This window comes from Streptomyces sp. NPDC002476, assembly GCF_042889785.1.
Classification (GTDB): domain Bacteria; phylum Actinomycetota; class Actinomycetes; order Streptomycetales; family Streptomycetaceae; genus Streptomyces.
This window is the reverse complement of the sequence record NZ_JBIARH010000018.1, coordinates 57,672-154,027: the sequence shown is the minus strand read 5'-3', so window position 1 is coordinate 154,027 and position 96,356 is coordinate 57,672. Positions and strand designations below refer to the sequence as shown.

Annotated in this window: 85 protein-coding genes, 5 pseudogenes and 1 riboswitch (1 of these 91 only partly in view); of the genes and pseudogenes, 36 read left to right on the top strand and 54 right to left on the bottom strand. The window is 72.5% G+C overall.

Annotation, left to right across the window (positions count from 1 at the left end; translation table 11 throughout):
• Positions 1-120: 120 nt before the first annotated feature.
• The 4 genes and pseudogenes from ACFYXM_RS21640 to ACFYXM_RS21625 all read right to left on the bottom strand — a co-directional run.
• Positions 121-423, bottom strand: a pseudogene (locus ACFYXM_RS21640) (IS3 family transposase); the annotation flags it as partial.
• Entirely contained in the window at positions 420-776 is a 357-nt protein-coding gene (locus ACFYXM_RS21635) for a transposase (RefSeq protein WP_389291462.1), read from the bottom strand. The gene ACFYXM_RS21635 and the pseudogene ACFYXM_RS21640, both read right to left, overlap by 4 nt.
• A gap of 68 nt (positions 777-844) precedes the next feature.
• Positions 845-3,154, bottom strand: coding sequence for an FtsX-like permease family protein (locus ACFYXM_RS21630; RefSeq protein WP_389291460.1), 2,310 nt, complete (start codon positions 3,152-3,154; stop codon positions 845-847).
• Entirely contained in the window at positions 3,151-3,861 is a 711-nt protein-coding gene (locus tag ACFYXM_RS21625; protein WP_389291459.1) for an ABC transporter ATP-binding protein, read from the bottom strand. Before ACFYXM_RS21625 ends, ACFYXM_RS21630 begins: the two co-directional genes overlap by 4 nt.
• 138 nt (positions 3,862-3,999) lie before the next feature.
• Here ACFYXM_RS21625 and ACFYXM_RS21620 point away from each other — a divergent pair, with 138 nt between their 5' ends.
• From ACFYXM_RS21620 to ACFYXM_RS21610, 3 genes are all read left to right on the top strand, one after another.
• Complete coding sequence (locus ACFYXM_RS21620; RefSeq protein ID WP_389291457.1) at positions 4,000-4,839, top strand: sensor histidine kinase; 840 nt, start codon at positions 4,000-4,002, stop codon at positions 4,837-4,839.
• Positions 4,836-5,555, top strand: a complete 720-nt coding sequence (locus ACFYXM_RS21615; RefSeq protein ID WP_389291455.1) for a response regulator — start codon at positions 4,836-4,838, stop codon at positions 5,553-5,555. The genes ACFYXM_RS21620 and ACFYXM_RS21615 overlap by 4 nt, the downstream gene beginning before the upstream one ends.
• 77 nt (positions 5,556-5,632) lie before the next feature.
• A complete protein-coding gene (locus ACFYXM_RS21610; RefSeq protein WP_389291454.1) occupies positions 5,633-5,824 on the top strand; it encodes a hypothetical protein in 192 nt (63 codons plus the stop codon).
• A 214-nt stretch (positions 5,825-6,038) separates the two neighbouring features.
• On the opposite strand, the gene ACFYXM_RS21605 is transcribed toward ACFYXM_RS21610, so the two are convergent.
• Entirely contained in the window at positions 6,039-6,554 is a 516-nt protein-coding gene (locus ACFYXM_RS21605) for a DinB family protein (protein WP_389291452.1), read from the bottom strand.
• A gap of 121 nt (positions 6,555-6,675) precedes the next feature.
• Here ACFYXM_RS21605 and ACFYXM_RS21600 point away from each other — a divergent pair, with 121 nt between their 5' ends.
• Positions 6,676-7,425 carry a transposase family protein gene (locus ACFYXM_RS21600; RefSeq protein WP_389291451.1) on the top strand — a complete coding sequence of 250 codons (750 nt, stop codon included), beginning with the start codon at positions 6,676-6,678 and terminating at the stop codon, positions 7,423-7,425.
• Positions 7,426-7,473: 48 nt separating this feature from the next.
• Positions 7,474-8,192: pseudogene (locus ACFYXM_RS21595) on the top strand (IS6 family transposase).
• Between the two features lie 117 nt (positions 8,193-8,309).
• Here ACFYXM_RS21595 and ACFYXM_RS21590 read toward each other — a convergent pair.
• Together ACFYXM_RS21590 and ACFYXM_RS21585 are read right to left on the bottom strand one after the other, a co-directional pair.
• On the bottom strand, positions 8,310-9,956 hold the full coding sequence (locus ACFYXM_RS21590; protein ID WP_389291449.1) for a pyruvate, phosphate dikinase: 1,647 nt from the start codon (positions 9,954-9,956) through the stop codon (positions 8,310-8,312).
• Between the two features lie 77 nt (positions 9,957-10,033).
• Positions 10,034-10,666 carry a transcriptional regulator gene (locus ACFYXM_RS21585; RefSeq protein ID WP_389291448.1) on the bottom strand — a complete coding sequence of 211 codons (633 nt, stop codon included), beginning with the start codon at positions 10,664-10,666 and terminating at the stop codon, positions 10,034-10,036.
• Between the two features lie 516 nt (positions 10,667-11,182).
• Between ACFYXM_RS21585 and ACFYXM_RS21580 the strand changes: the two are divergent.
• Positions 11,183-11,974, top strand: a pseudogene (locus tag ACFYXM_RS21580) (IS5 family transposase); the annotation flags it as partial.
• 19 nt (positions 11,975-11,993) lie between these two features.
• Here the strand turns inward: ACFYXM_RS21580 and ACFYXM_RS21575 are convergent.
• The 10 genes and pseudogenes from ACFYXM_RS21575 to ACFYXM_RS21530 form a co-directional block, all read right to left on the bottom strand.
• Positions 11,994-13,241 (bottom strand): TerD family protein, encoded by a 1,248-nt coding sequence (locus ACFYXM_RS21575; protein ID WP_389291446.1) that lies wholly within the window; start codon positions 13,239-13,241, stop codon positions 11,994-11,996.
• 220 nt (positions 13,242-13,461) lie between these two features.
• Positions 13,462-14,913, bottom strand: coding sequence for a peptidoglycan D,D-transpeptidase FtsI family protein (locus ACFYXM_RS21570; RefSeq protein ID WP_389291445.1), 1,452 nt, complete (start codon positions 14,911-14,913; stop codon positions 13,462-13,464).
• A 187-nt stretch (positions 14,914-15,100) separates the two neighbouring features.
• Positions 15,101-15,253 (bottom strand): annotated as a pseudogene (locus ACFYXM_RS21565) (IclR family transcriptional regulator); the annotation flags it as partial.
• Between the two features lie 235 nt (positions 15,254-15,488).
• On the bottom strand, positions 15,489-15,905 hold the full coding sequence (locus ACFYXM_RS21560) for a hypothetical protein (protein ID WP_389291444.1): 417 nt from the start codon (positions 15,903-15,905) through the stop codon (positions 15,489-15,491).
• A gap of 254 nt (positions 15,906-16,159) precedes the next feature.
• Positions 16,160-16,909 carry a hypothetical protein gene (locus tag ACFYXM_RS21555; RefSeq protein ID WP_389291443.1) on the bottom strand — a complete coding sequence of 250 codons (750 nt, stop codon included), beginning with the start codon at positions 16,907-16,909 and terminating at the stop codon, positions 16,160-16,162.
• A 356-nt stretch (positions 16,910-17,265) separates the two neighbouring features.
• Complete coding sequence (locus tag ACFYXM_RS21550) at positions 17,266-18,165, bottom strand: hypothetical protein (protein ID WP_389291441.1); 900 nt, start codon at positions 18,163-18,165, stop codon at positions 17,266-17,268.
• Positions 18,162-18,836, bottom strand: a complete 675-nt coding sequence (locus ACFYXM_RS21545; RefSeq protein WP_389291440.1) for a class F sortase — start codon at positions 18,834-18,836, stop codon at positions 18,162-18,164. Before ACFYXM_RS21545 ends, ACFYXM_RS21550 begins: the two co-directional genes overlap by 4 nt.
• Positions 18,836-19,519, bottom strand: coding sequence for a hypothetical protein (locus tag ACFYXM_RS21540; protein ID WP_389291439.1), 684 nt, complete (start codon positions 19,517-19,519; stop codon positions 18,836-18,838). Before ACFYXM_RS21540 ends, ACFYXM_RS21545 begins: the two co-directional genes overlap by 1 nt.
• 113 nt (positions 19,520-19,632) lie before the next feature.
• The gene (locus tag ACFYXM_RS21535) at positions 19,633-20,295 is read right to left on the bottom strand and encodes an anti-sigma factor family protein (RefSeq protein ID WP_389291438.1); all 663 of its coding nucleotides are present in this window, start codon (positions 20,293-20,295) and stop codon (positions 19,633-19,635) included.
• Positions 20,292-20,825, bottom strand: coding sequence for a sigma-70 family RNA polymerase sigma factor (locus ACFYXM_RS21530; protein WP_389291436.1), 534 nt, complete (start codon positions 20,823-20,825; stop codon positions 20,292-20,294). The genes ACFYXM_RS21535 and ACFYXM_RS21530 overlap by 4 nt, the downstream gene beginning before the upstream one ends.
• A 323-nt stretch (positions 20,826-21,148) precedes the next feature.
• Between ACFYXM_RS21530 and ACFYXM_RS21525 the strand changes: the two genes are divergently transcribed.
• From ACFYXM_RS21525 to ACFYXM_RS21515, 3 genes are all read left to right on the top strand, one after another.
• Positions 21,149-21,871: a DsbA family oxidoreductase gene (locus ACFYXM_RS21525; RefSeq protein WP_389291434.1), complete on the top strand. Its 723-nt coding sequence runs from the start codon at positions 21,149-21,151 to the stop codon at positions 21,869-21,871.
• Positions 21,872-22,021: 150 nt separating this feature from the next.
• Positions 22,022-23,083 (top strand): aminotransferase class V-fold PLP-dependent enzyme, encoded by a 1,062-nt coding sequence (locus ACFYXM_RS21520; protein WP_389291433.1) that lies wholly within the window; start codon positions 22,022-22,024, stop codon positions 23,081-23,083.
• A gap of 299 nt (positions 23,084-23,382) precedes the next feature.
• Positions 23,383-26,064 carry a SpoIIE family protein phosphatase gene (locus tag ACFYXM_RS21515; protein ID WP_389291431.1) on the top strand — a complete coding sequence of 894 codons (2,682 nt, stop codon included), beginning with the start codon at positions 23,383-23,385 and terminating at the stop codon, positions 26,062-26,064.
• An 83-nt stretch (positions 26,065-26,147) separates the two neighbouring features.
• Here ACFYXM_RS21515 and thpD read toward each other — a convergent pair whose 3' ends face one another.
• From thpD to ACFYXM_RS21490, 5 genes are all read right to left on the bottom strand, one after another.
• Positions 26,148-26,990: an ectoine hydroxylase gene (gene thpD, locus ACFYXM_RS21510; protein WP_389291481.1), complete on the bottom strand. Its 843-nt coding sequence runs from the start codon at positions 26,988-26,990 to the stop codon at positions 26,148-26,150.
• Positions 26,991-27,070: 80 nt separating this feature from the next.
• Entirely contained in the window at positions 27,071-27,469 is a 399-nt protein-coding gene (locus ACFYXM_RS21505) for an ectoine synthase (protein WP_389291429.1), read from the bottom strand.
• A gap of 168 nt (positions 27,470-27,637) precedes the next feature.
• The gene (gene ectB, locus ACFYXM_RS21500) at positions 27,638-28,906 is read right to left on the bottom strand and encodes a diaminobutyrate--2-oxoglutarate transaminase (RefSeq protein ID WP_389291427.1); all 1,269 of its coding nucleotides are present in this window, start codon (positions 28,904-28,906) and stop codon (positions 27,638-27,640) included.
• Between the two features lie 55 nt (positions 28,907-28,961).
• Positions 28,962-29,426: a diaminobutyrate acetyltransferase gene (gene ectA, locus ACFYXM_RS21495; protein ID WP_389291479.1), complete on the bottom strand. Its 465-nt coding sequence runs from the start codon at positions 29,424-29,426 to the stop codon at positions 28,962-28,964.
• A 405-nt stretch (positions 29,427-29,831) separates the two neighbouring features.
• A complete protein-coding gene (locus ACFYXM_RS21490; protein ID WP_389291426.1) occupies positions 29,832-30,938 on the bottom strand; it encodes a pyridoxal-phosphate-dependent aminotransferase family protein in 1,107 nt (368 codons plus the stop codon).
• Between the two features lie 109 nt (positions 30,939-31,047).
• Between ACFYXM_RS21490 and ACFYXM_RS21485 the strand changes: the two genes are divergently transcribed.
• Both ACFYXM_RS21485 and ACFYXM_RS21480 read left to right on the top strand, forming a co-directional pair.
• The gene (locus tag ACFYXM_RS21485; protein WP_389291425.1) at positions 31,048-32,148 is read left to right on the top strand and encodes an amidohydrolase family protein; all 1,101 of its coding nucleotides are present in this window, start codon (positions 31,048-31,050) and stop codon (positions 32,146-32,148) included.
• 287 nt (positions 32,149-32,435) lie between these two features.
• Positions 32,436-33,563: an SCO1860 family LAETG-anchored protein gene (locus tag ACFYXM_RS21480; protein ID WP_389291423.1), complete on the top strand. Its 1,128-nt coding sequence runs from the start codon at positions 32,436-32,438 to the stop codon at positions 33,561-33,563.
• A gap of 179 nt (positions 33,564-33,742) precedes the next feature.
• Here the strand turns inward: ACFYXM_RS21480 and cobC are convergent.
• From cobC to ACFYXM_RS21405, 15 genes and pseudogenes are all read right to left on the bottom strand, one after another.
• A pseudogene (gene cobC, locus ACFYXM_RS21475) lies at positions 33,743-34,885 on the bottom strand (Rv2231c family pyridoxal phosphate-dependent protein CobC); the annotation flags it as partial.
• Complete coding sequence (locus tag ACFYXM_RS21470; RefSeq protein ID WP_389291422.1) at positions 34,818-35,735, bottom strand: sirohydrochlorin chelatase; 918 nt, start codon at positions 35,733-35,735, stop codon at positions 34,818-34,820. The gene ACFYXM_RS21470 and the pseudogene cobC, both read right to left, overlap by 68 nt.
• 29 nt (positions 35,736-35,764) lie before the next feature.
• The gene (locus ACFYXM_RS21465; RefSeq protein ID WP_389291421.1) at positions 35,765-36,385 is read right to left on the bottom strand and encodes a precorrin-8X methylmutase; all 621 of its coding nucleotides are present in this window, start codon (positions 36,383-36,385) and stop codon (positions 35,765-35,767) included.
• On the bottom strand, positions 36,382-38,127 hold the full coding sequence (gene cobJ, locus ACFYXM_RS21460) for a precorrin-3B C(17)-methyltransferase (RefSeq protein ID WP_389291419.1): 1,746 nt from the start codon (positions 38,125-38,127) through the stop codon (positions 36,382-36,384). The genes ACFYXM_RS21465 and cobJ overlap by 4 nt, the downstream gene beginning before the upstream one ends.
• Complete coding sequence (gene cbiE, locus ACFYXM_RS21455) at positions 38,124-39,482, bottom strand: precorrin-6y C5,15-methyltransferase (decarboxylating) subunit CbiE (protein WP_389291418.1); 1,359 nt, start codon at positions 39,480-39,482, stop codon at positions 38,124-38,126. The genes cobJ and cbiE overlap by 4 nt, the downstream gene beginning before the upstream one ends.
• Complete coding sequence (cobM, locus tag ACFYXM_RS21450; protein ID WP_389291416.1) at positions 39,479-40,354, bottom strand: precorrin-4 C(11)-methyltransferase; 876 nt, start codon at positions 40,352-40,354, stop codon at positions 39,479-39,481. Before cobM ends, cbiE begins: the two co-directional genes overlap by 4 nt.
• 255 nt (positions 40,355-40,609) lie before the next feature.
• Positions 40,610-41,356: a precorrin-2 C(20)-methyltransferase gene (cobI, locus tag ACFYXM_RS21445; protein WP_389291414.1), complete on the bottom strand. Its 747-nt coding sequence runs from the start codon at positions 41,354-41,356 to the stop codon at positions 40,610-40,612.
• Positions 41,353-42,723 (bottom strand): cobyrinate a,c-diamide synthase, encoded by a 1,371-nt coding sequence (locus ACFYXM_RS21440; RefSeq protein WP_389291412.1) that lies wholly within the window; start codon positions 42,721-42,723, stop codon positions 41,353-41,355. Before ACFYXM_RS21440 ends, cobI begins: the two co-directional genes overlap by 4 nt.
• Before the next feature lie 43 nt (positions 42,724-42,766).
• On the bottom strand, positions 42,767-43,366 hold the full coding sequence (gene cobO / locus ACFYXM_RS21435) for a cob(I)yrinic acid a,c-diamide adenosyltransferase (protein WP_351518273.1): 600 nt from the start codon (positions 43,364-43,366) through the stop codon (positions 42,767-42,769).
• A complete protein-coding gene (locus ACFYXM_RS21430; protein WP_389291411.1) occupies positions 43,366-45,384 on the bottom strand; it encodes a putative cobaltochelatase in 2,019 nt (672 codons plus the stop codon). Before ACFYXM_RS21430 ends, cobO begins: the two co-directional genes overlap by 1 nt.
• Before the next feature lie 100 nt (positions 45,385-45,484).
• Positions 45,485-49,147, bottom strand: a complete 3,663-nt coding sequence (gene cobN, locus ACFYXM_RS21425; RefSeq protein ID WP_389291409.1) for a cobaltochelatase subunit CobN — start codon at positions 49,145-49,147, stop codon at positions 45,485-45,487.
• A complete protein-coding gene (locus ACFYXM_RS21420; RefSeq protein ID WP_389291407.1) occupies positions 49,144-50,685 on the bottom strand; it encodes a cobyric acid synthase in 1,542 nt (513 codons plus the stop codon). Before ACFYXM_RS21420 ends, cobN begins: the two co-directional genes overlap by 4 nt.
• Positions 50,682-51,758 carry a cobalamin biosynthesis protein gene (locus tag ACFYXM_RS21415; protein ID WP_389291405.1) on the bottom strand — a complete coding sequence of 359 codons (1,077 nt, stop codon included), beginning with the start codon at positions 51,756-51,758 and terminating at the stop codon, positions 50,682-50,684. Before ACFYXM_RS21415 ends, ACFYXM_RS21420 begins: the two co-directional genes overlap by 4 nt.
• A gap of 144 nt (positions 51,759-51,902) precedes the next feature.
• A riboswitch (cobalamin riboswitch) is annotated at positions 51,903-52,035 on the bottom strand.
• 182 nt (positions 52,036-52,217) lie between these two features.
• Positions 52,218-52,448 carry a hypothetical protein gene (locus ACFYXM_RS21410; RefSeq protein WP_389291403.1) on the bottom strand — a complete coding sequence of 77 codons (231 nt, stop codon included), beginning with the start codon at positions 52,446-52,448 and terminating at the stop codon, positions 52,218-52,220.
• A gap of 75 nt (positions 52,449-52,523) precedes the next feature.
• Positions 52,524-53,792, bottom strand: a complete 1,269-nt coding sequence (locus tag ACFYXM_RS21405; protein WP_389291401.1) for an anion permease — start codon at positions 53,790-53,792, stop codon at positions 52,524-52,526.
• A 214-nt stretch (positions 53,793-54,006) separates the two neighbouring features.
• Between ACFYXM_RS21405 and ACFYXM_RS21400 the strand changes: the two genes are divergently transcribed.
• The 6 genes from ACFYXM_RS21400 to ACFYXM_RS21375 all read left to right on the top strand — a co-directional run bounded on the left by ACFYXM_RS21400 (position 54,007) and on the right by ACFYXM_RS21375 (position 61,135).
• Positions 54,007-54,687, top strand: coding sequence for a class II aldolase/adducin family protein (locus ACFYXM_RS21400; RefSeq protein ID WP_389291399.1), 681 nt, complete (start codon positions 54,007-54,009; stop codon positions 54,685-54,687).
• 194 nt (positions 54,688-54,881) lie between these two features.
• Positions 54,882-56,009, top strand: a complete 1,128-nt coding sequence (locus ACFYXM_RS21395) for an alpha/beta hydrolase (protein WP_389291398.1) — start codon at positions 54,882-54,884, stop codon at positions 56,007-56,009.
• Positions 56,010-56,193: 184 nt separating this feature from the next.
• A complete protein-coding gene (locus ACFYXM_RS21390) occupies positions 56,194-57,498 on the top strand; it encodes a hypothetical protein (protein WP_389291478.1) in 1,305 nt (434 codons plus the stop codon).
• A gap of 314 nt (positions 57,499-57,812) precedes the next feature.
• Entirely contained in the window at positions 57,813-59,411 is a 1,599-nt protein-coding gene (locus ACFYXM_RS21385; RefSeq protein WP_389291397.1) for an ABC-F family ATP-binding cassette domain-containing protein, read from the top strand.
• A 356-nt stretch (positions 59,412-59,767) separates the two neighbouring features.
• Positions 59,768-59,989: a helix-turn-helix domain-containing protein gene (locus ACFYXM_RS21380; protein ID WP_199883310.1), complete on the top strand. Its 222-nt coding sequence runs from the start codon at positions 59,768-59,770 to the stop codon at positions 59,987-59,989.
• Positions 59,990-60,343: 354 nt separating this feature from the next.
• Entirely contained in the window at positions 60,344-61,135 is a 792-nt protein-coding gene (locus tag ACFYXM_RS21375) for an enoyl-CoA hydratase/isomerase family protein (RefSeq protein ID WP_389291396.1), read from the top strand.
• Positions 61,136-61,249: 114 nt separating this feature from the next.
• On the opposite strand, the gene ACFYXM_RS21370 is transcribed toward ACFYXM_RS21375, so the two are convergent.
• Both ACFYXM_RS21370 and ACFYXM_RS21365 read right to left on the bottom strand, forming a co-directional pair.
• Complete coding sequence (locus tag ACFYXM_RS21370) at positions 61,250-61,453, bottom strand: hypothetical protein (RefSeq protein WP_389291394.1); 204 nt, start codon at positions 61,451-61,453, stop codon at positions 61,250-61,252.
• The gene (locus ACFYXM_RS21365; RefSeq protein ID WP_389291392.1) at positions 61,441-61,983 is read right to left on the bottom strand and encodes a hypothetical protein; all 543 of its coding nucleotides are present in this window, start codon (positions 61,981-61,983) and stop codon (positions 61,441-61,443) included. The genes ACFYXM_RS21370 and ACFYXM_RS21365 overlap by 13 nt, the downstream gene beginning before the upstream one ends.
• Positions 61,984-62,076: 93 nt before the next feature.
• Here ACFYXM_RS21365 and ACFYXM_RS21360 point away from each other — a divergent pair, with 93 nt between their 5' ends.
• From ACFYXM_RS21360 to amaP, 5 genes are all read left to right on the top strand, one after another.
• On the top strand, positions 62,077-62,547 hold the full coding sequence (locus tag ACFYXM_RS21360; protein WP_389291391.1) for an Asp23/Gls24 family envelope stress response protein: 471 nt from the start codon (positions 62,077-62,079) through the stop codon (positions 62,545-62,547).
• A gap of 63 nt (positions 62,548-62,610) precedes the next feature.
• Complete coding sequence (locus ACFYXM_RS21355) at positions 62,611-62,802, top strand: hypothetical protein (protein WP_389291389.1); 192 nt, start codon at positions 62,611-62,613, stop codon at positions 62,800-62,802.
• Positions 62,803-62,822: 20 nt separating this feature from the next.
• Complete coding sequence (locus tag ACFYXM_RS21350; RefSeq protein WP_389291477.1) at positions 62,823-63,167, top strand: hypothetical protein; 345 nt, start codon at positions 62,823-62,825, stop codon at positions 63,165-63,167.
• Complete coding sequence (locus ACFYXM_RS21345; RefSeq protein ID WP_389291388.1) at positions 63,164-63,859, top strand: DUF6286 domain-containing protein; 696 nt, start codon at positions 63,164-63,166, stop codon at positions 63,857-63,859. Before ACFYXM_RS21350 ends, ACFYXM_RS21345 begins: the two co-directional genes overlap by 4 nt.
• A gap of 5 nt (positions 63,860-63,864) precedes the next feature.
• Positions 63,865-64,443 (top strand): alkaline shock response membrane anchor protein AmaP, encoded by a 579-nt coding sequence (gene amaP / locus ACFYXM_RS21340; RefSeq protein ID WP_389291475.1) that lies wholly within the window; start codon positions 63,865-63,867, stop codon positions 64,441-64,443.
• A 115-nt stretch (positions 64,444-64,558) separates the two neighbouring features.
• Here amaP and ACFYXM_RS21335 read toward each other — a convergent pair whose 3' ends face one another.
• The 5 genes from ACFYXM_RS21335 to ACFYXM_RS21315 form a co-directional block, all read right to left on the bottom strand.
• Entirely contained in the window at positions 64,559-65,314 is a 756-nt protein-coding gene (locus ACFYXM_RS21335) for an SDR family oxidoreductase (RefSeq protein WP_389291386.1), read from the bottom strand.
• Positions 65,315-65,319: 5 nt separating this feature from the next.
• Positions 65,320-67,134 (bottom strand): glycoside hydrolase family 15 protein, encoded by a 1,815-nt coding sequence (locus tag ACFYXM_RS21330; protein ID WP_389291385.1) that lies wholly within the window; start codon positions 67,132-67,134, stop codon positions 65,320-65,322.
• 102 nt (positions 67,135-67,236) lie between these two features.
• On the bottom strand, positions 67,237-68,052 hold the full coding sequence (locus tag ACFYXM_RS21325) for an SURF1 family protein (RefSeq protein ID WP_389291474.1): 816 nt from the start codon (positions 68,050-68,052) through the stop codon (positions 67,237-67,239).
• 174 nt (positions 68,053-68,226) lie between these two features.
• Positions 68,227-68,460, bottom strand: coding sequence for a hypothetical protein (locus ACFYXM_RS21320; RefSeq protein WP_073788416.1), 234 nt, complete (start codon positions 68,458-68,460; stop codon positions 68,227-68,229).
• A gap of 64 nt (positions 68,461-68,524) precedes the next feature.
• The gene (locus ACFYXM_RS21315; protein ID WP_389291383.1) at positions 68,525-69,523 is read right to left on the bottom strand and encodes a DEDDh family exonuclease; all 999 of its coding nucleotides are present in this window, start codon (positions 69,521-69,523) and stop codon (positions 68,525-68,527) included.
• Positions 69,524-69,684: 161 nt separating this feature from the next.
• Between ACFYXM_RS21315 and ACFYXM_RS21310 the strand changes: the two genes are divergently transcribed.
• Entirely contained in the window at positions 69,685-70,398 is a 714-nt protein-coding gene (locus ACFYXM_RS21310; protein ID WP_389291382.1) for a VIT family protein, read from the top strand.
• A gap of 122 nt (positions 70,399-70,520) precedes the next feature.
• Here ACFYXM_RS21310 and ACFYXM_RS21305 read toward each other — a convergent pair whose 3' ends face one another.
• Positions 70,521-73,622 carry an NACHT domain-containing protein gene (locus tag ACFYXM_RS21305; RefSeq protein ID WP_389291381.1) on the bottom strand — a complete coding sequence of 1,034 codons (3,102 nt, stop codon included), beginning with the start codon at positions 73,620-73,622 and terminating at the stop codon, positions 70,521-70,523.
• A 169-nt stretch (positions 73,623-73,791) separates the two neighbouring features.
• On the opposite strand from ACFYXM_RS21305, the gene ACFYXM_RS21300 reads away from it, so the two are divergent.
• Together ACFYXM_RS21300 and ACFYXM_RS21295 are read left to right on the top strand one after the other, a co-directional pair.
• On the top strand, positions 73,792-74,751 hold the full coding sequence (locus ACFYXM_RS21300) for a sterol desaturase family protein (RefSeq protein WP_389291379.1): 960 nt from the start codon (positions 73,792-73,794) through the stop codon (positions 74,749-74,751).
• Entirely contained in the window at positions 74,748-75,440 is a 693-nt protein-coding gene (locus ACFYXM_RS21295) for a lysoplasmalogenase (protein ID WP_389291377.1), read from the top strand. The genes ACFYXM_RS21300 and ACFYXM_RS21295 overlap by 4 nt, the downstream gene beginning before the upstream one ends.
• Before the next feature lie 126 nt (positions 75,441-75,566).
• Here the strand turns inward: ACFYXM_RS21295 and ACFYXM_RS21290 are convergent, their stop codons facing one another.
• The gene (locus ACFYXM_RS21290; protein ID WP_389291375.1) at positions 75,567-76,997 is read right to left on the bottom strand and encodes a CoA transferase; all 1,431 of its coding nucleotides are present in this window, start codon (positions 76,995-76,997) and stop codon (positions 75,567-75,569) included.
• 85 nt (positions 76,998-77,082) lie between these two features.
• Positions 77,083-78,618 carry a S8 family serine peptidase gene (locus ACFYXM_RS21285; RefSeq protein ID WP_389291373.1) on the bottom strand — a complete coding sequence of 512 codons (1,536 nt, stop codon included), beginning with the start codon at positions 78,616-78,618 and terminating at the stop codon, positions 77,083-77,085.
• Positions 78,619-78,930: 312 nt separating this feature from the next.
• On the opposite strand from ACFYXM_RS21285, the gene ACFYXM_RS21280 reads away from it, so the two are divergent.
• The 3 genes from ACFYXM_RS21280 (at position 78,931) to moaA (ending at position 82,213) form a co-directional block, all read left to right on the top strand.
• Positions 78,931-79,299, top strand: a complete 369-nt coding sequence (locus ACFYXM_RS21280) for a DUF485 domain-containing protein (RefSeq protein ID WP_389291371.1) — start codon at positions 78,931-78,933, stop codon at positions 79,297-79,299.
• The gene (locus ACFYXM_RS21275) at positions 79,296-80,939 is read left to right on the top strand and encodes a cation acetate symporter (protein ID WP_389291370.1); all 1,644 of its coding nucleotides are present in this window, start codon (positions 79,296-79,298) and stop codon (positions 80,937-80,939) included. Before ACFYXM_RS21280 ends, ACFYXM_RS21275 begins: the two co-directional genes overlap by 4 nt.
• A gap of 284 nt (positions 80,940-81,223) precedes the next feature.
• Entirely contained in the window at positions 81,224-82,213 is a 990-nt protein-coding gene (gene moaA, locus ACFYXM_RS21270; RefSeq protein ID WP_389291368.1) for a GTP 3',8-cyclase MoaA, read from the top strand.
• Between the two features lie 9 nt (positions 82,214-82,222).
• Here the strand turns inward: moaA and ACFYXM_RS21265 are convergent, their stop codons facing one another.
• Both ACFYXM_RS21265 and ACFYXM_RS21260 read right to left on the bottom strand, forming a co-directional pair.
• Complete coding sequence (locus ACFYXM_RS21265) at positions 82,223-82,465, bottom strand: hypothetical protein (protein ID WP_389291366.1); 243 nt, start codon at positions 82,463-82,465, stop codon at positions 82,223-82,225.
• A 571-nt stretch (positions 82,466-83,036) separates the two neighbouring features.
• Positions 83,037-83,399: a DUF3099 domain-containing protein gene (locus ACFYXM_RS21260; protein ID WP_389291364.1), complete on the bottom strand. Its 363-nt coding sequence runs from the start codon at positions 83,397-83,399 to the stop codon at positions 83,037-83,039.
• A 234-nt stretch (positions 83,400-83,633) separates the two neighbouring features.
• On the opposite strand from ACFYXM_RS21260, the gene ACFYXM_RS21255 reads away from it, so the two are divergent.
• On the top strand, positions 83,634-83,945 hold the full coding sequence (locus tag ACFYXM_RS21255) for a GlsB/YeaQ/YmgE family stress response membrane protein (RefSeq protein ID WP_389291362.1): 312 nt from the start codon (positions 83,634-83,636) through the stop codon (positions 83,943-83,945).
• Between the two features lie 154 nt (positions 83,946-84,099).
• On the opposite strand, the gene tyrS is transcribed toward ACFYXM_RS21255, so the two are convergent.
• The 3 genes from tyrS to ACFYXM_RS21240 form a co-directional block, all read right to left on the bottom strand.
• Positions 84,100-85,365, bottom strand: coding sequence for a tyrosine--tRNA ligase (tyrS, locus tag ACFYXM_RS21250; RefSeq protein WP_389291361.1), 1,266 nt, complete (start codon positions 85,363-85,365; stop codon positions 84,100-84,102).
• 140 nt (positions 85,366-85,505) lie between these two features.
• Positions 85,506-86,900 carry a metallopeptidase TldD-related protein gene (locus tag ACFYXM_RS21245; RefSeq protein WP_389291359.1) on the bottom strand — a complete coding sequence of 465 codons (1,395 nt, stop codon included), beginning with the start codon at positions 86,898-86,900 and terminating at the stop codon, positions 85,506-85,508.
• Between the two features lie 82 nt (positions 86,901-86,982).
• Positions 86,983-88,506 (bottom strand): TldD/PmbA family protein, encoded by a 1,524-nt coding sequence (locus ACFYXM_RS21240; RefSeq protein WP_389291358.1) that lies wholly within the window; start codon positions 88,504-88,506, stop codon positions 86,983-86,985.
• A gap of 344 nt (positions 88,507-88,850) precedes the next feature.
• On the opposite strand from ACFYXM_RS21240, the gene fabG reads away from it, so the two are divergent.
• Together fabG and fabI are read left to right on the top strand one after the other, a co-directional pair.
• Complete coding sequence (fabG, locus tag ACFYXM_RS21235; protein ID WP_389291356.1) at positions 88,851-89,570, top strand: 3-oxoacyl-[acyl-carrier-protein] reductase; 720 nt, start codon at positions 88,851-88,853, stop codon at positions 89,568-89,570.
• A 5-nt stretch (positions 89,571-89,575) separates the two neighbouring features.
• Positions 89,576-90,343, top strand: a complete 768-nt coding sequence (gene fabI, locus ACFYXM_RS21230; protein WP_389291354.1) for an enoyl-ACP reductase FabI — start codon at positions 89,576-89,578, stop codon at positions 90,341-90,343.
• A 143-nt stretch (positions 90,344-90,486) separates the two neighbouring features.
• On the opposite strand, the gene ACFYXM_RS21225 is transcribed toward fabI, so the two are convergent.
• Positions 90,487-91,161, bottom strand: coding sequence for a FadR/GntR family transcriptional regulator (locus ACFYXM_RS21225; RefSeq protein WP_389291352.1), 675 nt, complete (start codon positions 91,159-91,161; stop codon positions 90,487-90,489).
• 171 nt (positions 91,162-91,332) lie between these two features.
• Between ACFYXM_RS21225 and ACFYXM_RS21220 the strand changes: the two genes are divergently transcribed.
• The 4 genes from ACFYXM_RS21220 to ACFYXM_RS21205 all read left to right on the top strand — a co-directional run bounded on the left by ACFYXM_RS21220 (position 91,333) and on the right by ACFYXM_RS21205 (position 93,964).
• Entirely contained in the window at positions 91,333-92,628 is a 1,296-nt protein-coding gene (locus tag ACFYXM_RS21220) for a CynX/NimT family MFS transporter (protein WP_389291350.1), read from the top strand.
• A gap of 26 nt (positions 92,629-92,654) precedes the next feature.
• A complete protein-coding gene (locus ACFYXM_RS21215) occupies positions 92,655-92,765 on the top strand; it encodes an SGM_5486 family transporter-associated protein (protein WP_389291473.1) in 111 nt (36 codons plus the stop codon).
• Between the two features lie 399 nt (positions 92,766-93,164).
• A complete protein-coding gene (locus ACFYXM_RS21210) occupies positions 93,165-93,371 on the top strand; it encodes a hypothetical protein (RefSeq protein WP_389291348.1) in 207 nt (68 codons plus the stop codon).
• Positions 93,372-93,445: 74 nt separating this feature from the next.
• Positions 93,446-93,964: a SixA phosphatase family protein gene (locus ACFYXM_RS21205; protein WP_389291347.1), complete on the top strand. Its 519-nt coding sequence runs from the start codon at positions 93,446-93,448 to the stop codon at positions 93,962-93,964.
• Positions 93,965-94,159: 195 nt separating this feature from the next.
• Here ACFYXM_RS21205 and serB read toward each other — a convergent pair whose 3' ends face one another.
• Positions 94,160-95,416, bottom strand: a complete 1,257-nt coding sequence (serB, locus tag ACFYXM_RS21200) for a phosphoserine phosphatase SerB (RefSeq protein WP_389291346.1) — start codon at positions 95,414-95,416, stop codon at positions 94,160-94,162.
• 428 nt (positions 95,417-95,844) lie between these two features.
• Between serB and ACFYXM_RS21195 the strand changes: the two genes are divergently transcribed.
• Positions 95,845-96,356 carry the beginning of an FHA domain-containing protein gene (locus ACFYXM_RS21195; protein ID WP_389291344.1) on the top strand. 2,125 nt of this gene lie beyond the right edge of the window, so only the first 512 of its 2,637 coding nucleotides appear in the window; the start codon lies at positions 95,845-95,847; the stop codon falls past the right edge of the window.

Genomic DNA, 96,356 nt, shown 5'->3' with positions numbered 1-96,356 from the left:
GTCTTACCGCAGCGGATGTGGTCCTCGACCCGGGCATGGGCCCGGTGGCGGACCTCCAGGTACTGGATCGAGCCGCCGCCGGCGACGGGCGTGTCCCGTGGTGTGTTTGCGGCGCCGCAGGTGACGGCCCTCGATCCGGTGGAGGCGCATGAGACGCTCGACGCGCTTGCGGTTGACGGCATGCCCGAAGCCCCGCAGTTCGGCGTGGACGCGGCGGACTCCGTACGCTCCCTTGTGCACGGTGTGGACCTCACGGATCTCCGCGACCAGGGCCTCGTCGGCGGCCCGCCGCTCCGCCCTGGCCTTCGCACCGGCGATCCACCGGTAGTATCCCGAGCGCGAGACCTGAAGGACCCGGCATATCCGCTGAACGCCGAAGGTCCCGGCGTGGGCGGAGACGAAGTCCCAGCGGTGGGTCTTCACTTCATCTCCTGCGCGAAACAGGCCGCCGCCCGGCGCAGGATCTCCCGCTCGAGCTCCCACTCCTTCTCCGCCTTGCGCAGCCGGCCGATCTCCGCGCGCAGCCGGGCCAGCTCCTCATCCCGGTTCTCCGCGGTCTGGTCCCCGCGGCCGTGATGGCGACCCGCATGTTCGTCGGCCTGGCGCACCCAGCTCCGCAGCGTCTCGCCGGTCACCCCGACATCCGCCGCCACCGCCGCATACGTGCGCTTCCCGCCCGCCGCACGACACAGCGTGACCGCATCGTTCCTGAACTCCGCCGGATACGGAGACTTCCGTCCCACCAGGACACCCTTCCTCGGATCAACAAGATCCATTGTCAGAGTGTCCACACCGCCGGGGGCACCTCATCCTCGCCCTTCTCTGCACCATGCCGACAGGTGATCTACTCGGTGTGCAGCACCGAGGCGATGGTCATCCGGGCCGCCGACCGGGCCGGGACCAGTGCGCCGAGGACTGCGATCGCCACACCCGCCAGGAGCATCGCGGCCAGCTGCGGCGCGTGCCACACGTCCTTCATATATGCGGGGAAGTCGACCACCCCGACATGGTCCACGACGAGGCGGTGCGCCACGATCCCGAGCGGGATGCCGAGCAGCCCGCCGACCGCGCCCAGCCCGGCGACCGAGGTCACCGTCATCACCACCACCTGCCGGGGTGTCATCCCGATCGACTTGAGCATGCCCAGGTCCCGGCGCCGCTCAAGGGTGTTCAGGAGAACGGTGTTGAAGACACCGAGCGACGCGACGAGTGTCAGCAGCATCGTGAACACCGTCGAGAAGGTGATGACCGTGGCGGTGCCGGCGTTGCCGGAGTCCATCACCGACGCGTGCAGGCCCGGGTCGAGCGCCGCGACCGCCTCGGCGTAGGCGCGCGCGTCGGCGCCGGAGGCGAGCCGTACCGTGTACTGGGTGGCGTGGGCGTCCGGTGCGAGTTGGGCGAGACTCTCCCAAGCGGCCTCCAGGGCCCGGGCGTTACCCTCAATGAGCTGACCCACGACGGTCGCGGTGATCTTCCTGCCGTTCAGCTCCAGCGTGACCCGGTCACCGAGCTTCAGCCCGCGCTGGCTCAGGAACGCCGGCCCGGCCACGATCTCGCCCGCCGCGGCCGGCGCCCGGCCCTTGACGATGGTGTGCTCGTACAAGGAATCGTCGCCGCGGTAGAAGTCGGCGAAGACGGGCTGGGTCTGCCCAGTCATGTTCGCCTGGGACAGCGCGCGGGCCCGTACCCCCTCCGCACCCGGCAGGGACCGCAGCCGTTTCTCGATCTGCGGGTCACTGAGCCGGGGCGGGGTCCGGTCGTTGCCCGATCCCCCGGTCGTCACGTGGATCCTGGCGCCTCCGTCCTCCCGCCCGACATTGCCGTACGCCACCATGGTGCTGGTCAGTCCGGTCGACAGTGTCACCGTGGTGACCCCGAGGACGATGGCCGCCATGGTCAGCAGGGTGCGGCTGGGGCGGGCGAACGGCTGGCCGAGGCCCAGACTGACCGGGCGCGGCAGCCGGGTGGCGCCGAGCAGCCGCTGGACGCGCAGCCCGCGCCCGGTTCGCGGCGCGCCGCCCGCGCTGATCGCCTCCGCGGCGGGCACCCGGTGGGCGCGCAGGGCGGGGACCAGCGCGGCCAGCAGGACGAGGGAGGGCATGCCCACGAGGCAGGCCACGGACACCCACGGGCTGATGTCGCCGACCGAGGCCCGGCCCACGTCGATGCCGGTGAACGCGACCTTCAGGATCGGCCCGGCCAGCGCGTTGCCGGCCAGCGTGCCCAGCACGCAGCCCACCACCGCCGGTACGGAGAGCATCGTCAGGTAGACGGCCACGACCTGGTTGGGGGTGAAGCCCAGGGCCTTGAGCACTCCGATGTGCCGGTACCCGGAGACGACCGCCCCGCTGACCACGTTGCCGACGATCAGGGTGGAGACGAGCAGGCCGAGGATGCCGAAGAGTGTGATGAACGGGAGGTAGGAGTCGGCCAGCGCGGAGAAGGCGTGCTTGAGGGTGAGGTAGGTCTGAGCGCCGGTCAGCGATTCCTTGGGCAGTCCCGTGGTGGCCCGTGCCAGCGAGGCGCTCAGCTGGGTTTCCGTCGAGGAGTCCGTGAAGCGGTAGAGCATCTGGGCGGAGGTCGGGTGCAGTGCGGCCATCTGCTCGGGCGAGACCCAGGCGCTCGCCGACTTGCTCATGCTGGCGGCGAATCCGACGACGGTCAGCGTCGCTCCGCCGGGGGTCTCCAGCTTGGTGCCGAGCAGCTCGGGGCCGGGGGAGCCCTGGACGGACCAGTTGACGACGATCTCGCCGGGTGCGGTGGCCCAGTGGCCCTCAAGGAGTTCGATCCGGTCCACGGGGCCCGCCGGATCGGCCCGGCCCACCACCGTGAGGGTGCCGCCCGCCATCCAGAGCCAGTCCTTGGGGATGTCGACGACGGCCTGCCCGAACGGCCCGGCCGCGGCCTCCACCCCAGGCTGCCGGGCGGTCCGTGCCAACTGCTCCTGCGAGACCTTCGTGGTGTCGAAGGCCGCCACCGTATGAGCACCGCGCTGTGCGGCGTAGGCCTTGTCGAAGGGGCCCGAGGCGGCGTTCAGCAGCGCCAGCGCGAGCAGGACGGTCGTGGTGGAGCAGAGCACGACGAGCCCGATGACGAAGGTCTGGAGCCGACGGCGCTTCACGGCCGCGCGGGAGGCTCTCCATACGGCGCTCACGCGGTCGCCGCCAGCGTGCTCTCGCGGGCGACCCGGCCGTCGGCGACTTCGATCAGCCGGCTGGCGCAGCGGGTAGCCAGCTGCGGGTCATGGGTGACGATCAACAGGGTCTGGCCGATCTGGTTGAGGTCGATCAGCAGATCCATCACCTGCTCGCCCGACCGGCTGTCGAGGGCGCCGGTCGGCTCGTCGGCAAGCAGCAGGGCCGGGCGGTTCATCAACGCCCGTGCGACGGCGACCCGTTGCCGCTCGCCGCCGCTGAGCGTCGCAGGATAGTTGTTCCGGCGTTCGGCGACACCGAGTTCGTCCAGGAGCTCCAAGGCACGGCGGCGCGCCTGCCGGGCCGGGGTGCCGGTCAGCTGCGCGGCCAGTGCCACATTGTCCAGGGCGGGCAGATCGTCGATGAGGTTGAAGAACTGGAAGATCATGCCGACGTTCCGCCGCCGGAACAGCGCCAAGCCGGTCTCGTTCAGTTTCCCGAGGTCATGACCCTGCACCTCGACTGCGCCCGAGGTCGGCCGGTCCAGGCCGGCCACCATGTTGAGCAGGGTGGACTTGCCGCAGCCGGAGGGGCCCATGACGGCGACCGCGTCCCCCGCCCTGATCTCCAGCGACAGGCCGTCCAGGGCCTTCGCGTCGCCGTACTCCTTGTGCACGCCGTCCAGCCGCACCACCACGTGCCGGGCATTGTCATGTTCGGTTGTCATGGCTCGAACTTAGGACGGAGTCTGCGGACGGGGCGTCACCCCCCGGATGTATCCGTCCGGGCAGGTCATCCCAGGGATGTACGGAGCTGCATCCGGGGGCTGATGCGGGGCGCGTCGTGCAGCTGCGAAGATGATCCGGTGTGGGGATCCTGGACGATCTGGCTGGTCATCGCCCTGGCGGCGGCAGTTGGCGCCGCTGGGTGTCTGTGCGTGGCGGCGGTCCGGGCGCGGCGGCTGCACCAGGCGGCCATCGAGGAGCGCGGCTGGCTGCTGGAGCGGGAGCGCGAGAGCGCGACGCGGACCGCGGTCGACGCCGAGCGGGCCAGGATCGCCGCCGAGCTCCACGACATCGTCAGCCACAACGTGAGCCTCATGGTGGTCCAGGCCGGAGCCGCCCGCGAGGTGCTGGCCACGATGCCTGACGAGGCTGCGGCGGCGATGAGCGCCGTCGAGACCGCCGGGCGGAACACGATGACCGAGCTGCGGCACCTGCTCGGCCTGCTCGTACCCGCGCAGAACGGCGACGACGAGCCCTACGATATGGACCTGTCACCGCAGCCGAGCTTGAGCCGGCTCAGCCCGCTGATCGACCGGATCGCCTTTGCCGGCCTGCCCGTGGAGATGCGCATCTCGGGTGAGCCGCGCCCGTTGCCGACCGGGATCGATGTCACCGCCTACCGGATCATCCAGGAGGCCCTGACCAATGCCCTCAAACACGGGGACGGAGCGAAAGCCGAGGTGACGGTGCGATACGCGGACCACTACCTGCGAGTCGAGGTGCTGAACAGCGGACCGAGCATCCTGTCGGACAGCCGGCCCGCGCGGAAAGAGCCGGTCCCGGGCCAGGCAGACGGAACGGGACGTGGGCTGCTCGGCCTGCGGGAGCGGGTCGCCGTCTACGGCGGCGACCTTGACGCCCGCCGCCGCCTCGGCGGCGGCTACCGAGTCCGCGCCCGGATCCCGCTGGACCGGCCATGACGACGCACACCGAACCCGCCCCTCGCGTCGTGATCGCCGACGACCAGGAGCTGGTCCGCACCGGCTTCCGCCTGATCCTGACCGCCCGCGGCATCGACGTGGTGGGCGAAGCCGGCGACGGAGCCGAGGCCGTGGCCACCGTGCTGAGGCTGCGGCCCGACGTCGTACTGATGGACATCCGAATGCCCATCATGGACGGCCTGGAAGCCGCCCGCCGCATACTCGCGCAGGCCCCGGACTGCCGGGTGATCATGCTGACCACCTTCGACCTCGACCACTACGTCTACGCCGCCCTCGCCGCCGGAGCCAGCGGATTCCTGCTCAAGGACGTCACCCCCGCGCATCTGGCCACCGCCGTACGCCTGGTCGACACCGGTGACGCCCTACTCGCACCCTCGATCACCCGCCGCCTGGTGGAGCGCTTCGCCCACAGCGCCCCCAGAACCGGTTCGGGTCTCGCAACCCCAGCCGTCCACCGAGACCTGGCCGCGCTGACGCCGCGCGAGCGCGAGGTACTGACGCTCATGGGCCGAGGTCTTTCCAATTCCGAGCTGGCAGGCGAACTGACGCTCAGTGAGGCGACAGTGAAGACCCACGTGGCCCGGATCTTCGCCAAACTGACCCTGCGCGACCGGGCCCAGGCCGTCGTCCTCGCCTACGAGACAGGACTCGTCTCACCGGGCGAGTCCGCTGACACCGCCAACCCCTGCCGATAGCCGGCAATTTTGGAGCCAGGAGCTGTTCGCTCCGACGCCCGCCGGACGGGCGGCCATCCTCGGCCAGGCTCGGCTCGATGAGATCGAACTTGAGTTCCACGTCCAGCCAGAGCTGGCGCACGGGTACCAGCAGCACCGTCGTGCACCTGGACAGCAGCCGGTGCCTCGACCAGATCGCCGGCAGGCCAGTCCTGACGTACTGTAAGCCGTCGAAGACGACGACCCAGCACTGGGCGAAGGATTACGGGCTCTCCCGCGATTGGTCGTGAGGCGTGTTGGCCTGGCTCCTGAGGCAAGGGCCCGCTACGCGGAGTCGCGCTAGTGCCGCATCAGGCAACGTTTGCCCCGTCGCGACGTCGGGCACGCACTCTCGCTGCACCAGCCGAAAGCCCAAGTACGTCCAGTACAAGGACTTCCGGCCGGCACACCGAGAGCACGCACCCCACGCCGCTCCTTGACGGGCAAACGTTGCCTGATGCGGCACTAGTAATAGCCCTTCGTGCCGTCGAGCAGCTCTCGGACGATGTCCGCGTGCCCCGCGTGCCGCCCCGTCTCCTCGACGAGGTGGATCAGCATCCAGCGGAGGTTGGCGCTGCCGGAGCGGAAGCCGGGGTGTCGGCCGACGTCGTCCAGGGAGGCCGCGGCGACGATCTCGTTGCTGCGGGCGCACTGGGCCTCGTACTCCGCGAGGAGCTCGGCGAGGGGGCGGCCGCCGGTGTGCCAGTCGGCGTCCTCGCTCGACTCGTCGAACGACGGGTTCTGCTTCTCGTCGCCGCCGAGGAACAGCACCTCCAGCCACATGTGCTCGGTCCAGCGCATGTGGGAAATGAGACCGGCCATCGTCATGACCGGTGAGGTCGGGACGACCGGGCGGTGCGCGTCCTCATCGCTCAGCCCCTCGCATTTCCAGCGCAGGATCTGCCGCTGCAGGTCCAGCCAGCCGATGAGCGCGGTGCGTTCGTCCGCTTGGAGCGGGGGGCGTTCCAGTTCCGATGTCATGCTTGCGCACGCTACCGGGGCGGCCGGGAGGGGACACCTGGATTTACGGGCCCTTCCACGATTGATGCTCTCCGTCACGGTTGGGGACATCGGGGTGTTGGTGCGAGTCATCCGGATTGTGATGACTCATCAGATCCGTGCGATGGTGGCGCATCCCGCCCTCTGCGGTGTCCCGGAGTGGCTCTTGGGCGAGCTGGTCACGGAGCTCGCTGCGCGCTGGGAGGCCCGCTGCGAGTCCGAACGCCATGGCCGTCGTCAGGGTTCGCGCCGACGTGAGGCGGGGGCCGGGCCGAAGTACGAGCTGGTGTTCACCGACCGGCTGCTGGCCACGCTGGTGCACCTGCGGACCGGGCTCACCTATGAGGCGCTGGGCGTCATCTACCAGGTGGGCAAGTCGACGATCGGCCGGGCGGTGGCAGAGGTGAGGCCACTACTCGCGGCCCGCGGGTTCGCGGTGCCGCAGCGCCCCGGGCTGCGGCTGCGCACATTGGAGGGCGTGTTCGCCTATACCGAGGCCGAGGGGGTGACCCTGCGGATCGACGGGATGGAGACCCAGGTGAGGCGCCCCAAAGCACACCGTCCCGGCCGACGTGCGTTTGTGTCGGGCAAGCGCAAGCAGAACACGGTCAAGACGACCACGATCAGCGATGGGCAGGGCCGGACCCTGTGGTCCGGAGCGGTACGTCCGGGCCGGATGCATGACCAGACCTGCGTGCGCACCGGGGGCATCGCCGAGCAGTTCCACCGGCACCCCGGCGTGAAGGCAGAGGTGGACGACGGTTACCGGGGCCTTGCGAACGATTTCCCAAACCGGATCTCCGCCCCGCCGCGACGACCGAAGTATCTGGACGGGCATTGTCACGTTGGCTGACCGGCCTGAGATGATCTTGTGGTTGATCGTGCCGGGAGGGGTTCGCTCGTGTCGTCCGCGCCGCCGTCGTACAAGGGGCACCGATACCCGGTAGAGATCATCTCCCACTGTGTGTGGCTGTACTTCCGCTTCCCGCTCAGCTTCCGGGAGGTCGAGGAGCTGATGCTCGAGCGCGGCGTGCTCGTCTCTCACGAGACGGTCCGCCGCTGGTGCGCGAAGTTCGGGCAGGCCTATGCCAACTCCCTGCGCCGGAGGCGGCCCCGTCCCGGGGCCAAATGGCACCTGGACGAGGTCTTCGTGAAGATCAACGGTGAGCTGAAGTACGTGTGGCGGGCCGTCGACGCCGACGGCAATGTGCTCGACATCCTGGTCCAGGGCCGAAGGGACAAGGTCTCAGCCCGGCGCTTCTTCCGCGACCTGCTCAGGAATACCTGCTCGGTGCCGCGGGTGATCGTCACCGACAAGCTCCGCTCCTACGGCGCGGCCCACCGCGAGGTCATGCCCTCCGTCGAGCACCGTTCCCACAAGGGCCTGAACAATCGGGCCGAGAACAGCCATCAGCCCACCCGGCAGCGCGAACGCGCCATGAAAGGCTTCCGCAGCGTCGGCGGAGCCCAGCAGTTCCTGCCGCGTTCAGCGGTATCTCACCCCACTTCAGGCCCCGCCGCCACCTGATGACCGCCGCCCACTACCGCACCGAGATGACCACCCGCTTCGCCATCCGGGATCAGATCACCGGCGTCGCCGGCCTGCCTGCCGCGGCCTGAGCACGATTTGAACAGAACTCCAGACTCAGAAGACCAGGGTGCAGGAAACAAGAACGCTTTTCGTCTACTGGTGGTGAAGGACGTTCATGCCGAGTCGCGCGCCCCGCATGAACGCCGTCAGTTCGCCGGTCCGTCGCCGGTCCGCCGGAGGGCGGCCTGTGCCGAGGTGAGGCGTTCGGCTTCGTTGCGGCCCGTGGTCCTGTCGCCCGCGACGTCGTCGGCCCAGCCCAGCAGCCGGTGCAGCTGTGGGTCGGTCGAGGACGCGGCGATGCGGGGCTCGCCGACGACGACCTCTCCGCCCGTTCCGTCAACGGCGATGAGGGTGCCTTCGGGCAGGGTGCGTCCGCCTGCCCGGACGCAGCCGTCGGCGGCGTCGACGGTGAGGTTCGCGGCACCCACGACGGCGGGTTTCCCCATCGAACGTGCCACCACGGCCGCATGACTTGTCGGGCCGCCGCGAGCGGTGACCACCCCGGCGGCGGCGGCCAGGCCGTGCATGTCGAGCGGGGAGGTTTCGGGGCGCAGCAGGACGACCGGCCCTCCCGCGGCGAGCCGGGCCGCGCTGTCGGCGGTGGTCGCCACTTGGCCGACAGCGACTCCCGGGGAGGCGCCCAGCCCTCGGGTGAACAGGTCGCGGGGTTCGATCGCCGTGATCCGAGGCGTACGTACGTGGGTGAGGTGCTGCGGTGAAACGCGGAGCAGCGCCTCGTCGCGCCCGATCGTTCCCGCGTCGGCCAGGTCGACCGCGACCCGGACTGCGGCACGCCCGACGAACCGCCCGCGGCGCACCTGCAGGATCCACAGTTCGCCCGCCTCGAAGGTGAACTCGACGTAGCACGCGTCGCGGTAGTTCTCCTCGAGCCGGGTCAGGGCGGACAGCAGACGGGTCCACACCTCGGGTTCCCGGTCGGCCAGTTCGCTCAGGGGCTCGGCCAGTGACGAGCCCGAGACGACGTCTTCGCCTTGGCGGCCGAACAGGGCCTCACCGAACGGGACATGCTCGCCGGTGTTGGGATCACGGCTGAACGCGACACCCGTCCCGCTGCGTTGGTCACGATTGCCGAACACCATCGCCTGTACGATCACGGCGGTGCCGAGGTCGTGCGGGATGCCGTGCAGTTCGCGGTAGGTCTTCGCGCGCGGTGTGTTCCACGACGAGAACACTGCCTCGACGGCGAGCTCCAACTGGCGGGTGGCGTCCTCGGGCGCGTTGTCGCCGCTGCGTTCTGCGATGAGCTGCTCGACGTTCTGGATCGCCTCGGCGAGGCGGCTCGTGTCGGCGTCCTGTCCGGCGAGCGCACGGCCGATGACCGCCAGGCTCTCCGGGCCCACGCCGGCGACCTCGGAGGCGAAGCTGGTCAGAAACCTCAGCCGTGAGTCGAGTGCGAACCGCAGGTCGCCCGTCTCGTCGGCCAGGGTGGTGGTCGCCTCGGTGGTGAGCCCGAGGTTGAGGACGGTGCTCATCATGCCGGGCATCGACACGCTGCCGCCGGAGCGGACGGACACCGCAAGCGGCCGCTGTGGACCGCCGAGCCTGCGGTGCGTGGCGGCTTCGAGGCCGTCGACGGCGGCCGCCAGTTCGGCGGCGAGGCCGCTGGGCAGCCGTCCGGTACGGAGGAAGGCGCGGCACGCCTCCGTGCTGATGACGAAGCCCGGCGGCACGGGCAGTCCCAGACGGCGGAGCACGACGAGACCGAGTGCCTTGCCGCCGAGGACTTCCGCCGTCTCCTCGACCTCGGCCGAAATCGGGTGAATCCAGGTCATCGCATGGTCCTCTCTGCGTCGCCTCTGCTGGTTCGGCTGCGGGGTCTGCGCCATGCGCGGGGCGGCGGGTGGCGGATTCAATGGCGCGGGATGCCGAGGGTGGCCAGCAGGTCCTCGTGCAGCTGGAACCACACGGTGTGATACGAGGACGTGCTGTCCGTCACGTACTCCAGAGCGCCGGCCCTCGCCCGGGCGAGCGCGTCGGCGAGCCGGACGGGGTAGCGCTGAAAGCGGAGCAGCGCCTCGGACAGCTCGGCGCAGAGGGGCTCGGCACGCTGGTGGAACTCCATGAACCGGTCGAGCACCCGGGCGTCGTAGGAAGGGTCGCTGTGGTCGTTCATCGTCATGGAGCCGTCTACGGTGCGGGTCTGCCATGCCGTGCAGAGATCGAGCAGCTCGGGGTTGAGCACCAGGAACCGGTCGAACGCCGCGGTCAATCGGGCCCGGGCTCCGGCTTCCTCCAACTCGTCGGCGATCTGCTCGGCATCCGCGGCTCGGCCCTCCTCAGTAAGGCCCCATCCGCCGAAGTCGCCCGCGGTATGGGTGACGAGTCCGGCCACGGCGAGGTCGATCAGTTCCGATTCGACGTCGGACTCGGGGAGTCCCGACGCCCTGGCCACCCCGGAGAGGCCGGAGAAGCCGATGCAGCGGAGGGTGTGAAGCACCAGCAGGTCGGTGCTGGTCGCGTGGGGTGATACAGGCTGGGTCATGGCGCGGCCCCATCGGGTGCGGTGTGGGAGACATCTGCGGTCGTGAGATCGAAAGTGGCCGCTCCATGGGCGGCGCGGGGTCCTTGGGCTCGGGTGACGATTGTGCCGTGCTGCACGCGTACCGCGTACTCGGTGACGTCGTCGGCATCCGGTACACCGACGGCCGACGCTGGCAGACCGCGCTCGTCCAGGACGAGGCGGAGGCGTGGCCAGGCGCCGGTTCGAACAGGCGCCGCAGGCACCGGGCGAGGTCACCGGCCCTCAGCTGTACGAGGCGGCCGGTCTCGGCCGGGTCCGCCGTCGTGACGACCACGGTGATCCGGTCGCCGGTCCGTGCGGCGCGGACAGCCTCCTCGGCGGCTTTCAGACGGTTGGTGCCGAGGAGCGTGATCACCCGTCCTCGGCGAAGCCGATGGGGCGGTGCGTGATGAGATCTTGCAGCTCCTGCGCCCAGCGGTCCCGGCAGGCTCGGGCCTGCGGGACGTAGGACAGGTGCGGAGGGTTCCAGGCGCCGGCCTGCTGGAGGGCGTGATCGCCGAGGCCGCGAAGCGGGGCGAGGTCGGCCTGTCGCTGGTCAGCATCGACTCCACCACCGCGCGCGCCCACCATGACGCAGCCGGAATGCACCTGGACCCAGATGTCCTCACTGCCCTGGAGAAGGCCGCCGTCGAGGAGAAGAAGGCCAGGTCAAAGGGGGCGACCTCGAAGAACAAAACGGACGGGACGCCGAGGCGGATCCCGAACGGGAGGAGCGGCGACGCGTCCGGCGACGCGTCCGGCGACGCCGCAAAATCCGGCTGAAGACAGCTCTCCTGGAACGGTCGCGGGGCGGGCGGACCAGCAAGGTCCACCTCGCCGCCGACCGCAAGTGCCGTCCACCGGCGTTCGTGCTGACCGCGGGACAGGCAGCCGACAGCCCGCAGTTCACCCCCCGTGTTGGGCAAGGTCCGGGTCCGCGGCCCGGCCGGCCGCCCCCGCACCCGGCCCGACGCCGTCGCCGCAGACAAGGCCTACTCGTCTCGCGGAAACCGCGCTCACCTGCGCAGACGCGGCATCAACGCCGTCATCCCCGAGAAGCGGGACCAGGCCGCGAACCGGAAGAAGAAGGGCTCTGGCGGCGGTCGGCCCGTCAGCCACGACGCGGACCTGTACAAGGAGCGCAACACCGTCGAGCGGCTGATCAACAAGTTGAAGGCCTGGCGGGGCATCGCCGGCCGGTACGACAAGACCCCGGAGAGCTACCTCGCCGGCCTCCACTTGCGAGCCTCGATGATCTGGATCAAAGACCTCACCAGGACGACCAGTTGATCACGACCCAATACGCGCCCTAGAGCGCCTGGGCGGCGGGCTTCACCATGCCGCGGACGGTGCGTGCCTTGATGAATTCGCCCATGGCCGTCATCTCCCATTCGCCGGAGAACTGCCTGATCAGCTTCGCCATCATCACGCCGGTCTGCGGCTGAGTGCCGGTCAGGTCGAAGCGGACCAGCTCCTCGCCGGTGACCGCGTCGATCAGTCGGCAGTACGCCTTGGCGACCTCGGTGAACTTCTGGCCCGTGAACGAGTTGACCGTGAAGACCAGGCCGGTCGCCTCGGCCGGGATCCGGCCCAGGTCGACGGTGATCACCTCGTCGTCCCCGGCGCCCTCGCCCGTGAGGTTGTCGCCGGAGTGCTTGATCGCCCCGTTCAGGATGGAGAGCTTGCCGAAGTAGCAGCTGTCCAGGTGGTTGCGCTGGGGGCCGTAGGCGATCACCGAGGCGTCCAGGTCGATGTCCTTGCCGCGGAACGCTGGTTCCCAGCCGAGGCCCATCTTGACCTGGGAGAGCAGCGGACGGCCGCCCTTGACCAGGGACACCGTCTGGTTCTTCTGGAGGTTGACCCGGCCCTTGTCGAGGTTGATCCGGCCGGAGGGCGCAGGTGCGGGCGCGGGTGCGGCCGACGGGGCGAGAGGGGCCGGGGAAGCGGCGATCCGCGGGTCCACGGGGGGCGCGGAGGGCATCGGGGGCGCGGCGGCCGGAGCGGGCGGCGCGCCGGGCGTGGCCGCCGGTGCCGGTGTGGCGGTCGGCGCGGGCTCGTCCTCGACCGAGACGCCGAAGTCCGTCGCGATGCCGGCCAGGCCGTTCGCATAGCCCTGACCGACCGCGCGGACCTTCCAGGCGCCGTTGCGGAGGTAGACCTCCATGACCACCAGCGCCGTCTCGGTCGTCAGCAGGGGCGGGGTGAACGTGGCCAGCACGCTGTTGTCGTCGGCGTTGCGCACGGTCGCCGTGGGCTCGATGCCCTGGAAGGTCTGCCCCGCCGCGTCCGGGCTCGCCGTGACGACGATCTTCTCGATCCCGGGCGGCACCGCGGTGGTGTCCACCAGGATCGCGTCCGGCGACGCACCGCCGCCCGAGCGGTACGTCACGCCGGGGCCGACGGGCTGGTTGTAGAAGACGAAGTCGTCGTCGGAGCGCACCTTGCCGGAGGCGGTGAGAAGCAGGCCCGAAACGTCGAGCCGCACCGGTGCGGAGACGTCCACTGCCACGCGGGCGGCGGACAGAGGGATGTTCGAGCCAGGGGTCATAGCGGTCATGCACCGGGTAACGAACGACCCGGCTTTGCCGTTCCCTTACCTTCACCCGCCTTGACGTACCCGTGACGCCGCTTCCCCGTTCCGCCACGGCGCGAGCCGGCCCGCGCCCCGTGCCGTCCGCCGTCCCGTGAGCAGCAGGGCCGGGGCCGGCAGCGCCGCCGCGCCGGGACCGGCGTACGCACCGCCCTGACGGCCCCGCCCCTCCCGCACGGCCCCGCTGTCAGCGCGCCAGGGCGGCCTTCATCATCTTCTGGGCGATCGGCGCGGCCAGGCCGTTGCCGCTGACCTCCGAGCGGGCCGCGCCCGAGTCCTCGACGAGCACCGCGACCGCGACCTCCTTGTCGCTGGTCCGGTCCTTCGCGTACGAGGTGAACCACGCGTACGGGGTCCTGCTGTTGCCCACGCCGTTCTGCGCGGTCCCCGTCTTGCCGCCGACCTCGGCCCCGGCGATCCGGGCGTTGCTGCCCGTGCCCTCCTCGACGACCGTCACCATCGCGCTGCGCAACTGCTCGGCGGTGGACTTCGAGACCACCCGCTTCGTGTCCCCGTCGGCGTACTCCTGCAGGGTGTCGCCGTCGGCGTCCGTCACCTTCGACACCATGTGCGGCGCGGCCAGTTCACCGCCGTTGGCGAGGGTGGCCGACACCATGGCGATCTGCAACGGCGTCGCGGTCACCTCGAACTGCCCGATGCCCGACAGCGCAGTCTGTGCCTTGTCCATGCCGGACGGGTAGACGCTCTCGAAGGCGCGCACCGGCACGTCGAGCTTCTCGTTGTTGAAGCCGAACTTCTCCGCCATCGCCCTGACCTTGTCCTGGCCGAGATCGACGGCCATCTTCCCGAAGACGTTGTTGCAGGAGTACTGGAGCGCGGTGCGCAGCGTGGCGTTCTCGCAGGGGGCGGAGGGGTTCTCGTTCTCCAGGTCCCTGCTGCTGCCGGGCAGGCGGTACGGATTCGGGCTGTCCGTGCGCTCGTCGACGGAGCCGTACAGCCCGTCCTCCAGCGCCGCGGCGGCCACCACCAGCTTGAACGTCGAACCGGGCGCCAGCGGCTGCCGCAGCGCCCGGTTGACCAGTGGCTTGTCCTTGTCGTCGCGCAGCTTCTCCCACGCGTCGCCGTTCGTCGCCGCACTGATCGTCGACGGGTCGTAGGACGGGGTGGAGACCATGCCCAGGATCTGCCCGGTGCCCGGGTCGATCGCGACCGCCGCGCCCTTGTCGTCGCCGAGCGCCTCGTACGCGGCCTTCTGCACATCGGGGTCGATCGTGGTCAGGACGTCGCCCGGGGTCGCCTGGTTGCGGGTCAACGCGTCCACCGGGTTCTTCAGCCGGTCGTCGGTGCCGTTGAGCACGGGGCCGTAGATCCCCTCCAACTGCGTGGTCCCGAACGCCTGGGAGCTGTAGCCGGTGACGGCCGAGTAGAGCGCGCCATCGGTGTAGGTGCGCTGGTACGCGAGGTCGCCGCCCTTCGTCCTCTTCGAGCCGGTGACCGGTTTCCCGGCCACGATGATGTCACCGAGCGGCTGCGCGTACTGCGCAATGACCTTCCGCCGGTTGTGGTCGTCGTCTGCGAGTGCTTGTGCCCGGTATGCCTGCAGCCACGTCGCCCGCACCAGCAGGGCGAGGACCAGGAGCAGACAGAAGACCGAGGTCCGCCTGATCGTTTTGTTCATCCCGGAGAAGGACGTGCGGGGCGTCGCGCATCGTTCCAGGTCGCGCCGATTCTCACCGATTCCTCATGAACGGTGCGACCGGTCGGAACGGACATGACGGGGCCGGGACGGGACGGTACGCATGCGACCGGACCGGACCGGACCGGGACCGGACCGGCCGCGGACGGGGCGCACGCGACGGGACCGCATACGACGGGGCCTCCTGCACCGTGGTGAGCGAGTGCATGCCGGGCCGTCCGGCGAAGTACTCCAGCAGTTCCACCGTGCGCACGGCGGACTTGACCTGTGCCCCACCCGATTCGGCGGCAGACCCTGCCGCCGCCGAGCGCGGCGAGCGGATCGGCGCCGGGCTCGCGGGCTCGATAGACCCTGGGCCTGGGCCAGTTCTGCACCAAGCCCGGACTCGTCCCGGCCCCGGCCGGGGAGAGCGGCGACGGGCTCCTCCTGCCGGAACTCCGCGAGAGCAACCCGCTGAACCTGCCCCGCAGCGTGGACGGCCACCGCGCGTGACCCTCGCCGTGCCGCCCGGCGGGCAGGAAGCGGAACCGCCGGCCGGGTGATGCGGGAGGCCGGGCTCAGACGGCGAGCCTGATCAACGCCCAGAGAATGACGAGGTCCAGCGTCATCACGCTGATGGCCCACAGCGGGTAGTACGGAATGAACATGAACTGGGTGACCAGGCTGATGGCGGCGAGCCCGATACCGGCCGAACGGCCCCAGTTCATGGACCGCAGCATTCCGAAACCCCCGACCAGCAGGGCGATCCCCACGATCAGATGGATCCAGCCCCAGGTGGTGAGGTCGAAGCGGTACTCGTAGTGCAGCGGCACGCCGTAGAGCCGGTCGCGGGCGATGCCGGTGATGCCCTGGAGAACGCTCAGCACCCCACTGAGGACCAGCGCCACGCCGACGAACATCGCCGGTCCGGCCACCCGCACGCCGCCCCGGGGGACCGTCGTGTCCTGCCGCACCCCGCTGGGCATGCTCGCCATGGCTGTCACCTTTCGTCGCTGGCGCGGTCGTCGCCGCACCTCGTGGCGCGGAAGCGGAAACCGGCGGCGCTTCCGCCACGATCACAGCGTGAACCCGCGACCACCGCGCGGCGACCGCACCAGGCCGGCCGAGTGACCCGGCCGCCCGGGCCGGTTGCTCGCCGTGGACCGGGGCGTGGCCCCTTGCCCGCCGTCCGGGAAGACCGTATGGGCCGAGGTCTGTGCCGTGACCAGCGGGGCGCGGGAGCGGGCCCTCAGCGTTTGAGACTCGCCATGAGGTCACGCATGTCACTGATCAGGGCCGAATGGTAGGCGGACGCGTTCGGGGTCTCCGGTCCGTCGTCCGGGGGCCGCTCGTCCGGGCTGCTGTTCAGGTAATGGGTGAAGACGGACAGGCTCAGGGAGAAGACCGCGCCGCCCTCCAGCACCCGGAGTTCCGAGGTTTCGTCGTCACTGGTCAGCAGGTACGCCCGGTCGCCGAGGTTCGGAACCGTCTCCAGCTTCGCCTCGGGCGCGATGCCCAGATCGGTGACGCGTCTCAGCGCCTCGAACTCGGCCCGGGGGTCCGTCTGCTTGTGGAGTGCCACCATGACTCCGACGCTGTACGCGATCGACCAGCCCCGGGCGGGCTGCTCCTCCCCGTCCGGTGATCGGAGCGGAATGTAACAGCGCACCTGGTCGAGGGCGGCATGGCTCACGACGCGCGGTCCGGTGTCGGTGGTGCTCTCCCTCGGTCCGATCGCCGCGCCGATCGACTTCAGCCGCAGGGACGGGCAGGGATCCTTGTCCAGCCGGTACCCGTGCATGTCCGGTCTCCGGTCGCCGAGTCCGTACAGGAAGAACGCCCCGGCCCAGAGGACGGTGGCCATGACGGCCCCGCCCAGCGCCCACAGCCATGGTCTGCGCTCCCCGGGCCTCCCGACGGGGTCGTTGCCGAAGCCGTCCATCACCTCGCGGGAGTCGGTGGGGCCGAAGTCCCCCGTCATCTCCGGCTCGGAAATCATCAGGCTCCCCCTCGGTCGTGACCTTCGCTCTCCGTGGGATCACATCACGTGCCCCAGCGCCCGCGCAGGTGTTTGATGCCCTCCGTCCGTGCCGTGATGGTTCAGGCGTTGCGCGTGGTGTGTCCGCGCACGCGCCGCCCGGGCCGGTTGCTCGCCGTGGACCGGGGCGTGGCCCCTTGCCCACCGTCCGGGAAGGCGGTACGGGCCGATGCGGCCCGCCGCGCTGCCGGCGGAGGCGGCGTCCGGCCGCGCACGACCCGCACGGCCCGCTGCTCTCGCCGGGCCGAGACCGCACCCGTACGGATGCGTGGGGCGGGCCGGGCCGAGGAGCCGGTCCGGCCCACGTCGTCACCGCGTCAGCGGTTGATCTCGACGAAGCGTATGCCGTCGTTGTTGAGCGGATCGGCGTCCGTCGAGCCGGCCGGCCGGATGCTGTACCGCACGGCCTCCGGGATGCCGGTGGCTCCCTCGGGGACCTTGACCTTGAACGTGAAGGTGGCCTGCGCCGGGATGTCGCCGAGATCGCAGGTGACGGTTCCGTCCTTCGCGGGCGTGGCACACTCCTTGGGCTTCCAGTGCACCGCGTATCCCGGGAACGGTTCCAGCCGGATCGTCCCCTTGGCGGGCTGCGAGCCCTGGTTGCCGTAGTCGAAGTCGTACGTGACCACTCCGTCGGCGTCCGGCTTCGAGGCACGGGGCGGCGGGAACATGAACAGGTCCACGTCGGCCTCCTCTTCCGCGGCCCTGGTCGCGCTGACGCTGTCGCCCGAGGCGGAACCGCCGGCCGCGCCCTTCTCGACCAGTTCGACGCTCAGTGCGGGCTTCGAGGCGTCCCATGCCCCGTCGGGCGCCTGCAGACGAGCCTTGGTCTTACCGGACTTGGGCAGGTCGTCGTAGGTGATGCTCACCGTCGACGGGTTCACGCGCGTGCCCCTGCTGGCGACGGCCGCCCAGGTGAATCCGTTCTTCGCGGTCATTCTCAGCTCGGCCCCCGCCGCTGGGCGCTCTCCCTTCCACCCGAAGGTCACGGGAACGGCCAGCCGGCCCCCGCGCGGTACGTTCAACGAGTCCGGGGTCTGTGCGAGGAGGCTCGTGCGGGCACCGGAGGAGGCGGAGGCAGCGCTCGGCGTGGCCTTCGCGGAGGAGCCGTCGGGCGACGAGCACGCGCTCAGCAGCAGGGCGGCAGAGGCCAGTGCGGCGGCGCAGGCACAGCGGGCGGCGCGTGTGCGGGACGGACGTGCGTGCAGGGCAGTCATCTGGTTCGGGTCAACTCCGCGTAGACGATGATGTTGTCGGGCCTGTGGCCGTCGGTGAGGGCGCCGCCGCAGGTGACGACGCGCAGGGTGGCTGTGCTGGTGTCGCCGTAGACCCGCTCGGTGGGAAAGCGGTCCTTCGGGACCTGCTGCAGCTCCCGGACGGTGAACTCGGCTTGCCTGCCGTCCGCCCGGTCGACCAGGATCGTGTCCCCGGGGCGCATGCGGGAGATGTCGCGCAGCACGGCGGGCCCCTCGACGGTGTCGAAGTGGCCGATGAGCACGGCCGGCCCACGCTCCCCCGGAGTGACCGCTCCGGTGTACCAGCCCATGCGGTCCGCCTGGGCGACAGAGGGCACCTGCACGCTCCCGTCGCTGCGCAGGCCGAGTCGCAGCAGTGGCCCCGTGTCCACGCCCGCGGCCGCCATGCGGACCCGGACCGGCTCGGACCGGGCCAAGGGGGCGGCAGCGGGCGTGGTCGTCGCGGGGGAGGTGTCCTGCCGGGACGCCGCCACCGGGATGTGCGCGCCCGTGTCGTCGGCGGGGGAGCCCAGGCCGCCGTACACGACGATGCCGATCCCGAGGGCGAGCGAGCCCGCCCCCGCAGCGGCGCCGGCGGGGCGCCGCGGACGCGAGCCCGCGACGCCCCGCCGGTATGCGTGCCTGCCGGTCATCAGGCGGCGGAGCCGCGGCTCCGCCGCCTGATGACGGAGTAGCCGAGGGCCGCGGCACCGAGGGCGGCGACACCGCCGCCTACGGCGATGAGGGAGGTCTTGTCCGTGGCACCCTCGGCGCCGGCGTCGACGCCGCCCTTGGGCTTGTCGGCGGTCTGCCCGGCACCATCGCCCTTGGCCGAGTCGGAGCCCGCCCCGCCCGTGGAAGCCTTGGTGGCGAGACGCTCACCGTCGGCGCCGACGAGGTACCAGGTGGTCCCGGCACCGCCCGGAGCGAGGCCGTGCCCCTTGACGTCGCCGGCCGCGGCGTCCTTGGCGAAGTAGTACAGCGGCTGGTCGTTGATGGTGAGCTGCTGCTTGCCCTTGGTCGGGGCCTGCACGGAGTCGATGTGTCCGAGCTTGCCGGTCACAGCGCCGTCCGCCTCCTGCTTGTCGCCCGCGAGTGCGGCCGGCCAGGCGGTCACGCACTTCTCGTCCTTGCAGGCGGAGGTGGACGCGGAGTCCTTCTCCCAGACGTAGAGGGCGTTGCCGTCCGAGTCGGCGAGCGCCTTGCCGTACTGCGTGTCGATCAGTTTGAGTTCGCCGGTCACGGTGGACTCGGTGAGCGCGAGCGCACCGGGGGCGCCGAGGCCGACGAGAAGGAAGGCGGCGGCCGTCGTGGTCGCGAGGCGCTTGCTGGTCATGCTGTCACTCCTGTTGGTGGTGTCGTGCTGTGCGATGGTCGGCAGGTCTGGGCCGAACTGCCGTACCGGAGGGGAGAAGCGAAGGAGACGCGGTACTAGTGCCGGGAGGGGTACTAGATACGGCGTTGCGTCAGATCTTGTTGTTCGGCGTCGAGAATGCTGATGCGGACGATGTCCTGGGCCTTGATGCCCGTCGCGCCGGTGACGTTGACCTTGCCGTTGCCGGGGCTGACCCAGGCCGCCGCCACTTCCTTGCGGCCGTCACGGTTCTCGGTCACGAGCGTCACGCGCTCGTGCGGCGGAAGATCGCGCAGAGTGAGGCGCACCTCGGTGCCCCAGGGCCGGGAAGCCAGCTCGGCGCTGCCGGTGACCTGGCCGGGGGCTCCGCCGAGAGCCATGTCGCGTACGACGGCGGCCTGCGGCGGCGCGTTGTCACCGGACGTGGTGGCACCGAGAGCGAAGCCGACACCTGCGGCGCAGGCAGCCAGGGCGACCCCGGCCGCGGCCAGCCGCCATCTCATCGGCCGTGCCACAGGCGGCACGGGCTCGACCCGGTCCTGAAGTGCCTGTGGGCCGCCCGCGGCCAGGGCCTCGGGAACGTCGAACAGCGCGTCGCAGGCACGGCTGCACTCGGCACAGGCCAGCAGGTGGGCGTCGGTACGGGCCTGGTCACGGGCGCTGAGCCCGCCGAGCACGTAGGCCCCCAGCCAGCCGCTGACCTGGGCGTGTTCGGACGATGGACGCAGCCGCGGGTCATCCGGGCCGGATGCGCTCACGGTACGAGCCCCTGGTCCTGCAGGGCGGCACGCAGGGCACGGGTGCCGTAGTAGGCGCGGGACTTGACGGTCCCCTCAGGGACACCGATGCGTTCAGCGGTCTCCGCCACGGTGCGCCCGTGGTAGTAAAGATCCACAACTACCTCTCGATGGATTGGGGTGAGCTGGTCGAGCGCCGCGCGCACGAGCCAGGCGTCCGCGAGCCGATCGGTCTCCGTGACCGGCAGGCTCGTCGCGTCGCTGAGGGCGGCCAGCTCCTCGTGGCCTCGGGGCAGTGCGGGGCGTCGGCTCTCGGCCCGGTGGTGGTCGACGAGCACGCTGCGCGCGATGGTGAACAGCCAGGACCGGATCTGGGCACGCGTGTACGGACCGTCGGGCTCGGGAGCGCCCGAGCGCCAGGCCCGCAGGAAGGTCTCCTGGAACATGTCCTCGGCCTGGTGCCTGTCCCGCCAGCGGGAATCGAGGTACGCGCGCACCGCAGGGCCGAACTCCTGCTGGAGCGCGTCGACGCTGCGGGTCGCCTCGGTCAACGGGCTGCCACAGCGGCCGCTGTCTGCTGACGGGTTGGGTTCCTGTGCATGTCGACTCCCGGATCACGGCATTTACCTTGCTCAGCACCTGGAACGATGTGCTTGGGCGCATGGTTCAACCGGAGACGGACTTTCTCTCACGGCCGGCCGACATGCTCGCGCGCGGTGGGCGGCGGGCCCCGCACCGGCCGGTTCGTGTTCCGGGAATGCGCGGGGCCGCCGTGGTGTTCGTCCCGGTGCGCGGAGGAGCGCTTCGCGCTGCTCGGGCCCCGGATTCCGGGGGCCGGGCCCCAGCCCCCCGACTCCCGGAGAGAAGAAGAGACATGCGCGTCGAGATCTGGAGCGACATCGCCTGCCCCTGGTGCTACATCGGCAAGGCCCGCTTCGAGAAGGGCCTGGCGGGGTTCGCCCACCGCGACCAGGTCGAGGTCGTGCACCGGTCCTTCGAGCTCGACCCCGGGCAGGCCAAGGGTGACACCGTGCAGGTGGTCGACATGCTGGCGCGGAAGTACGGTCGCACCCCCGAGGAGGCGCGGGCCATGGAGGAGAACGTCGCGGCCAACGCCCGGGCCGAGGGGCTCGGCTACCTCACCGAGGGCCGCGACCACGGCAACACCTTCGACATCCACCGGCTGCTCCACCTGGCCAAGGCCCGCGGTCGCCAGGACGAGCTGCTGACCCTCGCCTACCGGGCGAACTTCGCCGAGGAGCGTTCCGTCTACGACGCCGATGTGCTGGTCGAGCTGGCCGTCGAGGCCGGGCTCGACGCGGACGAGGCGCGGGCCGTGCTCGCCGATCCGGAGGCGTACGCCGACGAGGTGCGGGCGGACGAGCGGGAGGCGTCCGAGCTGGGGGCCAACGCGGTGCCGTTCTTCGTGCTCGACCGGCGGTACGGGATCTCCGGCGGCCAGCCCGCCGAGGTCTTCGCGCAGGCGCTCGAACAGGCGTGGAAGGACCGGCCGCTGACCGCGATCGGCGGGGACGCGGCGTCCTGCGACGCCGACGGCGCCTGCGAGGTCCCGCAGAACGGCGGTGGCGCCTCCTGAGCCCCGGCAGTCCCGACAGTTCCGGCAGTCCGGGCGCGTGGACGGCGGATCCGGCAGTCCCGACAGTCCCGGCGCGGGCCTTTGAGCGTCGGCGGTCTTCGCTGATCGTCACTGATTGACGGGCGATCAAGGCGGCTTCAGGCTGGACGCATGGAGACTGCCTCGCTCAGCCATGTGGTGGAAGACCAGTTCGCACCGGAGACCACGTACCTCAACACCGCCAGCTGCGGCCTGCTGCCCCGCCGTGCGGTGGAGGCCGTGAAGAAGCTCGTCGACGAACTCGCCACGGGACGCAGAGCCGGTTCCGGCGACTTCGAGGCGGTGGAGGCGGCCCGGGCCGGTTTCGCCCGCCTCGTCGGGGTCGACGCCGACCGGGTCGCCGTCGGCGGTTCCGTCTCCGTGCACGTCGGGCTGATCGCGGCCTCGCTCCCGGCGGGGGCCGAAGTCCTGGCGCCCGAGGGGGAGTTCAGCTCCGTCGTCAGCCCGTTCGCGGTCCGTGGCGATCTGAGGGTGCGGTACGTGCCGCTGGAGGCGCTGGCCGACGAGGTACGGCCCGGGACCGCGCTCGTCGCCCTCTCCTCCGTGCAGTCCGCCGACGGCCGGATCGCCGACCTCGACGCGGTACGGAAGGCGGCGGCGGCCCACGGCGCCCGGACTCTGCTCGACGCCACCCAGTCGGCCGGCTGGCTCCCGCTGGACGCCGGGGCGTACGACTACACCGTCGTCGGCGGCTTCAAGTTCCTGCTCGGTCCGCGGGGCACGTCGTTCCTCACCGTCACCGAGGAGGCGCAGCGCACCCTCCCGGCCCTCTTCGCCGCGTGGGTCGCCTCCGACGACCCCTGGAACAGCACGTACGGCCCGGTCCGGCGGCTCTCGCAGAGCGCCCGCCGCTATGACGAACCGCTGTCCTTCCTCTCGTACCACGGGGCCGAGCACTCCCTCGCGCTGCTGGGCGAGGTCGGTGTCGACGCCGTCCACGCCCACGTCACGGGGCTCGCGGCCCGCTTCCGGGAAGGGCTCGCCGGGCTGGGGCACGAGGCGGTGGCGGGGGAGTCGGCCATCGTGGCCGTGCCCGGACTCGGCGGACGGGCGGCCGAGCTGGCGCGGGCCGGGGTGGTGGTCTCGGACCGGGCGGGAAGTCTGCGCGCGGCCTTCCACCTCTACAACACGGAGGCCGACGCGGACCGGGCCCTGGACGTGCTCGCCCGCTGAGTCCACGGGGGCGACCGGGCCGCGTTCGAGCGCTTCCTGACGGCCGCGAGAAGGTGGCGCCCGGTCGCGTGAACACGGCCCGTCACGATGGCGGCGTCGGCGGACCGCCGCGTCACCCGTACCGGCCCGGAGCGGGTCCGGTCCCGTGGCCGCCGGACCGGCGCGGGCGGCGTCACGCCGGTCGCGTACCGAGGGGCCCCGGCCGCCTTCGCAGCACGCGCCCTCGACCCCGCGGTGTTACAAAGGGCAATGTGGTCAGTCGTCGCGGCCGATTCCGGAGCGCACAGCTTCGGTCACTCGTGGGCAAGTACCCCCGGAGCCTCGCGGGCCAGGTCTTCGCCCTCCAGGTGGCCGTGGTCGTGCTCCTGGTGGCCGCCGCGGTCCTGGCGCTCGTCGTGGAGTCCCGGTACGACAGCGAGACCGAGGCGAGACGCCGCTGCATCGCCGTCGCGCAGACGTTCGCGCACTCGCCGGGCGTCGTGGCCGCGCTGAGTGCCCCCGATCCCTCCCGGGTGCTCCAGCCGCTCACCGAGGCGGGGCGGAAGGCGGCCGATGTCGACTTCATCGTCGTGACGGACACGCGGGGGATCCGCTATACGCATCCCCGGCCGGAACTGATCGGGAAGAGGGCCGTCGGCAACATCGGCCCACCGCTGGCCGGCCACGTGTACACCGAGAGCGTCAACGGCCCGCTCGGCCGCGAGGTGCAGGCGATCGTCCCCGTCCACGGTTCCGCGCACAAGGTCGTGGGCCTGGTGGCCGCCGGGGTGAAGGCCAAGAACGTGACCGGAGCGGTGACACGGCAGATCCCGATCATCCTCGGCGCGGGGGCGACCGCGCTCACCATGGCCACGGCCGGGACGGCGCTGGTCGCCAGACGGTTGCGACGGCAGACCCACCGGCTGGGACCTGCCGAGATGACCCGCATGTACGAGCACCACGATGCGGTGCTGCACTCCGTGCGCGAGGGCGTGCTCATCGTCGGCAACGACGGCCGGCTGCTGCTGGCCAACGACGAGGCCAGACGGCTGCTGGACCTGCCGTTCGAGGCCGAGGGGCGGCACATCTCGGAAGTGGCCGGTCTCGACCCCGGCATGACGGCACTGCTCACCTCGGGGCGCACGGCCACGGACGAGGTGCATCTCGTGGGGGACCGGCTGCTCGCGGTGAATCAGCGGACCACGGACCGTCACGGCGGACCCAAGGGGACGGTCGCGACCCTGCGCGACTCCACGGAACTGCGGGCGCTGTCCGGCAGGGCGGAGAACGCCCGTGAACGGCTGCGGCTGCTGTACGACGCCAGTCTCGGTATCGGTACCACCCTCGACGTGGTGGGCACGGCCGAGGAACTGACCGAGGTCGCGGTGCCCCGGCTGGCCGACTTCGTCACCGTCGATCTCGCCGACCCGGTCCTGCGGGGGGACGAGCCGGCCGGTACGGAAGCGGACATGCGCCGCACCGCCGTCCACGGCGTCCGGGACGACCACCCCCTCTACCGCCCCGGCCGCCTGACCAGCTTCCTCCCCTCCACTCCGCAGGCACGGGCCTTCGCCACCGGCCGGCCGGAGCTGGTGCCCGACCTGTCCGCCGCGCCCGGCTGGCTCGCCCAGGACCCGGAGCGGACCCGGAGGATCGTCGATTACGGCATCCACTCCCTGATCACGGTGCCCCTCCAGGCACGGGGCGTCATCCTGGGCATGGCCGACTTCTGGCGCTGCGACAAGCCCCAGCCGTTCGACGAGGACGACCTGTCCCTGGCCGAGGAACTGGTCGTCCGGGCGGCCGTCAGCATCGACAACGCCCGCCGCTACACCCGTGAGCACGTCATGGCCGTGACACTGCAGCGCAGCCTGCTCCCGAGGGCCCTGCCCGAACAGAGCGCGCTCGAGGTCGCCCATCGCTACCTGCCGGCGATCTCCGGGGTGAGCGGCGACTGGTTCGACGTGATCCCGCTCCCGGGCAGCCGGGTGGCGCTGGTCGTCGGGGACGTCGTCGGCCACGGCCTGCACGCGGCCGCCACGATGGGACGGCTGCGCACGGCCGTGCACAACTTCTCCACGCTCGACCTGCCGCCCGACGAGATCCTCGGCCACCTGGACGACCTGGTCGCGCGCATCGACCAGGAGGAGGCGGAGACCGCCGTCGGCGCGGGCGTCATGGGAGCCACCTGCCTCTACGTGATCTACGACCCCGTCTCCCGCCACTGCGCCGTGGCGCGGGCCGGTCATCCCCCGCCCGCGCTGGTCCGGCCCGACGGCGGCGTGTCCATCCCCGACCTGCCGGCCGGCCCGCCCCTGGGCCTGGGGGGCATGCCGTTCGAGACAGCGGAACTGACGGTTGCGGAGGGCACGCAGTTCGTCCTCTACACCGACGGGCTCATCGAGGACCGGACCCGGGACATCGACGTGGGGATCGAGCTGCTGCGCCAGGCCCTGGCGGGCCACCCCGACCGGTCGCCGGAGGAGAGCTGCCAGGCGGTGCTCGACGCGCTCCTGCCCAGTCGGCCGAAGGACGACGTGGCACTGCTCATCGCCCGGACGCGGGCGGTCCCGCCCGACCGCTTCGCCGACTGGGACGTGCCGTTCGACCCCGCCGCGGTGGCGGGGATGCGCGCCGCCGTGGCCCGGAAGCTCGACGACTGGGGCCTGCCCGCGCTCGCGTTCCCGATGGAGCTGGTCCTCAGCGAGTTGATCACCAACGCCATCCGCTACGGCTCCGCGCCGGTCACCGTACGACTGCTGTACGACCGCACCCTGACCTGTGAGGTGGCCGACGCCAGCAGCACCTCGCCCCATCTGCGCGACGCCGCCGTGACGGATGAAGGGGGCCGCGGTCTGTTCCTCGTCGCCAGAGTGGCCGAACGCTGGGGCACCCGTTACACCCCGCACGGAAAGGTCATCTGGGCGGAGCTGTCGCTGACCCGGGCCGGCGGGGGCGCGGACGGCACGGTGTGGCCGGACGTCCTCGGCGCGGGACTCTGACCGCCCCGCCGACGAGCCCCGAGGGGCGCGCCTTCCCGCCACGGCCCGGTACGCCCCCGGCCGGTCCGGCCCGCCGGGGGACGTCACCCCACCGGCGTGAAGTCCCGTGCCCCGATGAACTCCGGACGCCGCGCCGGTGCCGCGAACGGCTCCTCGGCGGCGTTCTCCACGCTGTTGAAGACGATGAACACGTTGCTGCGCGGATACGGGGTGATGTTGTCGCCCGAGCCGTGCATGCAGTTGCAGTCGAACCAGGTCGCCGAACCCGCCGGTCCCGTGAAGAGCTTGATGCCGTGCCGGTCGGCCAGCCCGGTCAGCGCCTCGTCGGACGGGGTGCCGGCGTCCTGCATGCGCAGGGACTGCTTGTAGTTGTCCCGCGGGGTCGCGCCGGCGCAGCCGAGGAACGACCTGTGCGAACCGGGCATGATCATCAGCCCGCCGTTGGTGTCGTGGTTCTCGGTCAGCGCGATCGACACGGACACCGTCCGCATGCGCGGCAGACCGTCCTCGGCGTGCCAGGTCTCGAAGTCCGAGTGCCAGTAGAACCCCGAGGCGCCGAACCCCGGCTTCACGTTGATCCGGGACTGGTGGACGTACACGTCCGAGCCGAGGATCTGACGGGCCCGGCCCACCACCCGCTCGTCGGCGACCAGCCGGGCGAAGACCTCGCTGATCCGGTGGACCTCGAAGACCGACCGGACCTTCCGGGACTTCGGCTCGATCACCGAGCGCTCGTCGGCGCGCACCGCGGGGTCGGCGATCAGCCGGTCCAGCTCGGCGCGGCAGGTGGCGACCTCGTCCGGGGTGATCAGCCGGTCCACGCTGAGGAAGCCGTCGCGGTCGAAGTCCTGGAGGTCCTTCACGGCGATCGGTCCCGAGGTGCCTGGCGCGGACCAGACGACCGGGTCCTGGCGGGGGGTGACCATCTCGGCCGTGCCGCGCGTGGGGTAGAGGTCGGGGCGTGCGCCCGTGCGTACGGCCGCGTGCGCGTCGGTGGTCACGGAGCTCAGCCCTCCTCGGTCAGCAGAGGGTAGACGCCGTTCTCGTCGTGTTCCTCCCGTCCGGTGACCGGCGGGTTGAAGACGCAGACGCAGCGGAAGTCGGTCTTCGGCCGCATGGTGTGGCGCTCGTGGCCGTCCAGCAGGTACATCGTGCCGGGGGTGATCCAGTGCTTCTCGCCGGTCTCCTCGTCGGTGAGTTCGGCCTCGCCCTCGACGCACAGCACGGCCTCGATGTGGTTCGCGTACCACATGGTCGTCTCGGTGCCCGCGTACATGGTGGTCTCGTGGAGGGAGAAACCGACCTTCTCCCGCGCGAGCACGATGCGCTTGCTCTCCCAGGTGCCGGAAGCGGCCTTCACGTGCCGGTCGGTGTTCTCGATGTCGCTGAAGGATCGGACGATCACGGTAGGTGGGTCGCCTTTCTCTGTTCTCTGTTCTCTGTGCTCGGTTCTCTGTGCGGTGCTGCCCGGTGCGGGACTCGTCCTCGCGGCAGGGCCGGGGCGTCGCGGTCCGGTGCGGGCCGGTCGGGCACGGGCGGGATCCGACGCGCCCCGGCCCGGACCGGCCCGGGGTCAGGCCGTCTCGCGGATCGCGCGGGCCAGCGTGCGCAGCCCCTCGTCCAGTTCCTCGGGAGTGACGGTCAGCGGCGGCAGCAGCTTCACGACCTCGCTCTGCGGACCGGAGGTCTCGACCAGGAGGCCCAGTTCGAACGCGCGGGCGCAGACCGCGGCGGCGCGCGAGGTGTCGGCGAACTCCACCCCCCAGACCAGACCGCGGCCCCGGTACCGCGCCCCGAGCCCGGCGTGTTCGTCGCAGATCGCGAGGAGCGCCTGTTCGACCTGCTCGCCCCGGGCCAGGGTCTGCTTCTCCGTCTGGCCGTCCGCCCAGTAGGCGTCCAGCGCGGCGGCGGCCGTGACGAACGCCGGGTTGTTGCCGCGGAACGTGCCGTTGTGCTCGCCCGGCCCCCAGATGTCCAGCTCCGGCCTGAACAGGCAGAGCGACATGGGCAGTCCGTAGCCGCTGATGGACTTCGACAGGGTGACGATGTCGGGGACGATGCCGGCCTCCTCGAACGAGAAGAAGGCCCCCGTGCGCCCGCACCCCATCTGGATGTCGTCGACGATCAGCAGCATGTCGCGGCGCCGGCACAGGCCGGCGAGCGCCCGCAGCCACTCGGCGCGCGCCACGTTGATGCCGCCCTCGCCCTGCACCGTTTCGACGATCACGGCGGCCGGCTGGTTGAGACCCGACCCCTGGTCCTCCAGGAGCCGCTCGAACCAGAGGAAGTCGGGCACCCGGCCGTCGAGGTAGTTGTCGAACGGCATCGGGGTCCCGTGCACCAGCGGGATGCCGGCCCCGGCCCGCTTGAACGCGTTGCCGGTGACGGCCAGGGAGCCCAGCGACATGCCGTGGAACGCGTTGGTGAACGAGACGATCGACTCGCGCCCCTTCACCTTGCGGGCCAGCTTCAGCGCCGCCTCGACCGCGTTGGTGCCGGTGGGACCGGGGAACATCACCTTGTACGGGAGGTCGCGCGGACGCAGTACATGGTGCTGGAAGGACTCCAGGAAGGCGCGTTTCGCGGTGGTGGCCATGTCGAGGCCGTGGGTGATCCCGTCGCGCTCGACGTAGTCGATCAACGCGCGTTTCAGCACGGGGTTGTTGTGGCCGTAGTTGAGGGATCCCGCGCCGGCGAAGAAGTCGAGGTAGTCGTGGCCGTCCTCGTCCGTCAGACGGGAGCCCTGCGCACGGTCGAACACCGCGGGCCAGCCGCGGCAGTAGCTCCGTACCTCCGACTCCAGGGTCTCGAAGACGCTCAGCGCGGGCGGGGTGATGGTCACAGGGGGTTCTCCTGCTTGAGGGGGGTGGCGGGTGGCGTCATGCGTTCCGGACCGCTCAGGAGGGGAACGGGCCGATGCGGTACAGGACTTCGGGCAGATGCGTTCCCTCGGGGAACAGCTCGCCGTCGAAGAGCACCTCGCGCTCCAGGGCGGCCGCGTGGCGTCGCGCGTACGCGGTGAACAGCCGGTCCGACGCGGTGTTGTCAGGGGTGATGGTCGTCTCGACGCGGGACAGGCTCCGCGCGTCGGCGACCCGCGAGGTCAGCGCGTCCAGCAGCCTTCCCGCCAGTCCGGATCCGCGGTGGGCGCGGTCGACGGCCACCTGCCAGACGACGAGCGTGCCGGGGCGGTCCGGCCGGAGGTAGCCCGTCACGAAGGCGACGGGCGCGCCGGAACCGTCGCGGGCCACCACGGAGGTGGCGGCGAAGTCACGGCACCACAGCAGGTAGCTGTACGAGGAGTTGAGGTCCAGGACCTCGGAGTCGCGGGCGATGCGCCAGATCGCGGCCCCGTCCTCCACTCGTGGGGTGTCGATGGTGAGGAATTCGTTTCGGGCACGTGCAAAATCTGCTGGTGCGGCGGTCATGCAAATTGAATTTACCCAGCAAATTCTCAAATTGCATCGACGCGAGGGGTTGGGCAGACAGATCGCCCGTGTTATCACGCGGGCGCGCGCACTGGCGCGACCGGGCTGCGCTTTCCACCGTTTTGAGGCTATTTTATCCGGCATAGCGGTCGCGCTGTGGAGTCGGTCACAAGGTCATAACTCTCGGATCACGCAACGGAATTGTGTGGATCGACGTCGGGAGAAGCCCCTCGGAGGTCGGGTGTTTAGGGTTGGGGAAAGCGGGCAGAAGAATGCGGGAAGCTGCCCTGGATAAAGCAGCTCCCCGCATTTATGGAATATCGCGTGAACGGCGCGTATTTATGCGCTCGGCCAGGTTTCCGAAACGGCCTTGCGGGCAGTTTCGAAGTCGACCTGCCGGCCCGTGTCGGCCAGCGCCGCCCCCAGGGCCGCGAGCGAGGACTGCACCGCGCCCCGCGTCGCGTCCACACCGTAGTGATTGACCCGGATCATCTCCTTGGACAACGCACCCCCGCCCGCGATCAGCGGCAGCGAAGGATCGGCCGCCAGCGCCCGGGCGACCAGCTCCGCCGCGTCCGTGCCCTCGGGCGCGCGCAGGGTCGTCGCGACCGGCGCCGCGTCCCTCGCCTCGTGGACGTACGGCGTCAGCCCGCCGCCGAGCGCCAGCGCGCCCGCGCGCGTCGCCGCGGAGGCCGAGGCGTGCCGGGCCATCAGCGCGTCCAGCCCCTCGCTCTCGATCCGGTCCACGCACGCCTCCAGGGCCAGCATCTCCAGCTGGGCGGGGGCGTGCAGCAGCGCCTTGCGGCCACCGTCGATCCAGCGCTCCTTCCAGTCCAGGAGCGAGAGGTACGAGCGGCGCGGGGCCCTCGGGTTGGCCGCGATCCGCTCCCAGGCGCGCCCGCTCACCGACACCGCCGACACCCCGGCCGGGCCGCCCATCGCCTTCTGGGCGCCGATCACGCAGAGGTCGACGCCCCACGCGTCGGGCAGCAGCGGCTCGGCGCCCACCGAGGCGACGGCGTCCAGCATGAACAGCGCCCCGTGCGCGCGGACGACCTCGCCGATCTCCGCGACCGGGTTGGTGTTGCCCGTCGCCGCCTCGGCGTGGACCAGGGAGACGAAGTCGATCTCCGGGTGCTCGTCCAGCGCCCGCGCGACCTGGTCGGCGGTGACCGCGGTGTGGAACGGGACCGCCAGGTCGACGACCGCGGCGCCGCAGTCCCGCAGCCAGTTCCCGAAGGTCTGCCCGTACGGGCCGGTGACGACGTTCAGCGCGGTCGAACCGGGCCGGGCACCGCCCCGGATGCACCCTTCGAGCGGGAGCAGCGCCTCGCCCTGCATGATGACGACGTCCTGCTCGGTGGTCAGGAGGCCGGCCACCCGCTGCTCGATGGCCGCGAAGCGCGCGGCGGTGAGCGGGGCGAGGTCGAGGAACGGGTGTGTCACGGTGGTGCTCTCTTCGGATCGGGGGCCGTGCGCGGCGGTGCCGTGAACGGACGGGGCTACCGTCGAAGCGTACCGAGGGGCCCGGAAGGGGGCTCGTACAGTGCTGTTCATGAGTGATCGCAGAGCAGCGAGGGTGCTGCACGTGAAGGGGCGGGTGCTCGTCGGACCCGACGACGTCCGGGACGAACTCTGGGCCGTCGACGGGCGGATCACCTACGAGCGGCCGGCCGGGGCCGACGAGGCGGTGAGCGTCACCGGCTGGGCGCTGCCGGGGCTGGTCGACGCCCACTGCCATGTCGGGCTCGACCTGCACGGCGCCGTCGACGCCGTGACCAGCGAGAAGCAGGCGGTCGACGACCGGGAGGCGGGGGCGCTGCTGCTGCGGGACGCGGGTTCGCCCGCCGACACCCGGTGGATCGACGACCGCGAGGACCTGCCGAAGATCATCAGGGCCGGGCGGCACATCGCCAGGCCGCGCAGGTACACCCGGAACTACGCCCACGAGATCGAGCCGGAGGACCTCGTCGCGTACGTCGCGCAGGAGGCGCGCCGGGGCGACGGCTGGGTCAAGCTGGTCGGCGACTGGATCGACCGCGAGGTGGGCGACCTGGCCGCCTGCTGGCCCCGCGGGGCGGTCGAGGCGGCCATCGCCGAGGCGCACCGGCTGGGCGCCCGGGTCACCGCGCACTGCTTCGCGGAGGACTCGCTGCGCGATCTCGTCGAGGCCGGGATCGACTGTGTCGAGCACGCCACGGGACTGACCGAGGAGACGATCCCGCTGTTCGCCGAGCGCGGTGTCGCGATCGTCCCGACCCTGGTCAACATCGCCACGTTCCCCTCGCTCGCGGCGGGCGGCGACGCCAAGTTCCCGCGCTGGTCGGCCCATATGCGGCGGCTGCACGAGCGGCGCTACGACACGGTGCGCGCCGCCTACGACGCGGGGGTCCCGGTCTTCGTCGGCACGGACGCGGGCGGGGTGCTCGCCCACGGTCTGGTGGCGGACGAGGTCGCCGAACTGGTGAAGGCGGGCATTCCGCCCCTGGACGCGCTGTCCGCGACCACCTGGGGCGCCCGCGCATGGCTCGGGCGGCCGGCGCTGGAGGAGGGGGCCCCGGCGGACCTGGTCGTCTACGACGAGGACCCGCGGGCGGACGTGCGGGTGCTGGCGGCGCCGCGACGCGTCGTGCTGAACGGTCGCCTGATCGGCTGACGGCGGCCGGGGACGCGTGCCGTCTCGTCGAAGCACTTCCGCGTGCTCCCCGTCGCGGTCGGCCCCCGGGCCGTCCGCGCTCGGCGGAACGGGTGAGCCGGAGGAACGCGCGTACCAAGATATTCGAATAGAGGCACGGAAACGCCCCTTTAGGGTGAACTCGCTTCAGGTGTCTGCCGGTTCACCCTCTGTGCGCAAAGCTGTCGGGGTCGAGGCCGCCGGTGCCTGCGATGTCCCCCATTGGGCGGTACCGGTGGCTCCATGTCTCTTGTGGGGGTTCCACCATCTTGAACAGCAACACCTTCCGCCTGGCCGCCCTGGCGGTCGCCGCCGCTCCGGTCGCCCTGCTGGCCGCCTTCCCGGCGCAGGCCGCCGCCGCGACCGCCGCGACCGACGGCGACGGGAAGGCGAGCGCGGTCGTGCTCCGCGCCGCGCTCGACGTCTCTCTTCTGAACAAGGCGGTCGAAGTGCCGCTCAGGGCCTCGCTCAACGAGGTGCACGCACCGGCCGACGCCAAGCAGACCGCGCTCAGCGTGCGGCTCGACGGGGTGGACGGCGGCCGGCCGGTCAACGTGCTCAGCGCCGACGTGGCCACCTCGGACGCGACCGTCGACAAGCGCCGGGCCGAGGGCCACAGCAACGTGGTGAAGGCCCGGATCCACGTGCCCGGGCTGCCGGCGCTGCCGCTGGTCGAGGTCGAGAAGGTCACGTCCAGGGCGGTCTGCGAAGTGGGCCGCAAGCCGGTCGCCGAGTCGAACGTGCTGGGCCACGTGACGATCCTGGGGCAGCGGATCGACCTCTCCGCGGGCGGCACGACGCACATCGAGGTGCCGGCCGTGGGCGAGGTGACCCTCGACCTGTCGAAGAAGAGCACCACCTCGCGCACCGCGGCGGCGACCGCGCTGCAACTGAAGGTCTCCGTCAACCCGCTCAAGCTGAACGTCGCCGACGTGCAGGGCGAGGTCACCCTCGTCCAGGCGACCTGCGAGACCCCGAAGGACACCGGGACGGGCGGCAGCGACGGCGGCTCCGGCAACGGGGGGAGCGGAAGCTCCGGCGGTTCCGGCACCGGCGGATCGGGCAACGGCGGATCGGGCAACGGCGGCACGGACGGCGGTGGTTCGAACACCGGCGGCGCGAACAGCGGCGGCTCCGGGAACGGCGGGTCGGGCAACGGCGGCGCCGACGGCGGCGGTTCGAGCGACGGCGGCGCATCCGGGAACGGAGGCGGCAGCGCGGGTTCCACCGGCGGCGACGTGAAGCCCCAGACCGGCACCGGCCACGCCCCGGACGGCTCCAACCTCGCCGAGACCGGAGGCAGTTCCGCCACGCCGTACATCGCGGGCGGCGCCGCCGCGCTGCTGGCGGTGGGTGCCGGGGCGACGGTCCTGGCCAGGCGCCGCGCGCGGAGCTGAACGCGTCCGTGACCGAACGTGCCCGTGGCTGAACGGGCTCGCGAGCGATCCCGGGGCCGGTCGGTCCCTCCGGCCCCGGGGTCCGCGACGGACGTCCCCGTCCACGTGTGACGGTGGTCGGGTCCGGCTGTGCGTCGCCGCGGTCGGGTCCGTGCGCGACGGCGGTCGGCGCACGGACGTCAGCGCACGGACGTCAGCGACTGCAACGCCTGGTCGAGCGACTGGAGGAAGCAGTTGGTCGTCGTGCGCCCGCGCACCGCAAGCCGCAGCCACTGCGGCCCGAGCCCCGGGAACGTGTCCCCGCGACGTACCGCGAACCCCAGCACCCGCAGACGTTCGCGCACCTCGGCGGCCCGTTCCAGCCGCATCAGTACGAACGGGCCCTCGGCCGGTTCCGCGACCTCCACCTCGGTGAACTCCCGCAGCCCCGCCACCAGATGGGCCCGGTCCACCGCGATCCGCTCCGCCGCGGCGGCGGCCTCGGCCAGGGCCCGCGGCTCCATGCACGCCCCGGCCGCGGCCAGCGCCGGGGACGACACCGGCCACAGCGGCTGCGCCGCCTCCAGCGTGGCCACCGTCTCCGGGGCGGCCAGCACGTAACCGATCCTGAGCCCCGCGAGTCCCCACGTCTTGGTGAGGCTGCGCAGCACCACCAGGCCCGGCACGTCCGTCCGCCCGCACAGCGCCTCGCGTTCGCCCGGCACCGCGTCCATGAACGCCTCGTCGACCACCAGCGTCCGCCCGGGGCGCGCCAGTTCCTCCAGCACGGCCGCCGGATGCAGGACCGAGGTGGGATTGGTCGGATTACCGACCACCACCAGGTCCGCGTCCTTTGGCACGGCCGCCGGGTCCAGCCGGAAACCGTCCTCGGCCCGCAGCAGTACCCGCCGCACCTCGTGCCCGGCCGCGCACAAAGCCGCCTCCGGCTCCGTGAACTGCGGATGGACCACGACCGGGCGGCGGGCCGGCAGCGCACGCGCGATCAGCACGAACGCCTCCGCCGCACCCGCCGTCAGCAGGACCCGCTCGACGGGCAGCCCGTGCCGGGCCGCGACCGCCGCCCGCGCCGGACGCCCGTCCGGGTAGGCGGCGAGCGAGCCCAGCGCATCGGCGATCCGCTCCCTCAGCCAGGCCGGGGGAGTGTCCGCCCGTACGTTGACGGCGAGATCGGTCAGATCCCGGCCCCGTCCCCGTACCTCCGCGTCACCGTGGTGCCGCAGGTCGTACGTGCCCGCGCCTGTCGCGTCGGGACTTTCAGTGGGAGTGTGCATGACCGCCGTGGTGGTGGTGATGGTGGCCGTCGTCATCGGGGTGGAAGTGCGGCTGCTGTGGCAGCCCCACCTTGTCCTCGAAGCCCGGCAGCGCGATTCGGTACACGCATGAGTCGCAGTTCATCCGCAGATCGCCCTCGACCGCCTCCCCATAGCGCTCCATGACCAGGTCGTACAACTCCTCGGCCGCTCCGATGACCTCGGCGCAGCGGACGTCGAGCTCCGGGTGGGCGGCGGCCCACTCCTCGGCCTGATGACGGACCCGGTCCGGCAGGACACCCGTGAAGAGGAAGTACGGCAGAACGACTATGCGCCGGGCACCCAGCCTGACGCAACGGTCGAGACCCGACGGCACGTCCGGCGCCGCGAGCGAGACGAACGCCGTCTCCACCCCCGCGTAGCCACGGCCCTCCCAGAACAGCCGCGCCGCCTTGAACACCTCGGCGTTGGCGTCCGGGTCGGTGGAACCGCGCCCGACCAGCAGCACGGTCGTCTCGGAGCGGTCGGTGTCGCCCAGCACCTCGTCCACCCGGCGCTCCAGCACCTTCAGCAGCTCCGGGTGCGGGCCGAGCGGGCGGCCGTAGGTGTACGCGATGCCGGGGTGGCGGTCCTTCTCGCGGGCCAGCGCCGCCGGGATGTCCCCCTTGGCGTGCCCGGCCGACACCAGCATCAGCGGCACGGCGGCGAAGCGCCGGACACCGCGCTCCACCAGCTCGGTCACGGCGTCGCCGAGCGGCGGCGGGGACAGCTCGATGAAGCCGCCCGCGACGGGCAGTTCGGGCCTGCGGCGGCCCAGTTCGGCGACGAAATCGCGGAACGCGGCGGCGCCGCCGTCGTCCCTGGTGCCGTGACCGGCGACGAGCAGGGCGGGTCGGTCGGACGGGGTGGCGGGGGTGGTCACAGGCTCTCCTCGGTGCGATTCACGGTGGTTCATGGGGACTCGGCGGCGTTGGTGGCTTTCATGGTGTCCATGGGGGAGTGGTACAGCAGGGCGTTGAGCGCGGCCGACGCGACGGCCGAGCCGCCCTTCTCGGACACGTTGCTCACGGCGGGCAGACCGCTCGCGCGCAGCGCCGCCTTCGACTCGGTCGCGCCGACGAAACCGACCGGCAGCCCGATGACGAGCGCGGGCGCGGCATCGAGGACGAGCAGTTCCTCCAGCGCGGTGGGCGCGTTGCCGATCACCCAGATCGCGCCGGGCCCGACCTCCTCGTACGCGAGCCGGATCGCGTGGGCCGAACGCGTCAGGCCGGGGCCGGACCTGGCCCGACGCAGACGGCACACGGTCTCGCGCCGGGTGATGCCCGCCGCGACCATCTCCACGTCGGTGACGACCGGCGCCCCGGCGTGCAGCGCCGCGTGCCCGGTGACCAGCGTCGCCTCGTCGCAGACCAGGTCCGTCGCGTAGTCGAGGTCCGCCGCGGAGTGGACGACCCGCTCCACGACCGCCCGGGTCAGCGGCGGGAAGTGCGAGGTGTCCAGGCGGGCGCGCAGCCGCCGGTAGGACTCCTGCTCGATGGGGTGGACGGTCCGCTCCCAGGGACGGTTCATCGCCCGCCCTCCCCGGTCCCGGCGGCCGACTGCCAGCGGTAGCCGCGCGGCGTCACCATGCGGCCCGCGATCCGCCGGGTGGCCGTGTTGCCGACCGTCACCACCGTCATCATGTCCACGGTCGCCGGGTCCAGGGCGGCCAGGGAGGTCACCCGGGCGCTCTCGTCCGGGCGCGACGCGTTGCGCACCACACCGACCGGAGTGGCCGGGTCCCGGCGCTCCGCCAGGATCGACAGCGCCTCGGGAAGCTGCCAGGCGCGGCCCCGGCTGCGCGGGTTGTAGAACGTCACGACGATGTCGGCGTCGGCCGCGGCCCGCACCCGGCGCTCGATGACCTCCCACGGCGTGTGCAGGTCGGAGAGGCTGATCGACACGTGGTCGTGGCCCAGCGGGGCGCCCAGGACCGCGGCGGCGGCCAGCGCGGCCGTCACCCCCGGCACGCCGACCACGTCGATGTCGCCGCCGGCCTCGGCGAGCGCGGGCGACGCCATCGCGTACACGCCCGCGTCACCGCTGCCGATCAACGCCACCGCACGGCCCTCGCGCGCCTCGGCGACCGCGGTGCGGGCCCGCTCCTCCTCGGCGCCGAGCCCCGACTCCAGGACCGTGGTGCCGGGCCGCAGCAGATCCCTGATCTGGTCCACGTACTGGTCGAGCCCGACCAGCACCGAGGCCCGCCGCAGCTCCTCCCGGGCCCGGGGCGTCAGCAGGTCGCGCGCGCCCGGTCCGAGACCGACCACGGCCAGTCGCCCGCGCGGGGCACGGCGCACCACCGCGCACGTCGCCATCGCCGCCCGCCCCCCGGAGCCGGGAGGCGGCGTCGACTTCTGCTTCGGCACGAGGAGTTCGCCCCCTTCCGCGAGCGCGGCGGCCTCCGCGACCGACGGCGTCCCGACGGCGGCGAGCGGCGCGCCCGACGGGTTGGGCACCTCGACCCGGGCCAGCGCCTCGGCCGCGTACGTCCGCAGCGGAACGCCCAGCCGCGCGGCGGCGGCGACGATCCCGGGTTCGTCCGCCTTCGCGTCGACCGTCACCAGTTCGGCGACGCTCAGCGGCGAGAGCCCGGCCTCGCGCAGGGCGTCGTGGACCAGGCCCACGACCTCGTCCACCGGCGCCCCCCTGGACGCGCCGACGCCGACCGCGAGCGACGCGGGCCGCACCACGGCCCGCCGTGCCCCGGACTCCACGAGCCGGTCGGTGATGTGCAGCACCGCGGCGTCCGCCGGGTCCGGGAGCGCGGAACCGGGGGCCACGTTCGGCGGCAGCGCGGGCAGCGGCCACACCGCGTCCGCCCGCAGTTCCACCGGGGCCCCGTCGAGCATCGCCCGCGACACCCCGGCCACATCGCCCTCCACCGGGAGGCCCAGCATGTCCAGGCCCAGAAGTCCGGCCGCGTCCGTCGCGGTCGTCACCACCGGGGCCGCGCCCAGGACCTCGCCGACCGCCTCGGCCAGCGCGTTCGCCCCGCCGGCGTGCCCGCCCAGCAGCGCCACCGCGTGGCGGCCCGCCTCGTCGACACAGACGACGCCCGGGTCCGCGGACTTGTCGGACAGCAGCGGCGCGAGCAGCCGCACCACGGCCCCCGTCGCCAGGAAGCAGACCAGCTGCTCGCACTCGGCGAACGCCCGGTGCACGGCCTCGCGCACCGGCCCCTCGTAGACCATGGCACGACCGGGCCAGGCCGCGGCCAGCCGGTCGCGGGCGGCGGCGCCCGCCGCCGTCGCGGAAATCAGGCCGATCACTGGGTCGCTCCTTCACTTGCGCCGACACGCGCGGCAGCCATGCCCGCACGCTCGCCTGCCTGGGCCGCGGGGCGGGTGCCCCACAGCAGAAATACCGGATTGGTCGCGGCGAGCCGGGTCACCTCACCGGGCAGCGGCGCCAGCCGGGAGGACTGCAGCAGCACGCCCTCGGGCTCCAGCCCGGCACCGGCCAGCGCCGCACGCACCTGCGGCACCCGGTCCAGGGCGGCCAGCGCCACCACCACGGTGCGCCGCGCACGCCGGGCGCACGCCGTCACGACGGCGGGCAGTTCGCGCCCGCCGCCGCCGACGAACACGGCGTCCGGGTCGGCCAGATCGTCGAGCGCGGCCGGGGCCGAACCGTGCACCACGTCGACGTACACCCCGTGCGCGGACGCGTTCGCCCGGATCCGCCCGACCCCGTCCGCGGCCTTCTCCACGGCGACGGCCGCGGCGCCGAGCCGCGCGCACTCCACCGCCACCGAACCCGATCCGGCACCGATGTCCCACACCAGATCACCGGTGCGCGGGCCCAGCCGGGCCAGGGCCAGGGCCCGCACCTCGAACTTGGTGATCATCGAGTCGCGGTGCTCGAACTCGGTCTCCTCCAGCGCCCATCGGCCCGGCCCCGCGGACGGCCCCGCGAGGGTCCGCGCCGGGGACGGCGCCCGGGACTCGTCCAGGCACAGCACCACGCTCACCGGATCCGGCCAGTCGCGGGCCACCGCCTCGGCGGGGGTGAGCCGTTCGACGCGCTCGCGCCGCGGATCGCCGAGCGCCGTCGCCACGACGAGCGTGCGCCCCCCGGCCCCGTGGACCAGCCCGGCCGCGAGCTCCGCCGGTCCGGCGCCGGGGCCGGTCAGCACAGCCACCTTCGGGTGCGCCAGACACGCGTGGACGGCGGTGCGCGGGTCCCGTCCGTGCGCGCTGACCACGACCGCGTCGTCCCACGTCAGCCCGAGCCGGGCGAACGCGACCGCGACGGACGGCGCACCCGGCCGCACATCGAGCGCGTCCGCCCCGAACCGCTCGGCGAGCGCCCGTACGATCCCGAAGAATCCCGGGTCGCCGGAGGCCAGCACGACCACCCGTGCCTCGTCCCGGGCCAGGTGCTCGGCGACCCGGTCGAGCGCGGGCGCCAGCGGACCGAGCGCGATCCGTCCGACATGCCCGGCGTCCCCGGTGTCCGTGCCCGGGTACGCGGCCTCCAGGTGGCGCCGGGCGCCGATCACCAGCGTGGCCGCCTCCAGCGCCTCCCGGGCCTCGGGGCCGAGCGGCTCGCCCGTCCCCGTGCCGAAGACCCGGATCGGCGCGGCCGTCCGCGCTCCGGCCCCCCTGCCGTGAGCGCCGCTCACGAGCCGGACCGCTGGGCGCGCAACTCGGCCCGCGCCGCCCTGTCGGCCTTGCGGAAGCCGTGGAAGTGGCCCGGGTGGTAGAGGTGCGAGCGCGTCCCCGACGACGACAGCGCCGGGCCGACGAGGAAGAGGGTGTGTTTCCAGAGCCTGTGCTCCTTGACCGTCTCCTCCAGGGTTCCGACCGTGCAGCGCAGGATCAGCTCCTCCGGCCAGGTCGCCTGGTACGCGATCACGACCGGCGTCGACGTCGGGTATCCGCCCTCCAGCAGCTCCTGGGTGAGCTGGCCGGAGCGGGCCGCCGACAGGAACAGCGCCATCGTGGTGCCGTGGCGCGCGAACTCCCGCACCTCCTCGCCCGGCGGCATCGGCGTCTTGCCGCCGCCGAGCCGGGTCAGGATCACCGACTGCGCGACCTCCGGGATCGTCAGCTCCCGCTGCGCGATCGCCGCGACCGCCGAGAACGACGACACCCCCGGCACGACCTCGACCGCCACGCCCAGCTCGGCGCACCGGTCGATCTGCTCCTGGGTGCCGCCCCACAGCGCCGGGTCGCCGGAGTGGATGCGGGCCACCTTCAGCCCCTCGGCGGCGGCGCGTTCGTACACGGCGACGACCTGTTCCAGCGACATCCGCGCCGAGTCGAGGATCTCCGCGCCCTCCCGGGCGTGCTCCAGGACCTCCGCCTGCACCAGGCTCGCCGCCCAGATGACGACGTCGGCGTCCGCGATGGCCCGCGCCGCCCGGAAGGTCAGCAGATCGGCGGCACCGGGTCCGGCACCGACGAACGTCACCCGGCCTCGGGCGGCCGCGTCGACCGCTGCGGACGTGTCGGCCGGGTCGACGGCTGCGGCCGCGTCGGCTGCTTCGGACATGGGACGGGTCCTTTCAGAAAGGGAACATGCGGGGCCCACCGGGCGTACGGCGCCCATGGGGCCTGCGTGGCATGGGGGGTTTCAGGGGCGCGGGGGATCAGGGGCGGAGGGGAGAAGCCGGGGCAGGAGCGGCGGGAGACGGAGCGGGTCCGCCGGGACGCGCCCCACGGCGTCGACCGGCCGACGGGTACCGCGGGCGGTGCGCGTGGCACCCGACGGCGCCGACCGGACACCGCGACACCGCCCGCGCGCGCCTCACAGCTTCCCGCCCCGCCCGCCGTCGCGCGGCGCGGGCGCGATCAGCGTCGACAGATACGGCAACGGCCCCTCGTCCAGGTCCGCCGCCGGCCGGATCGACTCCTCGGGCAGCCCGAGCGCCGAACCCCACACCGCGTCCTCGGCGCGGCCGGTCTCCCGCAGCGCCGCGGCCACCTCCGCCGCCAGCCGGCCGAACTTGTATGCGACGACCGTCCCCGGGCCTTCGAGCGCCCGCCTCAGCACCGCCGCGCCCGCCGTCACCGGCACCAGCGTCAACGGCTCCGTGCCCTCCGTCAGCACCGCGCCGCTGCGGGCGGCCAGGTCCTGCATGGCCGTGATCCCGGGCACCGTCTCCACGGCCGTCCCCGGCAGCAGCGCGCCGATCGTCTGGGCCAGATACGTGAACGTCGAGTACACGTTGGGGTCGCCGATCGTCGCGAACGCCACCGAGCCGTGCGTCCGCAGCAGCTCCGCGACCCGCTCACCGGCCGCGTCCCACGCAGCCTCCCGGCGCGCCCGGTCGCTGCGCTCGTTGAGCGCGAACACCACGCGCACGACCTTCTCGGAGGGCACGTAGTGCAGCACGGTCGCCTCGGCCCGCCCCCGCTCACCGGTGTCCATCACCGGTACGACGACCACCGCGGCGTCCCGCAGCGCGTTCACGCCCTTGACGGTCACCAGCTCCGGGTCACCGGGCCCGACACCGACGCCGATCAGCCTGCTTTCACCCTGACCGTGGTTCATCCCTCACACCTCTCGACGAATCGTCGGGCCGCAGCGGGCGTGGCGGCCCAGTGCGTATGCAGATAGCTCGCGTGCACGCCCCGCCGTACGAATCCCTCCACGCGCCGCTCCGGCTGGTGCAGGCCCCACGCGGGACGCTCTCCCGCGCCCGGTTCCAGGACCGTGCGGTGGAACTCGTGCCCGCGCGTGCGCGTCCCGGACACCGCCAGCACGCTGTCGCAGACCGCCACGGCGTCCCGGTAGCCGAGCGTCAGCCGCTCCGACATCCGTGCCTCGGCGTCCAGCACCCCGCACATCGGCAGCCCGTCGAGCGAACGCGTCAGATACAGCAGCCCCGCGCACTCGGCGGCCACCGGAGCCCCGGACTCCGCCAGCCCGGCGACGGCCCCGCGCAGCGCCGCGTTGGCGGACAGCTCCGAGGCGTACACCTCCGGGAAGCCCCCGCCGATCACCAGCCCGCGCGTGCCCTCGGGCAGCGCCTCGTCCCGCAACGGGTCGAACGGGACCACCTCGCCGCCGGCGGCGGCGAGCAGTTCGGTGTGCTCGGCGTACGAGAACGTGAACGCGGCCCCGGCCGCGACGGCGACCCTGCGCGGACCCGGGGTGGTCCGGGCGACGGGTCCGCCGCACGCGTCCACCGCCGCCGCGGGGTCCCACGCCTCGCCGGGCACGCCGGGCGCGGAGCGGGCCAGCGCCCACAGCGCGTCCAGGTCGCAGCCCGCCCGCACCCGGTCCGCCATCGCCGCGACCGCGTCCAGCGCGTCGCGCCGCCGCTCGGCCACCGGCACCAGCCCCAGATGCCGTGACGGCACCGACACCTTCTCCGTCCGCCGCAGCACCCCCAGCACCGGCACGCCCGACTCGTCCAACGCCTCCCGCAACAGCGCCTCGTGGCGCGGCGAGCCGACCTTGTTGAGAACCACCCCGCCGATCCGTACCTCCGGATCCCACGAGGCGAAGCCGTGCACCAGCGCGGCCACCGAGCGGGACTGCGACGAGGCGTCGACGACCAGCACCACAGGCGCCCGCAGCAGTTTCGCCACCTGCGCGGTCGACGCCAGCTCGCCGTTCCCCGCGGCGCCGTCGTACAGGCCCATCACGCCCTCGACGACCGCCAGGTCGCAGCCGCGCGCCCCGTGCGCGAACAGCGGAGCCACCAGCTCCGGGCCGCACAGGTACGCGTCGAGGTTGCGACCCGGCCGGCCCGTGGCCAGGGCGTGGAAGCCGGGGTCGATGTAGTCGGGCCCCACCTTGTGCGGGGACACGGCCAGACCCCGCCCCGCGAAGGCCGCCATCAGGCCCGTGGCCACGGTCGTCTTGCCGCTCCCCGACGCGGGCGCGGCGATCACCAGACGTGGAACGTTCACCGGACACCACTCACCGCTCGCCCGGCGCCCGGCCGCCGCGCGCTCACCATTCGATGCCCCGCTGGCCCTTCTGACCGGCGTCCATCGGGTGCTTGACCTTCGACATGTCGGTCACCAGATCGGCGGCGTCCACCAGCTCCGGCGGCGCGTTGCGACCGGTGACGACGACGTGCTGGGTACCGGGACGGCTCCGCAGCACCTCGACCACCTCGGCGGTGTCGACCCAGCCCCAGTGCATCGGGTACGCGAACTCGTCGAGGACGTACAGCCGGTACGTCTCGGCGGCCAGATCGCGCTTGACCTGCTCCCAGCCCTCGCGGGCCGCCTCCTCGTTGTTCAGCTGCCGGTCGCGCTGCACCCACGACCAGCCCTCGCCCATCTTGTGCCAGGCGACGGTGCCGCCCTCGCCGCTGGCGCCGAGGACCTTCAGCGCGTTCTCCTCGCCGACCTTCCACTTCGCCGACTTGACGAACTGGAAGACCCCGATCGGCCAGCCCTGATTCCAGGCGCGCAGCGCGAGCCCGAAGGCCGCCGTCGACTTCCCCTTCCCGATGCCGGTGTGCACCACCAGCAGCGGACGGTTGCGGCGCTGACGGGTGGTGAGCCCGTCGTCCGGCACGCTGACCGGCTGTCCCTTCGGCATTACGCCGCCCTCCTGCCGGTTCCCCGGACGTCCTTGACCAGACCCGCGATCGAGTCGGCCCGCAGCTCGTCGAGCGTGACGGCGACCGAACCCAGATCGCGGGCGAGATTCGCCGCGAGGCCGAGCCGCACCGGGCCCGACTCGCAGTCCACGACGACGGAGGCGGTGCCCTCCGCCGCGTGCAGCCGCGCCGCCCGCGACGCCAGCGCCACCGGCTCCGGCCCGCCCGTCGCCCGGCCGTCGGTCACCACGACCAGCAGCGGACGCCGCGACGGATCGCGCATCCGCTCCACGCGCAGAACCTCATGGGCCTTCAGCAGCCCGGCCGCGACGGGGGTGCGCCCGCCGGTCGGCAGCGCCTCCAGCCGTGCCGCCGCCGCGTCCACCGACGACGTCGGCGGCAGCGCCACCTCGGCGTCCCGGCCCCGGAACGTGACCAGCCCGACCTTGTCCCGCCGCTGGTACGCGTCCAGCAGCAGCGACAGCACCGCGCCCTTCACGGCGCCCATCCGCTGCCGGGCGGCCATCGACCCGGAGGCGTCCACCACGAACAGCACCAGGTTGCCCTCGCGCCCCTCCCGGGTCGCCTGCCGCAGATCGTCCCGCCGCACCACCAGCCCCGGCCCCGACCGCCCGCGCGCCCGCTGGTGCGGGGCCGCGGCCCGCACGGTCGCCGCCAGATGCAGCTTGGTCAGCGCCCCGTGCGGACGGCGCGCGCCGGTGGTGCGCCCGTGCTCGGTGCGCGCCCGGGAGCGCCGCCCCGCCGCGCCCTCGCCCAGACCGGGCACGCTCAGCGTCTTCGCGCGGAACGGCTCGGCGGCCCGTACCGGCTGCTGCTCACCGCCGCCGGACGCCCGCCCCCGCTCCTGCTCGCCGCCCTGCTCGGGAACGGCGGGGTCGGGCGTGTCACCGGCCTCCGTGTCGGGCCGCGGCGGAGTGTCCGGGCCGTCGCCCCGCGGGGGCCGGCCGCCGCCGTCGGGGCCGTCCGGGTCCGGGTCGTCGTCCTCGCCGCCGTGCTGCTCCAGCGCCTCGTCGAGCTTGTCCTCGTCCAGGCCCGGAGCGTCGAACGGGTTGCGCCTGCGGCGGTGCGGGAGCGCGAGCAGGGCGGCCTGCCGCACGTCCTCGGCCAGCACGTCCGTACGCCCCGCCCAGGCGGCCAGCGCGGTGGCGGTCCGCGCCATCACGATGTCCGCGCGCATCCCGTCCACCTCGAACGCCGCGCAGGTCGCCGCGATCTGCCGCAACGCCCCGTCCCCGAGCCGCACCTCGGGAAGCAGCGCCCGCGCGGCGGCGATCCGCGCCCGCAGCGCCGCCTCCTCGTCGGCCCACCTCGCGGCGAAGGCGGCGGGATCGGCGTCGTACGCGAGGCGCCGGCGCACCACCTCGACCCGCTGGTCGGTGTCGCGGGACGCGGCGACCTCCACGGTCAGCCCGAACCGGTCCAGCAACTGTGGCCGCAGCTCGCCCTCTTCGGGGTTCATCGTGCCGACGAGCAGGAACCGGGCGGCGTGCCGGACCGAGACCCCCTCGCGCTCCACGTACGAGGCGCCCATGGCCGCCGCGTCCAGCAGCAGGTCCACGAGATGGTCGTGGAGCAGGTTGACCTCGTCGACGTACAGGATCCCGCGGTGGGCGTCGGCGAGGAGTCCCGGCTCGAACGCTTTCACGCCCTCGGACAGCGCCCGCTCGATGTCGAGCGCCCCGACCAGCCGGTCCTCCGACGCGCCGACCGGCAGCTCCACCGTCCGGGCGGCCCGTGCCGTCCCGGACCCGGCCTCGTGCGGGCCGTCCGGGCACGCGGGATCGGGCGCCGCGGGGGCGCAGGAGAACCGGCAGCCGGGAACCACCTCGACCTCGGGCATCAGCGCGGCGAGCGCCCGCACCGCGGTGGACTTGGCGGTGCCCTTCTCGCCGCGCACCAGCACGCCGCCGACCGCGGGCGAGACCGCGTTCAGCAGCAGCCCGAGCCGCAGATCGTCCTGCCCGACGAGGGCGGTGAAGGGGTACGGCGTGTTCACGGTGCCTCCTTGGATGAACGGCGTGATGTCACTGCCCCCGACGCGGGGGAGGGAAGCCCTCGGGCGCCCGCTCGTCGCTCTCCGGGAAACCTCCGGGTGCTCACTCGTCGCCCTCCAGATCGCCTTCGAGCTCCAGGTACGTGGCCCGCAGCCGTTCCAGGGTCTTTGCGTCCGGCTCCGCCCACAGCCCGCGCTCGGCCGCCTCCAGCAGCCGTTCCGAGATCCCGCGCAGCGCCCAGGGATTGGACTTCTTCATGAAGTCGCGGTTGGTCTCGTCGAAGACGTACTCGGCCGACAGCTTCTCGTACATCCAGTCGTCGACGACCCCGGCCGTGGCGTCGTACCCGAAGAGGTAGTCCACGGTCGCGGCCATCTCGAAGGCGCCCTTGTACCCGTGGCGCCGCATCGCCGCCATCCACCGCGGGTTCACCACCCGCGCCCGGAACACCCGGTGCGTCTCCTCGCCCAGCGTCCGCGTGCGCACCTGGTCCGGCGTGGCGCTGTCCCCGACGTACGCCTCGGGCGAGGTGCCGGTCAGATGCCGCACCATGGCGACCATGCCGCCGTGGTACTGGAAGTAGTCGTCCGCGTCGACCAGGTCGTGCTCGCGGGTGTCGACGTTCTTCGCCGCCACCGCGATCCGCCGGAAAGCCGTCTCCATGTCCCCGCGCGCCGCCCGCCCGTCGAGCCCGCGCCCGTACGCGTAACCGCCCCACACCGCGTACACCTCGGCCAGGTCCGCGTCCGAGCGCCAGTTCCGGGCGTCGATCAGCGGCAGCAGACCCGCCCCGTACGCCCCCGGCTTCGACCCGAAGACGCGGGCCGTGGCCCGGCGCCGGTCGCCGTGGACCGCCGTGTCCTCGTCGGCGTGCGCCCGTACGTAGTTGGACCCGGCCGGCTCGTCCAGCTCCGCCACCGCCCGCACCGCGTCGTCGATCAGCCCCACCACGTGCGGGAACGCGTCCCGGAAGAATCCGGAGATGCGCACCGTCACGTCGATGCGCGGACGCCCCAGCTCGTTCGGGGGCACCACCTCGAAGCCGGTCACCCGGCGCGAGGCGTCGTCCCATACCGGACGGCAGCCCAGCAGCGCCAGGACCTCCGCGATGTCGTCGCCCTGCGTGCGCATCGCGGACGTGCCCCACACGGTCAGGCCCACCGACTTCGGGTACTCGCCCGTGTCCGCGAGGTAGCGGGTGATCAGCGAGTCCGCGAGCGACTGCCCGACCTCCCAGCTCAGCCGCGACGGAATCGCCTTCGGGTCCACCGAGTAGAAGTTCCGGCCCGTCGGCAGCACATTGACCAGACCGCGCGTCGGTGAGCCGGACGGGCCCGCCGGGACGAAGCCGCCGCGCAGCGCCCGCAGGATGTGACCGATCTCGTCCGTCGTCCGGGCCAGCCGGGGCACGACCTCCTCGCACGCGAAGCCCAGCACGGCGATGGCGTCCGGGAGTTCGTGGCCCAGCGTTTCCCGCACCAGCCGCGCCGCGCCCGCCACGTCCCAGCCGCGCTCCTCCATGCCCTCCGCGAGGCGGCGGCACAGCTTCTCCAGCAGATCGATCGCGTCCGCGCCGGTGCGCGCCGGACCGTCGACCAGTCCGGTCAGCTCCGCCGGCACCTTCACCGGGGCGCCCGGCTCGGCCAGCAACTCCCGTTCGCTCAGCCCGAAGTGGGCCGCGATCGAGGCCCGCAGACCCGGCAGAGCGTTCGCCGTGCCGCCCCACACCTGGGACGCGCGCAGCACCGCCAGCACCAGGTTGACCCGCGCCTCGCCGACCGGGCCGCCGCCCAGGACGTGCAGGCCGTCGCGGATCTGCACGTCCTTGATCTCGCACAGGTAGCCGTCGATGTGCATGACGAACTCGTCGAACGCGTCGTCGTCCGGCTGCTCGTCGACATGCAGGTCGTGATGGAGCTCGGCGGCCTTCACCAGCGTCCAGATCTGCGCCCGCACCGCCGGGGCCTTCGCCGGGTCCAGATCGCTGACCAGCGCGTACTCGTCGAGCAGCTGCTCCAGCTTGGCCAGGTCGCCGTAGGTGTCGGCACGCGCCATCGGCGGCACCAGATGGTCCACCACCGTGGCGTGCCCGCGCCGCTTGGCCTGGGTGCCCTCACCGGGGTCGTTGACGATGAACGGGTAGACCAGCGGGAGTTCGCCCAGCACCGCGTCCGGTCCGCAGCCCGCGGACAGGCCCAGGCCCTTGCCCGGCAGCCACTCCATCGTGCCGTGCTTGCCCATGTGCACGACGGCGTCCGCGCCGAACGAGTTCTCCAGCCAGCGGTACGTCGCCATGTAGTGGTGCGACGGCGGCATGTCCGGGTCGTGGTAGATCGCGATCGGGTTCTCCCCGAAGCCGCGCGGCGGCTGGATCAGCACCACCACGTTCCCGAACCGGAGCGAGGCCAGGACGATCTCGTCGCCGTCCACGTACAGCGAGCCCGGCGGTTCCCCCCAGTGCTCCAGCATCGAGCCCCGCAACTCCGGGTCCAGCGTGCCGAACCAGGCCCGGTAGTCGGCCAGCGGCACCCGCGCGGGGGCGGCCGCGAGCTGCTCCTCGGTCAGCCACTCCACGTCGTGGCCACCGGCCTGGATGAGACGGTGGATCAGCTCGTCGCCGTTGTCCGGATATCCGCCGACCGTGTATCCGGCGCCGCGCAGGGCGTCCAGGACCCGCACCGCCGACGCGGGCGTGTCCAGGCCGACCGCGTTGCCGACCCGGGAGTGCTTGGTGGGATAGGCGGTGAAGACCAGGGCGAGCTTCTTCTCGGCGTTCGGCTTGTGCCGGAGCGCGGCGTGCCGCACGGCGATCCCGGCGACGCGCGCGGCCCGTTCCGGATCGGCCCGGTACACCGGCACGTCGTCCGGGCCCTGCTCCTTGAACGAGAACGGCACGGTGATCAGCCGGCCGTCGAACTCGGGAATCGCCACCTGCATCGCCGCGTCCATCGGGGACAGCGCGGCGTCCGACGCCTCCCACGCGGCGCGCGACGAGGTCAGGCACAGGCCCTGGAGCACCGGGATGTCCAGCTCCGCGAGCGCGCCGATGTCCCATGCCTCCTCCTCGCCCCCGGCCGAGGCGTCCGACGCGCGCGTGCCGCCCGCCGCCAGGACCGTGGCGACCAGGGCGTCCGCCCGGCCCAGCAGCTCGTACAGACCGGCGTCCGCGCCGCGCAGCGAACCGCAGTACACCGGCAGGGCGTTGGCGCCGCGCGCCTCGACGGCCTCGCACAGCACGTCCACGAACGAGGTGTTCCCGGACAGTTCGTGCGCCCGGTAGAACAGCACCCCGACGGTCGGACGGCCCTCGGCGAACTCCCGGTCGCCGCGCACGCCCCACTCCGGCATCCGCTGCGGTTCGGCGAAGCCGTGACCGGTCAGCAGCACCGTGTCGGAGAGGAAACGGGTCAGCTCCACCAGGTTCCCCGGACCGCCCTCCACCAGGTAGCGCAGCGCCTCCGCGACGACCCCGGCGGGCACGGACGACTCGGCCATCAGCTCCGCGTCCGGCACGGTCTCGCCGCCCAGCAGCACGGTCGGGATGCCGGACGCCCGCAGCACGGCCAGGCCGTCCTCCCAGGCACGCTTGCCGCCGAGCAGCCGGACGACGGCGACGGAGGCGCCCGCGATCAGCGCGGGCAGTTCCTCGTGCACGTCGACACGCGTGGGGTTGCCGATCCGGTAGGGCGCGCCGGAGGCGCGGGCGGCGAGCAGGTCCGTGTCGGCGGTCGACAGCAACAGCACGGTGCTCGTGGGGGCGTTCATACGCGTGCTCCAGGTACTCCGGGGGCGATGAAGGGAAGTCCGGACGGCGCGCCCGACTCGATGAGCCGGAGCAGCGCGCCGGTGTCGGCGTGTTCTTCGATCAGGTCGCCGAGGCGGTCGAGCTGTTCCTCGCGCAGCTCGGCGAAACGGGTGTCCGGGGAGGGGACGAAACGCCGGCCCGCGGCGCGCGCCACCTCGGTCAGGAAACGGCGGCGGAACACGTCGCTCTCCAGCGAGCCGTGCCAGTGGGTGCCCCACACGGCTCCGGCCCGGCAGCCGTCCAGGGCGCGGCCCCGGCCGTCGGTGAAGAACGGCTCGCCGCCGCGCACGTCGGCGACGCCGTGGTGGATCTCGTAGCCCTCGACCGGCGCGCCGAACGCCTCCCCGACGGGCCGGGCCAGGGTCTTCTCGCGGTCGAACCGGACACGCAGCGGCAGCAGCCCGAGCCCGTCGACGTGCCCGGCCCGGGATTCGACCTCGTCCTCGATGTGCTCGCCGAGGACCTGGTAGCCGCCGCAGATGCCGAGCACCGGCCGGCCCTCGGCGGCACGCCGGGCCAGGGCGTCGGCGAGCCCGCGCTCGCGCAGCCAGGCCAGCGCCCCGACCGTGCCCCGGGTGCCGGGCACGACGACGAGGTCGGCGTCGGCGAACTCCTCGGCGCGGTCCACGAAGCGGACGACGACGCCCGGTTCGGCGGCCAGCGCGTCCACGTCGGTGAAGTTCGACATCAGGGGCACGGCGCACACCGCGACCCGCAGTACGTCCTCGCCGTGCGGCGGCGCGATCACCGACTCGCGCACGGCGCCGCGCAGCGAGACCCGGAGCCCGTCCTCCTCGTCGATGCCGAGGCCGTGCGCGAAGGGCAGCACCCCGTAGGTCGGGCGGCCGGTGATCTCGCGCAGCATCTCCAGGCCCGGCTCCAGCAGCGACACGTCGCCGCGGAACTTGTTCACGAGATAGCCCGCGACCAGCGCCTGGTCCTCGGCGCAGAGCAGCGCCGTCGTACCGAAGAACGACGCGAAGACGCCGCCCCGGTCGATGTCCCCGACCACCACCACCGGGAAGCGCGCCGCCCGGGCGATGCCCATGTTCACGATGTCCGTGCGCCGCAGATTGATCTCGGCCGGGCTTCCGGCCCCCTCGCAGATCACCGCGTCGTACGTGCTCCGCAGCCGCTCCAGGCAGTCCACGACCGTGCCGAGCAGGGCCTCCTGCCGTCCGCCGTGGTAACCGCGCGCGCTCATCTCGCCCACCGGCCTGCCCATCAGGACGACCTGGCTGGAGCGGTCCCCGCCGGGCTTGAGCAGCACCGGGTTCATCAGCGCGGACGGCTCCACCCGGGCGGCCGCGGCCTGCATGGCCTGGGCACGGCCGATCTCGGCGCCCTCCCGGGTGACGTAGGAGTTCAGCGACATGTTCTGCGCCTTGAAGGGCGCCACCTTCACGCCCCGGCGCGCGAGCCAGCGGCAGATGCCCGCCGTGACGACGCTCTTGCCCGCGTCCGAGGTGGTCCCGGCGACCAGGAGTCCGCCGCTCATGTCCGTCTCCGTCCTGCGCTCGGGCCTTTCGCGGTCAGGAGCCGCGCGGCCCCCGCGGCGGCGCCGCCCATGCCCGCGGGCCGCGCGCCCGTGATCCGTCCCCGTCCCGTGCCCCGTACGTCCGCGAGCCGTCGCGCGGCGAGACCCGCGCCCAGCCGCGTGGCCACGCACACACCGAGGGCCAGCAGGCCCACCCGGCGCGAGAGCCGCACCGCGCGCTCGATGTCCGCGGTCTCCACCGCCCGGCCCGTCTCCCCGTTCAGCACCGGGCGGTGCTCCACCCGGCCCCCGTACGCCAGCGTTCCGCCCAGGCGCACGCCCAGCGCGCCCGCGAACGACGCCTCCACCGGGCCCGCGTTGGGGCTCGGGTGCTTCGCCGCGTCGGCCCGCCAGGCCCGTACCGCCTCGCGCGGCCGTCCGCCGGCGACCACGGCGAGCACGGCGGTCAGCCGGGCGCCCGGCCATCCCGCGAGGTCGTCGAGGCGGGCCGAGGCCCAGCCGTAGCGCCGGTGGCGGGGCGACTTGTGGCCGACCATCGCGTCCAGGGTGTTGACCGCGCGGAAGCCGACGAGGCCGGGCACACCGGCCAGCGCCCCCCACACCAGGGCGCCCACCACGGCGTCCGAGGTGTTCTCGGCCACGGACTCCACCACGGCGCGGGCGATCTGCGGCCCGTCCAGGGAGTGCGGGTCGCGTCCGCACAGATGCGGCAGGCGTTCCCGGGCCACCGCGACGTCCCCGACGGCCAGGGCGCCGCCGACGGCCCGTGCCTCCCGCCCCAGCGAGGTGCCGCCGACCACGGACCAGGTGGCGGCCGCGGTCAGCGCGACGGAGGCGGCGGGGTGACGGCGTGCGGCACGGCTGAGCAGCGCCGCACCGCCCACGGCGCCTCCGGCGCAGACGAGGGTGTGCAGCGCGCCCCACCCGCGGTGGTCGCGCCACAGACGGCGTTCGACGCCCGCCGCGGCCTGCCCGAAGGCGGCGACCGGGTGCCCCCTGCGGGGGTCACCGAGCAGCAGATCGCCGATCAGACCGGCCGTGGCGCCGTACGCGAATACGCGATCGGCACGCATGGCTCAGCCGGCCGTCGTGCCTCGGAGGACCTTCGTACGGGCGGCTCTCGGCGAGAGCGCCGGGGCAAGGGACGCACGGCTGCCAGGCATGGCGAAATGTCCTCACTCAGGGTCCGCGCCCTGGTTCGACGTGACCGGCGACGAGAGTCTCCTGGCTCCCGGATCCGCGATTCCCCCGGCCTTCCAGCCCGCTCGCGCGCGCCGTGACTTCCCGGTGTGGGGGACCGCTCCCCGGTGACAGTGGCGGGACCGCGCCGGATTCGCACCGGCTTCCTCTGCTGTCGCCGTAAATGGCTCCGGCAGTCCACCACGCTCTGCGAACGCCCGTCAACCCGCCGTTGACCTGCGGCGGGGCAGTGTGCTGAGGCCCACATCGGGACGGGGACACGTCGACGGGCCGGACACGCGAGGTGCGTCCGGCCCGTCGGGGCTGCGAAAAGGAGGTGCGAGGGGAAGGGCTCAGGCGACGATCAGATAGATCCCGTACGCGACCGCCGCCGCGCACAGCACGAAGCAGACGTACGCGCCCGCGCGCGCCAGTACCCGTGAGCCGCCGGAGCCGCCCTGGGCCGCCGCCTCGGGCTGCTTGGCGAGACCGACGATGCCGAGGGTGAAGACGCCCACCAGCGCGACGGTGACGACGAGGGAGACACCGAAGACGGAGCCGAGGGCTGCCCAGTCGATTTTCATGCTGCTTCCTTAGACGGTCTGCGGACGGTCCGCGTGACCGGTCCGGTGCCGGTCACGGCACTTTCGAAACACGCCCTAGACGGCGGCGGGACGCGCCGGGTCCTGGGCGGCGGCGGCCGCGGCGGCGGGCGTGGCCGGGATGATGGTCATGAGGTCCTGCGCTGCGGCGGTGGGCGGCGGGCTGACGGCGGCGATGGCCGTGGTGACGACGCCCGCGGGTTCGACGGCGCTCTCCGAGGGCGCGACGTCCCCGTGGCCGACCGGCTTGCGGCGCGAGATCAGCCAGATCGAGCCGGAGCCCACGACCAGCAGCGCCGCGACCACGACGACGCCCCAGGTGCCCTGCTTGGTCAGGAGCTCGGCGCCCGCGCCGACCAGGCCCGCGGCCGGCAGGGTCAGGCCCCACGCGACGAACATCCGGGTGGCGGTGGACCAGCGGACCACGCCGCCCCGGCGGCCGAGGCCCGCGCCCATCACGGCGCCGGAGCAGGACTGGGTGGTGGACAGGGAGAAACCGAGGTGCGAGGAGGCGAGGATGACCGTGGCCGCGCTGGTCTGGGCGGCGAAGCCCTGCGGCGGCCTGAGGTCGGTGAGGCCGCTGCCCATGGTGCGGATGATGCGCCAGCCGCCCAGGTAGGTGCCGAGCGCGATGGCCGTACCGGCGGAGACGATGACCCAGACCGGCGGGTTGGCGCCGGGGTGCAGCACACCACTGGTGACCAGGGCCAGGGTGATGATGCCCATGGTCTTCTGCGCGTCGTTGGTGCCGTGGGCGAGGGAGACCAGTCCGGCCGAGGCGATCTGACCGGCGCGGTAGCCCTTGGCGGTGGCCTTCTCCTGGGCCTCGTCACGGATCTTCCCGCCGATCCGGTACGTCAGCCGCGTGGCCAGCAGCGCGGCGAACCCGGCGACGATCGGGGCGGCGACCGCGGGGATCAGCACCTTGGTGACGACCGTGCCGCCGTTGACCGAGGACCAGCCGGCCGACATGACCGCGGCGCCGATCAGGCCGCCGAACAGGGCGTGCGAGGAGCTGGACGGCAGTCCGACCAGCCAGGTCAGCAGATTCCACAGGATGGCGCCGACGAGTGCCGCGAAGATGACCTCCGTGCGCAGCCCGTCCTCATTGATGATCCCGCCGGAGATCGTCTTGGCGACCTCCACGGACAGGAACGCGCCGACGAGGTTGAGAACGGCGGACATGGCCACCGCGGTCTTCGGTCTGAGTGCGCCGGTCGAGATGGTGGTGGCCATCGCGTTGGCGGTGTCATGGAAACCGTTCGTGAAATCGAACACTAGAGCTGTCACGATCACAATCGCGAGAAGCAGCGTGATGTGTTCCATTTACCCAGGCAATCGTTCGACGTCATTGGCAGGTTGACGGTAGGCAACCTTGGTGAACGGGAGATGAACTGAGCGGGGCTTCATGGTGTCCCTGGGGGCGCTTCGGGGCGGTTCGCGGCCATGGTGCCCGCCGCCCGCGCCCCGTCGTCACTCTTCGTGGTTCCTTCGGTCGGTCGTGTATACGTACGCCCGGCGGGCTGACAGGATCACGGTCATGAGCGATCAGCGACGGGACGTGAGCGATCAGCGACAAGGTGCGATCGAACAAGCCTGGGCCGATCTCGTCACCACCGCCCGCAGGACGGCGGCGGACGGCCTGGTCGTCGGCACCTCGGGCAACGTGTCGGCCCGGGTCGGCGACACGATCCTGGTCACCCCGAGCGGCGTGCCCTACGACCGGCTCGGCCGGCAGGACGTGGTCGGTGTCGATCCGGAAGGAAACCAGGTCCTCGGCGTACTGACCCCCACCAGCGAACTCCCGCTCCACCTCGCGGTCTACCGGAACACCGACGCGGCGGCCGTCGTGCACACCCACGCGGTGCACGCCACGGCGGTCTCCACCCTGGTCCCCGAGGTCCCGTCGATCCACTACGCCGCCGCCATGCTCGGGGGACCGGTGCGGGTGGCGGCCTACGCGCGCTACGGGACCGAGGAACTGGCCGCGAACATGCTGGACGCCCTGCGCGACCGCACCGGCTGCCTGCTCCGCAACCACGGCACCGTCACCCACGGAGCCACCCTGGACGAGGCGTACGACCGGACCGCGCAGCTGGAATGGCTCTGCCGGCTCTGGCTCGCCGCCGTCTCCGTGCCCGGACTGTCCCCGGCCCTGCTCACCCCGGCCCAGTTGGACGACGTACGGGAGGCGCTGAAGGGATACGGGCAGACGCGCTGACCCCGCCGGGCCCGGCGAACGGCCCGTTCCGCCCCCGCCGAGCGGCCGTTTCCGCCTTCCGTTTCGCCTTCCGCTTCCGCCTTCCGCTTTCGTCTTCCGCCGCGCGCCCGACGGCGGCCCGTGCCGTCCCCCGCCGGGCGCCGGGCGAACCCGTCCGGGTGGCAGGGCGCGACCCGCCCCACCAGACTGGAACAGTGCGCCCGGCAACAGTCACGGCAGCGGCCGTCACCACGATCCTCGGCCTCGGTGCGGCAGCGGTCGCGGCCGGCCGGTACGCGGGCGACGCCGCCCTCAAGGCACCGTCCGGGCGGCCGCTGCCCGCCGACCGGGGACTGACCGTGCACGCCACGGCGGCCGGCCGGGTCACCCTGACTCGTTCCTTCACCTCCCTGCGGCCCGGGACGTACGGACTGGAGGGCGACGGCCTGCACGCCGTCGTCGGCCCGGTGGTCGAGCGCGCCCACCACGCCCCCGACACCGTCGTGCGCAGACTGGAACGCGTCGACCGGGGAAGCCTGGAGCCCGGCGCCGAGGTCCGGATCACACCCCAGCTGCACAGTGGGGACCCTTCCTCGGCGCTCGGCCTCGACCACGAGGACGTCGAGATCCCCGGCGAACTCGGGACGCTGCCCGCCTGGTTCGTGCCGGGCGCCCGCGACACCTGGGTCATCACCGTGCACGGCCTCGGCACCACCAGGGAACACCCCATGAACCTCATGGCGTTCCTGCACGACCTGCACCTGCCCGTCCTCGACCTTGCCTACCGCGGCGACCCCGGGGCCCCGCGCTCCCCGGACGGACTCGCCCACCTCGGCGAGTCCGAGTGGCGCGACCTGGACGCGGCGATCCGCTTCGCCGTCCGCTACGGCGCGGAGAACATCGTCCTGCACGGCTGGTCCACCGGCGCCTCGATGGCGCTGCACGCGGCCGTCGACTCCGCGCTGCGCGACCGGATCAGCGGCCTCGTGCTCGACTCCCCGGTACTGGACTGGGCCACCACGCTGCGCGCCCTGGCCACCGCCCGCGGCGTCCCGGCCGCCCTGCTGCCGCTCGCCGTCCGGGCCGCCCAGGGACAGGCCGGACTGCACGGCGCCCGCCTCCTGAGCGGCTCCCTCGCGTCGGACCTGCGCGCCCCGACACTGATCTTCCACGGCCCGGACGACACCCTGGCGCCCTGGCAGCCGTCCCGCGACCTCGCCGCCCGCCGACCGGAACTGATCGCGCTGCGCACCGTGCCGCAGGCTCCGCACGGGGCGATGTGGAACGCCGACCCCGATCACTACGAGGAGACCCTGCGGCGCTTCCTGACGCCCCTCATGTGACCCGATGCGCGGGATCGGGTGATTGGTTCCGGGCCCCGTCACCACCCCGTCCACCGGGAATCCGGGTTCCGTTTGGGCTTTCGGGCCGTCAGGGGCAAGACTGCTCTCCGTGACGTCCCGTACCCCGCGCGACTCCAGGCTCCGACTTGTCCGCCCGCGACCCCTCGCCACCGCTCGCAAGGCCGTGACCACCCGGCGCACCAGGCCGGCGCCCCGCCCCCCGGAGGGCACCCCGCCCCGGGCGGAACTGGCCCGCCAGGCGAGGGTCGTCCTCGCCGAAGCCGTACGGATCGCCCGCTGGGCGGCCGACGGTGCGCTCCCGGGCGCCCCGCCCCCGGCCGCCCAGGCGCTCGAAGGGGCCGCGGCGGCCCTGGAACTCTCCCCGGCCCAGGTGTGCTCCGGCTGGGACCGGGCCCGCCTCGCCGGTCTCGTGGAACTGCACGGCGGCACCGCGCGCCCCGGCTGGCGCCTGCGCGCCTGGGACCGCGACGACTCCGCCGTGCTGCGCGGCTGGGTGGCGCTGTTCGACGCCTGGTCCCTCGTCCACCCGGCGCCGGACGACGTCGAGGTCACCGCGGTCGCCGAGACCGTCGAGGCGGTGCCCCAGGTGCTCTCGCTCCTCCAGCTGTCGGCCGGCCCGGTCGCCGTGCCCGCCCTCCTGGACCTGCTCGAACAGCGCGTCGCGGAACTCCACGAGGAGCGCTGCCTGGTGCCGTACGAGCCGTCGCCCGAACCGGCCGTCCCCGCTCCCGCCGCACACCCGGCCGCCCTGGTCGCGCGGCTCCTCGACTGGGCCCTGGAGGGACTGGCCGCCGTCGGCGCGCTCACCCTCGGCACCGGGCACGCCACCCTCACCCCGCTCGGCAACTGGGCGGTCTGGGTCAAGCTGGAACAGATCTGCGTCGCCGCCCAGAGCCCGGCGGGCAACATCGAGCAGTCCGCCGCCGACATGCTGCACGGCTGCGCCCGGCTCACCCCCGGCCCGGCCCGCGACGAGTACCGTGCCTGGCTCGCCGCCCGCCCCGTCGGCAGCGCCGTCGCCGAACTCCTCGCCGTCGCCCGCGGCGAGGACGCCCTGCTGCGCGGGCTCGCCTTCGAGGCGCTCCGGGTGGTCGGCGCGCCCGCCGAGCCCGAGGTCCGCTCCGTCCTCGACGACTCCTCGCTGCGCCCCTACGCGTTGCTGTGGCTGGCCGAGTACGAGGGCGCCGATCCCGAGGACGCCCAGGACGTCCTCAGCCGGGAAGAGGCCACCTGGCTCTGGGTGGACACCGCGGCGGCGGTCGCCGACCACGGCGAGACCGGGCTGCTGGTGCGCCACCTCGACTCGGCCGTCCAGGGCACCGTGCCCGCCCTCCTCGACGAGGTACGGGCCGTCGGTCATCCGCGCACCGTGCAGGTCCTGGTCGCCCTGGCCGCCGCCCACCCGGACCCGGCGCTGGCCAAGGCCGTGCGCCGGGCCGCGTTCCAGGTGCACACCGGCGGTGTCTGACGCGGACGGCCTCCCCGGTCCGCCGGGAAGGCCGTCCGGCCGCCGTCCCACGGGAACGGCGCTTCTTCGAGGAGGCGCCGCCCGACGGGGCGGGCCCCGCTCACCGGAAGGTCTCGCCCGGTCGAACCGTGCGGGGGAGCGGGCCGGGGCGGCTGCCGGACGGACGGCGGGCGCCCGCCCCGGCGCATGAGGAAAAGCGGTTGCACACCGCCAGTAGAATGAGCCGCATGGCAATTCTCCTCGTGCATGAGTAACGGCGTCGAGACGACTCCGCCCTCGCCCCGTCCGCCGTCCGTCCGCCCTGGAGTTTTTCCGTGATCACCGCTTCCGGCATCGAGTTGCGCGCCGGCGCCCGCATCCTCATCGAGTCCGCCTCCTTCCGCATCGCCAAGGGCGACCGCATCGGCCTCGTCGGCCGCAACGGAGCGGGCAAGACGACCCTCACCAAGTGCCTCGCGGGCGAGGGCGCCCCCGCCGGCGGCACCATCACCCGATCCGGCGAGGTCGGCTACCTCCCGCAGGACCCGCGCACCGGCGACCTCGACGTGTTCGCCCGTGACCGCATCCTCTCCGCCCGCGGCCTCGACGAGATCCTGCGCAAGATGCGGGAGAACGAGGACCGGATGGCGAACGGCAAGGGCGCCACCCGCGAGAAGGCGATGAAGAAGTACGAGCGCCTGGAAACGGAGTTCCTCACCAAGGGCGGTTACGCCGCCGAGGCCGAGGCCGCCACCATCGCCGCCGCGCTCAGCCTGCCCGACCGGGTGCTCGGACAGCCGCTCCACACGCTCTCCGGCGGTCAGCGCCGCCGCGTGGAGCTGGCCCGCATCCTGTTCTCGGACGCCGACATCCTGCTGCTCGACGAGCCGACGAACCACCTCGACGCCGACTCGATCGTCTGGCTGCGCGACTACCTCAAGAACTACCGCGGCGGCTTCATCGTGATCTCCCACGACGTCGAGCTCGTCGACACGGTCGTCAACAAGGTCTTCTACCTCGACGCCAACCGCTCGCAGATCGACGTCTACAACATGGGCTGGAAGCTCTACCAGCAGCAGCGCGAGGCCGACGAGAAGCGCCGCAAGCGCGAGCGGCAGAACGCCGAGAAGAAGGCCGCGGCCCTCAACTCGCAGGCCGACAAGATGCGCGCCAAGGCCACCAAGACCGTCGCCGCTCAGAACATGGCCAAGCGTGCCGAGCGGCTGCTGTCCGGCCTGGAGGCCGTTCGGGTCGCCGACAAGGTCGCCAAGCTGCGCTTCCCCGAGCCCTCCCCGTGCGGCAAGACCCCGCTGATGGCGGAGGGCCTGTCCAAGTCGTACGGCTCCCTGGAGATCTTCACCGATGTGAACCTCGCCATCGACAAGGGCTCCCGGGTCGTCATCCTCGGCCTCAACGGCGCGGGCAAGACCACGCTGCTGCGGCTCCTCGGCGGCGCCGAGAAGCCCGACACCGGCCAGATCGTCGAGGGCCACGGGCTCAAGCTCGGCTACTACGCCCAGGAGCACGAGACCCTCGACCCCGAGCGCACGGTCCTGGAGAACATGCGCTCGGCGGCCCCCGACCTCGACCTCGTCGACGTCCGCAAGACGCTGGGCTCGTTCCTCTTCTCCGGCGACGACGTCGACAAGCCCGCGGGCGTGCTCTCCGGCGGAGAGAAGACCCGTCTCGCGCTGGCCACGCTGGTGGTGTCCTCCGCCAACGTGCTGCTCCTGGACGAGCCGACGAACAACCTCGACCCGGCCAGCCGCGAGGAGATCCTCGGCGCGCTGCGCACCTACAAGGGCGCCGTCGTCCTCGTCACGCACGACGAGGGCGCGGTCGAAGCCCTCCAGCCGGAGCGCATCATCCTGCTGCCGGACGGGGTCGAGGACCTGTGGGGAGCGGACTACCAGGACCTGGTCGCCCTGGCCTGACCCCGGGCGGGCCGCCCGCGCGGCCCGTCCCTGATCCACTCCGCCTGGATCATTCGGCTCTTGTGTGATCCGTCATCTGCGTGAGTCCGTCTCGTACCGCGCCGGCGGAGCCCGGCGGACAGTTGTCCGATGCACCCATTTGGGGGGTACGACCCCCGTGTGGCCCTGACCTGGTCGTTCGTTTCCAGACCCGTCCTCACCCGGCTCCGCAGCCCTGAGGAATACGGGATTCCGAACGTACCGGGTCGTTACCCTGCCCGGAATCCCGTTGCGCAGACCTTGTCGAATGGGTGGCCAGGAAGCCCCCGAGGGGTGATCATGAGAGTCCAGAGCGCACTTCCCATGAGGAGGCACGGGTGGCCGAGACTCTGAAGAAGGGCAGCCGGGTGACCGGCGCCGCGCGCGACAAGCTCGCGGCAGACCTGAAGAAGAAGTACGACTCCGGTGCGAGCATCCGGGCGTTGGCCGAAGAGACCGGCCGCTCCTATGGATTCGTCCACCGGATGCTCAGCGAGTCCGGAGTCACGCTGCGCGGACGCGGTGGGGCGACACGAGGCAAGAAGGCCACCGCGGCCTGAGAGCCCGTCGTGTGACCTTCGACCGGAAAGCGGACGCGGCATGGTGCGTGCGATCCCAAGGCGCCGGGACGCCCCTGTAGTGGAGCTACCAGGGCATTTCGGCAACACCGGAGGGGGTCTCCCTGACCCTTGAGGCTCGGGGAGTGCGTGCCAGGACGTGGCCGTCCAGTCGGAGGTCGCCCGACAGGCCCTGAAGGGCTTCACGGATCGGGGCTGGTCGTCCGGACCTGCCCCGGGGTTCACCGGCTTCGGCGGTGGCCACCCGGTCGATCGTGATGTCGATCGGGTGGTTACTGTTCAGTCACTTAGCTCGGCATGCTGCCCGGCAAGCTGACTGACCGATCCGGAGGCCCCATGACCTCGCTCGACTCCGTGCTCGACAAGGACGGCGTACGACTCACCGTCGACGACGCGGTCGCCACGGTGACCCTCACCAATCCGGCCAAGCGCAACGCTCAGTCTCCCGCTCTGTGGCGGGCGTTGACGGAGGCCGGACGGGCGCTGCCCGGCACGGTGCGGGTCGTCGTGCTCCGCGGCGAGGGCAAGTCCTTCTCCGCGGGCCTCGATCGTCAGGCGTTCACCCCCGAGGGGTTCGAGGGCGAGCCGTCCTTCTTCGACATGGCGCGGGGCACGGACGCCGAGCTCGACGCGACCATCGCCGAGTACCAGGAGGCGTTCACCTGGTGGCGCCGCAACGACATCGTGTCCGTCGCGGCGGTACAGGGGCACGCGATCGGTGCCGGATTCCAGCTCGCCCTCGCCTGCGATCTGCGGATCGTCGCGCAGGACGTGCAGTTCGCCATGCGCGAGACCAGTCTGGGCCTGGTCCCCGACCTCACCGGCACCCACCCCCTGGTGCATCTGGTGGGGTATGCCCGCGCGCTGGAGATCTGTGCCACGGGCCGTTTCGTGCACGCCGAGGAGGCGGAACGCACCGGTCTGGCCAATCTGGTGGTGCCCGTCGGCGAGCTGGACGCCGCGGCCCGTGACCTGGCCGCAGCGCTGCTGGCCGCCCCGCGCGACGCGGTGGTGGAGACCAAGGCGCTGCTGGGTGGTGCCGTCTCCCGCGGTTACGAGGAGCAGCGCGCCGCCGAACGCGCCGCGCAGGGCCGCCGCCTGCGCGACCTGGCGGGCATCACCGACTGACCGCCTGCGTACGCGTTCCGGGCGGGCCGGGTCCTGAGGCCCGCCCGGATGCGTCGACGGCCACGGCACGTGAGTCGTCCACGAGCGGTTCACGGACCGTCACGTGCCGGATCGTCACGGGTCGGTGGGCGTGGCCGTCACCACCGCCGTGACCAGCACGGTCACCGAGGGCCGGCCCGGCACGGCGTCCGCCACCGCGCCCCGCACCGCACGCGCCACGTCGAGCACCCGGTGGCCCCGCTCCGTCGCCAACTCGACCCGTACCCGCCCGGGCGCCGTGTGCACGGCCTCACCCAGTACCCCGGTCAGCGTCGCCACACCGGGCACACCCGCGGCGACGGCCGCCACCTCCCCTCCGCCTTCGCCGGACACACCTCGTCCGCCCCGACCGCCGCGGTCACGCGCGGCGCGGGCGGCGCGTCCAGCAGCTCCGTCACCCGCAGGTCCACCCCGGACACCACCAGGCCCAGGTGCCGGTCGGCCGCCGAGAGCAGCGCCGTGCGCAGTGCCCCCGCCGCGGCGGGCAGCGGCGGGTCGGAGAACGCCGCCATGGTCGCCTCCATGCGCAGCGGGCCCGGCGGCAACGCACTCGGCGGCGGCTGCATCCGCCCCTTCGACACCGGGCGCGGATCGGCCGAACGGATCCTCAGTTCCCCGAGCGCCGGCATGGGCGTGGGCCCCGTCCCCGGCCCGCTCGCCGCCTCCCGCAGGACCGCGACCGCCGCCCGTTCCGCGATCCAGGCGCCGTCCTCCGGGCCACCCAGCGGAAGCAGCCGCCCCAGACCGGTCCGCCGCCGGATCGTCGCCGCCCATGTGTCGTCCCGGTGCGGGCCATCAGCCGTCGTCATCGGCCCAGACTGCCGTATCCATGGCGCGAGAAGGGGCAAGCACGCCTAATGTGGGCAAAGAAGCCCAATCCGCCCCCGAAGGGAAGAGTGGCGATGGCCGACACCACACAACGGGTCCGTCCCGGGAACCCCGACGAGGAACCGGGCACGCTCATCAAGCGCGGCGGCGGAGACCCCGCCACCCGTGGTCGCACGACCATCGCGGACGGCGTCGTCGAGAAGATCGCGGGCATGGCGGCGCGGGACGTGGTCGGTGTCCATGCGACGGGCAGCGGGCTCTCGCGCACGATCGGGGCGGTGCGCGACCGGGTACCGGGCGGCGGCAGGTCCGTCACCCGTGGGGTGAAGGCGGAGGTGGGCGAGTCGCAGACAGCGCTCGACCTGGAGATCGTCGTCGACTACGGGGTGGCGATCGCCGATGTCGCCCGCGACGTGCGGGAGAACGTCATCGCCGCGGTCGAGCGGATGACCGGCCTGGAGGTCGTCGAGGTCAACATCGCCGTGAGCGACGTGAAGCTGCCCGACGAACCCGACGACGAGCAGCCCGAGCCACGCCTCCAGTAGACCTCCGGGCGGAGAGTCCGCGCAGAGGCCCGGGTGGTCACCGAGGCAGTTGAGGAGCGCACGATGAGCATGGCGATGGTCGGCATGGTGGCCGGCATGGCACTCGGATTCGCCGGATACTTCGGCGGATTCGGGGCGTTCCTGCTGGTGGCGGCCCTGGGAGCGGTCGGTTTCGTCATCGGCCGGCTCCTGGAGGGCGACCTGGCACCCGGTGACTTCCTGCGGGGTCGCGAGCGCGGCGACCGACGGCGGTGAGGGCGTTGGCCGTGTCGTCCATGTCGTCGGGGGCGGGCGGCCGGGTGGCCGCGGGTGAGCGCGGAGAGACCAGGATCGCCGACCGGGTGGTCGCGAAGATCGCCGCGCAGGCGGCGAAGGAGGCGATCGGCGAGCCGCCGGAGCAGGGCGCCCCGCCGCGTGCCACGGTCGCGGTGCGCCGGGGTGCCGCCCGGGTGCGGATCGGCCTGGAACTCGCGTACCCCACGGACATCGGCCGCCAGTGCGGCGGCGTGCGCAGACACGTCACCGAGCGGGTGGGCGCGTTGGCGGGGATGGAGGTGCCGGAGGTGGCCGTGCGGGTCGAACGCCTGCACCCGACGGCGGTGCGCGGGAGAGTCCGATGAGCGGGCCCCCCGACCCTCGGTACGGCACCGGGCGCCCGCCCGAGGACCGCCCCGGCGCCGAGAGCGATGTCCCCGCCCCCGACCCGTCCGGCGCGTCCGCCTCGTCGGCCACGTACGACCCGGTGCCCGCGCGGCACCGGCGCGGTGCCCGGGCCGGCCGCTTCTGGTCGGTGCGCCGCGTTCCCGCGGCGCTGCTCGCCCTGGTGGTCCTCGGCGGTACGGGTCTGCTGCTCTACGACGTGGCGGCGGTACGGGCCGGCCGGCCCGCGATGCGATGGCGCCGGGTGCTGGCCCGCGAACTCGCGGACCGGCCGCTGCACGACGTGTGGGTGCTGACCGGCGCGGCGCTCGCGGTGGCGATCGGTCTGTGGCTGCTCGTGCTCGCGCTGTCCCCGGGGCTGCGCGGCCTGTTGCCGATGCGCCGGGACCGCCGGGGTGTACGGGCCGGCATCGACCGTTCGGCGGCGGCCCTGGTCCTGCGCGACCGGGCCCTGGAGGTGTCCGGGGTGCGGTCGGCCCGGGTCCGGGTGGGCCGCGGGCGGGTCCGGGTGCGCGCGGTGTCGCACTTCCGGGGCCTCGACGACGTACGGGCCGACCTGGACACCGTCATCGGCACCGGCATCGGGGAACTGGGACTGGCCGGGGCACCGCGTGTGAGCCTGTCCGTCCGCCGTCCCACGAGGAAGGGGTGAGCCCGTTGCTCAGGACCGCCAACCGGGTACTGCTCGGCCTGGCCGGATCCCTGCTGATCTGCGGCGGGGGCGCGGTGCTCGCCGCCGGGCTCGGCCTGTCCGTGCCGTCCTGGTGGCCCTGGCACGGCGGGGACGACGTGCTGCTCGGCGCGGCCGACCGGGTCCGTCGGCACGACGAGGGCTGGTGGTGGCCCGTGGCGATCGCGGCCCTCGCCGCCGTGGTCGTCCTCGCCCTGTGGTGGCTGCTGGCCCAGGCGCGCCGCGCCCGTCTCGCCGAGGTGCTGGTGGACAGCGGCGACGGCGAGGGGGCGCTGCTGCGGGGCCGGGCCCTGGAGACGGCGCTCGCCGACGAGGCGGCGGCCCTGGGCGGCGTGGCCCGCGCCCGGGTGGCGCTGACCGGCCGCCGCGACGCCCCGCGTGCGGCGGTGCGACTGCTGCTGGAGCCGCATGCGACACCGCACGAGGCACTCGGCCGGCTCACCGACGAGGCGCTGGCGCACGCACGGGACTCCGCGGGGCTGGCCGAGCTGCCCGCCGAGGTCCGGCTCGGGGCGGTCGGACACCGCGCGGAACGGGTGAGCTGACGGTGGCGGCCGTGGTGGCCGCCGCCGGCTCCGGGCCCGGACGGGTGGGACGACCGGTCCGGGAACCGTGCCGAAGGCCGCCGTCCGGGCGGACCGGGGCAGGAACCGCGCCGGGTCAGAAGCCGTGCCGGAAGCCGCCGTCGACCGGCAGCATGACTCCCGTCAGATAGGACGCCGCGGGAGAGAGCAGGAACGCCGCGGTCCGGCCGAACTCCTCCGGGGCCCCGTACCGGCGCAGCGGGATGAGCGCCGCGCCGGCGGCGCGGGCGGCCTCCGGGTCACCCGACAGGGCGTCGAGTTCACGGACCCGGTCGGTGTCGATCCTGCCCGGCAGCACGCCCACCACCCGGATTCCCCGGGGGCCGAGCTCGTCTGCCAGGGACTTGGCGAAACCGGCCAGGCCGGGGCGCAGCCCATTGGAGATCGTCAGCCCGGCGATCGGCTCGTGCACGGAGCCGGAGAGCACGAAGCCGATGACACCGCCCTCGCCGAGGGAGGCCGCCGCGGCCCTGGCGAGACGGACCGCCCCCAGGAACACCGACTCGAAGGCCGACCGCCACTGCTCGTCGGTGTTGTCGGCGACGAAGCCGGGCGCCGGGCCGCCGACGCTGATGAGGATGCCGTCCAGCCGCCCGAACCGTTCGTGCGCGCCGTCGACCAGGCGCTGCGCCGAGGACGGGTCGGCGTTGTCGGCGACGACTCCGACGGCGCCCGGCCCCAGTTCCGCGGCCGCCGCCTCGACACGCCTCTCGTCCCGGCCGGTGATGATCACCCGGGCGCCGTCCTCGGCCAGGGCACGCGCCGTGGCGTTGCCCAGCCCCCGGCTCGCGCCGGTGACGATGTACACACGGTCCTTCAATCCAAGATCCATGCGCCCTATCCTGCCTGGCCGGGCCCCATGCTGTCGGTCTCCGTCGTGTCCTCGCCGGCCAGGGTCATGGCGGTGCTCACCAGCCCGATGTGGCTGAACGCCTGCGGGAAGTTGCCGACCTGCCGGTGCGTGACGGTGTCGTACTCCTCGGCGAGCAGCCCCACGTCGTTGCGCAGCCTCAGCAGGCGTTCGAAGAGGTTCCTGGCCTCCTCGGCCCGCCCGGTCATCGTCAGGGCGTCGGCCAGCCAGAACGAGCACGCCAGGAACGTCCCCTCACGGCCGGGCAGCCCGTCGATCGAGGACCCGTCCGTGCTGTAGCGGCGGATCAGGCAGTCGCTGCCCAGCTCCCGCCGGACCGCGTCGACCGTGCCGATCACCCGGGGGTCGTCCGGGGGCAGGAAGCCGGTCCGGGGGATCAGCAGGGTCGCGGCGTCCAGGTTCCGGGAGCCGTAGGACTGGGTGAAGGTGTTGCGCACCGGGTCGAAGCCCTTCTCGCACACCTCCCGGTGCACGGCGTCCCGCATCGCCCGCCACCGGTTCGCGTCCCCGGCCAGTGCCGGGTTCTTCTCCAGGGTGCGCACGGCACGGTCGGCGGCGACCCAGGCCATGACCTTGGAGTGCACGAAGTGGCGGCGCTGCCCACGGATCTCCCACAGCCCCTCGTCCGGCTCGCGCCAGGTGGACTCCAGGAAGCCGAGCAGGCTCAGCTGGAGGTTCCAGGCGTGCGGCTTGTCGTCCAGACCGGCCTCGCGGGCGAGCCGCAGCGAGTCGATGACCTCGCCGTACACGTCGAGCTGGCGCTGGCGGACGGCGGCGTTGCCGATCCGTACCGGAGCGGAGTTCTCGTACCCGCGCAGCCACGGCAGCTCCGCCTCGGGCAGCCGGCGCTCGCCCGACAGGCCGTACATGATCTGGAGGTCGGCGGGGTCACCGGCGACGGCCCGCAGCAGCCAGTCCCGCCAGGCCGCGGCCTCCTCCAGGTATCCGGCCGAGATGAGGGCGCCGAGGGTCAGTGTGGAATCCCGCAGCCAGCAGAAGCGGTAGTCCCAGTTCCGTACGCCGCCGATCTCCTCGGGCAGCGAGGTGGTGGGCGCCGCCACGATGCCGCCCGTCGGGCCGTAGGTGAGCGCCTTCAGCGTGATCAGCGAGCGGATCACCGCCTCCCGGTACGGGCCCCGGTACCGGCAGGTGGCCGACCACTCGGTCCAGTCGGCCAGGGTGTTCTCCAGCGCCTCGAACGGGTCGACGAGGTCGGGACGCGGGGAGTGCGAGGGGTGCCAGGTCAGCACGAAGGCGACCTGTTCACCCGCGGCGACGGTGAACGACGAACAGGTGGAGAACTGCTGGCCCCAGGTCTTGACCGGCGGCTCGCTGCGCAGCCAGGTCGAGTCGGGTCCGGCGACCGCCACCCGGTGCCCCTGCGAGCGGCGCATCCACGGCACGACCGAGCCGAAGTCGAAGCGCAGCCGGATCACGGAACTCATCTCGACCCTGCCGCTGATGCCCTCGACGATCCGCATGACCTCGGGCTCCTGGTCGCGCTGCGGCATGAAGTCGATGACCTTGACCGTGCCCGTACGGGTCTCCCAGAACGTCTCCAGGACGAGGGACTCACCCGCGTAGCCGCGTCGGGTACAGACGTTGCCGCCCTGCGGCGCGATCCGCCAGTGGCCGTTCTCCTCGTCGCCGAGCAGGGCCGCGAAACAGGCGCCCGAGTCGAAGCGGGGCAGGCAGAGCCAGTCGACGGAACCGTTCCTGCCGACCAGGGCGGCCGTCTGCAGATCGCCGATCAGGGCGTAGTCCTCGATGCGTGGGGTCACGTTCTGGCGTGTTCCCGGACATGGGCCCCGTTAAGCAGTCCCGCCCCACGAGCGACGCTCCGCCGCCCACCGGCGACGCCCGGTCCGGGCCGGACGCGGGCGTCAGGCCGTGGCGGGTTCCGTCCGCTCCGGTTCGGACGCCGACCGCTCCTCGGCGGACCGGGCCGCCGCGGCCGTGGCCCGGTCGAGCTTCTCCCGGCGGGCGAGGATCACGAATCCGACCGGGACGGCGGCGGCGAACAGCCACCACTGCACGGCGTACGCCATGTGCGGGCCGATCGAGCTGTCGTCGGGGGCCGCGATCAGTTCCGGGGAGCCGCCGGAGGGCTCGGGCGAGATCTGCTCGATGTAGCCGCCGAGCACCGGCCGGGACAGCCGCTCGGCCTCCTGGGAGCTGTTGATCAGCATCACCTGGCGGTCGGGCAGGTCCGAGATGTCCTTGATGCCGCTGGTGCCCGTGGTCTCGTCGGCCTTGAGCCGTCCGGTGACGGTCACCTCGCCCCGCGGCGGGGGCGGGACCTCGGGGAAGTCGCGCTGGCTGGCGGCGGCGGGCACCCAGCCGCGGTTGACCAGGATCGTCCCGCCGCCCTTGAGGTCGAACGGGGTCAGCACATGGACGCCGACCCGGTCCTCGGTGGAGGTCCTGCGGCGCACGACCACCTGGTGCGCGGTGTCGTACGTGCCGGTCGCCGTCACCGTGCGCCAGTAGTCGGAACGAGGGATCGTGTGCCTCGGCGAGGTGAGCGAGGTGACCGGAACGGGGGCCGCCTTGAGGTTGCGCGAGATCAGGGAGTTCTGCGCGACCCTGTGCTCGTGCCGGTGCAGCTGCCAGAAGCCCAGCTCGACCATCGTGGGAATCAGGACGAGGGCGAGGAGGGCGAGGAACAGCCACTGCCGGGTCAACAGGAAGCGGTACACCCCACGACCGTACAACTGCGTCATGGGGCGCAACGCGCAGGGGTGGGGGAGAGGGGAGGGCCGAAGGGGCGAGAGACGAGGGACCGGGGACGAGGGCAGGGCCGAAGGGACGAGGGCCGGGGAACCGGGGACGAGGGGACGGACCGGTGAAGGGGAGCGGATGGCGGCCGGTGGTCAGACCTTGTCGATGATGCCCACCCTCCCCTCGGCGCGGGAGCAGTGACCGCCGCAGTACCAGTGGCCGCCGACCTCGACGCCCTGGCCGATGATCTGGACCCGGCAGTGTTCACAGATGGGTGCCATGCGGTGAATGGCGCAGGCGAAGCAGTCGAAGACGTGCACCGCGCCCTGCGCGTGCACCTCGAAGGACATGCCGTAGTCGTTTCCGCAAACCTCACAACGTGCCATGCGCCACAGGGTCGGATGCGGGGGCGGCGGTGGGCGAGCGGCGGGCGGGCGAGTCGCCCCCGGTTCACTCCGATGACGGCGCGTGCGGCCGCGTCGTCGCCGGGGCCACGTCGCGCAGCAGATGGGTGAACGCGCTCTCGTCCAGGATGGGCGTGCCGAGCGACTTGGCCTTCACCGTCTTCGAGGTCGCCGCGTCAGGGTCATTGGTCACCAGCAGACTCGTCAGGCGGGACACGCTGGTCGCCACGTGCAGTCCGGCTTCGACGGCGCGGTCCTCCAGCAGCTCGCGGTCTATGGAGGTGTCCCCGGAGAACGCCACCCGCATGCCCTGCATGAGCGGCTTGTCCTTCTCGTACCGGCCGGGGTTCGGATACGGGCACGCCGGGCGCTTGCGCGAGGGGCGCCAGCTGTTCTGCCCGTACGAGGGCTGGTAGCCGATCCGGGGCGTGACCGGGGAGTCCGACCACTCGGTCAACGGGCGGCACTCCAGCAACGGCAGCCGCACCCCGCCGTGCGCCGCCGCGTGCAGACTCGGCCGGAACGCCTCGGCCAGCACCCGGGCGTCGTCCAGCGCGTGGTGGGCGCGCTGCTGCACGACTCCGAAGTGCGCGGCCAGCGACTCCAGTTTGTGGTTGGGCAGTGGCAGCCGCAGTTCCTTGGCGAGCGCGATGGTGCACAGCCGCTGCTCGACGGGGGCGGTGACCGAGGCGCGTGCGTACTCCCGGGCCAGCATCGACCAGTCGAAGGCCGCGTTGTGTGCGACGAGCACACGGCCCGCGAGCCGTTCGGACAACTGGGCGGCGATCTCCGGGAAGAGCGGGGCGCCTTCGAGGACATCGCTGGTCAGTCCGTGGATCCAGACGGGGCCGGGATCACGCTGCGGGTTGACGAGGGTGTACCAGTGGTCCTCGACGTCGCCCCGCTCGTCCAGACGGTAGACGGCGGCGGAGACTATCCGGTCGTCACGAGCGAGGCCGGTGGTCTCCACGTCGACGACCGCGTACCCCCGGGGGTACGCGGTCGGCCACGGTGCTGCGGTCTGGCGGTCGTCGAGCATGGTCACAGAGAATACGGGCCGCGACTGACAGTCTCCTATTCCTGCTCCTGTTCCTGTGGGTACGCGATGGCCCCGCCGGCCGGGGGCGCCCGGGTCCGCCGGGCTTCCGCGACGGCGGGCCGGGTCGGTGCGCGACCGGCGGCCGGGCGGGGTGAGACCATCCCCCGATGACGGATATCCGGACGCATGACGAACCGCACGGCAACGGGCTCGGCGCCCGGCTGAACTGGCTGCGCGCCGCGGTCCTCGGCGCCAACGACGGCATCGTCTCCACCGCGGGACTCGTCGTCGGCGTGGCCGGCGCCACCGGCGACCGGGGCACTCTGCTCACGGCGGGCCTGGCCGGGCTACTGGCCGGTTCCATGTCGATGGCGGCGGGCGAGTACGTGTCGGTCTCCACCCAGCGCGACTCGGAACGGGCCGCGCTGGCCATCGAGAAGTATGAGCTCGCACAGACGCCCGAGGCGGAACTGGCCGAACTCACCGGCCTGTTGGAGGGCAAGGGGCTGAGCCACGAGGTCGCCCGCGAGGCCGCCCTCCAGCTCACCGCCCGCGACGCGCTGCGCGCCCACGCGGAGGTGGAACTCGGCATCAACCCGGACGAGCTGACGAACCCGTGGCACGCGGCGGGCGCGAGCTTCCTGGCGTTCACGGCGGGCGCGCTGCTGCCGCTGCTGGCGATCGTGCTGCCGCCCGCGTCGCTGCGCCTGCTCGTGACCGTGCTCTCGGTGCTGGCGGCCCTGGCGCTGACGGGCTGGTGGAGCGCCCGCCTGGGCGACGCGGCGCCGTGGCCCGCGGTGCTGAGGAACATGGGCGGGGGAGCGCTGGCGATGGCGGTCACCTACGCGGCGGGAGAGCTGCTGGGGGCGGTGGGGGTGTAGGGGCGCCATGGGCGCCCGGCGTACCGGGCAACGCGCTCATGGCCGGGCTGCGCCCGTTGTTCCTCCGGTACGCCTGATTCCTCCAGCACGCCTGAGAGCTGCCCGATGCGTGCGTTCCGGGCTCAGGAACGCCGGACGATGCGCTCCGGCGGGAAGAGTTCGGTGCCGGTGGCCCGGGTCTCGTGCGAGAGGGTGATGGTCAGCTCGTGCCGATCGCTCAGCGGGGACAGGTCGACGGGGTGGGGCAGCGCCGTCAGATCGAGGGAGGTGAGGCGGGTCAGCTCGCGCAGGGGGCCCAGCCCATCGGGTACCTCACACCCGGACAGGCTCAGCATGCGCAGTCCGGTGAGCGGTGACAGCAGTCGGAGGTCGAGCGGCGACAGCCGGTTCAGCATGAGCGATTCCAGGCCGGCGAGTGGTGACGCACCGGTGAGCTGCAGCAGATGCGTGTTGTCCCAGAGGGACAGTGTGCGCAGGGCCGTCCAGCACGCCAGTCCCTCCAGGCGCATGGGCCGGTTCTGGGTGCGAAGCGTCAGATTGGTGATCCGTTGGCCGACGGGAAGTTCGCCGATGCACTCGATGAGGGAGGCGTGCCCCAGGGTGAGTCTGCGCAGATCGGGCATGTCGCGCAGGGGGCCGGGGTCCAGGTCCGGATGCAGTTCGACCAGAGAAAGCCATTCCAGACCGGGGCGGGCCAGCGGACCGAGGTCCCTGACCCGTGGGCACATGCTGAGGCCCACCTCGCGCAGCCGGGGCATGGCCGCGATGTGGCTCAGCTCGTCGAGGGCCTGGTTACGGAAGACGAACAGCCGTTCCACATCCGTCCGGGAGGTGACGTCCGGGAAGTATTCGTGATCTCCCTGGACATGCACGCCTCGCGCGGTGGGGATGTGACGCAGTGCGGCCAACTGGGCCTCGGTCCGTACGTAGACATGCGATCCGGAGTCCCAGGACCGGTCGGCCAGGATCTCGCGGGCGTAGGTCTCCGCGTCGAAGGAACTCCACGCATCGGAGAGGGCGTCAGTCACCAAGAGCCGGTCGTCCGACCGGAAGCGGCCGATGACCTCGTAGGCCGCGTCACCCTTGATCTCCGCCGCCGTCCGCACGATCTCGGCCGCCTCGCGCTCGTTCACCTCGTCCGGGCCCGGCAGCAGTCCCAGCACCAGTTCGCCGACCTTCGCGAGCGCATCGGTGTCCTCGGACGTGGTCGGCGGCAGCAGGCTCCCGGTCCGGCGCTCCACCTCCTCCCGGACGTCCGGGTCCAGCTCCGGGGCGTGCTCCAGACTCGCCGCCGCGAGCAGCACCAGCCGGTGGCCGAGGCCGGGGTCCTGGTCCGCACGGCGAAGCAACCCGCGCAGGAGGTCGGTCCGTTCGTCCACCCGGGCGTGCCCCACGGCCATCTGCACCACGTCGTCCCAGCCGTCGTCGTGCGCGTTGCGCACCAGCACCCCGAAGTCCCGCGCCTCCACCGCGGCCTTCGCGCCCAGGTAGTCCAGGAATGTCCGGTGTACGAAGTCCACGGCGCCCGGGGCCGGTTCGCGCAGCAGACCGCTGCGGATCAGCAGGTGCGAGAACACCTGCTCCGCCGTGCCCCGCACCTGCGGCATGGCCCGCAGCCAGTCCCCGATCAGCGCCACCGCCTGCGCGCGGTCCGCCTCCACCTGGCCGTTGCGGATCAGCCAGTACGCCAGCCGCTGCAACAGCGCCGTCTGCTCCTCGCGGGTCAGGTCGACGCCCTCCACGCCGACGATCTCGCGCTCGGTGTCCCGGCGGACCAGCAGCATGTCCAGTGCGGCGTCGTACAACTCCTTGCGGGCGCGCGGAAGCTGCATCCGCCGGTCCCGGTTGAGGGCACACAGCAGCGCGCACATCAGCGGGTTCGTCGCCAGCCGGCCCAGGTCCCGGCGTGCCCCGACCGCCCGGTGCAGCGCCTTCTCGTACGTGTCGAGCCTCGTCCGCTCGTCCCCGGACGGGCACTCCGTCCGTGCCGCGTCGTGCCAGTGCCCGATGAAGGCGCGGATGTCCTCCCGTTCCATCGGCTGCAGGGAGTGCGCGACGAAGCCCTGTCGGTCCAGCCAGCCGTCCGGGACGGCGGAGGGCCGGGTGGTCACCACGTAGCGGGCCTGCGGGTAGGCCGCGATCAGGTCCTTGAGCCAGCGCTCGGTCCGGGTGCGCAGCCGCATCGGGACCTCGTCCACCCCGTCCACCAGGACCAGCGCCCGGCCCTCGGCCAGCAGCCGGTCCGCCCAGCCCGCCGGCGCCGCGCCATGCAGCGGGACGCCGGTCGCGCGCAGGAAGTCGTCGGGCACGGGCAGGGACTCGTACGAGGTGAAGGCACGCAGCCGCAGGACGAAGGGAACACAGCGGTTCCAGTCCGCGAGCCCGTCGGCGAAGGTGCGGCGCGCGGCGTTCACCGCCAGCCACTGCACCAGCGTGCTCTTCCCGGACCCCGCCGGGCCGCGCAGCAGCAGCCGGTTGGTGTCCGCGAGCGCCTGTTCGACGCTGACCGTCACCCGGTCCGGGGCGGGCAGCTCCCACCACTCCGGGCCGGAGGAGTCGTCGTGGGAACTCACCGTCAGGCTGATGTAGGCCGTCTCCAGCGGCCATTCGCCCGCCGAGCGCCCCAGCGTGAGCCCGAACAGTCCCATCCGGCTGTGCGTGGCGGCCACGAAGTCCGCGTACCGCTGCTCGAAGTCCAGGGCCGCCGCCTCCGGGCGCGGACCCGTCCGGGAACGGACGTCCTCCATCAGCTCCCTCGTCCGCGCGGCCGAACGGACCTGCTCCACCGCCGCCCGCGCCGCGAACGACGGCTCGGCGGTCAGCTGCTCCACGACGTGCTCGCAGCACCGGCCCAGCAGTTCCTCGTACAGGTCGGTTGCGCGCTCCCCGAGACCCGCGGCGGGCACCGGCAGTCCGGCGCGCAGCCGTGCCGGGTCCAGGTCCAGTGCGAACAGCCGGTCCGCCGTCAGCCCGTCCGCCGCCGCGAACGCGTCCCGTACCGCGTCCACGGCGGCCAGCCGCTCGTGCTCGGGGAGATCCGCGTACGACTCCGTCAGACGCTTTCCGAGCACCTTCGCCAGGCGGTCCGGCTTCGCCGGGCGGGGGAGCGGGCGCACCGGATCCGGGACCAGCCCCGCGCCGGTCCTCGGCCGCACCAACGACCTGGCGACCGCGCCGGCCACCGTCGTGGCCAGCCGGAGCACCGCAACGTCCAAACCCTGCACGGCAGTTCCCCCCGAGGTGGTTCCGTTCACAGGGATCGTACGACGCCCGCGCCGACGGGAGTGACCGGAGTCTTTGGTGGAAGCCACCAAAGACTGTTGACATCGTGTCTTGCATACTTGTTGGTAACAACGTCTGGTCCTCGGTGACGTGCGGCTCTACGGTGCTTGCATGCCGTCGAACCTGCCTGATGTCGTGCTCTGGTCCATACCGGCCTTCATCCTGCTCACCGTGCTGGAGCTGGCCCTCCACCGCTTCCATCCCGACGAGGACGCCGCGGGGTACGAGGCGAAGGACGCGGCCACCAGCGTCACCATGGGGGTGGGCAGCCTGGCCTTCGACCTGCTGTGGAAAGTGCCCATCGTCGCGATCTACACCGCGGTCTACGAGCTGACGCCGCTGCGGGTCCCCGTGCTGTGGTGGACCGTCCTGCTGATGCTGCTCGCCCAGGACTTCCTCTACTACTGGTCCCACCGGTGCCACCACGTCATCCGGATCCTGTGGGCCTGCCACGTCGTCCACCACTCCAGCCGGAAGTTCAACCTCACCACCGCGCTGCGCCAGCCCTGGACGTCGTGGAGCGTCTGGCCGTTCTATGTGCCGCTGGTGGCCTGCGGGGTCCACCCGGCCGCGCTCGCCTTCTGCTCGTCGGTGAACCTCGTCTACCAGTTCTGGGTGCACACGGAACGCGTCGGCAGGCTTCCCGGGCCGTTCGAGTACGTACTGAACACGCCCTCGCACCACCGGGTGCACCACGCCTCGCAGGGCGACTACCTGGACCGCAACTTCGGCGGCATCCTCATCCTCTGGGACCGGCTCTTCGGAACCTTCACCCCCGAGACGCAGCGGCCCGTGTTCGGCCTCACCAAGAACATCGACACCTACAACCCGCTGCGGGTCGCCACCCACGAGTACGCCGCCATCGCCCGCGACGTGCGGGCGGCGCACAGCTGGGGCGAGCGCGCCGGGCGGATCTTCCGCGGGCCGGGCTGGCAGCCGGCGGCGACCGCGACGGCCTCCCAGGGCCCCCGGGCCCGCACCGCCGAGGCGGCTTCGGCGGCCACCGAGCCCCGTGGCGCGCAGGCGCCGACGACCTCCACCACCCTTCGCACCGAGGAGCGTGCCCGATGAGCGCCGACATCGGAACGGACCGCCGGGAACGTCTCGCCCGGGCGCTGCTCACCGCCTTCCTGGTGGTCGCGGCCGTCGACCTCGTCGCCGTGCTCGCCGACATCCCGGTCGCCGGTCTCGTCGCCAAGCCGCTGCTGATGCCGCTGCTGGCCGGGTACGCCGCGGTCCGGCGCGGCCCCCGGCTGCTCGTCGCGGCGCTGCTGTTCGGCTGGGGCGGCGACGTGCTGCTGATGGCCGACTCCGACACCGCCTTCCTCCTCGGGATGGGCTCCTTCGCCGTCGGACACGTCTGCTACCTGTGGCTGTTCGGACGCGCGCGGAGTTCGCTGTCCGCGGCGGTCGCGTACGCCGTCGTGCTGACCGTCGCCCTCGTGCTGCTCTGGCCGGGGCTCCCCGCCGACCTGCGGATCCCGATGGCCGGCTACAGCCTGCTGCTCACGGCCATGGCCTACCGCGCCGGTGTCCTCGGCCGTTACGCGGCCGTCGGCGGGGCGCTCTTCCTGCTCTCCGACGCGCTCATCGCCGTCGGGGTCGCCGACGCGCCGCGCCTGCCGGCCCACGGCTTCTGGATCATGCTCACGTACATCGCCGCGCAGTTCCTGCTCGCGGTCGGGGCGCTCTCGCCCGGGACGCGGCCGTGGGCACGCGCCTCGGCCGTCCCCCTGGTGCCGGGGGCCCCGCGACCGTGACCCCGCCACCGGGGCCGCCGGGCGGTGGGTGAACGACCCGGCGGACGCGTACGGCCCGTTCAGCCCGCGTCCAGTGCTGTGAACGGGAGGGTTCGCCGGGCGCCGCGAGCCGGTGAATCTTCCCGGTCACGGCACCAGCCAGGCCGGCGCGTCCGAGCCCAGCGGGCCGGGCGGGCGCGACCAGTCGGCGGGCGAACCGTCGAAGCCGACCGGCGGCAGGGCGTGACGCAGGCGGCCGAGCGGACCGTCCGTCTCCGTCAGCCACTTCTCCGGATCGTACGGATCCGCCGCTCCGTCGCGGGTCCCGGGCCGGGTGTCCGCGGGCAGTTCGTCGAGCAGCCACGCGGCGGTACGGGCGAGCGAGAGGGTGACCAGCCGGGAGCCGCCCTCCTCGTGCTGTTCGGTCAACGCGCGCAGCAGGGCGGCGGCCAGCAGGTAGCCCGTGCCGTGGTCCAGTGCCTGGGCGGGCAGCGCGCCCGGTGGGTGTTCCGCCCCGCCCGGGGCCTCGGCCGAGGCGATGCCGGTCGCCACCTGCACCAGGCTGTCGAAGCCGCGCCGCCCCGCCCACGGGCCGTGCCCCCACGCCGAGAGCCTGCCGATCACCACCCCCGGCCTGCGGGCGGCCAGCGACTCGGGAGTCAGCCCGAACCGCTCGACCGAACCGGGCCGGTAGCCGATGACCACCACGTCCGCGCCGGCCAGCAGCTCGTCGAAGACGGCCCAGCCGCGGCGGTCGGCGAGGTCCAGGTCCACGGACCGCTTCCCGAAACCGGTGTCGCCGTGCGCGTCCGGGCTCTCCGGCAGCTTCGGGGCGTCGATCCGCAGCACGTCCGCGCCGAGCAGCGCGAGCGTACGGGTGGCGACGGGGCCCGCGATCACCCTGGTCAGGTCCAGCACGCGCAGCCCGGCCAGGGGCAGCAGGGGGCTCTCGCCGGTGAGCGGCGCGGTGCGGCGTACCGGCGCGTCGTCGAGGCGGGCCCGGTCCACCAGCGGCGAGTCCCGGACCGCGGCGCCCCGGGGACCGGCGGCCCACTCGCCGGGCGTACGGGCGGCGACGGCCAGGCCGCCCGCCGCGCACACGGTCTCCTCGATCTCGGCGCCCCGGCGTCCGGCGAACGAGGCCGCGACGGCGTCCGCGGCGGCCGGATCCGGGGTGTCCTCGGGCAGGCCCAGCGTGCCGAGCAACCGGGCCCGGTGGTGCGGGTAGTTGGCGTGCGTACGGACCCAGCCGTCCGCCGTGCGCCAGAACCGGGACAACGGGGCGAAGGAGGTCGGCGCGCGCCCGTCGATCCGCAGATGGCGTTCGCTGGTGAACGCCGTGGCGACCGCGCCGTCGTCGACCCGGACCCGGGGCACGGGGCGCGCGGTGCGGAGCGCGGCCAGTTCGGCGGCGGCCAGCGAACAGACCGCGACCGAGGAACGGGCCAGCTCCATGACCGGCAGCCGGGCGGGCAGCAGCCCCGCCGGGCCGCCCGGCACGATGTGCGGGAGGAGCGCGGGGTCCCCGCCCAGCGCCGCCCATGCCTGCCGCGTCCCGGACACGTGTGCGTGATTCATCTGGGCACTATGGCACCGAGTGCCACCGGCCGGGAAGGGAGGGCGGCGGCCGGTGCCGGCCGCCGCCCCGGGATCCTCGCTGCCGCTACCAGCGGACCGCGTTCAGCGCGTTGACGATTCCGGCCCCGTAGAAGCCGTTGCCCTTCTTGCCGCCCTCGCACACGGCGTCGATCTCGCCGTCGCCGTCGATGTCGTACGGCGCGCCGCACGCGGTGGCGTCGGCCTCGACCGCCAGGAGCGCCTTCACCGCCGCCGCCGAGGCGTACGGGTGCTTGGACTTGATCAGCGCCGCGACGCCCGCGACGTGCGGGGACGCCATCGACGTACCGGCCTTGTAGCCGTACCTGCCGCCCGGCAGCGTGGACAGGATCAGACCGCTCGTGGCGGGTGCCTCGGGCTTCTGGTAGATCGTCGAGTCACCGCCCGGGGCGGCGACGTCGATCATGCCCTTGCCGTAGTTCGAGTACGAGGACTTCAGGCCCTTGGCGCCGGTCGCCGAGACCGTCACGACACCGGGGAGCATCGCCGGGATGTCGAGGCACTGGCGCGGGTCGATCGTCCGGTCGACCGCCGTGGTGTCGTTCGGGCTGGTCGTGTCCTCGATCGTGTCGGCGGCCAGGTCGAAGGCGCTGTTGCCGGCCGAGGCCACGTTGACCGTGCCCCTGCGCTCCGCGTAACGGGCGGCGCGGGCGACGGCCTCGACCAGCGCGCCCTGGTCGAGGTCGTCCTTGCAGTTGAACATCCACGGGTCGGTGTAATAGCTGTTGTTGGTGACGTCGATCCCGTTCTCGGCGGCCCAGACGAAGCCGCAGACGATCGACTCGGTGTAGAAGAAGCCGTCCGGGTTCGCCACCTTGATGCCGGCGACCTTCACGCCCGGCGCGACGCCCGTGACCCCGACGCCGTTCTTCGCGGCGGCTACGGTGCCCGCCACGTGCGTGCCGTGGTCGCTCTCCCCGGTCTTCGGACGCCAGGCGCCGTCCGACGTGTCCGGCGCCCCGGACACGCAGCTGGCCGAGGCCCCGCGGTCGAAGTTCGGCGCCAGGTCGGGGTGGGTGTCGTCGACGCCCGTGTCGATGACACCGACCGTGACCTTGCTGCTGCCCAGCGATATGCGGTGCGCCTGGTCCGCCTTGATGGCGGGCAGGTCCCACTGCAGCGGCTCCATCGGGTCCTGCCCGGCGGTCGCCTCCGCCGCCGCGGCCTCGGCCTGCGCGGCGGTGAGCGGCTGCTCGGCCCCGGTGTCCGTGGTGGCCTGCGGAACGATGGGGTTGGTACGGGTGGCTCCCGCCGAGTCGACGCCCTTGGCACGGCGGATCGTCTTGGCGAAGTCCGGGTTCTGCGAGTGGACGACGATCACGCCTATCTGCTCGTAGGCGGTCACCACCGTGCCACCGGCCGCGGCTATCGCCTTCTTCACCTGCTTGACGGTGCCGTGATTGGCCCGAGTGTTGACCACGTACGAGAGCTTCGGGCCGTCCGTCGACACCGCCGCCGAGGGCTGCGCGTCCGCCGGAGCGGCGGAGGCGGCACCCGTCGGCAGGAAGCCGAGCGAAGCCGTGAGTGCCAGTCCGACGGAGATCGTCAGGGTGCGCGTCCGTCTGGAACCCAGCTGGGCCATGGGGTCTCCACATCATCAGTGCCGGGCGACCGGACACCGGCCGTACCCGGTCGCGTACATGACCAGTGAAGTTATCGCTGATCATCCCCGTTCATCAATGAGTAGGGCCGACCGATTTGACCGGACGGCCGCGCACGGACGCGTCCGGGGAGTGCGAACCGGCGGTGAACCACCGTCACACGCCGTCCGTGTCGTAGGCAGGGGCACCCGCCGTCACCCCGGGAGAGCGCACCACGCGTCCCCGGCCGGCCGCGGTTCCCCGGCGAAAACCCACCGTTCCCGTTCACCGCACCCGCGTCGCGAGGAGATTCCGTGACTACCGATGCAGCACCACCGCCCGAGAGCGTTACGGACACCCGCCCCGCCGAACCGACGACCGAGGCGTTCATCGCGACCCAGGAGAGCGCGGAATTCGGTGAACTGCGCCGCACCCACCGCTCGTTCGCCTTCCCGCTGACCGTCGCCTTCGTCCTCTGGTACCTCCTGTACGTCCTGCTGTCCAACTACGCGGGCGAGTTCATGGGCACCAAGGTGTACGGCAACATCAACGTGGCCTTCGTGTTCGGCCTCGCCCAGTTCGTCAGCACCTTCCTCATCGCCTGGCTCTACTCGCGCCACGCCGCCGCGAAGCTCGACCCGAAGGCCGAGGCCATCAAGTCCCGTCTGGAGGCCGACGCATGAGCGCCGCACACCCCTCGCCCGCCGTCCTCGACCTGGCCGCCGCCTCCTCGACCGCCGAGCACCGGCCACTGATCATCACGCTGTTCGCGGTGTTCGTCGCCGCGACCCTCGGCATCACCGTCTGGGCCGGACGGCAGACCAGGAGCGCCTCCGACTTCTACGCGGGAGGCAGGCAGTTCACCGCCTTCCAGAACGGGCTCGCGGTCTCCGGCGACTACATGTCGGCGGCCTCGTTCCTCGGCATCGCCGGAGCCATCGCCCTCTTCGGCTACGACGGCTTCCTCTACTCCATCGGCTTCCTCGTCGCCTGGCTGGTGGCGCTGCTGCTGGTCGCCGAGCCGCTGCGCAACTCCGGCCGCTACACGATGGGCGACGTCCTCGCCTACCGGATGCGGCAGCGCCCGGTCCGCACCGCGGCCGGCGTCTCCACCATCATCGTGTCGATCTTCTACCTGCTGGCTCAGATGGCGGGCGCGGGCGTCCTGGTCGCCCTGCTGCTCGGCATCACCAGCGACGCGGGCAAGATCCTCATCGTCGCGCTGGTCGGCGTGCTGATGATCGTGTACGTCACCATCGGCGGCATGAAGGGCACCACCTGGGTCCAGATGGTCAAGGCCGTGCTGCTCATCGCCGGTGCCCTGCTGATGACGTTCCTGGTGCTGCTGAAGTTCGACTTCAACGTCTCCGACCTGCTGGGCACGGCCGCGGCGAAGAGCGGCCACGGAGCCGCGTTCCTGGAACCCGGCCTCAAGTACGGCGCCACCGGCACCTCGAAGCTCGACTTCCTCTCCCTCGGCATCGCGCTGGTCCTCGGCACCGCCGGTCTGCCGCACATCCTGATCCGCTTCTACACGGTGCCGACCGCCAAGGCCGCCCGTAAGTCGGTCAACTGGGCCATCGGCATCATCGGCGCCTTCTACCTGATGACGATCGCGCTCGGCTTCGGTGCCGCGGCGCTGATCGGCCCGGCCGAGATCAAGGCGAAGAACCCGGCCGGCAACGCCGCCGCCCCACAACTCGCCGAATACCTCGGAGGCGTGGGCTCCACCGGCGGCGCCGTGCTGCTGGCGGTGATCTCGGCCGTCGCCTTCGCCACCATCCTCGCCGTGGTCGCGGGCCTCACCCTCGCCTCCTCGTCCTCCTTCGCGCACGACATCTACGCCAACGTCATCCGCAAGGGGAAGGCCACCGAGAAGGAGGAGATGCGGGCCGCCCGCTGGGCCACCGTCCTCATCGGCGCGGTCGCGATCGTCCTGGGCGTCTTCGCCCGCGACCTGAACGTCGCCGGGCTGGTCGCGCTCGCCTTCGCCGTCGCCGCCTCGGCGAACCTGCCGACCATCCTCTACAGCCTCTTCTGGAAGCGGTTCACCACCCGGGGCGCGCTCTGGTCGATCTACGGCGGCCTGGCCACCTCGGTGATCCTGGTGCTGTTCTCACCGGTCGTCTCCGGCAACGAGAAGACGTCCATGTTCAAGGGGGCCGACTTCGCCTGGTTCCCGCTGGAGAACCCGGGGCTGATCTCCATCCCGCTGGGCTTCCTGCTCGGCTGGATCGGCTCCCTCCTCTCCAAGGAGGAACCCGACAAGGGCAAGTACGCCGAACTGGAGGTGAAGTCCCTCACCGGCGTCGGAGCCCACTGAGCCGGGCGGGACACCAACCCCGTCGCCGTCGCACCGTCGTGGCCGCGTCGCAGGATCCGCGATACGGCCACGACGCTGCCGGAGTCGTACGAGTGCCATGCACGCCCCCTCCGATGTCACGGGTCTCGCGTAGTCTCGGAAGAACCGGCCGCAAGGGCCGGGCCGGACATCCCGCCCACGGGCTCCGCCCGGCGCCCGGCCGGAGCGGTGCCCGGGACGCCCGGCCGGTACCGCGAGCCGCGACAGCCGGAAACGGAAACCGGAGAACGACGGGGGGCGCCCACATGCTCATCGACACATACGGCCGGGTCGCCACCGACCTGCGCGTGTCGCTGACCGACCGGTGCAATCTGCGCTGCACCTACTGCATGCCCGAAGAGGGCCTGCAATGGCTGGCCAAGCCCGACCTGCTCAGCGACGACGAGATCGTCCGGCTCGTCGGCATCGCCGTCACCCGCCTCGGCGTCACGGAAGTCCGCTTCACCGGCGGCGAGCCGCTGCTGCGCCCCGGGCTCGTCTCCGTCGTCGAACGCTGCGCGGCCCTCACCCCACGCCCCGGGCTCTCGCTCACCACCAACGGCATCGGGCTGGGACGCACCGCGGGCGCACTCAAGGAGGCCGGTCTGGACCGGGTCAACGTCTCGCTGGACACCCTGCGCCCCGACGTCTTCAAGGCACTCACCCGCCGCGACCGCCACCACGACGTACTGGCCGGCCTCGAAGCCGCCCGTGACGCCGGACTCACGCCGGTCAAGGTCAACACCGTCCTGATGCCGGGACTCAACGACGACGAGGCACCCGAGCTGCTCGCCTGGGCCGTCGAGCACGGATACGAGCTCCGTTTCATCGAGCAGATGCCGCTCGACGCCCAGCACGGCTGGAAGCGCGAAGGCATGATCACGGCCGGTGACATACTCCGGTCGCTGCGCACCCGCTTCACCCTCACCGAGGAGGACGGGAGCGCGCGCGGATCCGCACCCGCCGAACGCTGGCTCGTCGACGGCGGACCCCACCGCGTCGGTGTCATCGCCTCCGTCACCCGGCCCTTCTGCCGGGCCTGCGACCGGACCAGGCTCACCGCCGACGGGCAGGTGCGCACCTGCCTCTTCGCCCGCGAGGAGACCGATCTGCGCGACGCGCTGCGCTCGGACGCGCCGGACGAGGAGATCGCCCGGATCTGGACGCGGGCGATGAGGGGGAAGAAGGCCGGCTCCGGGCTGGACGACCCGTCCTTCCTTCAACCGGACCGGCCGATGTCGGCGATCGGCGGCTGACTGCGGCCCTCAGCGACCGGCGGCCCCGGCCTCCCAATCGGCCAGCGTCACGACATCCTTGAGGAATCCGCGGACGCCCAGGAACGAGGAGAGGTGCTCGCGGTGCTCCTCGCAGGCCAGCCACGTCTTGCGGCGTTCCGGGCTGTGCAGCTTCGGGTTGTTCCAGGCCAGCACCCACACGGCGGCGGCCCGACAGCCCTTGGCGGAACAGATGGGTGCGGCGTTCTCGGCCGCGGTATCGGGGGAGTTCACGTGATCAACCCTAGTGCCGCATCAGGCAACGTTTGCCCCGTCGCGCCACCTGGCACTTCCCCGAGCTCTCGGCTTCGTTCGAGCAGGGGAGACCCCATTGCTCGCGGCGTTGACCAAAAGCTCACGTAGCCCTTCCCCAAGCTCTCGACTTCGTTCGAGCAGGGGAGGCCCCATCCGAGGGCTTCCGGCCGCCTTGCGATCGCACGCACCAGGCGCCGCTCCTTCCGGGCAAACATTGCCGGGCACGGCACTAGTGCTGTGACCGGGACAGATGGTCCGGGGCCCGGCGTCCGACCGGCACCCGCCCGTCGGCGTCCCCGCGCATCCCGCCTGTCGCGCATCCCGCCACGACGAACAAAAACGACGCCGAGCAGCCACGGGGGGAGCTGCCCGGCGTCGGTCCGTCGCTCCGACGGGGGATGCGGAGCGCGTACGAAGTATGTCACGCAGACCGGGGTGCGGTGCACCGTAACTCCAGGATTGATCTGACGTTTTCGCGAATCCCGGGTTCGACGCGGACTTCCCGGGGACCGAAACCGGTCTCCGGGGCGTTACTACCGTTTCTCGTGGTTCACACGGGGTCTCCGCCACGCTTTTCGTCGTCGACGGGGCCCGACGGTGTCGTACCGGACACGGAAGGGGCGTCGAGCGCCGGGCGTACCGGAGCGGGGATGAACGTCGGGGGGAGCGCGGGAGTGGTTTCCCGGCCCGCGTTGGCGATGACCACCGCCACGTACGGGAGCAGAGCTCCGAGGACCAGGGCCACGATCGCCACGTACCGCTCGACGTTCCACAGCGCCGCGGCCAGGATCACCGAGACCGTCCGCACGGACATCGAGATCACATAGCGCCGCTGCCTGCCGCGCACATCGTCCGCGAGCCCCTGCCTGGCTCCCGTGATCCGGAAGACCTCGACGGAGTTCTGCTTCCGCATCACGTCTCCACCACCCTTCCCCCAGTGCCCGGCGACCCGGGGGACACCTCGTTCCCGAGCCGGACATGTTCCGGTCCGGACCGCATCCACGGTACGCCCGGCGTCCGGAGGCTTCGAGGCCGGGGCGTGTCCCGTCCGCGCGATCGCGCATACGGACGCGTCCGGCATGCGACGCCGGACAGCCGCCCCGAGACTGGGCCGCAGATGCGACATCGCGTCGCACGAGGAGGCGACATGGGCTGGCTGTGGGCAATCATCGTGGGACTCGTGCTCGGCCTGATCGCGAAGGCGATCCTGCCCGGCAAACAGAACATCCCTCTCTGGCTGACGGCGCTCCTGGGTCTCATCGGCAGCATCCTGGGCAATGCCGTCGCCGCCGGGATCGGAGTCCATGACACCAAGGGCATCGACTGGATCCGCCATCTGTTCCAGCTGATCGGCGCGGTGGTCGTCGTCGCCATCGGCAGTGGTCTGTGGGCCAGGATCCGCGGCTCCGGGCCCACAGCCGCGAACCGTGACCGCGCGAGCCGCGATCACACGGTCTGATCCCGGACCACGACGCACCGCGGCCGGGCACGCGTCGACACGTACCCGGCCGCGGGACGGCATTCAGGAACCCCGGTGGTCCGAGGCCCATGGCCGTCGGGGGCCGGTCGTCCGGGCGGGCCCGGATGTCCACCGACCCCCGGACGGCGCGGGATCAGCCGGTGACCTCGACGGCGGCGAGGTTCTTCTTGCCCCGGCGCAGCACCAGCCACCGCCCGTGCAGCAGCAGCTCACGGTCCGGTGCGCTCTCGCCGTCCGTGACCTTGACGTTGTTCACGTAGGCTCCGCCCTCCTTCACCGTGCGGCGGGCGCCGGACTTGCTCGGCGCCAGGCCGACCTCCACCAGGAGGTCCACCAGCGGGCCGAGCTCGGTGACCCGCGCGTGCGGGACCTCGGACAGGGCGGCGGCCAGCGTCGCCTCGTCCAGCTCGCCCAGTTCGCCCTGGCCGAAGAGGGCCTTCGACGCGGCGACGACCGCGGCGCACTGGTCGCCGCCGTGCACCAGCGTCGTCAGCTCCTCGGCCAGCGCGCGCTGCGCCGTCCGGGCCTGCGGACGCTCCTCGGTGACCTTCTCCAGTTCCTCCAGCTCCGCAGGGGTGCGGAAGCTGAGGACGCGCATGTAACGGGAGACGTCGCGGTCGTCCACGTTCAGCCAGAACTGGTAGAACGCGTACGGCGTCGTCAGCGTCGGGTCGAGCCAGACGGCCCCGCCCTCCGTCTTGCCGAACTTGGTCCCGTCCGCCTTCGTCATCAGCGGGGTCGCCAGCGCGTGCACCTCGGCGCCGGGCTCCAGCCGGTGGATCAGGTCGAGACCCGCTGTGAGGTTGCCCCACTGGTCGCTGCCGCCCTGCTGGAGGGTGCAGCCGTAGCGCCGGTACAGCTCCAGGAAGTCCATGCTCTGGAGCAGCTGGTAGCTGAACTCGGTGTAGCTGATGCCCTCGTCGGACTCCAGGCGCCGGGCGATGGCGTCCTTGGTCAGCATCTTGTTGACGCGGAAGTGCTTGCCGATGTCGCGCAGGAACTCGATCGCGGACATGCCCGCAGTCCAGTCCAGGTTGTTCACCATGACCGCCGCGTTCTCGCCCTCGAAGGACAGGAACGGCTCGATCTGCCTCCGCAGCCGCGACACCCACTCGGCGACCGTCTCCGGGTCGTTCAGCGTGCGCTCGGCGGTCGGCCTGGGGTCACCGATCTGACCGGTGGCCCCGCCCACCAGGGCGAGCGGCCGGAGCCCCGCCTGCTGGAGCCGGCGCATGGTGAGCACCTGCACCAGGTGGCCGACGTGCAGACTCGCCGCGGTGGGGTCGTAGCCGCAATAGAACGTGACGGGGCCGTCCGCGAGAGCCTTGCGCAGTGCGTCCTCATCGGTGGACTGGGCGAACAGCCCACGCCACTTCAGCTCGTCGACGATGTCCGTCACGGTACTTTCTCTCCTCGCATGTGCATCGGATGTGTGTTCGGTCGCCCCGGGGGCGCCGGACGGCACCAGCCAGTCTAGGTCCTGTCTTCACATCGCCGTTCGCTGCGAGACGCCTGGCACGCACGGCCCGCCCGGGCGTCTCACACGCCCGGGCTCACGGAGCTCATGTTGAAGTCCGGGATCCGCAGCGCGGGCATGGCGGCCCGGGTGAACCAGTCGCTCCACTCGCGCGGCAGCGTCTTCTCCGTACGGCCCGCCTCCGCGGCCCGCGACAGCAGGTCCACCGGCGACTCGTTGAACCGGAAGTTGTTCACCTCGCCGACGACCTCCCCGTCCTCGACGAGATACACCCCGTCGCGGGTCAGCCCGGTCAGCAGCAGCGTCGCCGGATCCACCTCCCGGATGTACCACAGGCAGGTCAGCAGCAGGGCGCGGCCGGTGGTCGCGGCCACCATCTCCTCCAGGGACCGCTCCCCGCCGCCGTCGAGCAGCAGGTTGTCGATCGCCGGCGCGACCGGCAGCCCGGTCAGCTCCGCCGTGTGCCGGGTGGTCGTCAGATGTTCCAGCCGGCCGTCCCGGATCCAGTCCGTCGACGCCAGCGGCAGACCGTTGTCGAAGACGGAGGCGCTGTCCCCGGACGCGTGGGCGATCACGAACGGCGCCGACTCCAGGCCCGGCGCGTGCGGGTCGCTGCGCAGCGCCAGCGGCAGCTCGGTCAGCTTCTCGCCGAGCCGTGTCCCGCCGCCGGGCAGGGAGAACACCGTGCGGCCCTCTGCGGCGTCCCGCGCCGACGACGACCACAGCTGGTAGACCAGCAGGTCGGCCACGGCGGACGGCGGCAGCAGCGTCTCGTACCGTCCGGCGGGCAGGTCGACGCGGCGTGCGGCCCAGCGCAGCCGCCCGGCCAGTTCCGTGTCGAGTTCGAGGGGGTCGACGTCCCGGAAGTCGCGGGTCGAGCGGCCCGCCCAGGCCGACCGGGTGCGGTCGGGGGACTTGGCGTTCAGCTCCAGCGTCCCGTTCGGCTGGTCGTGGCGCAGGCGCAGCCCCGTCGACGTGCCGAGGTAGGTGGAGGTCATCTGGTGGTGGGCGAAGCCGTACAGCTCGCGGCCGCCCGACCGGGCACGGGCGAACGCGTCGCCGAGTGCCGGGGCGAACGCCGCGAAGACGTCCGGACCCGTCTCGGCCGGCGCGTCCGTGAAACCGGGGGACGGCGGCACGCCGTCGACCAGCGGCTGCGCGTCCTCCGCCGGACCGGCCCCGCGCGCGGCGGCCTCGGCCGCCCGTACCAGCGGCTCCAGGTCGTCGGCGGTGACGGCGGACCGCGACACCACACCGGACGCGGTGCCCTGCGCGCCGTCGACGGTCGCGACGACGGTGAGGGTCCGCCCCCGCGTCACCCCGTTCGTCGTCAGCGCGTTCCCGGCCCAGCGCAGATTCGCGGACGACTCCTCGTCCGCGATGACGACACACCCGTCGGCCGTGGACAGGTCGAGTGCCCGCTCGACGATCTCGTGCGGCTTGGTCACGCGGCTCATCGCCCGGCCTCCTGCGTCGTGTTGAGACTGTGCCCGCCCGGGGGACGCCCCCCGGACCCCCGGCCGGTTCCGTGGTGACCGCTCATCGCCCGGCCTCCTGCGTCGTGTTGAGGATGTTCACGCCCCGGAAGAGGGCGGAGGGGCACCCGTGCGAGACGGCCGCGACCTGGCCCGGCTGGGCCTTGCCGCAGTTGAACGCGCCGCCCAGGACGTACGTCTGCGGGCCGCCGGCCTTCTCCATCGAGCCCCAGAAGTCCGTCGTCGTCGCCTGGTACGCGACATCGCGCAGCTGGCCGGCCAGCCGGCCGTTCTCGATGCGGAAGAACCGCTGCCCCGTGAACTGGAAGTTGTAGCGCTGCATGTCGATCGACCACGACCGGTCGCCGACCACGTAGATCCCGCGCTCCACCCCGCCGATCAGGTCCTCCGTGGACGGCCCGCCCGGATCCGGCCGCAACGACACGTTCGCCATGCGCTGCACGGGGACGTGGCCGGGCGAGTCCGCGTACGCGCAGCCGTTGGAGCGGCCCAGCCCCGTCAGCTTCGCCATCCGCCGGTCCAGCTGGTACCCGACCAGCGTGCCGTCCTTGATCAGGTCCCAGGACTGCGCCTCGACGCCCTCGTCGTCGTACCCGATGGTCGCCAGCCCGTGCTCGGCGGTCCGGTCACCGGTCACGTTCATCACGGGGGAGCCGTACGCCAGACTCCCCAGCCGGTCGAAGGTGGCGAACGAGGTGCCCGCGTACGCCGCCTCGTACCCCAGGGCCCGGTCCAGTTCGGTGGCGTGGCCGATCGACTCGTGGATGGTCAGCCACAGGTTCGACGGGTCGACGACCAGGTCGTACGTCCCCGCCTCGACGCTCGGCGCCCGCATCTTCTCCGCCAGCAGCCCGGGGATCCGCTCCAGCTCGTCGTCCCAGTCCCAGCCGGTCCCGGTCAGGTACTCCCAGCCGCGGCCCACCGGCGGGGCGAGCGTCCGCATCGAGTCGAACTCACCGGTGGTTCCGTCCACGGCGACCGCGGTCAACTCGGGGTGCAGCCGCACCCGCTGCTGCGTGGTGACGGTGCCCGCCGTGTCCGCGTAGAACTTGTTCTCGTGGACGGTCGTCAGCGAGGCGTCCACGTGCGTGACGCCCTCCGCCCGCAGCAGCCGCGCGCTCCACTCGGCGAGCAGCCCCGCCGTCTCCTCGCCCGGCACGGAGAACGGGTCGATCTCGTACGACGAGACCCAGGTCCGCTCGCCGTGCACCGGCTCGTCGGCCAGCTCCACCCTCTCGTCGGACCCGGCCGCGGCGATCACCTTCGCCGACAGTTTCGCCATGGCGACGGCCTGCGAGGCCACCTTCGCCGCGGCGTCCATCGTGAGATCCACGCCCGAGGCGAACCCCCACGCCCCGCCGTGCACCACCCGTACCGCGTACCCGAGGTCGGTGGTGTCGGAGCTCCCGGCGGGCCGGGCGTCCCGCAGCCGCCAGGACGCGCTGCGCACCCGTTCGAAACGGAAGTCCGCGTGCGCGGCCCCGAGCGCCCGCGCCCGGGCGAGCGCCGCGTCGGCCAGCGAGCGCAGGGGCAGGGCCAGGAACGACTGATCTACTTCGTGGGCCACGAAGGGCTCCCCTCCTCGGATGGGGTCCGTCCTCTGACGGGTCCTGGCAGTGAATCATGCGGCGGGCCGCCGCCGGGCGGCCACGGGGCGCGCGTGGTGTCGGGGCACCGTACGCGGTCCCGGACTCCCTGGCCACGTACGAGAAACGGGCACCGGTGACCGCCGGGGGAGAGGGCCTGCCCGCGGGTGCCCCGGGAGCGACGGAACGAAGCCCGCCGGGCCCGAGACGACTGTAGGAACCCCACAGTGCCCGGGGGAAGGCGCTGTCAGGGGCCGATTCCTCGCGGGGCGGGTGGTACCGATAGGTTTCCGAGGTACCAGACCGCTATCGAAAGGGTGATCCGTTGAGCCGCTCGGTTCTCGTCACCGGAGGAAACCGGGGCATCGGCCTCGCCATCGCCCGCGCTTTCGCCGCCAACGGCGACAAGGTCGCGATCACCTTCCGCTCCGGCGAGCCCCCCCAGGAACTCACCGAGGCGGGCTGCCTCGCGGTCCGTTGCGACATCACGGACGCCGAACAGGTGGAGCAGGCCTACAAGGAGATCGAGGACAAGCACGGCCCCGTCGAGGTACTGGTCGCCAACGCCGGCATCACCAAGGACCAGTTGCTGATGCGGATGACCGAGGACGACTTCACGTCCGTGCTCGACACCAACCTCACCGGCACGTTCCGGGTCGTCAAGCGCGCCAACCGCGGCATGCTGCGGGCCAAGAAGGGCCGCGTCGTCCTCATCTCCTCCGTCGTCGGGCTGCTCGGCTCGGCGGGGCAGGCGAACTACGCCGCCTCCAAGGCGGGTCTGGTCGGCTTCGCCCGGTCGCTGGCCCGTGAACTCGGCTCGCGGAACATCACCTTCAACGTCGTCGCACCCGGCTTCGTCGACACCGACATGACCCAGGTGCTCAGCGAGGAGCAGCGCAAGGGCATCATGTCCCAGGTGCCGCTCGGCCGCTACGCGCAGCCCGAGGAGATCGCCGCCGCGGTGCGCTTCCTCGCCTCCGACGACGCTTCGTACATCACTGGAGCCGTCATCCCCGTTGACGGCGGATTGGGCATGGGTCACTGATCACCATGAGCGGAATTCTCGACGGCAAGCGCATCCTCGTCACCGGCGTGCTGATGGAGTCGTCCATCGCGTTCCACGTCGCCAAGGTGGCCCAGGAACAGGGCGCCGAAGTCATCCTGACCGCCTTCCCCCGGCCCACGCTGACCGAGCGCATCGCCAAGAAGCTGCCGAAGCCGGCCAAGGTCATCGAGCTGGACGTGACCAACACCGAGCACCTGGACCGGCTCGCGGACCTGGTCCGTGACGAGCTCGGTTCGCTCGACGGCGTCGTCCACTCCATCGGCTTCGCGCCGCAGGACGCGCTCGGCGGCAACTTCCTGAACACCCCGTTCGAGTCCGTCGCCACCGCGATGCACGTCTCGGCGTTCTCGCTGAAGTCGCTCGCCATGGCCTGCAAGCCGCTGATGAACGAGGGCGGCTCGATCGTCGGCCTCACCTTCGACGCGCAGTTCGCCTGGCCGCAGTACGACTGGATGGGCCCGGCCAAGGCCGCGCTGGAGGCCACCTCCCGCTACCTCGCCCGGGACCTGGGCAAGGACAACATCCGCTGCAACCTGGTCTCGGCCGGACCGCTCGGTTCCATGGCCGCGAAGTCCATCCCGGGCTTCTCCGACCTCGCCAAGGTGTGGGACACCCGCTCCCCGCTGGCCTGGGACATGGCGGACCCGGAGCCGGCCGGCCGCGGCATCGTCGCCCTGCTCTCGGACTTCTTCCCGAAGACGACGGGCGAGATCATCCACGTCGACGGCGGCGTGCACATGATGGGTGCCTGACCCCGTACGGGCCCTGAAACGCGACGGCCGCGTACCACCTGCGAACAGGCGGTACGCGGCCGTCGCGCGTGCCGGGCCGGTCCCGGTCCGCTCAAGTCGAGAAGGCCCGGACGGGCGCCCCGGTCGCGGCCCGCCCGGTTCCGTCAGGGCCGGTCCACCAGACAGCTCAGCGCGTGGCTCGCGGCCTCGGTCGCCGCCGTCTCGGCGTCCCCCGCCCGGATCGCCTCGACCAGACGGCTGTGGTCCATGTGGTTCTCCGGCCGCAGCTCCCGGCCCACATTGCTCCTGAGGCGGTCCCGCAGCAGGCAGCCCAGATCGGCGTACAGGCCGGTCAGCACGTCGTTGTGCGAGGCCGCGACGACGGCCAGATGCAGCGTCGCGTCCGCCTCGACGAACGCCTCGGCGTCGCCGTCGGCCCACCTCTCCTCGCGGCGCTCCATGAGCGTGTCCAACTGTTTCAGGTCCCGCTCGGTGCGCCGGGCGGCGGCCAGCCGGGCCGCGGACGACTCCAGGGTGGAGCGCAGTTCGGCGATGTGCTGCGGATCGGCGTTGGCGAAACGGCGGTGCATCACCCCGGCCAGTTCACTGGTGGCGACCACATAGGTGCCCGAGCCCTGCCGGATGTCGAGCAGGCCGTTGTGCGCGAGCGCGCGCACGGCCTCGCGGACCGTGTTGCGCGCCACGCCCAGCTGCTCCACCAGTTCGGGCTCGGTGGGAATGCGCGAACCCACAGGCCACTCGCCCGAGGTGATCTGATTCCTCAACTGGGCAATCACCTGGTCGGCGAGTGCCGAACGCCGGGGGGACGTCAGCGCCATGATGCTCCTTGCTCGGGTCGCTCGGTCGATCGGGGGGCGTTCCCGGGGGGCCGGGTCCGTGGGGCGTACGGGACACGCGTTGCGCGCGGGGCATCCCGGATGCTCCCGGCCGTTCCCCGGTGCTCTCAGAGCATTGGACAAGTAATCATCCCATGATTCTATGATGGGCTCATGCCCGACGAGCCCCAGCCGCAGAACCGAACCCGGACCCTGAGCCCCGCCGACGCCCCGGACGACCCGACCGGATGCCCGGCCCCCCGCCCCCTGCGGACCGCACCGGCCGCCAACCGGCTGCTCCCACTGGTCGCTGTCGGGCTCGTCCTCACCGCGCTCAACCTCCGCCCCGCCATCACCAGCCTCGGCGCCCTCCTCGAAGAGGTCCGGGACGGACTGCACATGAGCGGCAGCGTCGCCGGTCTCCTCACCTCGGTGCCGCCGCTCTGCTTCGCGGTCTTCGGCATCACGGCCCCGCGCCTGGCCCGTCGCTTCGGGCCTGCCGCCGTCGTCTGCGCCGGCATGGTCGCCATCACCGCCGGTCTGGTGATCCGGCCCCTGGTCGGCGGCACGGCGGGCTTCCTCGCCGCCAGCGCGCTCGCCCTCATGGGCATCGCCGTCAGCAACGTCCTGATGCCGGTGATCGTCAAGCGCTGGTTCCCGGACCGCGTCGGCTCCATGACCGGGCTCTACTCCATGGCGCTGTCCCTCGGCACCTCGCTGGCCGCCGCGGTGACCGTGCCCATGACCAGCGCGCTGGGCGGAAACTGGCGGACGGGCCTCGGAGTCTGGGCCGTTCTGGCCGCCGTCGCGGTCCTGCCCTGGATCCCGCTGCTGCGGGACCGCGGCGGCGCCGCGGGGCGGTCCGCGGTCCAGCACCGGGACACCCCGGAACTCAGGATCACCCGCAGCCGCACCGCCTGGGCCCTCGCCTGCTTCTTCGGCCTCCAGGCCACGGCCGCGTACATCACCATGGGATGGATGCCGCAGATCTTCCGCGACGCTGGGGTCTCGGCCGGCACCGCCGGAGTGCTGCTCGCCCTCACCATGGCGCTCGGCGTGCCGCTGGCCTTCGTCATCCCCAGGGTCGCCTCCCGGATGAGGAACCAGGGCCCCATCGTCCTCTTCCTCGGCAGCTGCGGCCTCGTCGGATACGCGGGCCTCCACTTCGCACCGGCCGGCGGGGCCTGGGCCTGGGCGCTGCTCCTCGGCATCTCGAACTGCGCCTTCCCGCTCGCCCTGACCATGATCGGGATGCGGTCGCGCAGCGGGGCCGGGGTGGTCCGTCTCTCCGCGTTCGCGCAGTCCGTCGGCTATCTCATCTCGATCCCCGGCCCGTTGCTCATCGGCGTCCTGTACCAGCACAGCGGCGGCTGGGGGCTGCCGCTCGCGCTGATGGCCGGCTTGATGGTGCCGCAGATGGCGGCCGGGTTCCTGGCCGGGCGGGACCGGACGATAGAGGACGAGTGCTGAGATGCGAGACTGACCCCATGTCTCCTGTGCTCGATCCCAATCCTCAGAACGGTCAGAAGAAGCTCCTCCTCGTGCTCGGGGCGATGCTTCTCGTCACGGTAATCGTCGGGGTGGTCGCCTCGATCGCTTCCCCCTGACCGGTCCGGGCCGCCCACCCGTACCGGTCGGCCTCGTACCGCTCGACCCGGGTCCGCACCGGCGCCTGCCCCGAGCAGCCCGATTCCCCGGCCGAACCTAAGGGCTGTCCCGTAATCCGTGGCGGATCAGCGTGCGGCGTCGGATGTGGTGCATCGCAAGGCGGAGGGGCGTCCGCATACCGAATGTATGCGGATGTTCCGACAACGCGGCGAGGTGCCGCAGCCGTCGTCGCGCGCCCGCCAGGGATTACGGGACAGCCCTCAGGGGATGGTGGGGTCTGCCCCACCATCCCCCAGGGGGCTGGGCCCAGGGGGAAGTGGGTGGATCGCCGGATGGGGCCGGCGCCCCGGCATCCGTAGGTTCGTGGGTGTCGGAACCAGCGATCCACGGAGGCGGACATGTCGGCTCCCGCACCCACTCGGCCCACGGCCGCGCCCACGGGCGGAGTCGACATGCGGCTGCCGTGGTGGGCCGTCGCGCTGCCCGCGGTCGCGTTCGTCGCGCTCCTGCTGATGATCGTGGGATCCGGTGATGCGCACGCGGCGCCGGCCGACCCCGCGGTCGGCCGGCTGCTCGCGCGGGCCCTCGCCCTGCTCACCGGCTGACGTCGCCCGAGGTCCGCGCTGGGGCCCGTCAACCCCCTGCGCCGGGCGGCACGTTTCATGCGAAGCTGAGGTGTATGAGCGTCGATACACCTCGCAGGATCGTCCTTCTCAGGCACGCGAAGGCGGAATGGTCGCAGGACTCCGACCACGAGCGGCCGCTCGCGGAGCGCGGCCGCAGGGATGCCCCCGTCGCGGGCCGTAAACTCGTCGACTCCGGGATCAACCTCGATCTGGCCCTCTGCTCCACCGCCGCCAGGACGCGCGAGACGTGGAAGCTCGCGGTGCACGAGATGCCGCGACGCCCGCGGACCGTGTACGAGGAGCGGCTGTACGAGGCGTCTCCCGGCGAGCTGATCGCCCTGATCAACGAGACTCCCGACGATGTGCGCGATCTTCTGCTCATCGGCCACAACCCCGGCATGCACGCGGTCGCCGACGCTCTCTCGGCGGCGGCCGAGGGAGACGCCCTGGCGAGGATGCACCGCGGCGGTTTCCCGACGGCCGCGTTCGCCGTCGTCGCGTTCTCCGGTTCCTGGAAGGGCGTGGAGCACGGCGTGGGCAGGCTCGTCGAGTACTGGACCCCCAACGACTGACCCGCCGTCCGGCCCACCGCCGTTCGTCCGGCCCGCCGACCGCCGTTCGCCAGGGCCACCGCCGTACGCCAGGGCCACCGCCGTACGTCCGGGCCGCCTCATGGGACGGGCCCCGGTACGGGAAGCTCGCCGCTTCCTTACCGGGGCCCTTCCCGTCGTCGGGGGACATCAGAGGCGACGGACGCGACGGACGCGTCAGTCCACCAGGCCGTCGGCGGCCTCGACCTCCTCGCGGGTGATGCCCAGCAGATACAGCACGGTGTCCAGGAACGGCACGTTCACCGCGGTATGGGCGGCCTCACGGACCACCGGCTTGGCGTTGAAGGCCACACCGAGCCCCGCCGTGTTCAGCATGTCCAGGTCGTTGGCACCGTCACCGATCGCGACGGTCTGCGCCAGCGGCACCCCGGCCTGCGCGGCGAAACTGCGCAGCAGACGGGCCTTGCCGGCCCGGTCGACTATGTCCCCGACGACCCGCCCGGTGAGCTTGCCGTCGACCACCTCCAGCGTGTTGGCGGAGGCGAAGTCGAGCCCGAGCCGTTCCTTCAGATCGTCGGTGACCTGCGTGAAGCCGCCCGACACCACACCCACCTGGTACCCGAGCCGCTTCAGCGTACGGATCAGGGTCCGGGCGCCCGGCGTCAGCCGTACCTCGGCCCGCACCTTGTCCACCACCGACGCGTCGAGCCCCGCCAGCAGGGCCACCCGCGCGTGCAGCGACTGCTCGAAGTCGAGCTCGCCGCGCATCGCCCGCCCGGTCACCTCGGCGACCTTGTCCTCGCAGCCCGCGTGGGCGGCGAACAGCTCGATGACCTCGTCCTGGATGAGCGTCGAGTCGACGTCCATGACGACCAGCCGCTGCGCCCTGCGGCTCAGCCCGGCCGACACCACCGCGACATCGACACCGATCTCGGCGGACTGTGTCGCCAGGGCCGTCCGCAACTCCTCGGTGCCCGTTCCGGAGACCGCGAACTCGACGGCCGTCACCGGGTACTTCGCGAGCCGGAAGATCCGGTCGATGTTGCCGCCCGTCGAGGTGATCCTGGCCGCTATGGCGGCGGTCGACTGCGCGGTCAGCGGGTGCCCGAGCACCGTCACGTGGGAGCGCCCGCAGCCGCGCGGACGGTTGTCGCCCGTTCCGGAGATGATCTCGGCCTGGAGCTTCAGCGACTCCGCCCAGCTGTGCACGGTCGCCCGCAGATCGCCCTCGGTGGTGCCGGCCGCGTCCGGCGTGGTGATCAGCGCGCACAGGACGATGCGGCCGCGGGTGACGACCTGCTCGATGTCGACGACGTCGACCGAGTAGGCCGCGAGAGTGTCGAAGAGCCCGGCGGTGATCCCGGGGCGGTCCTTCCCGAAGATCTTCACGAGAAGGGTGGGGGTGTCGGCGCCCTGGCGGAATTCCCCGGGCACGGGAGACGGCGAGGACTGAGGTGGCTGCGATGCGCTCATGGTGCCTCCACCGTATCTGCCCCCTCCCCGCCCCGGAGGCCCGTCCCGAGGACCGGACAGCGGGCCCGCGCAGCGTTCCCGGCCCTCGTACCCGCCGTACGCGCACCGCGGTGGAGCACGTACGCGGCCCGGCTTCCCCGGGCCGGGACCCCGGCACCCGGCGTCGCCCGTCCGGTCGCGGACCGGCCCCGTTCCCCCGCGTTCACGCCGACTTCGCCGACGTTCACGCAGATTTCGCGCACGTTCGGGGGACTCATGGCGGCTTGCCGTCCTCCGGACCGTTCGTCCCGCCCCGGTGGCGCCGCCCCGGGCCTCCGCAGCGTCTTCACCCCGCCCGGCTTTCGTATCCGGGACCGCTCCTGGAATAGTTCCCCACGATGTTCAGCATCCCTGGACCCCCTGCGACGGGGTCCATCGGGGGACAACAAGTGGGGCGCGGAGTGCCGGAACTCGTACTTGAATTGAATGGCAGGACCTGGGCGCTCGATCCGTCCAGGCCGTACACCGTGGGGCGCGATCCGCAGGGAGACCTGACGATCGAGGACGCCAGGGTGTCGTGGCGGCACGCCACGATCAGCTGGGGAGGCCGTGGCTGGTTCATCGAGGACCACGGCAGCACGAACGGCACCTACGCCCAGGGCCGTCGCATCCAGCAGCTGGAGATCGGCCCCGGCGTCGCCGTGCACCTGGGCAACGCCAATGACGGACCGCGGCTCAGCTTCACCGCCGCGGACACGGGTGCCGCCGCGGACGCCGGTGCGTACGGCGGACAGGGCGCGGGCACGCAGCAGCCTCCCGCCCAGCAGGCCCAGCAGGCGCCCGCCCACCAGCCGCAGCAGGGCGGCGCGGGCTGGCAGGGCGGCCAGGCGCCCGCTCGGCAGCAGCCGCACCAGGGCTGGCAGCAGGCTCCCCAGGGGCAGCAGGCTCCCCAGGGACACCA

Excerpts from the sequence above, each read along its gene's own strand:
- ACFYXM_RS21635 (WP_389291462.1), bottom strand. The coding sequence starts at position 776 with ATGGATCTTGTTGATCCGAGGAAGGGTGTCCTGGTGGGACGGAAGTCT.
- ACFYXM_RS21625 (WP_389291459.1), bottom strand. The coding sequence starts at position 3,861 with ATGACAACCGAACATGACAATGCCCGGCACGTGGTGGTGCGGCTGGAC.
- ACFYXM_RS21615 (WP_389291455.1), top strand. The coding sequence starts at position 4,836 with ATGACGACGCACACCGAACCCGCCCCTCGCGTCGTGATCGCCGACGAC.
- ACFYXM_RS21610 (WP_389291454.1), top strand. The coding sequence starts at position 5,633 with ATGAGATCGAACTTGAGTTCCACGTCCAGCCAGAGCTGGCGCACGGGT.
- ACFYXM_RS21605 (WP_389291452.1), bottom strand. The coding sequence starts at position 6,554 with ATGACATCGGAACTGGAACGCCCCCCGCTCCAAGCGGACGAACGCACC.
- ACFYXM_RS21600 (WP_389291451.1), top strand. The coding sequence starts at position 6,676 with ATGACTCATCAGATCCGTGCGATGGTGGCGCATCCCGCCCTCTGCGGT.
- ACFYXM_RS21590 (WP_389291449.1), bottom strand. The coding sequence starts at position 9,956 with ATGACCTGGATTCACCCGATTTCGGCCGAGGTCGAGGAGACGGCGGAA.
- ACFYXM_RS21585 (WP_389291448.1), bottom strand. The coding sequence starts at position 10,666 with ATGACCCAGCCTGTATCACCCCACGCGACCAGCACCGACCTGCTGGTG.
- ACFYXM_RS21575 (WP_389291446.1), bottom strand. The coding sequence starts at position 13,241 with ATGACCGCTATGACCCCTGGCTCGAACATCCCTCTGTCCGCCGCCCGC.
- ACFYXM_RS21570 (WP_389291445.1), bottom strand. The coding sequence starts at position 14,913 with ATGAACAAAACGATCAGGCGGACCTCGGTCTTCTGTCTGCTCCTGGTC.
- ACFYXM_RS21560 (WP_389291444.1), bottom strand. The coding sequence starts at position 15,905 with ATGGCGAGCATGCCCAGCGGGGTGCGGCAGGACACGACGGTCCCCCGG.
- ACFYXM_RS21555 (WP_389291443.1), bottom strand. The coding sequence starts at position 16,909 with ATGATTTCCGAGCCGGAGATGACGGGGGACTTCGGCCCCACCGACTCC.
- ACFYXM_RS21550 (WP_389291441.1), bottom strand. The coding sequence starts at position 18,165 with ATGACTGCCCTGCACGCACGTCCGTCCCGCACACGCGCCGCCCGCTGT.
- ACFYXM_RS21545 (WP_389291440.1), bottom strand. The coding sequence starts at position 18,836 with ATGACCGGCAGGCACGCATACCGGCGGGGCGTCGCGGGCTCGCGTCCG.
- ACFYXM_RS21540 (WP_389291439.1), bottom strand. The coding sequence starts at position 19,519 with ATGACCAGCAAGCGCCTCGCGACCACGACGGCCGCCGCCTTCCTTCTC.
- ACFYXM_RS21525 (WP_389291434.1), top strand. The coding sequence starts at position 21,149 with ATGCGCGTCGAGATCTGGAGCGACATCGCCTGCCCCTGGTGCTACATC.
- ACFYXM_RS21520 (WP_389291433.1), top strand. The coding sequence starts at position 22,022 with ATGGAGACTGCCTCGCTCAGCCATGTGGTGGAAGACCAGTTCGCACCG.
- thpD (WP_389291481.1), bottom strand. The coding sequence starts at position 26,990 with ATGGTCACCCCCCGCCAGGACCCGGTCGTCTGGTCCGCGCCAGGCACC.
- ACFYXM_RS21485 (WP_389291425.1), top strand. The coding sequence starts at position 31,048 with ATGAGTGATCGCAGAGCAGCGAGGGTGCTGCACGTGAAGGGGCGGGTG.
- ACFYXM_RS21465 (WP_389291421.1), bottom strand. The coding sequence starts at position 36,385 with ATGAACCGTCCCTGGGAGCGGACCGTCCACCCCATCGAGCAGGAGTCC.
- cobM (WP_389291416.1), bottom strand. The coding sequence starts at position 40,354 with ATGTCCGAAGCAGCCGACGCGGCCGCAGCCGTCGACCCGGCCGACACG.
- cobI (WP_389291414.1), bottom strand. The coding sequence starts at position 41,356 with ATGAACCACGGTCAGGGTGAAAGCAGGCTGATCGGCGTCGGTGTCGGG.
- cobO (WP_351518273.1), bottom strand. The coding sequence starts at position 43,366 with ATGCCGAAGGGACAGCCGGTCAGCGTGCCGGACGACGGGCTCACCACC.
- cobN (WP_389291409.1), bottom strand. The coding sequence starts at position 49,147 with ATGAACGCCCCCACGAGCACCGTGCTGTTGCTGTCGACCGCCGACACG.
- ACFYXM_RS21420 (WP_389291407.1), bottom strand. The coding sequence starts at position 50,685 with ATGAGCGGCGGACTCCTGGTCGCCGGGACCACCTCGGACGCGGGCAAG.
- ACFYXM_RS21415 (WP_389291405.1), bottom strand. The coding sequence starts at position 51,758 with ATGCGTGCCGATCGCGTATTCGCGTACGGCGCCACGGCCGGTCTGATC.
- ACFYXM_RS21410 (WP_389291403.1), bottom strand. The coding sequence starts at position 52,448 with ATGAAAATCGACTGGGCAGCCCTCGGCTCCGTCTTCGGTGTCTCCCTC.
- ACFYXM_RS21405 (WP_389291401.1), bottom strand. The coding sequence starts at position 53,792 with ATGGAACACATCACGCTGCTTCTCGCGATTGTGATCGTGACAGCTCTA.
- ACFYXM_RS21400 (WP_389291399.1), top strand. The coding sequence starts at position 54,007 with ATGAGCGATCAGCGACGGGACGTGAGCGATCAGCGACAAGGTGCGATC.
- ACFYXM_RS21375 (WP_389291396.1), top strand. The coding sequence starts at position 60,344 with ATGACCTCGCTCGACTCCGTGCTCGACAAGGACGGCGTACGACTCACC.
- ACFYXM_RS21365 (WP_389291392.1), bottom strand. The coding sequence starts at position 61,983 with ATGACGACGGCTGATGGCCCGCACCGGGACGACACATGGGCGGCGACG.
- ACFYXM_RS21360 (WP_389291391.1), top strand. The coding sequence starts at position 62,077 with ATGGCCGACACCACACAACGGGTCCGTCCCGGGAACCCCGACGAGGAA.
- ACFYXM_RS21355 (WP_389291389.1), top strand. The coding sequence starts at position 62,611 with ATGAGCATGGCGATGGTCGGCATGGTGGCCGGCATGGCACTCGGATTC.
- ACFYXM_RS21350 (WP_389291477.1), top strand. The coding sequence starts at position 62,823 with ATGTCGTCGGGGGCGGGCGGCCGGGTGGCCGCGGGTGAGCGCGGAGAG.
- ACFYXM_RS21345 (WP_389291388.1), top strand. The coding sequence starts at position 63,164 with ATGAGCGGGCCCCCCGACCCTCGGTACGGCACCGGGCGCCCGCCCGAG.
- ACFYXM_RS21335 (WP_389291386.1), bottom strand. The coding sequence starts at position 65,314 with ATGGATCTTGGATTGAAGGACCGTGTGTACATCGTCACCGGCGCGAGC.
- ACFYXM_RS21320 (WP_073788416.1), bottom strand. The coding sequence starts at position 68,460 with ATGGCACGTTGTGAGGTTTGCGGAAACGACTACGGCATGTCCTTCGAG.
- ACFYXM_RS21310 (WP_389291382.1), top strand. The coding sequence starts at position 69,685 with ATGACGGATATCCGGACGCATGACGAACCGCACGGCAACGGGCTCGGC.
- ACFYXM_RS21300 (WP_389291379.1), top strand. The coding sequence starts at position 73,792 with ATGCCGTCGAACCTGCCTGATGTCGTGCTCTGGTCCATACCGGCCTTC.
- ACFYXM_RS21295 (WP_389291377.1), top strand. The coding sequence starts at position 74,748 with ATGAGCGCCGACATCGGAACGGACCGCCGGGAACGTCTCGCCCGGGCG.
- ACFYXM_RS21290 (WP_389291375.1), bottom strand. The coding sequence starts at position 76,997 with ATGAATCACGCACACGTGTCCGGGACGCGGCAGGCATGGGCGGCGCTG.
- ACFYXM_RS21285 (WP_389291373.1), bottom strand. The coding sequence starts at position 78,618 with ATGGCCCAGCTGGGTTCCAGACGGACGCGCACCCTGACGATCTCCGTC.
- ACFYXM_RS21275 (WP_389291370.1), top strand. The coding sequence starts at position 79,296 with ATGAGCGCCGCACACCCCTCGCCCGCCGTCCTCGACCTGGCCGCCGCC.
- moaA (WP_389291368.1), top strand. The coding sequence starts at position 81,224 with ATGCTCATCGACACATACGGCCGGGTCGCCACCGACCTGCGCGTGTCG.
- ACFYXM_RS21260 (WP_389291364.1), bottom strand. The coding sequence starts at position 83,399 with ATGCGGAAGCAGAACTCCGTCGAGGTCTTCCGGATCACGGGAGCCAGG.
- ACFYXM_RS21255 (WP_389291362.1), top strand. The coding sequence starts at position 83,634 with ATGGGCTGGCTGTGGGCAATCATCGTGGGACTCGTGCTCGGCCTGATC.
- ACFYXM_RS21245 (WP_389291359.1), bottom strand. The coding sequence starts at position 86,900 with ATGAGCCGCGTGACCAAGCCGCACGAGATCGTCGAGCGGGCACTCGAC.
- fabI (WP_389291354.1), top strand. The coding sequence starts at position 89,576 with ATGAGCGGAATTCTCGACGGCAAGCGCATCCTCGTCACCGGCGTGCTG.
- ACFYXM_RS21225 (WP_389291352.1), bottom strand. The coding sequence starts at position 91,161 with ATGGCGCTGACGTCCCCCCGGCGTTCGGCACTCGCCGACCAGGTGATT.
- ACFYXM_RS21220 (WP_389291350.1), top strand. The coding sequence starts at position 91,333 with ATGCCCGACGAGCCCCAGCCGCAGAACCGAACCCGGACCCTGAGCCCC.
- ACFYXM_RS21210 (WP_389291348.1), top strand. The coding sequence starts at position 93,165 with ATGTCGGCTCCCGCACCCACTCGGCCCACGGCCGCGCCCACGGGCGGA.
- ACFYXM_RS21205 (WP_389291347.1), top strand. The coding sequence starts at position 93,446 with ATGAGCGTCGATACACCTCGCAGGATCGTCCTTCTCAGGCACGCGAAG.
- serB (WP_389291346.1), bottom strand. The coding sequence starts at position 95,416 with ATGAGCGCATCGCAGCCACCTCAGTCCTCGCCGTCTCCCGTGCCCGGG.